Here is an 85001-nt window from a genome sequence, read left to right as displayed (position 1 = left end):
TGGTGCGCGCCAGCGCACTTCGTGGACTGACTCATCGGCACTGTTTGACCACAACGAACGAAGTGAGTGGAGGGAGTTTGCCGATGCATCCCCAAAGCCGATCTTCTTCGTGGAGTCCGCGCCCCCCGGTGGGGGGCGCGGACCGCTCCAGCATGAGCCCCCAGCCCATCCCCTCACCCACCGCGACGCACCGACAGTCGAACGAGACCCAACAGCTGCTCACAAGCAGACATCGCCCATTCAGGGGGGGCCCCCTCTCCACCGGCCCTGCCCTTGCTTACGATCGCTCGTTGCCCACGGCGCACGAGAGCGAAGCCATGATGTCCCTGCCTGTCGAGGTCGAAGTTGCCAAGGCACTCATCGACGATTCCGCCTTCATCACGATCCGCGGCGTGCGCCTGTCGCTCGATGAATTGATCGAGCCGCGCCTCGCCGACATCGCGCACCTCGACGAGTTGCGATCCCGCATGCAGTCGGCCACCCCTTACCCCCACCTGGTCGTGCAGGACTGGTTCAACCCCCGCCTGCTGGAACTCGTGCGCGAAGAGTTCGAGGTGCTGCCGCGCGACAACTGGAGCACGCAGACCAATGCCTACGCGCGTGTCGAACGCTCGCGCGTCGGGGCCCGCATGGGGCCGGCCAGCCAACTCTATTTCTGGACGATCGGCTCGAGCTTCTTCCTGCATGCGCTGTCGCACATCAGCGGCGTGGCCGACCTGGTCAGCGATGCCCACCTGTTCGGCGGCGGCCTGCACGAGACGCTGTCCGGCGGCTCGTTCGGCATCCACGCCGACTTCGACCGCCACCCGCGCACCGCGCTGAACAACGAGATGGTGTTCATCACCTACCTCAACAAGGACTGGCAGCCGCCGTGGCATGGCGCGCTCGAGCTGTGGGACGCCGGCCGCAAGCAGTGCGTCAGCACCGTCGAGCCCGAGTTCGGCCGTTCGATCCTGATGAGCCACGGGCGCACCCACTACCACGGCCATTCGAAGCCGCTCGCGGTGCCGGAAGGCGTCACGCGTCGTTCCATCGCGGCCTACTACTACGCCAACCGCTTCGCGCGCGAAGACCGGCGCGAAGCCATGCTGTCCACCTACCTGTTCGCGAGCCGCAGCGACCGCAGCAAGCAGGTGCTCAAGCAGATCCTGCCGCCGATCGTCGTCTCGGCGATCAAGCGGCTGGCACGCCGATAATTCATCCCCCTCGCCCCCACAACAAGACCTCCGGAACGAAACCGCCATGTCCACGCCCACCACCCCGCCGACCACGCTGTCCGTCCTCCCCGTCATCATGGCCGGTGGCAGCGGCACGCGGCTGTGGCCGCTGTCGCGCGCCGGCTTCCCGAAGCAGTTCCTCGTGCTGTCGGGCAACCAGAGCCTGTTCCAGCAGGCGGTGCAGCGCGTCGCCAGCCTCGGCGCCGCCGACATCGCGGTGCAGGCCCCGCTGATCATCGGCAACGAGGAACACCGCTTCCTGGTGCTCGACCAGCTGCGCGACCAGCACGTCGAGCCCGCCGCCGTCGTGCTCGAGCCTCAAGGCCGCAACACCGCGCCGGCGATGACGCTCGCCGCACTCGCCGCGGTCGAGAACGGGCAGGACCCGATCCTCGTCGTGACGCCGTCCGACCAGACCGTCACCCGGCCCGCCGCCTTCACCGCCGCGCTGCAGCGGGCGGTGCGCGCCGCCGCCGATGGCGCGATCGTGATCCTCGGCATCACGCCCGACCGCCCCGAGACCGGCTACGGCTACATCCGCAGCACGCCCGACGCGAAGGTCGCGCAGTTCGTCGAGAAGCCCGACCTCGCCACCGCCGAGCACTACCTGCGCGAAGGCCAGTACCTGTGGAACAGCGGCATGTTCGTGCTGAAGGCCTCGGTGTGGCTGGCTGCACTCGATCACTTCCGCCCCGACATCGCCGCCGCCACCCGCGCCTCGTGGGCCGCCCGCGCCAGCGACGCCAAGTTCATCCGCCCCGGCAAGGCCGAGTTCGCTGCGGTGCCGTCCGAATCGGTCGACTACGCGGTGATGGAACGCTGCCCCGGCAGCGCCTTCGACATCCGCATGGTGGCGCTGGACGCCGGCTGGAACGACCTCGGCGCCTGGGACGCGGTCTGGCAGGTGGCCGACAAGGATGCGCGCGGCAATGCCAGCGTCGGCGACGTGCTGCTGCAGGACAGCGACAACACGCTGGTGCATGCCACCAGCCGGCTGGTCAGCGTGGTCGGGCTGAGCGACGTGGTCGTCGTCGAGACGGCCGATGCGGTGATGGTCAGCGACCGCTCGCGCAGCCAGGAGGTCAAGAAGATCGTCACTGAACTCGGCGCGCGCGGCCGCGGCGAGCACACGCTGCACCGCAAGGTGCACCGTCCCTGGGGCTGGTACGACAGCATCGATTCCGGCGCGCGCTTCCAGGTCAAGCGCATCCTGGTCAACCCGGGCGCCTCGCTGAGCCTGCAGATGCACCACCACCGCGCCGAACACTGGATCGTCGTCTGCGGCACCGCCGAGATCACCAACGGCGACAAGGTGATGATCCTCAGCGAGAACCAGAGCACCTACATCCCGCTCGGCCAGACGCACCGGCTCGCGAACCCGGGCAAGGTGCCGCTGGAAATCATCGAAGTCCAATCGGGCTCGTACCTCGGCGAGGACGACATCGTCCGCTTCGAGGACACCTACGGCCGCACCAAATAACAGGGATCCTTTCATGACCATCCTCGTGACCGGCGGCGCCGGCTTCATCGGCAGCAACTTCGTGCTGGACTGGCTGGCGCACAGCGACGAGACCGTCGTCAACCTCGATGCGCTGACCTATGCCGGCAACCTCGAGAACCTCGCGTCGCTGGACGGCGATGCGCGCCACGTGTTCGTGAAGGGCGACATCTGCGACCGCGCGCTGGTCGACGCGACGCTCGCCCGGCACCAGCCGCGCGCGATCGTGCACTTCGCGGCCGAGAGTCATGTCGACCGCAGCATCCACGGCCCCGGCGCGTTCATGCGCACCAACATCGACGGCAGCTTCACGCTGCTCGAAGCCGCACGCGGGTTGTGGAGCACGCTCGAAGGCGACGCGAAGGCCGCGTTCCGCTTCCACCACGTCAGCACCGACGAGGTCTACGGCTCGCTGTCGCCGACCGACCCGGCCTTCGCCGAGACCAAGGGCTTCGAGCCGAACAGCCCGTACTCGGCCAGCAAGGCGGCCAGCGACCACCTGGTGCGCGCCTGGCACCACACGTACGGCCTGCCGGTCGTCACCACGAACTGCAGCAACAACTACGGGCCTTATCACTTCCCCGAGAAGCTGATCCCGCTGATGATCGTCAACGCGCTCGCGGGCAAGGCGCTGCCGATCTACGGCGACGGCCAGAACGTGCGCGACTGGCTGTACGTGCGCGACCACGCGAGCGCGATCCGCGCGGTGCTGGCCGGCGGCCGCGTCGGCGAGACCTACAACATCGGCGGCTGGAACGAGAAGACCAACCTGGAGATCGTCCACACGATCTGCGCGCTGCTCGACGAACTGAAGCCCGATGCCGCCGGTTCGTACACGCGCCTGATCACCTACGTGAAGGACCGGCCCGGCCACGACCGCCGCTATGCGATCGATGCGCGCAAGGTCGAGCGCGAGCTCGGCTGGCGCCCGGCGGAGACCTTCGACACCGGCATCCGCAAGACGGTGCAGTGGTACCTCGACAACGCCGGCTGGGTCGCCAACGTGCAGAGCGGCGGCTACCGCGACTGGGTCGCGAAGAACTACGGCGAGGCGGCTGCGGCATGAAGATCCTCCTGCTCGGCAAGGGCGGCCAGGTCGGCTGGGAGCTGCAGCGGGCGCTGGCGCCGCTGGGCGAGCTGACCGCGCTCGACTTCGACACGCCCGGCGCGCTGAAGGCCGATTTCTCGAAGCCCGACACGCTGGCCGCGACGGTGCGTGCGGTCAACCCGGACGTGATCGTCAATGCCGCGGCCCACACCGCGGTCGACAAGGCCGAGAGCGAGCCGACGCTGGCACGCGCGATCAACGCGACCGGCCCCGGCGTACTGGCGCGCGAGGCGGCCGCGCTCGGCGCTTGGCTGCTGCACTACAGCACCGACTACGTGTTCGACGGCAGCGGCAACACGCCGCGCCGCGAAGACGCGCCGACCGGCCCGCTCAGCGTGTACGGCCAGACCAAGCTCGAGGCCGAGGAGCTGATCCGCGGCAGCGGCTGCAAGCACCTGATCCTGCGCACCAGCTGGGTCTATGCGGCCCGCGGTGGCAACTTCGCGCGCACGATGCTGCGGCTCGCCGGCGAACGCGAGCGCCTGACGGTGATCGACGACCAGGTCGGCGCACCGACCGGGGCCGACCTGCTGGCCGACGTCAGCGTGCATGCGCTGCGCGCCGCGATCGCCGATGCGAAGCTGGCCGGCACCTACCACGCGGTGGCCGCCGGCGAGACCAGCTGGCACGGCTACGCGCGCTTCGTCATCGAATGGGCGCGCGCACGCGGCCACGCGATCAAGGTGGCGCCCGAGGCGATCGAGCCGGTGCCGACCACCTCGTTCCCGACGCCGGCGAAGCGGCCGCTGAATTCGCGGCTGTCGTGCGACAAGCTGAACCAGGCCTTCGGGCTGCGCATGCCGACCTGGCAGGCCGGCGTCGAGCGCATGCTCACCGAAGTGCTGGGCTGAAGATCACATTCGTTTGGGAGAACACATGAACCGCAAAGGCATCATCCTCGCTGGAGGATCCGGCACCCGCTTGCATCCGGCGACGCTCGCGCTGAGCAAGCAGCTGATCCCGGTGTACGACAAGCCGATGATCTACTACCCGCTCAGCGCGCTGCTGCTGGCCGGCATCCGCGAGATCCTGATCATCAGCACGCCGCAGGACACGCCGCGCTTCCAGCAACTGCTGGGCGACGGCAAGCAGTGGGGACTCGACCTCAGCTACGCGGTGCAACCGAGCCCGGACGGCCTGGCGCAGGCCTTCCTGATCGGCGAGCAGTTCCTGGCCGGCGCGCCGAGCGCGCTGGTGCTGGGCGACAACATCTTCTACGGCCATGACTTGGGCACCCGGCTCACCGATGCGGCCACGCGCACCAGCGGGGCGACGGTGTTCGCCTACCCGGTGACCGACCCGGAGCGCTATGGCGTGGTCGAGTTCAATGACCAGGCGCAGGCGATCAGCCTCGAAGAGAAGCCGAAGCAGCCGAAGAGCCGCTATGCGGTGACCGGCCTGTACTTCTACGACGACAAGGTTGTACCGTATGCGAAGAGCCTGAAGCCCAGCCCGCGCGGCGAGCTGGAGATCACCGACCTGAACCGGCTCTACCTCGAGGCCGGCACGCTCGAAGTGCAGATCTTCGGGCGCGGCGATGCCTGGCTCGACACCGGCACGCATGACTCGCTGCTGGAGGCGAGCGCCTTCATCCAGACGCTCGAGAAGCGCCAGGGGCTGAAGGCCTGCTGCCCCGAAGAGATCTGCTGGCGCAAGGGCTGGATCACGTCGGCGCAGCTGGAAGCGCTGGCCAAGCCGCTGGCCAAGAGCGGCTACGGGCAATACCTGCTGCAACTGATGCACGACAAGGTGTTCTGATGAAAGTCATCCAGACCGAGATCGCCGACGTGCTGGCGTTCGAACCGAAGGTGTTCGGCGATGCGCGCGGCTTCTTCATGGAAAGCTACAACGGCCGCGTGTTCGCCGAGGCAGTCGGGCGCGAGCTGGTTTTCGTGCAGGACAACCATTCGCGCTCGGCGCGAGGCGTGTTGCGCGGGCTGCACTTCCAGTACGCGCCGCATGCCCAGGGCAAGCTGGTGCGGGTGACGAGCGGCGCGGTGTTCGACGTCGCGGTCGACATCCGCCGCGCGAGCCCGAGCTTCGGCCGCTGGGTGGGCATGGAGCTGAGCGCCGAGAACAACCGCCAGATGTGGATCCCGCCGGGCCTGGCGCACGGCTTCCTGGTGCTGACCGAGACGGCCGACTTCCTCTACAAGACGACCGACTACTACGCGCCGCAGGCCGAGGGTTGCGTGCGCTGGGACGATCCCGAACTCGGGATTGCCTGGCCCGACGTGGGTGGCGCGCCGCAGCTGTCGGCCAAGGATGCGGCGGCGCTGCCGCTGCAGAAGGCGAGGCTCGAATGACGAAGGCGATGATCCTCGCGGCCGGCCAGGGCACGCGCGTGCGTCCGCTGACGCGCGACCTGCCGAAGCCGATGGTGCCGATCCTCGGCAAGCCGGTGATGGAGTACCTGATCGAGCACCTGGCGCGCTACGGCGTGCGGCAGATCATGGTGAACGTCGCGTTCAACCACTGGAAGATCGAGAGCCATTTCGGCGACGGCCACCGCTGGGGCGTCGAGATCGGCTATTCGTACGAAGGCGCGCGCGAGCATGGCGAGATCGTGCCGAAGCCGTGCGGGTCGGCGGGCGGCATGAAGAAGATCCAGGACTTCTCGGGCTTCTTCGACGAGACAACCATCGTGCTGTGCGGCGATGCGCTGATCGACCTGGACTTCGGCGCGGCGCTGTTCGAGCACCGCAGCAAGGGGGCGATCGCGAGCGTGGTGACGCTGGACGTGCCGCGCAGCGAGGTGCAGAACTACGGCATCGTGAAATGCGACAAGAACGGCCACGTCGAGTCGTTCCAGGAGAAGCCGAAGCCGGACGAGGCGCACAGCACGCTGGCGTCGACCGGCATCTACATCTTCGAGCCGTCGGTGCTCGACCTGGTGCCGAGCAACACGGTGTTCGACATCGGCAGCCAGCTGTTCCCGCTGATGGTGGAGCGCAAGCTGCCGTTCTACGCGCAGAGCCGCTTCTTCAACTGGATCGACATCGGGCGCGTCAGCGACTACTGGAGCGTGCTGCAGCGGGTGCTGCGCGGCGAGGTGGCGCAGATGGACATGCCGGGGCGCGAGGTGCGGCCGGGCGTGTGGGTGGGGCTGAACACGCGGGTGCCCTGGGACGAGGTGACGATCAACGGGCCGGTGTACATCGGCTCGGGCGTGGAGATCGAGCCGGGGGTGACGATCCAGGGGCCGACGTGGATCGGCACCGGCAGCCACCTGCGCCGCAACTCGACGCTCGCGCACAGCGTGCTGTTCGAGTACACCCGCATTGGCGAAGGCCAGACCTTCAGCGACATGATCGTCGCGCCGTTGTATTGCGTGGATCGCAAGGGCAAGACCTTCTACCAGGGCGACGAAGAGTGCACGTTGCGCTGGTCTGACGCACGGGCCTGAGTCTGGCTCGGCGCGGCGCGGCGCGGGGGGTGAGGGGATGGGCTGGGGGCTCATGCCGAGGCGGTCGGCCCGGGGGCCGACTCCACGAAGAAGCTCGGATCCGTGGGTGCATCGCCAAACTCCCTCCACTCACTTCGTTCGTTGTGGTCAAACAGTGGCGATGAGTCAGTCCACGAAGCGCGCTGGCGCGCGCCACCCACGGACCCGAGCTTCTTCGTCGCCTCAGAAATCGCCCCCAGCCCATCCCCTCACCCCCCGCGCCGCTAACCACCAGCCGCTTTTGTTTGGGGGAAAAGATTGAAGTGACCGACGAGCATGCGAGCGCTCGCGCGCTTCGTCGGTCACTTCAATCTTTTCCCCCAAACACAGCACGGCGGTGTTCGCAAAGGCGCGGGTGGGGAGGCTGTGGAGCGCCAATAGGGACGGGGCGCCGGAGCTGGCTGGCTTCATGGCCCGCGTGCGCAGCACGCTTCGTGCACTGACTGTCGCCCACTGTTTGACCACAACGAACGAAGTGAGTGGAGGGAGTTTGGGCGACGGGCCATGAAACCAGCCAGCGGAGGGGAGTCTTCGCCCCGCGAGGGGCGAAGACCGCACCGGCCGGCGAGCCACAGCCTCCCCACCCGCGCCTTTGCGCGCAAGCAGCAACACCACAAACAGAAAGGCCCCGCAGTTTGCGCTGCGGGGCCTTTCGAAGCGGCCTCAGGCGAGGCCGAAACTCACTCTTGCGGACGACGGCGGCGCGACACGAACACGATCGCGCCCAGGCCGGCCAGCAGCATCGCGTACGTCGCCGGCTCCGGAACGGCCGTGACGGTGATGTTCTGCAGCGCCAAGCTGAACTTCTGCGGGTACACGCCCAGCAGCGCGAAGATCAGGAAGCTGTCGCCGCCTGCCTTCGTCACGAACGAGTACGTGTTCCAGCCGGTCGTCTTCGTCGAGTCGGACAGCTGGTCGAACGTGCCCGGACCCTTCTGGCTGTCGAACAGGAAAGCGAAGTCGAGCGTGCGGTCCAGCGGACCACCCGTCTTCGACGCTTCATATTCGAAGCTGACGTTGTACATCCCCGGCGCGAGGTTGTCGAAGACCTCATAGCAGAAGCTTTGACCCAGCTTGCTCTTCAGCGGATCGTCGCAGCTCTCGCTGCTGGCGAATGCCGACCCGGTCGCGAAGGTCATCGCGGTAAGGGCCAGTGAAACAAGGAACTTCTTCATTGAATACCTCCTGGTGATTAGGTGCTTTCCCCTATGCAAGACACACGCCACTTTCAGGTCCCATCCCCAGTTTGAGGGGGTTGATCGAGGCGCACGGGGCATAAGGCAGCTTGCGTGCCCGAACAGCGACACGGCAAACCCGTCTTCGCCTTGCAAAAGAAGCCGAATTTGCTGCAGCAACTACCAATCGGCACGCCAAGCTTGCCGATTCTCATCCTGTATCTCTTCGTTACTGCCTGCAAGAAGCTGCAAACTGCCTTCAAATGGACACATCAGCATGGTCCATGCCTGGGCGAAACTCCCACCCATGGTGCGACGCAGCATGCATTCAGGGCGCGGCACGCTGCGCGCCCTGCCATCCGACAAGGCGTCGGCTCAGCGGATGCTGACCTGGCCCGAGCAGCTCGCGCTGGTCGCGCTGTAGGGGTAGGTGATCGTGATGTTGTCGCCGACGATCTGGCGGTGCTCGCGGGCGACGTTGCAGGCGAACTGCAGGCTGCGCAGCGGTTGCCACGCGATGCCGAGGCCGTAGGTGGCGGTCCTGTCCTCGCCCTCGGCCGGCGCAGTCACGCCGTTGACGATGAAGGCGTTGTCGAGCTTGCGGCGCGTGTAGCCGCCCTGCGCCGTCAGCTGGATCTTCGCGGTCGCGTCCCAGCGGGCCTTCAGCTGCAGGCTGTGGCTGACCCGCGTGTCGCTCGAATCGATCTCGTTGAGCGCGGTGCCGAAGGTGCTGCTGCCCACGCTGCTGTCGCGCGACAGCTGGGTGTCGAAGTTCAGCTTGCCGGTGGCCTGCCAGTTCCAGCCCAGCGCGCCGGTCCAGGTGTTCTCGTCGCGCTGCGACTGCACCGAGTGGGTCTCGCGCGTCACGCTGACGCGCGCGTTCAGCGTGCTCAGGCCGTTCGGCTTCGCCAGCAGGCTGAGGTCGACGTCGTTGCGGCGGAACTCGTCGGGCTCGATGCCGAAGTTCGGAAATCGCCCTTCGGTGTGCCGGCCGCCGACGCGCACGCTCAGCGCATCGGCATCGGCCCAGCGCACGCCGGCATTCACCGTCTGCTGGCGCACGTCGCGGTTGCTGAACTCGTCGGCCGAATAGCGGCTCTGGTTGCCGGCCCAGCCGCCCTCCAGCGTCCACGCGGTGACGACGCCCACGCGCACCTGCAGCCCGGCGCCCGTCGTGCGCAGCTGGTTCTTGCCGGTGAAGCGGTTCTGGCTGTCGAGGTCGTAGCGGTACAGGCTGCTGCGCTGCTCGGCCGTCAACTCGCCCGACACCCGCTCGATGGTCGACCAGTCGAGCCGCGCCGACAGCCGGTGGTCGGTGTTGTTCAGCTGCGTGTTGTTCTTGTAGCGGTTGACGTTGGCCTCGAGCCCGGCGGTGAAATGCTGCCGGCCGAACGGCTGGTCGATCGCGGCCCGCAGCCCGGTCGACGAGATCGCGTCGCGCGACCTCACCTCGCCGTCGGGCACGCGGAACAGGTTGTTCTCGGCCGAGACCGCCTGGCTGAAGCCGAACACGTACGGGTCGGATTCGTCACCGGCGAAAGCCGTCGCGGTGCCGCCCGCCAGAACCAATGCCACCACGGGAGAAAGAGCGTTACTGCGATTCATGCAAGTCCATCAATATGCATTGCGGTCGAACAGCACCAGCCGCACGGTGCGCACGATGATCATCAGGTCCAGCCCGATCGACCAGTTGCGCAGGTACTCGAGGTCGTACTCGACGCGCGCGGCCATCTTGTCCAGCGTGTCGGTCTCGCCCCGGAAGCCGTTCACCTGCGCCCAGCCGGTGATGCCCGGCCGCACCTTGTGGCGCACCATGTAGGCCTGGATCATCTTGCGGTACTGCTCGTTGTGCGCCACCGCATGCGGGCGCGGCCCGACGATGCTCATGCGGCCCTGCAGCACGTTGATCAGCTGCGGCAACTCGTCCAGCGACGTCTTGCGGATGAACGCACCGAACGGCGTGATGCGCGCATCGCCGCGCGTCGCCTGCTTGACCACCGCGCCGTTGTCCTGCGTCGTCATCGAGCGGAACTTGTAGACCTCGATCTCTTCGCCATCGAGCCCGTTGCGCTTCTGGCGGAAGATCACCGGCCCGGGCGAGCTCAGCTTCACGCCGATCGCGAGCGCCAGCATCACCGGCGAGATCAGCAGCAGGATCAGCGACGCGATCACGATGTCGCTGAAGCGCTTGACCAGATCGTTGGTGCCGGTGAACGGCGACTCCAGCAGGCTCACCACCGGCAGGCCGGCCATGTCCTGCAGGCGCCCCTGGATCACGCTGACGCCGAACACGTCCGGCGCGTAATACACCGACGCGGTGGTGTCCTGCAGCGAGGCCAGCAGGTTCACGATGCGCGGCTGCGAGGTCAGCGGCAGCGTGATGTAGACATCGCGCACGCCGTTGCGGCGCACCCATTCGGCGAGGTCCTCGAAACGGCCCTTCACATGCTCGCGGGCATCGGGGTGCAGGCGGTCCGGCGACCGGTCTTCGAAGAAGCCGACGAAGTCCTGTCCGAACGAGCGCCGCGCCTTCAGCGACTCCAGCACCTTCGCCCCCAGCGGCCCGGCCCCAACCACCACCGCATTGCGGCGGTACTCCGGCCGCAACGCCAGGCGGCGCAGCGCTTCCTTGCCGAGGCGCACGGCGACCCATTGCACGACCGGCGTCAGCCCGGCCCACCAGGCCAACACGCGCCACTCGAAGAATTTCAGGCTGTCGGTCGCATAGCCGCACAGCAGCAGGATGCCGAGCAAGGCGATCCACGCGCTGAGGATGTCGATCGCCGCGTTGAGGCTGCGGTCCTTGAAGCGGTTGACGCCAGGGAAGCTGAGCACCAGCACCAGCATGCACAGCGTCAGCGCCGGCCGTTCGACCGGCTCGTTGAACGCGCTGCTGACGGCGAGATAGCACAGCACGGTCAGCAACGGCTCCATCACCGCGGCGATGAAGGACGTCACCGAGGGCGGTGCACCGAGGAACAACTGCCTATGGCTGCGTTCTTCGAACATGGGGGAAGGAGTCCGTTGAAAATGTCACGGACCTCTCACGCACGAGGCGTGCCAGCACCACACGCCCCTGTAACTGAATTTCTCTTCCGGCGCCAGAGGGTGAACACGGGCGCCTCACCTGTCAGAAAGCCCGCTCCACGTCACCGTTGGACACAAGCGATCGGTAGATTCGACAGGCTTTTATCCGACACAGGTCCGGTTCTTACCGGTTCGCTTCGCTTCGTAGAGCGCTTCGTCGGCGCGTTCGAGCGCGGCCTCGATCGGCTCGCCCTGCCGGTACAGCGTGACGCCGGCCGAGAAGGTGACGAACACCTGCCGCTCTTCGTGCATGAACAGCCCGCCGGACAGCGAGCGCTGCAAACGGGTCAGGATCTGCTCGCCTTCCTGCACCGGGGTGTCGGGCAGCAGCACGACGAACTCCTCGCCGCCGTAGCGCGCGACCAGGTCGGTCGGGCGCAACGCCTTGCTGACCACCTCGGCCAGCGACTTGAGCGCGGTGTCGCCGGCGGCATGGCCGAGCTCGTCGTTCAGGCGCTTGAAGTTGTCGACGTCCAGCAGCCCGATCGACAGCTCGGTCTGGCCGCGCTCCATGCGCGCCCGCTCGGCATCGAAGGCCTGCATCAGGCCGCGCCGGTTGGCGATCTGCGTCAACTGGTCGGTCGACACCTCTTCCGACAGGCGGCGCAGCTCGCCCTCGAGTTCGGCGACGCGCTCGGACAGCCCGACCGCCTTCGCATGCTCCGACTCGAGCCGGCCCTGCGCCTGGCTGACCAGCGACTGCACGGTGCGGCTCTCTTCGACCATCTCGCGCACGACGCCGGCCAGGCTCTCGAGCGAATCGGCCTTCTCGATGGTGTCGGCATAGCGGCCGACGCTCTCGTGGAAACGCCCGGTGTGCTGGCCCAGCTCGCCCAGCTCGCTGAGCATGCGGTTGATCAGCAGCTTCAGCGCATCGCGGGCCCGCGCCCGGTCTTCGCGCAGCTGCTGCTGGCGCTCGCGGGTGTGGCCCAGCAGCTCGCTGACCGAACGCACGCTGCGCGCGGTGAGCCCGCCGTCGATCTGCAGCTTCATCGCGTCGACCTGGCCGCGCGCCCAGCTGTCGTCCTCGGCCAGCTCGGCCAGGCTCGCGGTGAGCTCCTGGCACAGCCCGCCCAGCTGGTCGACGAAGTGATGGCGGTGCTGCAGCATGCGGCGCGCGCGGTCGCACAGCGCGTCGAACTCGTCGGCCTGCAGCGGTACCGGGCCGGGCTCTTCGAGGCGGGCGAGCAGCTCGGTCAACTGGCGCGACAGGTCGGCGCTCGGTGCCGGCGGCGGTGGCAGCGCGAGCTGCACCGTGCCGCTCAGGCCCTCGGCGACGCGCCGCCACAGCGGGAAGGCCGGGTCGCTGCCTGCGGTGTCGATGGCCGGCGCTGATGTCGACACCGATGCCGATGCGGAAGATGCGGCCGGCAGCGGCAACGCATCGAGCGGCGCCGGTTGCGTCAGGCTGTCATCGGCCTCGACCATGTCGTCGAGCGTGTCGCTCTCCCAGCTGCCCACCAGCTGCCCGAGCCGCTGCTGCAGCCGCTGCACGTCGCTGCGGCTGCTGGACAGCACGCGCTGCAGGCTTTCTTTCTTGCGCGCGGCGGTCCAGTTGCGTCCGCCACGCTCGGTGCCGCGGGCGATGCGTTCGATCAGCCCGGCCAGCGCGGCCGCCTGGGCCGCGTTGTCGGTGGAGGATGGGGGCGCCGCGGCAGCTTGCGCACGCGGCGAGCTCGGCTGGATGCCCGATTCGAGCTGGTAGGCGCGAGCGTAGTTCTCGGGCGTCGGCTCCAGCTTGTCGACCACGAGGCGGCGCAGCGCGGCCTTGGCCAGCACGGCAGGCGTCTGCGGCGCCTGGGGTTTGGTGTCCATCGATCAGGTCAGGGCAAAAAGAAAGGGGACGGCACGGAACCCGTGCCCGGTCATTTGGGCGTGTAGCGATTGGGGCGCGGCTCCAGGCCGGCCCGCAGCGAATCGCTGATGTCGTCGCCATCGCCGGCATCGACGATCCACGGCGCCTTGCGCGGCAGCACCGTCTGCTGCAGCCACTGGTCGAGCGCCTCGGGCGCCAGCGCCTTGCTGAACAGGAAGCCCTGCATCATTCCGCAGCCCAGCCGGTGCAGCACTTCCATCTGGCGCATGTTCTCGACGCCTTCGGCCACCACCCGCAGGCCCAGCGAGCGGGCCAGCGCGATGATCGCGGTGACCACCGCCGAGCTCTGCGGCGTCATGCCGAGGTCGCGCACGAAGGATCGGTCGATCTTCAGCTCGCTGATCGGCAGCGTGGTCAGGTAGGCGAGCGACGAGTAGCCGGTGCCGAAGTCGTCGATCGAGATCTCGACGCCGATCTCGTTGAGCCGGTGCAGCGTCGGGATCACGTTCTGCAGGTCCTTCATCAGGCCCGTCTCGGTGATCTCGAGTTCGATCGCATGGTGCGGCACGCCATAGGCGGTGACGGCCTGGTGGATGTGTTCGACCAGGTCGGTGCGCTCGAACAAGCGGTTCGGCAGGTTGACCGCGATCGAGTCGGCGAAGCCGAAGCTGTCCTGCCAGATCCGGGCCTGGCGCGCCGCCTCGCGGATCGCCCATTCGCTGAGCGGAATGATCAGGCCGGTCTCCTCGGCCAGCGGGATGAAATCGCCCGGCGGCACCAGCACGCCGCCGCGCTGCCAGCGCATCAGCGCCTCGGCGCCCACCATGCGCGCGCCGCGCACGTCGACCTTCGGCTGGTAGTGCAGCACCAGCTCGTTGCGCTCGATGGCCTTGTGCAGCGCGCTCTCGAGCTCGAGCTTCTCGCGACCCTTGCCGGCCAGCGCCGGGCGGTACAGCAGCGCGGCATTGCGGCCCTGCGCCTTCACCGAGTACATGGCCACGTCGGAGTTGCGCATCAGGTCGGCCACCGTCTGGCCGTCGCGCGGGAACATCGCGATGCCGACGCTCGCGGTGACGAAGCATTCCTGGCCGCCGACGAAGATCGGCTCGCGCATCACGTCGAGCACGCGCGCGGCGACCCGTTCGGCGTCGGATTCGTCGGACACCTCGGGCAGCAGCGCGACGAATTCGTCGCCACCGAGCCGGCCGACGGCCTCGAGCGTGCGGTGCGAGCGCGAACCCATCGACTCGACGGCGCTCTCCATCACCTGGTCGGAGTGGCGCACGCACGAGCGCAGCCGGCGCGACACCTCCATCAGCAATTCGTCGCCGGCGCCATGGCCCAGCGTGTCGTTGATCACCTTGAAGCGGTCGAGGTCGATCAGCAACAGCCCGACCGGGTGGTTCAGCCGGCGTGCATGCTCGAGCGCGCGCTCGGTGCGCCAGATCAGCTGGCGGCGGTTCGGCAGCCCGGTCAGCGCATCGAAATTGGCCAGGTGGCGGATCTTGTCCTCGGCCATGCGCCGGTCGGTCACGTCCTGCACGATGCCGGTGTAGCCCGACAGGTTGCCGTGCTCGTTGAACTCGGGCTCGGCCTCGACGTGGATGATGCGCTGGCGGGCGTCGGGCAGCGTGACCGGGATGTCGGTGGCGAGCACCGAGCTGTGGCGGATCACCTCGTGCAGGATCGTCACGAAGCCGGTGCGTTCTTCGGTGGGCACCATGCGCAGCAGCGCCCGCATGCTGGGCGCGTCGCCCGGGCCGAGGCCGAACACCCGCAGGCCCTCGACCGAGAACAGCGGGTTGCCATGGCCGCGGTGCCAGTCGAAGCTGCCCATGCGCGCCAGGTCTTGCGCGCGCGCCAGCTTCGACTTGCTGCGCTCCAGTTCCTGGCGGGTGCGCGACGAGCGCAGCAGGTAGCGCAGCCGGCCGGCCAGCAGGCTCCAGTGCGTCGACTTGACGAAGAAATCGGTGGCACCGGCCTCGTAGGCGCGGGTGATCGACGCGTCGTCGTCCAGCCCGGTCAGCATCAGCACCGGCATCGACTCGAAGCCGGGCAGCGAGCGCAATTCGCGGCAGGTCTCGAACCCGTCGAGCCCGGGCATCAGCGCATCCAGCACCAGCACGTCGGGCGACCAGTCGGCCAGGATCTGGATCGCCCGCTCGCCGCTGGTGGCCTCGGTGATCGCGAACCCGCGCTCGCGCAGCGCGATCGCGGTGAGCAGCAGGTTGACCTCGTCGTCGTCGACCAGCAGCACACGCGGCTGGCCGAGCAGATCGTCGTCGGACAGCGGCGCGCTGGAGCTCATTGAATCAACGGCCCAGCAGGCGGCGCGTGGCGGCCACGACGATCGGCACCTCGGCCTGCAGGGCCACGATGCGCTCGTCCATGCCCTGCGTCGCCTCGCGGCGGACCATGGCTTCGATTTCTGCGCAGATTTGAGACATCTTGAGGGCCCCGATGCTCGCGGAAGACGACTTCAGCGTGTGTACCACGTGGCGGATGCCCGTCAAGTCGTGAGACGCCTGAGCATCCTGCAATTGGGGGAGGAGCCGTTCGAGCGAGGTATCGAAGGCCTTCATGACCCGATCGAGCAGGTGGTTCTCGCCGCTCGGGTCGAGTTCGCGCAGGCGGTCGAGGGCGCCGGCATCGAGCACGCCGTCGGGTGCGGCGGCCGGCTCGGCCGGGCTGGCAGCGGGCGCGGCCACACCGCCGGTGGGCGCGCTGTCGGGATCCACGGGCGCCGCGGGGCGCAGTCGTTTTGAAAGCATGGCGAGCAGTTGGCTTTGGCGGAATGGCTTGGACAGATAGTCGTCGAAACCGAGTTCGAGAAACCGTTCTTCGTCACCTCCCAGGGCATTGGCCGTCACGGCAATCACCGGCGTTTCGGTCGGCGTGAGGAAGTTGAACCGTCCCGAGCGGCTGCGCCGGAACCAGTTCAACGCCTCCACGCCGTCCATGCCGGGCATCTGGATGTCCATCAGCACGAGGTCGAAGCGTCGCTCGCACAACGCCTTCAGGCCGTCCAGCGCCGAGGCGCTGACCTGGAACTGGCACCCCAGCGCCCTCAGCATCTGACCGATGACCTCCTGGTTGACGGCATTGTCTTCGATGACAAGGATCTGTGCGTTCAGCCGGGGCGTCAAGCGCGTCGGGTCGGCGCGCCGGCTGGAGATGCCCAGGATCGCCTGGCGCAGCTCGGCCTTGCGCACCGGTTTCGCGACGAAGCGGTCGAAGCCGGCCCGGTGCGCCGCCCGCACGTCGTCCGGCGACGAGACCGACGACAGCAGGATCATCTTCATGCCGTGGCCCGGGCGCTCCGGGCCGAGCGCCTGCAGCGCATGGGCCAGCCCCATGCCGTCGAGCCGCGGCATGTGCATGTCGACCAGCGCCAGGTCGAAGCGCGGATCGATCGGCGTGGCGCCGGACAGGATCGCCAGCGCCTGCCGGCCGTCCTCGGCCAGCACCACCTGCATGCCCCAGGCGCCCAGCATGTTGTCGAGCACCGTGCGGTTGGTCTCGTGGTCCTCGACCACCAGCACGCGCAGCGCCGGCATCTGCGTCGGCTCCAGGTCCGGCGAGGTGGTGTCGCCGCCGTTGCTCTCGGCAGGTGCCATCGGCATGCTGAAGATGAAGCGCGAGCCGATGCCGGGCGCGCTCTGCACCTCGATGTCGCCGCCCATCAGCTCGACCAGCTGCTTGGAGATCGCGAGGCCCAGCCCGGTGCCGCCATAGCGGCGCGACATGCCGCCGTGCGCCTGCGTGAACGCGCTGAACAGCCGCGGCAGCACCTCGTCCTCGATGCCGATGCCGGTGTCGCGCACCTCGAACTCCAGCCACAGCGCGCGGTCGGCCGACTGCGCCGGCATCGGCATGCGCACGTCGACGACGATCTCGCCGGCCTCGGTGAACTTGATCGCGTTCGCCACCAGGTTGGTCAGCACCTGGCGCAGCCGCAGCGGGTCGCCGTGCACATGGCTGGGCATGCCGGGCTCCTCGCGGAAGCTCAGCTCCAGGCCCTTCTCGTGCGCACGCGGCGCGAGCAGCTCCAGCGTGTCCTCGACGACCGAGCGCAGGGAGAAATCGACCGGCGCGAGCTCCAGCCGCCCGGCCTCGATCTTCGAGAAGTCGAGGATGTCGTTGATGATCTCCAGCAGCGCTTCGCCGGAGCGGTACACCGCCTGCGCGAAGCGCTTCTGCCGGTCGTTCAGCGCGGTGCCCAGCAGCAGCTCGGTCATCCCGAGGATGCCGTTCATCGGCGTGCGGATCTCGTGGCTCATGTTGGCCATGAACTGGCTCTTGGCCTGGCTGGCGGCCTCGGCGATGTCGCGCGCGCGCTTCAGCTCGTTCTCGTGCTCCAGCTCCTCGGTGACGTCGGACACCAGGCCGTAGACACGCAGCTCGCCGTCGGGCATGCGGCGCGAGCGAGTGCGCGAACGCAGCCAGCGCACGCCCTTGACCGGGTGCTGGATGCGCACGCGGATGTCGGCCGGCTGCAGCTGTTCCTCGAGCTCGCGGCGCGCCGCGAGCAGGTGGCGGTCTTCCGGCAGCACGCGTGACAGGAAGGAGTTCGGCGTGCGCTCGAATTCGTCCTGCGGCGTGCCCCAGGTGTCGTAGCTGCTTTCGCTGAGGAAGTGGAAGCGGTCGCGCGCCGGCGTGGTGACGAACAGGCTGTCTTCGACCGTGTGCGCGAACTCGCGCAGCCGGCTCTGCGACTCCTGCAGCTCGCGCTCGGCGCGGCGCTCGCGGGTCACGTCGCGTGCCAGCACGATCACCAGGCGCGGCGTGCCGTCGGCATGGCGCAGCGCGAAGCAGCGGGCGCTGATGATGCGCGGGCCGCTCTCGCCCTGCACTTCCACCTCGCTCTCGATCGTGTCCTGCCCGGCCAGCGCCCGCGTGATGGCCGGCTCGCCGAGCAGCGCGATGCCGCTGCCGAAGGCATCGCGCACGGTCTTGCCGAGCACCTGCTCGCGGCCCTTCGCGAACTCGCGCTCGGCATGGAGGTTGATCGCGACGATGCGGCGATCGGCGGCGTTCAGCACGAACAGGCTGGCCGGCAGGTTCTCCATCAGCAGCTGCAGCAGCTCCGGTTCGGCACTGGCCGGTGCCGGCGTGGCGGGCAACAGCGTCGGGGCGCCGAGCGGGATGGGAATGGTGGCGGGAAGGGGCGTGTCGGGGCGCGCGGCGCGCAGGTCGAGCAGGCGCTGCACCGTCTCCAGCATGCGGCGCAGTGCCGTCAGGTCGCGCTGGGCCGGCACGCCCTGCAGCTCGAGCACGGCGGCCGTGCCGTCGCGGCCGCGCACCGGCAGCGCCATCACGCTGGCGCTGCCGCCCTGCATCGGCGCGAAGCAGATGCGCCCCTCGGCGACCGCGCGGCCGGTCGCGCTGAGCCGCGGGTGCACGGTGAAGCGGGCGGAATGCGGGTCCTCGGGCTGGTCCCAGGCCTGCAACTGGGCCGCGCCGCCGGTCACCGACAGCACGCGCAACACCGCATGGCCCCCGGCCTCCAGGCCTTGCGCCAGCAGTTCGGCAGCGGCGTGCATCGCATCGGCCAGCGATTCGGCGTCATCGACCTGGATCGCGACCTGCTGCAGCAGGCCCAGCAAGTCGAAGCCTGCCGGCTCTTCCGATGCGGCCGCTGCCGGCGAAGACGCCGACACCGCGGGCACGGCAGGCGCAGGCTTCACCGCCTTGCGCGCCTGGCGGGCACCGAACCATTGAGCAAGACGAGACAGCGGAGCGGGCATGGGTCAACTACTTCTGAAAAAGTGCACAGCCTAGTGGGCCCACCAACGGGGACCCCGCCCAGCGAGCGGGGTCTTCGCAGCACTTTCGGTGCCGCTGCGACCGACTTGAGGCATCCGACACATTGGAAACCGGGTCGGCCCCCACAATGTCACGGCGCAACCACTCCTTACAATCGATCGGATGAATCTCGAGACCGTGCTGCCAGCCGGACTGCTGCTGCTGGCGGCCCTCGCGACCGGCGCCTGGGCCGCCAGGTCGAGCCGGTTGCTGCGCCGCGCCGAGCAGGCACTGCAACACGAGCGGGCGGAGCGCCAGGCCGTCGCGCAATCGCTCGACTGCTGGCAGTGGCGCAGCGACCCGCAGCACCGGGTCGTGCAATGGCGCCCGCCGCGCGGCGCGGCACTCGCCGACTTTGCCGGCGCCGACGACGCCCCGCCGCTGTGGCAGCACTTCCAGGCCAACGACACGTTGACGCGCTCGCTGCGCACCGCGATGGAGCAGCATGCGCCGCTCAGCGCCACCTCGCTGTGGCGGGCCGGATCGGCCGGCGTGCGGCAGCTGTGGTCGGTGCGGGGCGAGCCGGTGCTCGATGCGCAGGGCCGCTTCGCCGGCTATGTCGGTACCGCGCGCGAGCTGACCGACACCGGCGACCAGCGCATCAGCGAGCTGTTGCAGGCGCTCGCCGACCCGGTGCTGCGCATCGCGCTGCCGCCGCCGGGCCAGCTCGGCGTGCTGTACGAAACCAACGCGGCCGCCGAGCGCTGGCTGCACATCGCCGACCCCGCTTCGCTGCCGCCGTGGCCCGAGCTGCTGCAGCGCCTGCCGGCCGGGCTGCGGCCACTCGCCGAGCAGGCGATCTCGCCGACGCTGCATGCCGACACCGCCAGCGGCAGCGCCGAGGGCTGGGAGCTGCAGGTGCACCGGCTGGCGCCGACGCTGCCGCGCGCCGGGGTCGAGCTGCTGCTGATCTTCCACCGCCAGGCCGGCGGCTCGGCGGCAGCGACGACGCCGTCCGACGAGCACGAATCGTTCAGCTACACCGTGTCGCACGACCTGCGCGCGCCGATCCGCGTGGTCGAGGGCTTCACGAAGATCGTCAAGGAAGACTACGGCCGCCTGCTCGACCGCATCGGCAACGACCACCTCGACCGCGTGCTCGGCGCTGCCGCGCGCATGAGCAGCATGATCGACTCGCTGCTGGCGCTGTCGCAGCTGTCGGCGCGGCCGCTGGCGCGCCAGCCGATCAACCTGTCGCAGCTGGTGGGCTACATCGTCGACGACCTGCGGCGCGAATCGCCGCAGCGCGAGGTGCAGGTCGACATCGAGCCGGGGCTCCATGCGCAGGGCGATGCGACGCTGCTGCGCGTGGCGCTCGAGAACCTGCTCGGCAACGCGTGGAAGTACACCTCGAAGTGCCGCGACGCGCACATCTGGTTCGAGGCCGGCGTGCACGAGGGCCGGCCGGCGTTCACGGTGCGCGACAACGGCGCGGGCTTCGACATGCGCTTCGCCGACCGGCTGTTCGGCGTGTTCCAGCGGCTGCACAGCGCGAACGACTTCCAGGGCACCGGCGTCGGGCTGGCGTCGGTGCGCAGGATCATCCGCCGGCATGGCGGCGACATCTGGGCCGAAGGCGAGGTGGATCGCGGGGCGCGGTTCCAGTTCTGGCTCGGGCACTGACGGACGATCCGGGGCGGGAGCATCTCGACCGTCTTGGTGCGACGGACAGTCGCTCAACCAGCCGAAAGCAACTCCACCGCCTGAAGCAAGCGCTCGGCCTGCACCACGAGCGGACGGCCCTCGCTCGCCGCCAGCCGCTGCAAGCGCTCCAGCGCCTGCGCGCGCGGCAGCGAATAGCGGTGCATCAGCACGCCGACGGCCATCGCGACCGGCTGGGCCAGTGCCTCGTGCGCGAGCGTGCCGGGCAGCGGCGCGGCCTCGCCGCCGCGGCGCTCGATCTGCGCGAATGCCGCTTCCACGGCCGGCACGATCTGGCGGATGTCGAGCGGCTTGACCAGGTAGGCCACCGCGCCCAGCGCGTTCACCTGCGCGACGGTGTCGTCATCGGCGAAGGCCGACAGGAACATGAACGGCATCTGGCAGTAGTCGCGCAGGTAGGCGGCGACGTCGAAGCCGCTCTTGCCTTCCATGCGGATGTCGAGCAGCGCGAGATCGGGGCGGTGCTCGCGCGCCAGCAGGATCGCATCGTCGCCGTTGTCGGCATCGATGATGTCGTAGCCGGCCTGCGCGAGCCCGTGCGAGAGCGTCGCGAGCACGAGGCGGTCGTCATCGACAACGAGGATCTTGCCTTTGTTCGTCACGGTGGATGCTGCTGGCGGGACGGTGAAGGCGCGATTGTGGCTGAAAGCGCCACCCCCGGCGGTTTCAGGTCCACCACCGCCACCACCCGCGTGCCCTGCGCCTCGATCGACAGCTTCGCGCTGCGCCGCGGCAGCAGCGCCCGCACCAGCCCGAGCCCCGACACGCCGCCGGGGAACTGCGCCAGGCTGAAGCCCTCGCTGAGCCGGCCCTCGTTGCCGATCACGATCTGCACGCCGTCGTCGCCGCACACCAGCGTGCAGCTCACCGACGCGTCGCCGGCGCTGTGCTTGATCGCGTTCGTCAGCAACTCGTTGACGGTCAGCGCGATCGGGATCGACTCGGCCTCCGGCAGCGCCCAGGCCTGCGGCTCGGGGCCCTGCACGTCGAACACGATCGTGCGCCCGAAGGTGCGCTGCACCGAGCCGGTGATCGCCTCCAGCACGCTGCGCACCCGCAGCGGCCCGTTCATGCCGACCTGCAGCCCGTAGACCTGCGCGATCGCCTGCACCTGGCCGACCACCTCGGCCATCACGCCGGCCACCTCGGGCTTGCGCGTCGCGATCTGCTGCAGCAGCCCGGCCACCCCCTGCAGGTTGTTCTTGATGCGGTGGTGCACTTCCTTCACCAGCATCTCGCGCTGCGCGATGGCGGCCTCGAAGCGGGCCTCCTGCGCGGCGCGCTGCTCGGTGACCTCGGTGGCCACCATCAGCAGCTGGTCGGCCGGCTGGCCATCGGCCGACAGCGGCAGGTAGCGCGCATCCCACACCTGGAACTGGCCGTCGAGCTCGGTGCGGTACTCGCGCTGCGTCACGCGGCCGGCGGCCAGCGCGTCTTCCATGTCGCGCCGACGCTCGGCGGCGACCTCGGGCGTGAAGATCTGCTCCGGCGTGCGGCCGATCAGCTGCGCCGCCGGGGTCGACGCATTGCGCGCCGCCACCTCGTTGACCTGCAGGATGCGCAGCGTGTGCGCATCGCGCAGCGTGATCGCCAGCGGCGCCGCCTCGATGATGCGCTGCAGCGACGACTGCGCCTCGGCGATGCGCGCCTCGGCCTGGCGGCGGCGCTCGATGTCGAGCAGCGCATAGGTCAGCTGCCGCCCGGTGACGACCGCGTTGCCGACCACCCAGTACTCGCGGCCGTCGCGCGCCTTCACGCGGCATTCGAAGGTCTCGGCCTGCCCCTCGACCAGGTCGTCGAGGTACTCGGTGCGCAGGAACGGGTGGTCCGGCTCCGGCGTCGCGACGGTGGCCATCGGCCGACCGATGAAATCCTCCAGGTCGCCGCCGAACATGCGGCGCGCCGAGCGGTTCATCCATTCGATGCCGTCGGTGCCGACGGTGACGATGCCCACCAGCACCGAATCGAGGATGGCCCGCGTGCGCTCGGCCTGCAGCGCGACCTCGGTGGCCAGCGCCTCGAGCTCGGCCTGCTGCGCCTTCAGCCGCGTGATGTCGGTCAGCACCGCGATCAGCTCCTGGCCGTCCTCGCCTTCGCCGGCACGCCGCACCGACAGCGAACACCAGTGGCGCGGGCGCCCGCGCGTGTCGACCGCGATCTCGGTCTCGTGCACCCGGCCGGCGGCCAGCGATTCGTCGATCTGCGCGACCAGCCGGCCCACCTGCGGCTGCGCGGCCAGCAGCTCGTGCAGGCTGCAGCCGGCCACGTCGCCGGCACGGAAGCCGAGCAGCACCTCGAAGCGCCGGTTGCAGCGCACCAGCAGGTTGCCGCGCAGGTAGGCGATGCCGACCGTGGTGCTCTCGAGGATGGTGGTCAGCTCGCGCAGCAGCATCTCGCTGCGCTGCTGGGTCTGGTGCTGGTCGGTGATGTCGAGCGTGACGACCGAGGTGGTGCGCTTGCCCGACGCGAGCGTCGCCGGCTCGACCCGCGTCAGCAGCCAGCGCAGGCCGTGTTCCGGGTGGCGGATGGCATAGCGCACCTCGGCGCGCTGGGCCAGCCGCAGCGCCTGCTGCAGCTTGTCGTACTCGGGCAGCGATTCGGGCAGCACCACGTCGCGGCGGATCGATTGCAGCGCGGGCGCGCCGCCGACCGATTCGGCCGCGCTGCCGAACACCGCGCCGTGCTGCACCCAGCCGGACGATTCCTGGAAGGTCGCGAGGCCGACGCCGGCGGTGTCCATCAGCGCGCCGATCTGCATCTGCGCGAGGTCGCGCTCCTCCTCGACGCTGCGGTCCTCGACGATCGCCATGTAGCGGCGCTGGCCGCTGCCGCTCTGGTAGCAGCGCACGATCGATCGCAGGCGGCGCGGCGTGCCGTCGGGCGCACCGTGGCGTCCGGCGTGATGCACCCAGGCCTGCGTCTCGACCGGGCTGGAGCCGGGGCGCAGCAGCGGCAGCGGCTTGCCGTCCTGCCAGGCCATCAGCTGCTGGATGCCCGGCGAGGCCTCCGACATCAGCACCGGCACGTCGCCGGCGAGCGCCTCGAAGGCCGGGTTGCTGCGCACCAGCAGGCCCTGCTCGTCGAACAGCACCATGCCGACCGGGCTGAGCTCGAACCAGTCGTCGAGCTCGCGCACCGAGCGGTCGGCGCGTTCGCGCGCGATGTGCTCGGCAGTGCTGTCCTGCAGGATGCTGACGGTGCGGGCGCGGCCCTGCGCATCGCTGCCGACGCGCCACGCGGCGCGGAACCAGCGCTCGCGGCCGTCGGCATGGATCATCCGGCGCTGCACCAGCCGGGTCGTGCCGACGGCGCTCATCTGCTGGCGGTAGGCGCGGTTGAGTGCGCGGTCTTCGGGCGGCTGCAGGTCGAGCGGGTCGGTGCCGACCAGCTGCTCGCGCGTGAAGCCGGTGAACTCGAGGAACGCGTCGTTGGCGTCGATCAGCTTGAAGTGCTCGTCCTGCAGCGTGACGGGGAACGGGGCGTCCCAGAACATCGTGCCCATGTCGGGCATTGCGGGCGCCGGGGTGGGTTCGGGCGTGGGCGGTGGGGCCGGCGTCGCCAGCGCGGCCAGCCGCAGTGCGTGGCGCTCGCCGTCGAGCGGCGCGAGCGCGGCGCCGAAGCGGCGGCCATCGTTCAGCGTGACCGTTTCCGGCAGCGTCGACGACGATGATCCAGCGGCGAGCGCGTCTGCCACCGCGGCCACGAACGATTCGCCGAGCAGCGGCCCGAGCTGCGCCAGCTGCCGCGCCGGCTCGCCGGCGATCAGCCGCAGCGCGGCGGTGTTCGCGAAGACGACCCGCGCCGTGCGGTCCAGCACCAGCACGGCGTCGGACAGCACGTCGAGGAGTTGGCGCAAGGCCTGGGGATCGAACATCAGGGGCTGGAGCACACGGCAGCGCGCAGTGTACCCAGCGGACGCCGCGGAACCGGCTTTCCGCCAGACGAGGCGCGTCAGCGCCTCGCGGGTGGATCAGTCGATCTGCGTCGCCGACGTCAATGCGCCAAGGACCGCCCGGTTGATCTCGCTGACGCTCAGCATCAGCGTGTCGGCGGCGGTGCGGAAGTCGAACAGCGATTCATGCTCCACCGCCTGCACCAGGTCGAAGTACGGCTGGTACGGGCCGGTGCCGTCGACCAGCGCCTGGTAGACGCGTTCGGGCACCGGAATCGTCTTCATCAGGTCGGCGAACGGCTGCTTGAACATGCGGTCGAGCAGCGAGAACACGCCGCAGATGAACATTTCATTGCGCATCTCCTCGTCGCCCGACGAGCGCACCAGCTCTTCCATCAGCAGCCCGCGGCGCACCGCCGCGAACATCACCGGCTTCATGTTGGCGTCCTTGCCGGCGGTGGCCAGCAGCAGCGCCAGCCAGCGCTTCAGGCGCTGGTAGCCGAGCATCATGATCGCGTGGCGGAACGAACTGATCTCGACCCGCAGCCCGAAGGCCGGCGAGTTGATGTAGCGCATCAGCTTGAACGCGAGCGACGGGTCGCGCTTCAGCGTGTTCTCGAGCTTCTCGATCGGGTCCTGCGCGTCCACGCGCTGGATCAGCTCGACGATCACCTGCAGGTCGATCTGCACGGCCGACTTGCCCTTGGCCTGCGCCTCTTGAATCGCATCGTCGATCGGCCAGCCCAGCACCGCGGCGGCGCCGCGCGAGAAGCTGGCTTCCATGTCGGCCAGCGTGCGCACGCCCGACTGCACGTGCGAGATGTTGCGCGTGACACCGGCCGGCGCCACGTTGCCGGCTTCATTGATGCGGCGGTCGTCGGCCAGGTCGATCAGCGAGAACTTGAAACAGGGCAGCAGCTCGCGCGGCAGCTCCTTCATCGGCCGGCCCTTCAGCAACAGCGTGTTGCCGGCGCGGTGCAGCGCCTGCAGCGATTCGACGTTGGCCGCGTCGCAAGCCATGAAGGCCGGGATCTCGATCATCAGGTTGGCCGACGGGCTCGCGCCCATCAGGTCCTGCAGCAGGCTCTCGCTGACGATGTTCAGCGAAGCGCGGCCGCCGTCGGCCGGCCACACGCCGCCCACGGCATGCAGCAACTGGGCGACGTCGGGTTTCAGCTCGGGGCGCAGCGGGTAGATGGTCAGGCGGGTGGCCGTCACGGCGCGGCTGCGGTCGATGAACGGCGAATAGCCGAGGGCGACCTGCCCGAGTGTGGCGTTGTCAGTCACGCGGAATCTCCAGGGAAAGTGTGCAGGCGGTGGCGAAGGGGTTTCAGCCGCTCAGGTAGTTGAACAGCGACAGCTTTTGAACCATCGTGTACGCCTTGAGCGAGGCATCGTACCCGGTCTGCTGGTTCGCGAAGTCCGAAATTGCGCTCGTCATGTCCAGGTCTTCGGCATCCGTCCGTGCGGTCTTGCTCGACAGCTTCAGCGAGTCGAGCCGGCCGGTGACGCCGTCGATGCGGTTCAGCGTCTCGCCGACGCGGGTGCGCGCGCCCGAGATCGTGGCCATCACCTGGTCGAGGTTGGCCAGGTTGTCTGCATTCGACTGCGCGATCTGCGTGCCGCTGCGCAGCGGCGTCTTCAGGTCGGCGATGGCCTTGTCGAGCGTGTCGAACACGGTCTGGCCGGTGATCGACGGCGTGATCGTGAACTCGTCCAGGTCGGCCGGGCTGCCGGCGATGTTGGCCGACATGCCGTCGATCTGGATCGCCTGGCCCGGCTTGAAGGGCATGCCGACCTGCGCGGTCGGCGCACCGTCCTGCAGGATGGAATAGGTGGTGGCGCCGCCGGTGACGCTGAACTGGATGCTGTAGGTCGAGCCGGTCAGCGCCGACGGGTTGGTGACGCGGCCGCTGTCGATCCACGCGGTGCCGGTCGCGGTGACGGCCTGGGTGTCGAACACGCCGTTGCCCGAGCGGGCCTGCATCCAGATCTGGTCGCCGTTGCTGGTGATCGGCAGCGCTTCGGTGGAGGCCACCTCGGCCTCGCCGTCGCCGCCCTGGTAGACCACGCCGCCGGCCGCGTCGAGGAACGGCGCCTGGCCGGCCCCCTGCCCGCCGAACAGGTAGGTGCCGGCGCCGTCGGCGCGGTTCGCCACCGCCATCAGCTGCTTGCGCAGTTCGCCGATCTTGTCGGACAGGCCCTTGCGCTCGGCGTCGGTGTAGGTCGCGTTGCCGGCGGCGAGCATCGTCTCGCGCACCTGCTGCAGCAGGTCGGTCGCGTCGCCGAGCGCGCTTTCGGTCAGCGTCATCGCGTTCTTGCTGGCATCGACCGCGCGCTGGCCGGCGACAGCCCGGTTCTCGGCCGCCAGCGCCCGCTCGGCACGCGCTGCCGCGGCCGGGTCGTCGCTCGCGCGGTTGACGCGCTTGCCGGTGGTGAGCTGCTCCTGGGCCGCGCTCAGGTCGTCCTGGCGCTTCATCAGCTGCTGGAGCGAGGCGTCGTAGGAGTTGGAGGTGCTGATGCGCATGGTGTCGGGATCCCGGGTCAGCCTGCCGCGGTCTGCAGCAGGGTGTCGAACACTTGCTGGGCGACCTGCAGCATCTTGGCTGCGGCCTGGTAGCTCTGCTGGTACTGGATCAGCTTGGCGGCCTCTTCGTCGAGGTTGACGCCCGACTTGTTGGCGCGCGCCGATTCGGCCTGCGAGGCCGCCGAATCGGAGATGCTCGCCGCGGTCTGCGCGCTCTGCACGCGCACGCCGATGTCCGACAGCGCACTCGCGTACGCGTCGGTGATGGACTTGCCCGGCGTCACCGTGCCGTTGGCCGCCGTGCTGCCGCCGACGATGCCCTTGGTGCCGATGCCGACGAAGGCCAGCGCATTGCCGTTGTTCGCCTCGGTCGACGTGGTCGGCTTCACCGCCACCGTGTCGCCGCTCTTCGGCACGCCGTTCAGCTTCAGCTCGAAGCCGTTCAGCGCGATCGGCGTGCCGGCCGTCCAGGTGCCGGTGCCGGTCGACACCTGCGCGCCCGTCGAGTCGAGCAGCTCCCAGTTGTAGTCGCCGGTGTCCGACGTGAAGCTGACGTTGGCCGTCAGCGTGCGGTCCAGCGAGGTGCTCACCGCGGCCAGCGACGCGAGCGTCGCCGTGCCCTTGTTGGTCGCCGCGAAGGTCGAGGTCACCGGCGACGCCGCGGCGATGCCGTTCGGATCGCTCAGCACCGCGCGCATGTCCTTGGCCGCGTTGCCGACCGGCTGCAGCAGCGTGCGGTCGCCGGCCGCCGAGGCACCGGCGGTCATCTGGATCGTCATGCCGTCGACCGTGACGCCGGCGGCCATCTGGGCCGCGCTGAACGGGCTGCCGACCGCCGCGGTGTTGTCCGACAGCCTCGTCAGCGAGTAGTTGCTGCCGTCGAACTGCAGCTCGTAGTCGCTCGCCTGCACCTGCGTGGTGTCGGTCAGCGTGACGCCGAAGGCCGCATCGCCGACGTTGCTCGCGGCCGGCAGCGAGCGCGGCGCGCCCACCGCGTACAGCGGCGAGCCGTTGCCGGCCGGCTTGCCCATGTCGAGGCCGAGCGCCTGCTGCTGGTTGACCGCGCCGCTGATCGCCGCGGCCATCTGGCCGAGCAGGTTGCGCGCGTCGACCAGGTCGTCGTTCTGGAAGCGCAGCATGCCGGAGATCGAGCCGTCGGACAGCGCATCCTGCGGGATCATCGACGACAGGCCGCTGCCCACGCTGATGCCGAGCTGCACCTTCGACGGGTCGTACGGGTCGGCCACCGTCGTCAGCTTGTTCGCGTTGGCGCCCAGCACCAGCGCCTGGCCGCCGCCGACGAACACACCGACGCTGCCGTTGTCGGCCCGGATCGTCGTCACGCCGATGAAGCCGCTGATCTGGCTGATCAGGTTGTCGCGCTTGTCCAGCAGGTCGTTCGGCGGCTGGCCGGTGCCGTTCAGCGCCTGGATCTGCTCGTTCAGCTTGCCCACCTGCTGGGCCAGGCTGTTGACGGTGTCGACCGAGCTCTTGATGTCCTGCGTGATGCCGGTCTGGATGCTTTGCAGCTGGTCGCCGGCGGCTGCGAACTTGTCGGCCAGTTCCTTCGCGCGGGCGATCACCACCTGGCGCGCCGACGCATCGGCGGGCTGGTTCGCGACGTCGACGAAGGCGTTCAGCAGCTGGCCGGCCGAGGAGCCGACGCCCGAGGCGCCGGTGCCGAACACCGATTCGATCTGCTTCAGCTGCTCGGCACGCGCCGCATCGCCGGCGGCCGTCGCCTTGGTGGCCGAGGCCTGCGTCGTCAGGAAGCTGTTGTACGAGCGGATGACCGAGCTCACGTTGACGCCCTTGCCGAAGAAGCCGGCGCCGGTGAACTGGCCCTTCGCGGTCTCCAGCACCACCTGCTGGCGCGAGTAGCCCTCGGTGTTGGCGTTCGCGATGTTGTTGCCGGTGGCCTGCAGCGCCGCGTAGTTGGCGAACATCGCCCGCGTGCCGATGCCCAATAGTGCGGAAGAACTCATGCGTCTTGTCCTTCGCTCACGCGGTGGCGCGCTGCAGGCGCAGCGTCGTGTTGATCATGTTGGTCAGCTTCTTCGCGTACTCGGGGTCGGTCGCGTAGCCCGCGCGCTGCAGGCCGTGCGCGAAGCCCTGGGCCGAGTTGCCGGCCGCCACCACCTTCGAGTAGCGCGGGTTGTCCTTCATCAGCTTCGCGTAGTCCTTGAACGACTCCTCGTAGCTGGCGTAGGCGCGGAACTTGGCCTGCACCTTGTGCGGCTGGCCGTTGACCACCTCGGTGGTCGTGACGGTGGTCGTCGGGCCGGTCCAGTCCTTGCCCGCCTTGATGCCGAACAGGTTGAACGAGCTGCTGCCGTCGGCATTCCTGATCTCGTGCCGGCCCCAGCCGGATTCATGCGCCGCCTGCGCGACCATGAAGGTCGCCGGGATGCCGGTCTCGGCCTCGGCCGCCTTCGCGGCGCTGTCGTGCAGCTTCAGGAAGCCGACCTGGCGCTCCTTGCCCTGCAGCGCGGCCGGCAGCGGCGCGGTGCCGCTCTGGCCGGTGGCGGCCACGGTCTGCGCCGACGCCGCGTCCTTCGCCATGTTGGCCAGCGGCTCGCCGAGCTGGCGCTCCAGGTGCTTGGCGATCATCTCCGACAGCCCGCCCGGACGGCCGCTCAGCGATTGCGCGAGCTGCGTGTCCAGCAGCTCGGTGCCCATCTGCGTGCCGGAGTTCTCCAGCATCCCGGAGCTGAGCGTCGCCTGCCGCATGCTCTTCATCAGCTGCTGCATGAAGATGCCCTCGAACTGCTTCGCGGTCTCCTTGATCGCGGCCTTCGGGTCCTTCGAGGCCGCATAGCGCAGCGCATCGACACCCTTGGTGTCGCTCGCCAGGCTCTGGCTCTGCAGGCCGGGTTGGGTCGGGTTGATCGCCATCAGATCACCTCGAGTTCAGCGTTGAGGGCACCGGCGCTCTTCATCGCCTGCAGGATCGCCAGCAGGTCCATCGGCGTCGCGCCGAGCGCGGAGAGCGCCTTCACCACGTCGGCCAGCTTCGCGCTCGCCGGCAGCTGGATCAGCGCGCCGGCCTCCTGCTTGATCGTGATGTCGGCCTTTTCCTTCGTGACGGTGCTGCCGCCGCTGGACAGCGGCGACGGCTGGCTGATCACCGGGGTCGTGCTGATCGTCACCGACAGGTTGCCGTGCGCGACCGCGCAGGCGCTCAGCGTGACGGTCTGGTTCATCACCACCGAGCCGGTGCGCGCGTTGATCACCACCTTGGCGGCCGGCGCGGCCAGCTCGACCGGCAGGTTCTCGATGTCGGCCAGGAAGCCCACGCGCGCATCCGGCGAGGCCGGCATGCGCACGCGCACGACGCGGCCGTCGATCGCGTGCGCGGTGTCGGCGCCCATCTTCGCGTTGATCGTGCGCGCCACTTCGCGTGCGGTGCTGAAGTCGCTGGCGTTCAGGTCGAGCTGCAGGAACTCGCCCTGGTTCAGCGGCGTGGCCACCGCGCGTTCGACCGTCGCGCCCTCGGGCACGCGGCCGGCGCTCAGGTGGTTGATCTGCACCTTGGAGCCGGCCGCCGAGGCACCGGCACCGCCGACGATCAGGTTGCCCTGCGCGAGCGCGTAGATCTGGCCGTCGGCGCCTTTCAGCGGCGTCGCGATCAGCGTGCCGCCGCGCAGCGACTTGGCATTGCCCATCGACGAGACATTGATGTCGATCGTCTGGCCCGGCTGCGCGAAGGCCGGTAGCTGCGCCGTCACCATCACCGCGGCGACGTTCTTGACCTGCATCGTGGTGCCCGGCGGCACGGTGACGCCCATCTGCTGCAGCAGCGCGTTCAGGCTTTGCTGCGTGAAGGGGGTGGAGGTGGTCTGGTCGCCGGTGCCGTCGAGGCCGACGACGAGGCCGTAGCCGACCAACTGGTTGGCGCGCACGCCTTGCACGGCGGCGACTTCCTTGATGCGGGCCGCCTGCGAGGGCATCGGCCACCACAGTGCCGCGCTGGACGCGACGACCGTCAGGCTGATCAGCAGCCGCAGGAGCTTTTCGGTGACGGTGGTGTGGTTGGTTTGCATATCGGCTTCATCGCAGGATGAAACCGATTCTGAGCAAACTTAAATGGGCAGAACGTTCAAAAAGAACCGCCCGAGCCAGCCTATTCCATTCGCATCGGCCTGCGCGCCACGGCCGCGGTGCTCGATGCGCACGTTGGCGATCTGCGCCGACGCGACGCTGTTGCCCGGCTGGATCGCCCGCGGGTCGACCTGGCCCGAGAAACGCAGCACGTCGACGTTCTGGTTCACGCCGATCTGCTTCTCGCCGGCCACCACCAGGTGCCCGTTGGACAGGACTTCCGTCACGGTCGCGGTGATGATGCCGGAGAAGTCGTTGGTGTTTTCGGTGCTGCCCTTGCCGGCGAAGGTGTTCGACGAGTTGCCGGCGGCGTTCGAGCGCAGCAGCGCATTCGGGTTCACCAGCGGCAGCGCACTGACGCCGGCGGCAACCGCGCCGCTCTTGTCGATCGTGCTGGTGCTCTTCTGGCTGGCCGAGACTTTTTCCACGATCTGCACCGTCAGCGTGTCGCCGACGAGCCGGGCGCGGTAGTCCTCGAACAGCGGCCGGTACTGGCCCGACTGGAAGATCGAGCCGTTGTTGACCGACGGTGCCGCGACCGCCTCGGGCCGCGCGCGCGTCGGCTCGGCCACGTCGACCTTGGGCAGCGGATAGAGCGTGCTGCAGCCGGCGAGCAGGGCCGGCGCGGCCAGGAGGGCAAGTCTCTTCATGGCGGTCTTTACAGTTGGCTGAGCTTCTGCAGCATCTGGTCGGAGGTGGTGATCGCCTTCGAATTGAGTTCGTAGGCGCGCTGGGTCTGGATCATCGAGACCAGTTCCTCGACCGGGTTGACGTTGGACGTCTCGACGAAGCCCTGCTGCACCAGGCCCAGGCCGTTCAGCCCCGGCGTGCCGGCGCTCGGCGTGCCGGAGGCCGCCGTCTCGGTGAACAGGTTCTGGCCCTTGGGCTCCAGGCCGGCCGGGTTGATGAAGTTGGTCAGCTGCATCTGGCCGACGGTCTGCGGCGCCGACTGGCCCGGCAGCGTCACCGTGACGGTGCCGTCGTTGCCGATGCTCACGCTCTGCGCGTTGGCCGGGATCGTGATGCCGGGCTGCACGGTGTAGCCGTTGTTCGTCACCAGCTTGCCGGTCGCGTCGACCTGGAACGAGCCGTCGCGGGTGTACGCGTTGGTGCCGTCGGGCATCTGGATCTCGAAGAAGCCGCTGCCGCGCACCGCCACGTCCAGCGTGTTGCCGCTCTGCTGCAGGTTGCCCTGGCTGAAGCTGCGCGAGGTCGCGACCGCGCGCGTGCCCAGGCCCACCTGGTAGCCGGTGGGCAGCGTGGTCTGCTCGCTGCTGTTGGAGCCGGCCTGGCGCAGGTTCTGGTACATCAGGTCCTCGAACACCACGTGCGACTTCTTGTAGCCGTTGGTGGCCGAGTTGGCGAGGTTGTGCGAGATGGCGTCCAGCTGGGCCTGCTGGGCCTCCATGCCGGACTTGGCCGTCCACAGTGAATTCAACATGGTGGGATTCCTTCAGGTTCGGTGGAGGTCAATTCATCGACAGCAGCTGCGCGGCGGCTTTCTCGTCGCCCTCCGCGGTCTGCAGCATCTTCATCTGCGATTCGAACTGGCGCGCCGCGGCGATCATCGACACCATGGTCTCGATCGGGCTGACGTTCGAGCCTTCGAGCGCGCCGTCCTGCACGCGGGCATTCGGGTCGGCCTGGAGGTCGCCGGAGGCAGAGCGGAACAGGCCGTCGGTGCCGCGTTCGAGCGGCGTGTCTTCGGTGGCGGTCACCAGCTTCAGCTTGCCGACCGCGGTGATCTTGCCGTCGATGCCCTTGGCGCTGACGGTGCCGTCGGCGCCGATCGAGATCTCGGTGTTGGCCGGCACCTGGATCGGGCCGCCGTCGCCGAGCGCCGGCAGGCCGCTGCGCGTGGTCAGCGTGCCGTCGGCGCTGATGTCGAGCGAGCCGCCGCGGGTGTAGCCCTCGGTGCCGTCGAGTGCCTGCACCGACAGCCAGCTGTTGCCCTTCACCGCCACGTCGAGGTTGCGGCCGGTGGCCGTGACCGGACCCGGCGTCGCGTCGTAGCCGGGCGTGGTCTCGAGCGCATAGACGCGGGTGCTGGCGCCGCTGCCCAGCACCGGCACCGCGCGGAACGCCGCCAGCTCGGACTTGAAGCCCGGCGTGGACGCGTTCGCGAGGTTGTGCGACAGCGTGTCTTGCCGCTGCATCATGGCCTTCGCGCCCGACATCGACAGATAGATCATGCGGTCCATGGCAGCTCCTCAGCGGGTGTGTCGATCAGCGCAGGTTGACCAGCGTCTGCAACACCTGGTCCTGCGTCTTGATGGTCTGCGCGTTGGCCTGGTAGGTGCGTTGCGCGGTCATCATGTTGACGAGCTCGGCGGTCAGGTCGACGTTCGATTCCTCGAGCGCGCCCGACTGCAGCACGCCCATGTTGCCTTCCGACGGAACGCCCAGGATGGGATCGCCCGACTCGTAGCTGCGCATCCAGTTGTTGCCGCCCATCGGCTTCAGGCCTTGCGCGTTGCGGAAGTTCGCGAGCTCCGTCTGGCCGGCCGGCTTGGACTGGCCGTTCGAATAGGTCGCCATCACGATGCCGTTGTCCTCGATCGACAGGCCCGACAGCTGGCCCGGCGCGTAGCCGTCCTGCTTCAGGTCGGTCACGCCGAAGCCGGCGCCGTACTGCGTTGCGCTGCCCAGGTTGAGCTGCACGCCGGGGATCGCCAGCGTCTCGGCACCGGCGGCGTTCGTGGTCGCCGGGATGTCGAGCGTCACCGCGCCCACCGGGGCGGTCGGGTTGCCGCCGTTGGTCGGGAACTGCAGCGTCGTCACCGGGGCCGGGTCACCGGCACCGTCGACCGCCAGCGAGGTGCCGTTGGCCGTCACGTAGACGTTCCACTGGTCGGTGCCGGCCTTCTGGAAGTAGTAGGTCAGCGCGACGTCCTGGCCCTTCGCGTCGTAGACGGTCAGCGAGGTCGCGTTGTTGTAGGTCTTCGCGTCCGTCAGGTTGATCTGCGGCGTGGTCGCCGGCAGCGTGGTGGCGGCACGCGAATCGAGGTTCATCTCGAGCGTGATTTCCTTCGTCGCGGCCGGGTCGATGCCGGCGGTGGGCAGCTGCAGCGGCACGGCCTGGCCGGGCTGGATGGTGCCGGTGCCATCGGCCTTGTAGCCCATCAGCTTGAGCCCACCGTTGCTGACGATGAAGCCGTCCTTGTTGACCTGGAACTGGCCGTTGCGCGAGTACACCGTGGTGCCGTTGTCGTTCAGCTGGAAGAAGCCCGAGCCGTTGATCGCGACGTCGAGCGAGCTCTCGGTAGTGGTGATGCTGCCCTGCGTGAACTGCTGCGTCACCGCCGCCAGGTTCACGCCGATGCCGATGTTGTTGGCACCCGAGCCGTTCATCGCGGCGGCGTACATGTCGCCGAACTCGGCGCGCGAGGCCTTGGCGCCGAAGGTGTTGGCGTTGGCGACGTTGTTGCCGATGACTTCGAGGTTCTTGCTCGAAGCGTTCAGACCGGAGAGACCTTGCTGGAAGCCCATGGTGGTGTCCTTCTTAGTTGAATGCCTTGACCTGGTCGTAGGTGACGCCGCCGGCCTTCTCGAGGTCCAGCACCAGGGTGTTGTTGGCCGTGCTGATGGCGTTGACCTTGTCACGCATCAGTGCGGTGCTCTTGAGCGTGTTGGCCCCGCTCATCGCGGTCACCTTGAAGGTGATGCCGCTGGTGTTGTCGTAGGCGCCGGCGTCCCACTCGAAGGTGTTCATCCCGCTGCTCTGCGCGCCGAGGTTCAGCGTCTGCAGCGTCTGGCCGGCGGCGTTCTGCACCTCGATCTTCACGTTGTCGGCGGCGGCGTCGATCTGGAAGCCGCCCGTGCCGACCTTGTCGGCGATGTCCATCTTGTTGCCCGGCACGATCACCTCGCGGCCGACCAGCGAGGCGCCCTGCACCGCCTGCATCTGCAGGAACTGGGTCGACAGGCCGCCGACCGTGCCGTTGAGCTTCTCGATGCCGCTGACGGTGTTGATCTGCGCGATCTGGCTGGTGACCTGCGCGTTGTCCATCGGATTCAGCGGGTCCTGGTTCTGCATCTGCGCGACCAGCAGCTTCAGGAAACGCTCCGAGCTTTCGGCCGCGGTGGTGGCGCTGGTGTCGGTGGACGACTTCGTGTTCAGCGCGGCGTAGTTGTTGGTGACGGTGTCGACGGCCATGGGGTGCTTTCGTGGTCAGAGCTCACTGGCCCATTTGCAAGGTTTTCATCAACAGCGTCTTCGCGGTGTTCATCACCTCGACGTTGTTCTGGTACGAGCGCGAGGCCGAGATCATGTTGACCATCTCCTCGACCGCGTTCACGTTGCTGTAGGTCACGTAGCCCTCGGCATCCGCCTGCGGGTGCTTCGGGTCGTGCACCTTGCGGCCGGGGGTCTGGTCCTCGGTGATCGTGCTCACCTTGACGCCGGCCGCCGCGGGGCCGCCGGGTTGGCCGAGCTGGCCCATCATTTCGGTCTGGAACGTGACCTGCCGCGCCTTGTAGGCCTGGCCATCGGGGCCGGCGACGGTGTCGACGTTGGCGAGGTTCGACGCCACCACGTTCAGGCGCTGCGACTGCGCGCTGACCGCGCTGCCGGAGACATTGAAGATCTGGAACATGCTCATCATTGCCCCTTGATCGCTTCGAGCATCGTGCGCACGTTGGCGTTGATGAAGCGCAGCGTCGCTTCGTAGTGCACCGAGTTGTCGGCGAAGTTGGCGCGCTCGCGGTCCATGTCGACCGTGTTGCGGTCGAGGTTGGTCTGGCTGGGGGTCGCGTACAGCAGGTTCGATTCGGCACGCGCGCCGGTCAGGCCGCTGTCGATGCCGATGTGGCCGGCCTGCGTGGTGGTCGGCACGGCCGCGCTCTGCTGGCTGCCGGTGGCTTCGCGCAGCGCCTGGGCGAAGTTCATGTCGCGGGCGACGTAGCCCGGCGTGTCGGCGTTCGCGATGTTGCTGGCGATCAGACGCTGGCGCTCCGAGCGCAGCGCAAGCGCCGAGCCTTGGAAGTCGAGCGAGTTGGTCAGGGTGTTCAGCATGGCGGCGTTTCCTTTCGGTCCGCGGCGTCGGTCGGTGCCGAGGCCATGGGCGATGTGAAAGGATTGTGGGCAGCGCCTTCTGAAACATAAGCGGGAATAGCGGCCGGTTTGTCCGCCATTTCGGGCGCTTGCCCGCGGCAGCACGCTCCTACAGTCGAGGCGTGAACAAAGCCCCTGCCCTTGTTGCCTTCATCGCTTTCGTCGCCTGCGTGGCGATGGGCGGCGCCGCCTTTGCGGCCGGGGCGGCAGCGCCCGCTGCGTCATCACCGTTGGAACAGCAGGCGCTCAGCTTCGTGCAGGCCCAGCTCGGCAACAACCCGGCGCTGCCGGGCCGTGTCGAGGTCGTCGCCGGACCGATGGATGCGCGCTTGCGCCTCGCACCCTGCCAGCAGGTCCAGGCCTATCTGACGCCGAACACCCGGCTCTGGGGCAAGACCCGGGTCGGGCTGCGCTGCACCCAGGGTGCGACGCCTTGGAACATCTACCTGCCGGTGACCGTCAAGGTCTGGGGCAAGGCGCTGGTCATGAACCAGGCGATGCCGGGCGGCCAGGTGCTGGCGGCCGGCGACGTCCGGGAAACCGAGGTCGACCTCGCCGAAGAGGCCAGCCCGGCGCAGACGGACGCCGCGGCACTGGTCGGGCGCGTGCTGGCCCGCTCGGTATCGGCCGGCCAGGGCGTGCGCCAGGCGACGCTGAAGGCGCGGCAATGGTTCGCCCCGGGCGACACCGTGCGCATCCGTGCCGTCGGCGACGGCTACGCGGTGGCCGGCTCGGGCGAGGCAGTGACCGCTGGCATCGAAGGCCAGCCGGCGCGCGTGCGCACCGAAAGCGGCCGTCTCGTGACGGGTGTCGCGGTCGCGGAGCACCAGTTGGAACTCGCATTGTGAAAAACCGTCCCAGGGTCAACAATTCGGGCGATAGCCCTCAAGTCGCCAACGGGCGGGCCGATACACCGTGCATGTTGAAAGGCCGGGCCCAGTGTCCCGACCCAAGGAGTCCTTCATGAGCATCAAGATCGGCAATCACGCAGAAGCTGCGGCCCCCACCCAGGCGGTCGGCAGCACCACGCAAAAGCAAGGGACGACCGCCAAGCCCACCGAACAGGCCACCCCGGCTGTCGGCGCCGCGGCCCCCGAAGCCAGCACCACCGTTTCGCTGTCGAGCGCGGCGTCGTCGCTGACCGGCGCGGGTTCGGCCTCGGCCGATTTCGACGCCGACAAGGTCAAGCGCATTTCCGACGCGATCGACAACGGCAGCTTCAAGGTCAATCCGGAAGCCATCGCCGACAAGCTGATCGCCAACGCCCGGGAAGTGCTGGGCCACTGATCGTTCAGCGGTTCGGTTTTCTGTCTCGGTCTCTGTCTCGATTTCTTCAACGGCCCCTGGCCACCCGTTCGTCATGCAGCAGCCGGTGATTCCCGCGTACGAAACCTCGCCCGAACTCGAGGCCACCCTCGGCGCGGTCGAGACGCAACTCGCCTCATTGGGCGAGGCGCTTCGCACGCGCGACAGCGCGGCGATCGACCTGCATGCGACCGAACTGCACCGCTCGCTGGCGCGCGCGGTCGATCATTTCACCCGCGCGGCCCGCAGCGGCCCGGTGCCCACCCCGTTGCGCGAGCGCCTGGCGCTGGCCGGCGGCCTGGTGGCGGCACAGCGCGAATCGCTGGCGCGTGCCACTGCGGCGCTCGACCGGGCGATCGACGTGCTGATGCCGCGCGAGCGGCCGGCGGCGGTGTATTCCGCGAACGGCCCTGCCGACCGCGGCAGCCGCGGGTTCGTCCAGGCCTGATTCATGTTCAGCGCGCCTTGAACGGCGCCTGATACAGCCACACCGGCCGCCCATCCGGACAGATGTGCCGTGCCACCGGGCGCAGTTCCTGCGCCTCGAACTCCAGACTCGCCATCCACGCCCTTGGGCGCAACTCCATCTGCGCCTTCGCGACGGCGCGCGGCATGCTCTCCGGCCGCTGGAACAGGTAGACCAGCTCGTAGCCGGACCAATCGGCCTTCCAGATGTCGCCACGCGTCACGCGCGCCGGGATGCGCCGCAGCCGGCAGCGCAGGCCGCACAGCAGCCGCACCGGCCAGCTCCATTCGATGCCGTCGAGCAGTGCCCTCGGATAGGCCGCGTGCAACTCCCGCAACCCGTCGCCCAGCCCGCAGCCGGCATCGAGCACCCGCGCGCCGTCGGGCAGCGGCATGAGCGCCGACAGCCCACGCAGCGCGCCGCGCGGCGTCGGGAAGACCGGCGCATCGCGCCAGGCGTGAACGGGGTAGAGGGCGAGCAGCGCGCCCATCGGCAGCAGCCAGGCCCAGGCTGGCAATGCCCCGGCGAGGCCTGACGCCAGCAACGACAGCGGGAAACCGAGTGCGACGAAGACCCGGCGCCAGCGCGTGGCGGCCACGATCGGCAGCAGTGCGAGCAAGCCGCCAAGCGCGGTGGCCAGCAGCAGCGCGACGCCGAGCGGCATCGCAGTGCGCTGCAGGCCGAGGAAGAGCGCCCAGGCCAAGGCCCAGGCGAGCAGAGCGGGCAGCGGCCAGATCATGCGCGAACTCTCCTTCGTCAACGCGGAACCATGGATGGCCGGTCGAGTTTGACATCAAGGCAATCCGGTGGACTGGATGAGGAGCCGTGCGAATCGACCAAGGCGATGGCGAACGGGTTCGAGGGACACCGCAAGTCGTTGTCAAAGCGGATGAGACGCGACCCCTGAATGATGGACTCTGCATGGATCGATATCTCCAGAAGAGTTACTCAGGCTGTGCCAGCGATCAGCTTTCAGAGGCTCTTTCGTACAAACAGACCATGCAGACCGAAATTTGATCGTGCGGTCTTTTAATTTTTCTATTCGGAGTTAGCACCCATGCGCGGAATCGATAAAGTCAAGCAGCTGTTTCGTGGCAGAAACCCGCAAAGGCGATACACCGAGCTTTCTGATCCTGAAAGAATTGAAAATGCCCGCACCGGGGCGAGATCAACATCCCCCTCGAGAACTCAGAATCAGGGGGACCATCACACCCTCGATCATAAATCAAAAGATCTCATACGAGATATCTGCGATCAAGCTCTGGGTGAAATTGAAAATCTCCGGCAACCGTGGCCCACATCGAGAATGCTGTACTTGATCGCCTGCACAGCGCGCCTACTCCCACACGATCTACACGATGAAAGTTTGGCCATCGGTCAACTCATCGACGATCTTCGCGGTGCCTTACCAAAGCGAAAACCACAAAAATCCACAATCGTCCCTAGAAAAAAGCCAACCCCAAAATACCTGTCCCCCGCGAAAATTGATGAACTGCGCAGCGCGTTCGAAGCCATCAAAAAATACGAAGTGGTATCTTCGAAACCGTCGCCGAGCCTTCGAGGCGATTCACACTCAGCCATTGAACGCTCAGAGGAATCCGAAAGGTATGTCAGCACTTATGGCGACGCAAAAATACCTGAAAAAGAGTTGACTTCCGCCAAGAATCATCCGCCCATCGAGTGGATTGAACCGGACCATCCCGCAACCCCCTCTCCCGCTGCGCAGCTACGTGTGCTTGGGCTCACACCCCTCCGCCCTTCCGCAGCGAAGACCGAGGATGACCGACATCGCGAATCTTATCGAAAGGCTGTTGCGGCCCTGGAGCTTGCTGGACTCACAATCCAGTGGACGACTGACAACAATGTCTGGAAGGCACAGGCGCCAGTCAAAATGTTCGACAAGGCACAGCACGCCAAAATCCTGGCTCGTGCGGCAATTCAATTGAAACTGGATTCCAGAAGTGGGCCGCGGGCGGACTCATTGATTGAGTTGTACGAAACTCTGACAGGAGAGCGGCTGCCGCCCTTCAAAAACTGAACGCCACCCGCACGCCACCCCAATGCCGCCCCTGCACCGTGATCGGTGCGGCGGCTTCCTTCAGCAGCACGAATTGCCCGCCGCCCATGTCGCGGCGGTAGGTCTGCAGCAGGAACGGGCGCTGGTTGCGCGCGGAAGCGAGCCCGGTGCGGTCGTTGAAGATGCGGCGGTAGCGGCTGTTGACCGTGTCCCAGGCCAGGTCGCCGCGCTGCGGGTGGCAGTACTTCTTGTTGTGCGTCGCCACGTAGCCGTTGCGGTCGACCGCGATGCAGAACACCACCTTCGGGCTCAGCGTCAGCACGCGCTCCTGCACCTGCGGGAACAGCCTGTCCGCCAGCTCGATGAACTTGGTCGCGTGCTGCGCCGGGTTGGTGCCCGGCAACGGCCGGTAGGCTTCGTCGAACAGGTCGGACGGCGAGATCGTGCGAGTGCGCAGCGAATCCTCGAGCAGCTTGCCGATCTGCGCGGCCGCTTCCATCGCGGCCTGGATGAACGGCGTGTCCTCGGTCTCGATGCCGCATTCGGCCACCAGCTCGATCAGGTGCTCCGACACCTTCAGGAAGGCCTCGCTGCGGCGCATCGCGTTGTCGAGCGCCGCGGTGGTCTGCTGGATCTCCGACTGCATCGCGCCCATCTGCAGGTTGACGCCGCCGCAGATCTCGCGGCTTTGCGTCGCCGCGGCAGTGATGCTCGCGACCCCGGCCTCCACATCGGCCAGCGCCTTGTGGAAACCGCCTTGACTGATTTCGCCCGGCTTGGCCTGGATCTCGCGCGACAAGGCCTCGATGCGCGTATCGAGCACGCCCACGGTGCTCATGATCGCCTTCGACGAGCCCTCGACCTTCGAAGCCAGGTCCTTCACCGCATCGGCCACCACGCCGAAACCGCGCCCGGCCTCGCCGGCGCGCTTGGCTTCGACCGAGGCGTTGAACGCCACCAGCCGCGTCTGCAGCGCGATCTGCGTGATCTCGCTGGCGGCCGCAGCCACCTCGCGCAGCGTGTCGACGATACCGGCCACCTCGGTGCCGACCGCTTCGACCGCCTCGCGCGCACGCCCGACCGCATCGAGGCTGCCGGCCGTGACATCGCCGATCGCCTGCTGCGCCCGCGTGACCTCGCCCAGCTGGCCGGCCAGCGCGACGACGGCCTGCGCCTGGCGGGCCGACACCTTGCTGGCGTCGTCGAGCAGCCCGCGCACCTCGGCGGCATCACGGCCGACGCTCGACGCCTGCTTGCCGATCGACTGCACCGCGGCCCGCAGGTCGGGCTCGCCGGCTGCTGCAGTCACCGCGGGCTCGACCGGCGCGTTGGGCGACTGCTCGCGTCCCTTCCTGAACATTGCAAACATGGCGTCTCGGTCTCTGTGATCACCACTCGCGCAGCTTGACGCGCAAGCGGGCGATGGACTGGCTGTGCAGCTGGCAGACGCGCGATTCGGTCACCTTCAGCACGGCCGCGATTTCCTTCAGGTTCATGTCGTGCTCGTAGTACATGCTCATCACGTACTGCTCGCGCTCCGGCAACGTCTTGATGCCGTCGACCAGGGCCTGGCGCATGCGCTGGTCCTGCAGCTGCGCGAGCGGGTTGATCCCTTCGTCGGCCACGTGCCGGTCGAGGAAGTCATTGTCGCCATCGTCGCCCGACATGTCTTCCAGATAGACCAGCTGGGTGCCGCGCACCTTGCCAAGGAGTTCCTGGTATTCGGGCAGCGTGATGCCCATCTCGCGGGCGATCTCGCTTTCGGCAGGCGCACGGCCGAGCTTCTGCTCGAGCTTGTGCACCGCCGATTCGATCGTGCGCTGCTGCTTGCGCGTGCCGCGCGACAGGTAGTCGTTGCCGCGCAGCTCGTCGAGCATCGCGCCGCGGATGCGCTGCGTCGCGAAGGTCTCGAACTGCACGCCTTGCGCCGCGTCGAAACGGCTCAGCGCGTCGGTCAGCCCGATCATGCCGACCTGGATCAGGTCGTCGATCTCGACGTTGGCAGGCAGCTTCGCGATCATCTGGTGGGCGAGGCGCCGCACCAGCGAGCTGTACTGCTTGAGCATCGAGTTGACGTCGAGTTGGCCTTTGGCGGTATACATGGGGTCAGCTCCGGGGGAATTCAGTTCAGGGCCTGCTGCGGGAAATCGCGATAGGCCGGGAATGCGGTGGGGTACGCGGCGGCGTGCGCAACGTCGGCGGCGACAGGCTGCAGCACGTCACGGGCCCAGCGGCGCAGGGCCGGGGTGGGCGGGTCATTGACGTCGGACGCGGGATCGACGTGCATCCAGTCGCGCAGCACGGCGCCCAGGAAGCCATCGGCACAGGAAGCGATCTGCTGCGCGATGCGTTCGGCGCGCGGCGAATGGGGGGCGGCGCCGAGCAGCAGGTCGTGCACCATCAGGCCGGCGCGCTGCGTCAGCAGCTTCATCGCGGCATAGGCATGGGTCACGCTGGCCGGGCGGTCGTCGGCCAGCAGCAGCGGGCGGGCCTCGCTGCGCATGAACAAACGGCACAGGTCGGTCTCGGTGGCATGCACCAGCACCACGTCGGCATGCGGCGCGGCATCGGCCGCGGCGTGCAGGAAGTTGGCGGTGCTGCCATGCGCATCCACGTAGCGGATCGGCAGGCCGCGCGCGGCGAGGTACGACACCTGGTGCGACAGCGGCTCGACACAGCCGGTCAGCCCGACGGCCGTCAGCTCGGCCGGGGCCGGCGCGCGGTCCGAGGCGTCGATCACCAGCACGTGCGCGCCGAGCTCGCCGAAGGCGGTGCACAGGCGCTCCAGCATCACGCCGCCGAACGCCATGTTCGGGTTGGCCACCACCGGCACGAAACGCACGCGCGTCTGGCCGAACAGCTGGCGCAGGCCGTGGGCCTGGTCTTGCGGGAACGAGGAGTCGAAGGCGTCGTGCATGGGGCGCTGAGGACGAGTCGAGGGGGCTGTTCTTGTTTGATCGAAAACGATCGATCAGGCGTGCAGCGAGCCGCGCGTGCGCAGCGCCGGCTGGCGCGCCGTGAAGATCAGGTTCACGTCGTCGGCATCCATGCGGTAGGCGGTGCCGGTGTTGGCCCGCAGCGCGCGATGCACCAGCGCGTGGGCCGACAGGCGGTGCCAGTCTTCGGGGACGCGCTGGCCGTTGGCGACGCCGACGACCTTCAGCTTGTGGCGGATCAGCGCGTCGAGCGCCGGGGCCAGCTTGACGGCTTCGTCGAGCTTCGACAGCACGATGCCTTTGCAGGCGGCGGCGCGGTACGACACCATCACGTCCTCGATGGTCTCGCCCTGCGCGGCGGCGTTGACGACCAGCAGCTTCTGGATCGAGCGGTGGGCCAGCATGTCGAGCAGTTCGCGGGTGCGGCTGTCGCGCTGGGCCATGCCGGCGGTGTCGATCAGCACCATCTTCTTGGCGGCCAGCAGCTCCAGCAGGTCTTCGAGCGACGCGCGGTCGTGCGCGGTGTGCACCGGCACGCCGAGGATGCGGCCATAGGCGCGCAGTTGTTCGTGGGCGCCGACGCGATAGGCGTCGAGCGTGATCAGGCCGAGGTTGGCGGCGCCGTGCTTGGTGGCGAACGCGGCGGCGATCTTGGCGGCGCTGGTCGTCTTGCCGACGCCGGTGGAGCCGATCAGCGCGTAGACGCCGCCCTGGTCTTCGAGCGCGGCGTCGTTCTCGCCGGTGATCAGGTTGCGCTCGAGGATGTTGGCGGCCCACGCGGTCTCGTCGCTCACGTCGTTCGGCAGGCTTTCGGCCAGCTTGCGGATCAGCGCCGGCGAGAAGCCGCTGTCGAGCAGCTTCTGGATCAGCATCGCCTGGGCGGGCTGGCGCTGCAGCTTTTCCATGAAGGCCAGCGCGCCGAAGCGCTCTTCGATCAGGCCCTTCATCGAGCGCAGCTCGTTCATCATGTCCTGCTGGTCGCGGCGCGCCGTGGCGTTGCCGTTGGAGCGGGCATCGGCGAGCGAGACGACCGGCGCGGCGGGCACCGGGGCGGGGGTGTGTTGCTGTGCCAGGGCCTGGGCACGTGCATCGGCCAGCGCCTGTGCATGCGCTTGAGCCTGGGCATGCGCCTGGGCGGCCGCGGCGGCGGCCTGCTGTTGCTGCACGCGGATTTCCTCGCGCAGCACCGGCGGTTCGCGCAGCGCGGGGCTGCGGCCACCGACGGCCTGCATCGGCGCGTGCTGCACCGGCGCCGGGTGCATCGCCTGCCGTTCGGCCAGGCGCTGCTCGAGCGCGGTCGGCAGCGACGGCTCGTCGTCGGGCATGAAGCTGGGTTCGTTGTCGCGGCCATGCTGCAGGGCGGCCTGGCGGCGCTTGAGCATGCGCTCACGCACGTAATCCTGGAACGACAGCGTGCTCATCGACAGGCGGGCGACGTCGTCGTTGACTTCCATCGCGGGGGCCGGTGCCGGTTGCGGAGCGGGGGCTTGGCGGGCGGGCTGGGCGCGGGGCGCGGCGGCGCGCTTCGCGACCGGCGGCGACGGCGGGATCGGACCGGCGGCCGACAGGCGCTCGATCTGTTGAACGCTTTCCGGCGCCATGGCCAGCACCTCGACGCCTTCGGCGCAGGGCTTGGTCGAGAGCACGACGGCGTCTTCGCCGAAAGCCTGGCGGACCAGGGTCAGGGCGTCGCGCGAAGTGCGGGCGGTGAAGCGTTTGACGTTCATCGGGAGCTCCAGGAGATCGAGCAGGAACCAGTGGCAAGCAATGGCATCCAGTGTGTGAGCGCGCAGCCGTTCATGGTCTGGCGATGAGCCACCGTAAATCCCTTCATTTGGGATGTTTCGTGCCGAGGGGGCACGGCGGTGGACAGGAAGGCAGAGGTCATGGACGGACGCGGTGGATGCGTGCCGTCATTGTTCCGGGGTGGGGCGGAAACTTGAGGAGGATGAGAGGGGGGAAAGACCCCTTGTTCTGCTGCGCTATCGCGACAGCAGCGTCGCGTGGTGGGTCTGCAGCCAGTCGATGGCCAGTGCGGAGAACGCCTCGAATGCGGCCTTGGCATCGCGCAGATCGGCCGTCGTTCGCCCCATTCCTGCGTACTTCTGGTTCCGCACTTCGCGGACGGAATCCAGTCGATCGGCCAACGCGATGCCGGCTCCCACCGCTTCACAGGCCGCCTCAAGGACGAAGGCATGATGCCCGTCGATCGCCCGGTGCTTCCAGCCGGAAGCATTCAGGACGGCGAGCGCGACGAAGAACGTGGCGTCGTACGCCGCCTCAAAGCGGGTGCCAATCGACACGGTGGGGTTGTCCGAATCCGCCACCTTGTCGTTCGCCGCCTCAATCCACGCTCGGATCGCCGCCTTGTCCTGCGGGCAGGGAACGAAGGCCGAGGCCTGTGTCTGCAACTGCTTCGCGCTTCGCAACATCGGACCAGGTTCCCTTCAGGTCAACCCGGGCCCCCGCCGCAACGGAGGACCAGAAGGCACTGCCCGCGCTCAACTGGAGCGCCAGTTCGGGAGGCGACACAACCACGACGTTGATGCTCTTGTGGTGCTGGCGACCGACCGGCTTGAAGGCGGCCTGGGCGGACACCGCGCTCAACTCGCCGACGACCAGCACGTCCACGTCGCTGAGGGCGTCTGCCGTTCCTGCTGCCTGCGACCCGAAGACCGCAATGTAGGTGGCCGCCAGCGTTTGCGCCCTGGTACGAAGGTCCTCCATCAGCGAGCCCGCGCGAGCGAACAGGGAGCGAAGCGGCTCGGCCAACGGCGAATCCAGGTTGATCGCGTAACGCATCGAAGGGCTGTCCGGCAGCGCGCGCACCACCCCGCCGTCGACCAGCACGCGCAGCAGCTTGCTGGTGTTGCCCGAATCCGTGCCGGCCGCCTGGGCCAGGCCGCGCAAGTGATAGGTCTGGTCGGGGTTCGACAGCAGCACTTCGAGGATGCGTGCCTTGGTCTTGCCGCCGAACAGGGCCGTCAGGATGTCGCTCATTTGCTGTCAATTTTACAGCAATTGCTGTCGAATCAACAGCACCACAGAGACCGTCAGTTCGCCCCGATGATCGACCCGATCCGGATCGAATGCGTCTCGGGAATCTCGCTGTGCCCCAGCACCCGCAGCCGCGGCGCGGCGCGCTTCAAGAGCCGCGCCATCGGCGCGCGGATCATGTCCGGCACCAGCAAACAGGCCGGGTGACCCAGGTCTTCCTGGCGCTTGGCCGACACGGCGGCGCTGCGCGTCAGCGTGTCGGCCACACCCGGGTCGAGCACCGCGCCGTGCGGCGAGTTGAGCGCTTGCGTCACCAGGCGTTCCAGCTCGGGCTCCAGCGCGATCACCTCGAGCTCCTTCACCGGGCCGTAGATCTGCTGCACGATGGCCGGCGCCAGGCTGATGCGGATGCGCCGCGCCAGTTCGCCCGGCTCGCTCGCCACCGCGGCATGCTCGGCCAGGCTCTCGACGATCGAGCGCATGTCACGGATGTGCACGCCCTCTTCCAGCAGCAGCTGCAGCACCTTCTGCAGGCTCGCGATGCCGACCATCTTCGGGATCACGTCTTCCATCAGCTTCGGCGCCAGCTTGGTCACGTGCTCCACCAATTGCTGCGTCTCGACGCGGCCGAGCAGCTTGGCCGCATGCAGCTGCATCAGGTGCGACAGGTGGGTCGCCACGACGGTGGAGCAGTCCACCACCGTGAAGCCGTTCATCTGCGCCGATTCGCGCTGGCGCTCCTCGATCCACACCGCAGGCAGGCCGAAGGCCGGGTCGGTGGTGCGGGTGCCGATCAGCTGGGTGGTCGCGCCGCCCGGGTTGATCGCGAGCAGCATGCCCGGGAAGGCCTCGCCCTCGCCGACCACCGCGCCACGCAGCGTCAGCCGGTACATGCTCGGCTTCAGCTCCAGGTTGTCGCGGATGTGCACCGGCGGCGGCAGGAAGCCCACATCCTGCGCGAACTTGCGCCGCACGCCCTTGATGCGCTGCAGCAGGTCGCCTTCGCGGTTCTTGTCGACCAGCGTGATCAGCCGGTAGCCCACTTCCAGGCCCAGCGTGTCGACCGGCTGCAGGTCGTCCCAGCTGGCTTCGGCGTTCGGTTCGGCCACCGGCGCGGCCGGTGGCGGCGTGTTCCTGACGCGCTTGTTGCGCTCGTTCATCCACCACGCCGCATAGCCCATGGCGCCCGAGATCAGCAGGAACACCAGGTGCGGCATGCCCGGGATGATGCCCAGCAGGCCGATCACGCCGGCGGTGATGGCCAGCACGCGCGGCGAGTTGAAGACCTGGCTCGCGACCTGCGTGCCGACGTCTTCTTCCTTGCCGACGCGCGACACCACCATCGCCGCCGCCACCGAGATCAGCAGCGCCGGCACCTGGGCCACCAACGCATCGCCGATGGCCAGCAGGATGTAGCTGTCGGCCGCCTGCGACGCCGACAGGTCGTGCTGGGCCACACCGATGATGAAGCCGCCGATGATGTTGATGAACAGGATCAGCAGGCCGGCCATCGCGTCGCCGCGCACGAACTTGCTGGCACCGTCCATCGAGCCGAAGAACTCTGCCTCGTTGCCCACTTCGAGGCGGCGGCGCTTGGCCTCCTTCTCGTCGATCAGGCCGGCGTTCAGGTCGGCGTCGATCGCCATCTGCTTGCCGGGCATCGCATCCAGCGTAAAGCGCGCGCCGACCTCGGCGATGCGCTCGGCACCCTTGGTCACCACGACGAAGTTGATCACCACCAGGATCGCGAACACGATCAGGCCGACCGCGAAGTTGCCGCCGATCAGGAAGTGGCCGAAGGATTCGATCACCTTGCCGGCCGCGCCCGGGCCGGTGTGGCCCTGCAGCAGCACGACGCGGGTCGAGGCGATGTTCAGCGACAGCCGCAGCAGCGTCGTCAGCAGGATCACCGTCGGGAAGGCCGAGAAATCGAGCGGCCGCACCATGTAGGCCGCGACCATCATCACCATCAGCGCCATCGCGATGTTGAAGGTGAACAGCAGGTCGAGCGCGAAGGCCGGCAGCGGCAGCACCATCATGGACAGCACCATGATGATGAAGACCGGCGCCATCAGCGCCTTGATCGCCTTGGCATGCGGGCCGAGCCAGCCCTGGACTTGTCGGATCAGCGGATTCATTCAGTGTCCTCGGTGGCCTTCAGGCCGTGCTTGCCGCTCTTCGGGTTGTGCGGATCGAGTTCGTCCGGCACGTTCAGTTCGGGCAACGCGCCCGGCAGCGCGACGCGGCCGTTCAATGCGGCGCGCAGCTGGTACACGTAGGCGAGCACCTGGGCCACCGCGGCGAACAGCGCGGCCGGAATCTCGCGGTCGACCTCGGCGTGGGCATACAGCGCACGCGCCAGCACCGGCGCCTGCAGCACCGGCACCTTCGATTCCTTCGCGGTGTCGCGGATGCGCATCGCCATCAGGTCGGCGCCCTTGGCGACCACGCGGGGCGCGCCCATCTTGCCTTCGTCGTACTTCAGCGCGACGGCGTAGTGGGTCGGGTTCATCACGACGAGATCAGCGGTGGGCACCGCGGCCAACATGCGGCGATTGGCCATCTCGCGCATGCGGGCGCGGATCTTGGCCTTGATCTCCATGTTGCCTTCGACTTCCTTGTGCTCCTGCTTGACTTCCTGGTGGCTCATCTTCAGGCGCATCGCGTGCAGCTGGCGCTGCAGCGGCACGTCGACTGCGGCGAAGAGGGCCAGCGCCAGCAGCACCAGCAGCATGCCGCCGACGATGGTGCTGCCGACGTGCGACAGCGCCTGCGGCAGCGGCATCGACAGCGCACCGGCGAACATCTCGACGTGCGAGCGCAGGTACATCGCGCCGATGGTGCCGAGGATCAGCGCCAGCACGGCGCCCTTGATGGCTTCAATCAGCTGCTGCTTCGAGAACAGCTTGCCCATGCCGGTGATCGGGTTGAACTTGTCGAACTTGGGCGCGAGCGGCTTCATCGTCCAGACCCAGCCGCCGGCCGCGACCGCGACGGCCACGCCGACGAGCATCATCAGCAGGCCCATCGGCAGCACGACCCACAGCAGCTTGTGCGTGAGTTCGGAAAGGCGCTCGCCCATCGCCTCGGGGTTCTTGGCCATCACGGCGTTGAACTGCAGGCCGGACGCGAGCAGTTGCTGCAGCCAGCGCGCCAGCATCGGCGCCACCGCCACCAGCGCCGCGCCGCCGACCGCGATCGCCGCGAAGTGCGACAGATCGCGCGAACGCGCGACCTGGCCCTCGGTTCGGGCCTTGTCGAGTCGTCGCTGCGTGGCGGGTAGGTTGCGGTCTTGGTCGGACATGGCGGGGGCGGTGATGCGCTCCCGCGATTGTTCCGGGGTGGGCCAGGAACTTGAGGCGGATCAGAGGGGGGAAAGTGGGCCAGTTCTTCTCACTGAACAGAAGGACACGCAGGCAGATGGATTTCTTCTTCACTGAACCAATGGAGCGGCGGCGTTACTTAGTTCGGACCCGCATTTGCATCCTGAAGACGTAACCCCATGCTGCCCAAAATCACCTCCCCTACCCCCTCCCAGTCCGCCAGCCCGATGCCGCAAACAAGGCGTCCAACGGAAGAGCCCGGACAAAAAGCCGCCAGAGAGTCAGCAATCCGTACGCTTGAAGTGTTGTTAAGAGTAAGGGAGGAGGGTCTGCAGGGAGCAGCCCCTCAAGCCATCGAAGACATGCAAGTCTTGCTATTCAACATGTGCCGAAATTTGTCCTTCGCCGCTGTGGAGAGAAAATCGGACTGGAAGCAGCCAGCGATCGGCACACTAACTGCCATTAAAAAGCAATGGGATCATATAAAGAGTCAGACACCAGCGGAGGTGCATCAAACGGTCGACCGGCTCATTGCCGGTACCGAAAACGCATTGCTGGAAAATGACCTCAATGCGTTTAGAGTCATTTTTGAGCGATTGAGTCATATTTTCTCTGGCCCATCGAGCATCATCCCCAATAAGAAAACAGTATGGGTTGGGGTGCCTCGTCTATATCGCGATGAGCAACCACAAGTCGACCCCAGCAGCTATCTTCCAGAATGCCTAGGGCTGGAACGAAAATTTCTGAAACGCATGGAAGAACATGCGAAATATCTTCCGCCGCATGAAGCCAAAGAACTGATGTCGCATGTTGTCGGCCTTCTCGATCCGATTCCGAAAGAAAAGAAATCTGCAGATCACCTCCATGCGATGAATTTCTTGCTGGTGAAAGAAAAATTTCTTCGCGACACAACCCTTCCAGCTGAGATCATCAACATCATCGGGGAGTTCGCTGTCAACTCGAGAGCAGCCACGGTGACGCCAGCCAGGGAGCCCGAACGCGTTGTGCCTCCGAGAAAATCCGCGGCCAGCAGTTTCAAAGACAAGGTAGAAGGCCACTTAGCTTCCCTGAGGCAACCGGCGATAAAGAATGCGTTCCTGGATGGAGACCACAAAAAATTCGAGATCTTCCTGCAGAATATCGGTAAATACAGAAAAATAGGAAATCACAGCAAGGCCGACGAGAAACGTCTCCGGCAAGCGCAGAACGATTTGCAGAAATCACTGAGCAACAAGAATCACGGCGTTTACTGCACGACCTTGGAAGCATTTCATAAAGCATTACCGGACGGCACCGACATTTCCGACGGCAATTTCGAATCAAAAGAAACTGGTGGGCGTCACGAGTCAAGACTCAGCAAAATTTCCAAAGCCGCCAGCAACCTTCTGTCTCCGCGCGGCAAGAAGAAATAAAACATCAAGGCCGTCGAATGCACGACCTATTCCTGCACATCAAACACCCCAACTCCATCGAATCATGAAGAAACTTGTCAGCCCTCGGAAAATTCTCAGCGGTGTCAGAAAGCACTTCGCCAAAGAGTCAGCCGGCAAAAATTCAGGCAAACGGAGCCAAGAAAAGAAGAATGCTGCCGACACTTTGGAAACAGGATTTCAGCTTTCGAAGATCGCTTTTTCACGTGAACTGGTAGTTGGGCGATCAATAAGAGGGCTTCCCAACGTACCAACTGAATTGCTGGAGATTATCCATGCGTACAAGTACGATCTCGAACGCCCAGAGACCATGGATACTGAATTGGAACACCTGACGGAAGAAATTCTATCAAAGATCACGGAGCACAAAGATGATCCACTCAGAATATGCTCAACAATAGAGAAGTTCTTTCAAAAATTTCAGTCAGCCACACACGACACCTTGTGGTCTTCCGGAAAAGAAGCGAGCCACAATATTATCGGCTGCTTGGAATATCTGGCCTTATGCGTTCTGAATCATGATGCTGCAGCCGCGATCAATGAAATTGACAGGGTCCGCCAACTGACGTGGCGCGCCGTCAACCCCGGAGAACGTTTGCCCATTACCCTCACATCCGAGCGCCTATCCACCAAGCAGAGCGATATTTCAGAAAATGTCAACATTCAGGTGGAAACTATTCTTCGCAGAATTGAATTTCAATCGTTTGGCAGAATTATGTATGCAGATTTCAGGTGCGAGCTGCAAGATCATGCAAAATCAGGAATTGACAGCGGCAAGCTGAAGCGCACGGTGAAAACCGCACAGAAAAAGAAGGAAGCAATACTCAAGATGGGCTACAAAACAGAAAAGTTTCAAGAGCACATCGATGCACTCAATAATATACTTAAAGCCGACAAGGCTGGCGATGAGGAAATCAAATCTGTTATCGCCAATATATTGAAATGCTCGATCGAATCCGCCGTCCGAGACAGAAAAAACAGCGCATAGCGTCCCACGAACGGTCCTCTGCTTCCCAGTTGAGCTTGTACCTTCAGACTGAAATCAGGTCGCCGGAACGGCCCACGTCCTGCGGCCACCTGCCAGGGCGCTCACGTGCGATCCGACATGACACCCACACGACAAGTCGGACGCCCTGGCAGGGCGACAGGCTCCTCCCTGCGACGCCGGTGCCCGCAGCCGCCTACTGAAACCTGCTCAGCATCTGCTCCAGCGCCATCGTGAACGGCGCCTGCATCATCGGCAGCGTCAGCAGCACGCCCACCAGGCCGACGCCGAGCGTGATCGGGAAACCGACCGCGAAGATGTTCATCTGCTGGGCGATGCGCGAGATCACGCCCATCACCAGGTTCACGAACAGCAGCATCGTGACCATCGGCAGCGCGATCCACAGCCCCAGCTTGAACACCTCGGTGCCCCACAGCTGCGGCTGCAGCACCCGCAGGAAGCTGAACGGCTCGGCGCTGACCGGGAAGGCCTGGAAGCTCTGCACCATCGCCGCGATCATCAGCAGGTGGCCGTTGATGATGATGAACAGCCAACCGACGATGATGCCGAAGAAGCGGCCCACCGCATTGCCCTCGGCACCGCTCATCGGGTCGAAGAAGCCGGCGAAGTTCAGGCCCATCTGCAGCCCGACCAGCTCGCCGGCGAACTCGATCGCGGCGAACACGATGCGCGCCGAGAAGCCGAGCGTGATGCCGATCAGCACCTGCTGCAGCACCACCGCGTAGAGCATCGGCGAGTCGAGCGGGATCACCGGCATCGCCGGCAGCGAGGCCTGCGCGCTGATGGTGATCAGGAAGGCCAGGCCGACGCGCACCCGCACCGGCACGTTCTTCTGCGACAGCAGCGGCGCGCTGCTGAACAGCGCCAGCACGCGGATGAACGGCCACAGCAGTGGCGTCAGCCAGGCGGCGAGTTGGGCGTCGGTGAAGGTGAGCATGGTTGCTCAGCGCGAACGGCTGGTTGCGTCAGCCCACCACTGTCGGGATCGCGATCAACGTGCGCTGCACGTACTCGACCAGCGTCGTCAGCATCCACGGCCCGGCGAACATCAGCACCGCGACCGCCGCCACGATCTTCGGCACGAACGACAGCGTCTGCTCGTGGATCTGCGTCGCCGCCTGGAAGATGCTGACGAGCAGGCCGACGCCCAGCACCACCAGCAGCACCGGGGCCGAGACCATCAGCAGCAGGTACAGGCCCTGCTGGCCCAGCGTGAAGACTTGTTGGGAATCCATCGGAGTCTTTTCAGAAAGTTCAGGTCGAGAAGCTGGCGGCCAGCGACCCCAGCAGCAAATTCCAGCCATCGGCCAGCACGAACAGCATCAGCTTGAACGGCAGCGCCACCAGCACCGGGCTCAGCATCATCATCCCCAGGCTCATCAGTACGCTGGCGACGATCATGTCGATCACCAGGAACGGGATGAAGATCAGGAAGCCGATCTGGAACGCGCTCTTCAGCTCGCTCGTCACGAAGGCCGGCACCAGCACCTTGAACGGCACGTCGGCGGCCTTCACCGCGGCATCCACCTTCGCGAGCCTCGAGAACAGCATCAGGTCGGCCTGGCGCGTCTGCTTCAGCATGAAGGCACGCATCGGCACCTCGCCGCGCTTCAGCGCTTCGTCGAACGCGATCTTGTTCTCGGCGTAGGGCTGGTACGCGTCGGCGTAGACCTTGTCCAGCGTCGGGCTCATCACGAAGAAGGTCAGGAACAGGCTCAGCCCGACGATCACCTGGTTCGGCGGTGCCGATTGCGTGCCCATCGCCTGGCGCAGCAGGCTCAGCACGATCACGATGCGGGTGAAGCCCGTCATCATCAGCAGCACGGCCGGCAGGAACGACAGCGCGGTGAAGAACAGCAGCGTCTGGATCGGCACCGAGTAGCTGGTGCCGCCCGCGCCCTGCCCGACCAGCAGCGGCAGCGCGCCGTTGCCGACCGGTGCAGCCTGGGCTAAAGCCACTGCAGGAACGGCCGACAACACCGTCAAGGCAGCGATCGTGCCGATGCGGCGCACGCGGGCCGAAGAAAAGAATTGCTCAGCGTTCACCGTTGGACCCCTGGTCACGGCGGAAGCGCGACAAGATTTGTGCGAAGGCGGGATGCACCGCCGGCATCTGCGACGGCTGCGCCGCTTCGCTCTGCGGCGCCATGTTGTGCAGCACCGTGATGTTCTGCGGCGTGACGCCCAGCACCAGCCAGCGGCGCTCGTCGCCCTGCCCCACCTCGACGGTGACCAGGCGCTGGCTCGACGACAGGGGCAGCGCGGCCACGCTGCGCATCACGCCCAGCCCGCCGGCACCGCCCATCGGCGTGCGCTTGAGCAGCCACAGGGCCACCGGGATCATCGCGATGATCGCGACGAACCACATGAACGACGTGATCGCAGGTGACATCGCTCAGGCACCCTTGCTCAGGCGGCGCATGCGCTCGCTGGGGGTCACGATGTCGGTCAGCCGGATGCCGAACTTGTCGTTCACCACCACGACCTCGCCCTGTGCGATCAGGTAGCCGTTGACCAGCACGTCCATCGGCTCGCCGGCCAGCGCGTCGAGCTCGACCACCGAACCCTGCGCCAGCTGCAGGATGTGCTTGATCGGGATCCGCGTGCGACCCAGCTCCACGGTGAGCTGCACCGGGATGTCCAGGATCATGTTGATGTCGTTCGGCGCCGACGGCCCCGCACCCGACGCGAAGTTCGTGAACGCCACCGGCGAGACCTGCTCGGCCGCGTTCTGCACCTCGGAGGCGGTCTCGGGCTTGGTTTCGGCGAGTGCGGCGGCCCACTCGGCGGCCATCGCGTCCTCTTCGGACGGCGCTGCGTTGTCAGCTGACATTGTTTTCTCCCAACCAGCTCATGGACGAGGCGGTCAACAGTTGATCGATCTTCAAGGCGTACTTGCCGTTGGAGGTTCCGTAGTGGCAGTCGAACACCGGCACGCCCGACACCTTGGCCTGGATGCCGGCCTGCAGGTCGAGCTCGATGAAATCACCGGGCTTGAACGACAGCAGCTGCTCCACCGTGGCCGGCGCCTGCGCGAGCTCGGCCACCAGCTCGACCTCGGCCGACTGGATCTGCTGCTTCAGCAGGTTGACCCAGCGCTTGTCCGGCTCGTTGCTGTCGCCCTGGATGGTCGAATACAGCACGTCGCGGATCGGCTCCAGCGTCGAATACGGGATGCAGAAATGGATGGTGCCGGTGGTGTCGCCGATCTCCAGCGTGAAGCTGGTGGCGACGACGATCTCGCTCGGCGTCGCGATGTTGGCGAACTGCGGCTGCATCTCCGAGCGCTGGTATTCCAGCTCGAGCGGATAGATGCCGTGCCAGGCCTTCTTGTATTCCTCGGTCACCACGTCGACGAGGCGCGTGATGATGCGCTGCTCGGTCGGCGAGAAATCGCGGCCCTCGATGCGGGTGTGGAACTTGCCCGCGCCGCCGAACAGCGAATCGATCACCGCGAACACCAGCGTCGGGTCGCACACCACCAGGCCGCTGCCGCGCAGCGGGCGCACCGAGACGATGTTGAAGTTGGTCGGCACCACGATCTCGCGCAGGAAGGCGCTGTACTTCTGCACCTTGATGCCGCCGATCGAGATCTCCGGGCTCTTGCGGATGAAGTTGAACAGCCCGATGCGGATGTTGCGTGCGAATCGCTCGTTGATGATCTCCATCGTGGGCATGCGCCCACGGACGATCCGCTCCTGGCTGGCAATGTCGTAGTTGCGGATGCTGCCGTGCTGGACCTCTTCCTCTTCCAGCTTCTGGCTCTCTCCGGTGATGCCCTGCAACAGCGCATCGACTTCGTCTTGCGAAAGGATCTGCTGGTTCATGGCGTGGGCCCGGTCGTGACGACGAAGACCTGCATCACTGGATGATGAAGGTGGAGTAGTGCACGTGCGTGACCGGGTTGTGCACCGCGGGCTTGCGCTTTTTCTTGCTCTTCTTCGACTTCGGGGAGTCGTCGCTGTCGGCGTCGTCGGCATCGGCCTCGATGCCCAGCGGCAGCACGGCTTCGCGCATCACTTCGCGGGCGAGCTGGATCTTGCCCTCGCCTTCGAGCAGTTGCTGCGAGGTCTTGTGCGACATCACCATCAGGATGCCGCTGCGGATCGCCGGCATGTAGACCTTCAGCTGCTCGGCGAACTTCGGGTCGTCGACTTCCAGCGTGACGCCGATCTGCGCGAAACGCTCGGCATCCTTGTCGGCCAGGTTGACGACGAACACGTCCAGCGGCACGAAGGTCGGAACGGTCTTGTGCTCGTCCTTGGCGTGCTTCTCGGGCGCGGCGGCGCCGGCGTCCTCGCCGTCTTCTTCCTCGGCGGCTGCGGCGGCCGCGGCGGCCTTCTTCTTCATGACCACAACGGCGCCGCCACCGGCCAGCGCCAGCGCGAGCACGGCGGCCACGATGACGATCAGCTTCTTCTTGCCCTTCGGGGCTGCACCGGCAGGGGCGTCAGCGACGGCAGTGGACATGGAATTTCCCTCGATGGCCCCCCGTTCGACGGCGCCACGACGGCGCCGCACTCGCGGGTTGCAATGGGGAAATTATGGAAAGCGGGCGGAAATCCTAAAGCGCGAAAAGCGGGGGAAAACCACGCCGTTCGGCCGCCTGGCCTCAGGCGTAAAGATCAACGCCGCCGGCCGACACGCGGGCGGTGCTGCGGCGCGGGGTGGCCGCTTCCGCTGCTTCGACGCCGCCAATGCTGCTGCGCGAGCGGGATCCGCCCTCGCCGCGGCCCTGGCCGCCCTCCGACGAGCCCTGGCGCGCCTGCTGCGAGACACCGCCGCCGGTCAGCGTGAAACCGGCGTCGCGCAGCGCGGACGCCAGCTCGGGCAGCCCGCTCTCGATGAGCTGGCGGGTGCTCGCCATGTCGGCGCCGAAATCGACCTGCGCCTGCGTGCCGTCGATCGCGATCTGCACCGAGATCGGCCCCATCTCGGCCGGGTTCAGGTGCAGTTCGGCCTGCTGCACGCCGTCGGCAGCCAGCAGGCTGACCTGCACACCCAGCGATTGCGTGAAATCCGGCGCATCCACCGGTGTCGGCAGGTTGACGACGGTCGGGGCCTCGGCCGGCGCGCTCGGCGCGGTCGCGGCCAGCGCCGCCGCCAGCAGCGCGCCGTTGGCAGGCGCGGCATCGGTGCGCGCGCTGTCGCCGGCGCCATGCACCTGGGCCGCGACCTCTGGGAATGAGCTTGTCTTTTCGGCCGCCTCGGCGAGCAGCTTGGCGGCGGGCGCGTCGGCGCCCTGGAGTTGCGCCGCGCGGTCGGCGCGAGCGCCGGGCACTTCACCACCGCCGCCCAGCCGGCGTGCACCGCGGCCACCGCCTTCAGCGCCGGCCTTGCCACCGAGCGCATCGCCCGATTCGGCCTCACCCGCCTGGGCTTGGCCGCGGGCCAGCTTGCCGCCGGCCTGCGTGCTCGCGGCCGGCAGGTTCAGCCCGGCCAGCCAGCTGCCGAGCGACGGATCGAGCCCGGTCGCCGATCCGGCGCTGTCGGATGCGGTGGCATCGGTCGTTTCGTCACCGGAGGCGGCCTCGGCATCAGCAGGGGCCTTGCCTTCGGCGGCCTTCTGCCCGGCCTGCGGACGCTCGGTCGCCGCCGTGCGAGCGGGCGCTTGCGCGGTCTTCTGCGCAGCGGGTGCCGGTGGCGTGGCGGGTTTCGGGGCCGTTGCGGCAGGTTTCGGGGTCGGCGCGGCAGGCGCTGGCGCCGCGGCGGGCGGTGTCGCTTGCGCCTGCTGCCGCTGCTTCAGCATCTGCGAGAACGCATTGGCATGCGGCCCCTCGGGCGACGGCGCCAGGGGCCACGTGACCGCCTGCGGGTTGTTCGCGGAAAAGATCGGCAGGGACGACGACACGGCAGCGGACATGAAAGTGCCTGGACGGTGGATTCAGCGGTGGATCGGAAGGGGTGTCAGCCTGGCGGCGCTCAGGCCATCGGCGAGGCGCCGGCCTGGCTCAGCCGGTTCCAGGCGGCCCGCGCGGCGAACTCGTCGGTCTGCTTCTGCTCGCGGCGGTCGGACACCAGGCGCAGCTCCTGCAGCCGGCGCTCCAGCAGCTTGCGCACCGAGGCGACGCGCATCTCCTGCTCGCGCAGCAGCTGCAGCATGCGTTCGACGCGGCCTTGCGCATGCACGACGACGCGCTGCTGCTGGTCGATCGCCAGCGTCAGCCGCTGCATGAAGCCCTGGTAGTGCTGCATCACGTCCATCGTGCTGCTGCGGCTGAACTGCTCGCGAAAGCGCGCCTCGTACTCGCCGCGGTAGGTCGTCAACTGTTCGGCCTGCGCGGTCGCCGCGGTTTGCGCGTCGGTCGCGCGGCGCGATTCGGCCATCGCGGCGTCGCGCTCGCGCTCGGCCTGGCCCAGCAGCGCCATCAGCGGTTCAATCGAACGGTCGTTGCTCATCGAGGTACTCCTTCAATCGTCGTGATCAGGTGCCGAACAACTTGCGCAGATCCCGCACGCTGTTGTTCAGGCTGGCCGGCTTGTTCATGCCCTGCTGCAGCAGCTCGACCATCGGGCCGTGCAGCTTGACGGCGGCATCGAGCTCGCTGTCGTGGCCGGGCGAATACGCGCCCAGCTGGATCAGGTCGCGCGCCTTCGTGTACTTCGCACTCAGCTGGCGGAAGCGCCGCGCCGCGTCGATGTGCTCCTGCGGGCTGACGTTGTTCATCACCCGCGAGATCGAGCGTTCGACGTCGATCGCCGGGTAGTGCCCGGCCTCGGCCAGTTCGCGCGACAGCACGATGTGGCCGTCGAGGATGCCGCGCGCCGCATCGGCGATCGGGTCCTGCTGGTCGTCGCCCTCGCTCAGCACGGTGTAGAACGCGGTGATCGAGCCGACGCCGTGGATGCCGTTGCCGCTGCGCTCCACCAGCTGCGGCAGCTTCGCGAAGCAGCTCGGCGGGTAGCCCTTGGTGGCAGGCGGCTCGCCGATCGCCAGCGCGATCTCGCGCTGCGCCATCGCGAAGCGGGTCAGCGAATCCATCAGCAGCAGCACGTGCTGGCCGCGGTCGCGGAAGTGCTCGGCGATCGCGGTCGCGTAGCTCGCGCCCTGCAGCCGGGTCAGCGGCGGCGCATCGGCCGGCGCGGCCACCACCACCGAGCGGCGCAGGCCTTCCTCGCCGAGGATGTCCTCGATGAATTCCTTCACTTCGCGGCCGCGTTCGCCGATCAGGCCGACCACGATCACGTCGGCCGCGGTGTAGCGCGCCATCATCCCGAGCAGCACCGACTTGCCGACGCCGGTGCCGGCGAACAGCCCGATGCGCTGGCCGCGGCCCACCGTCAGCATCGCGTTGATCGCCCGCACGCCGGTGTCCAGCGGCTGGCGGATCGGGTCGCGGTCCATCGCGTTGATCGGGCGGCGCACCAGCGGCTCGTTGTGCACGCTGCCGAGCGGCCCCTTGCGGTCCATCGGCATGCCCTGCGAATCGACGACGCGGCCGAGCAGCCCGTCGCCCATCGGCAGGTGCAGCGTGCGGTCTTCGCTGCGCCGCCATTGGTGTTGCGTCGCGCCCAGCAGCAGCGGCACGATCGGCGACGGCCGCGGCACGACGCGCGCGCCGCTGGCCAGGCCGTGGATCTCGCCGGTGGGCATCAGGTAGGCGCGGTCGCCCGAGAAGCCGACCACCTCGGCCAGCACCGGCGGCTGGCCGTCCATGCGCACCTCGCAGACCGAGCCGACCGGCACGCGCAGGCCGGCGGCCTCGAGCACCAGCCCGGCCACGCGCACCAGCGTGCCCTGCGTCTCCAGCGGCATCGCATCGGCCGAGAAGTTCTTCAGGTCGCCGAGGTAGCGCTGCCACTTGTCGGTGCTGGCGACTGCTTTCGATTCTTGCTTCGACGTGATCATGCGGGCTCACCGTTCTCGTCGATCTCGGGCAGCGGCGGTTCGTCGCCTTCCCATTCCTGTTCGCAGCCGACCGAGGCGGCGACCCGGCGCCAGCGCGCCTCGAGCGTCGCGTCGATCACGCCGATGTCGGATTCGACCAGGCAGCCGCCGCGCAGCACGTCGGCATCGGACAGCAGGCGCGCGCCGCGCGCGGCCAGCACGTCGGCCGCGCCCTGCGCGACCAGCGCATGGTCGTCCGGGTGCACCCGCACGGTGATGTGGCGGGCGCTCAGCAGCAGCGTGTCGACCGCCTCGGTCGCGACCACCGCGACCAGCTCGGGCTTCATGCTCAGCTCGCTGCGCACCATCTGCTTGGCCAGCTGCGTGGCGGTGACGGCCAGCGCGCGCGCCATGTCCTGCTGCAGGTCGTCGAGCTGCTGGCCGAAGCCCTGCACGATCGCGCCGACCTGCGCGGTGACCTGCGCCGCGTAGCTCTGCTTGAAGCCGTCGAGCGCGACCAGCCCGTCGCGGTAGCCGTCCTGGTAGCCGGTCTGGCGCACCTGCTTGAGCTGCGCCATCAGTTCGTCGACCGGGTTCGGCGCCGGCGGGGCCGGCGGCTCGGGCCGGTGCACGCCGGTGTTCGGCGTCTCGTTGCCGCCGGACAGCGAGCCGGGCGTCCACGCGGCGAACGAGTTCAACTCCTCGCGCGGGATGAAGCGGCTGTAGCTGTTGGCCGGCTTCGAGCCGGGCGGCGGCGGCACCTGCCGCGGGCCGTTCGGCTTAGAGGAACTGGTCATCGCCGCCGCCTCCGAGCACGATCTGGCCTTCATCGCTCAGGCGACGCACGATCTTCAGCATTTCCTTCTGCTCGGCCTCGACCTCGCTGACGCGCACCGGGCCGCGCGATTCCAGGTCTTCGCGCAGCGTCTCGGCGGCGCGCGTGGACATGTTGCGGAACACCTTCTCGCGCATCTCCGGCGTCGCACCCTTCAGTGCGATCACCAGCGATTCGGACTGCACTTCCTTCAGCAGCAGCTGGATGCCCTTGTCGTCGACCTTCTCCAGGTCGTCGAAGGTGAACATGTTGTCCATGATCTTCTGGGCCAGCTCGTTGTCGGCCTCGCGCACGTAGTCGAGCACCGAGGTCTCGATGCTGCCGCCCATCAGGTTGATCATCTCGGCCGCGGTCTTCACGCCGCCGAGCGAGGCCTTGCGCAGCTTGTCGCCGCCGGCCAGCACCTTGCTCATCACGTCGTTCAGGTCCTTCAGCGCCGACGGCTGGATGCCGTCGAGCGTCGCGATGCGCACCACCACCTCGTTGCGCTGGCGCTCGGTGAAGCACTTCAGCACCGACGAGGCCTGGTCGTAGTCCAGGTGCACCAGGATCGCCGCGACGATCTGCGGGTGCTCGTTGCGCAGCAGCTCGGCCACCGAGCTCGCGTCCATCCACTTCAGGCTCTCGATGCCGCTGGTGTCGCCGCCCTGCAGGATGCGGTCGATCAGCAGGTTGGCCTTGTCGTCGCCGAGCGCCTTGCGCAGCACGCTCTTGATGTATTCGTCGTTGTCGGTGACGAGCAGGCTCTGCTCCTGGGCCTGGTTGGCGAAGCGCTCCAGCACCGTCTCCACGCGCTCGCGCGGGATGGTCTTCATCCTGGCGATGGTTTCGCCGAGGCCTTGCACCTCTTTCGGCGTCAGGTGCTTGAACACCTCGGAGGCTTCCTCCTCGCCGAGCGACATCATCAAGATTGCCGCGTCTTCCAGTCCCTTGGTGTCCATGTCTCTTCCGTGGTTCTTGTGATGGCCGAGGATCAGGCGGCTTCGCCGCTGACCCAGTCGCGCACGATGCTGGCCACGGCACCCGGGTTGTCCTTGGCATAGGCGCGGGCGGCGATCAGCGTCGGGCTGATGCGCGGCGATTCGAGCATCGGCAGCTTCGCGGCGGCGTCGTGGCCGAGCTTCGGCAGCGACTCGGCGTCGTCGACCATCGCGTCCAGCGTGTTGCCGCGCGCATCGACCGGCGGCAGCGGTTGCGGCAGCGCGGCCTTCAGCGCCGGGCGGATCAGCCCGAACACGATCACCATCGCGACCAGGGCCAGCGAGCCCGGCACCGCGGCGGCGCGCAGCATGTCCAGCGTCTGCGGCTGCTTCCAGATCGGCGTGGTGTCGGGCTCGATCTTCTCGATGCGGAACGGCGCGTTGATCACCTTCACCGAATCGCCGCGCTCCTGCTTGAAGCCGATGCTCTCGCGCACCAGCACGTTCAGCTTCTCGATCTCGTCCGGCGTCAGCGGCACGGTGGTGGTCTTGCCCTTGGCGTCGGTCACGCTGCGGTGGTTGACGACCACGGCGGCGTTCAGGCGCTTGACGGTGCCGGTGGCATTGCGCGTCACCCGCACGGTCTTGTCGACCTCGTAGTTGGTGACGGCTTCCTTGCGGGTGTTGGTGTTGCTGGCGGCGCCGTTCTGCGCGGTCTGCAGCGGCTGGGCGGCGCCCGTCACCGGGGCGGTCGCCGGCACCGGCGGCTGGTTCGACGCGGCACCGGGGATGCCGGTGGCGCCCGCGCCGCTCTGCCCCATCTGCTCGCTGCTCTGCTGGCTGCGCACGCTGGCCTGGGCGTTCTCGCCCTGGTTGGGCTTGAACTCCTCGGCGGTGGATTCGATCTGCGAGAAGTCGACGTCGGCGGTGACCTGCGCGCGCAGGTTGTCGCGGCCGATCACCGGCTCCAGGATGTCGAGGATGCGCTTGTTGTAGCTGGCCTCGATCTGGTTCACGTACTGCAGCTGCTGCGCGTCGAGCCCGGCGCCGTTGCTGGTTTCGGGCGCGGCCGACAGCAGCGTGCCGGTCTGGTCGAGCACGCTGACGGCCTTCGGGTTCATCTCGGGCACGCTGGACGACACCAGGTGCACGATGCCGGCGATCTGCGAGCGGTCGAGCGTGCGGCCCGGGTGCAGCGTCAGCATCACCGAGGCGCTCGGCTTCTGCTGTTCGCGGAAGAAGCCGTTCTGGTTCGGCAGCGCCAGGTGCACGCGGGCGTTCTGCACCGCCGACATCGCGGTGATCGAGCGGGTGAGTTCGCCTTCGAGGCCGCGCTGGAAGGTCAGGCGTTCCTGGAACTGGGTCTGGCCGAACTTGGCGCCGTCCATCAGCTCGAAGCCGACGATCGAGCCCTTGGGCAGGCCGGCCGACGCGAGCTTCAGGCGCAGGTCGTGAACCTGTGCCGCCGGCACCAGAATCGCGCCGCCGCCGTCGGAATAGCGGTACGGCACGTTCATCTGCGACAGCTGGGCAATGATCGCGCCGCCGTCCTTCTCGGACAGGTTGGCGTACAGCACCTTGTAGTCGCCCTGGCTGCTCCACAGCGTGATGGCGGCGAGCACCGCGATCAGCGCCGCGATGCCGAGGCCGAGGCTTGCCTTGCTCTTGGCCGGCAGCGCCGCCAGGCGCGCGCCGAACCCCGCCGGCACGGTGAGCTGGCTGGGGTTGGCAAGGGTGACCGCGTTGTCCATGTTGTTCGCTTGGTGCTGTGACGGCAAAGGCCGCTGACGGAAGCGATTATTTGGAAACTTGAGGTTTCAATTGCGTTGAACAGCCTGGGAAATGGCCTGCAGTTCGCCCCATCCGACTTCAGGGCCTTGTCTACAGTCCGTTCCCATGGACGTCACCCTCAAGCCCTTCAATTTCGCGCAGGCTGCGGCCCGTGCGGGGATGAACCCGAACGGCACGCCGCTGGTCAACGGCAGCAAGGCCACCGAGGGCGCGGGCTTCCAGCAGGCGCTGACGCAGGCGCTGCGCTCGGTGAGCGATTCGCAGAACAAGTCCGACGAGATGCAGCGCCAGGTGTCGCTGGGCAACCCGACGGTCAGCCTGGAAGAGACGATGGTCGCGATGCAGAAATCGCAGATCGGGTTCCAGGCCACGCTGCAGGTGCGCAACCGGCTGGTGCAGGCTTACTCCGACATCATGAACATGTCGGTGTAACGCGTTGTTGCAGCCTCAGGCCGTGACGTAGTAGACGATCGACGGCCACCCCCCATTCGCGTGTACCCGGAGGCGCAAGCGCCTGAACTTCGGGACAATGGTGGTTGTTATCTGATGCCGCCGAGTTGCCACAAGGTGCACGCGGGGCGTCTCACCGTTGGGCTGCTGTTTGAAATCCGCGTTTGCCATTCCAGGGCTGCTTGTCGCCGCCCTCGTGACCTGCCTGCCCGCCCATGCCGACGACGCCGTCGAGCAGATGGTGGCCGGCATCGATGCCGTTCTCTACGTCTGCACGCCGGTCGACCCGAAGAGCATGAAGCCGGGGCAGGACATGCTCGCGCAGCTCGCGGCCAAGACCAAGTCGGACTTGTCGGCCGTGCGCAAGAGCGACGGCTACCGCGCCACCTACAACTCCGAGCTGAACCGGATGCTGTCGATGCCGGCGAAGGACAAGCTGGCCACCTGCCAGCGAGCCTTCTGACCAGCGCAGGCCCTTACTTCAGGGCCTTGTAGCGCAGCCGCTTCGGCTTCGCGCCTTCTTCGCCCAGGCGGCGCTTCTTGTCGGCCTCGTACTCCTGGTAGTTGCCGTCGAAGAACACCCACTTCGAATCGCCTTCACAGGCGAGGATGTGCGTCGCGATGCGGTCCAGGAACCAGCGATCGTGGCTGATGACCATGATGCTGCCGGCGAACTCGAGCAGCGCGTCTTCCAGCGCACGCAGCGTTTCGACGTCGAGGTCGTTCGACGGTTCGTCGAGCATCAGCACGTTGCCGCCCTGCGCCAGCGTCTTCGCCAGATGCAGGCGCCCGCGCTCGCCGCCCGACAGGCTGCCCACCAGCTTCTGCTGGTCGTTGCCCTTGAAGTTGAAGCGGCCGATGTAGGCGCGCGACGGCATCACGAACTTGCCGACGATGATGTTGTCGAGCCCGCCCGAGACGTCCTGCCACACGGTCTTGTCGGCTTCGAGCGATTCGCGGCTCTGTTCGACGAAGGCCATCTTCGCGGTCGGGCCGATCTTCACGGTGCCCGAATCCGGCTGCTCCTTGCCGGCGATCATGCGGAACAGCGTCGACTTGCCGGCGCCGTTCGGGCCGATGATGCCGACGATCGCGCCGGCCGGCACCTTGAAGCTCAGGTCGTCGATCAGCACGCGGTCGCCGAAGCTCTTGCTGACGTTGCTGAACTCGATCACCTCGTGGCCCAGGCGGTCGGACACCGGGATGAAGATCTCGTTGGTCTCGTTGCGCTTCTGGTAGTCGACGTCGCTCAGTTCCTCGAAGCGGGCCAGGCGCGCCTTGCTCTTGGCCTGGCGGCCCTTCGGGTTCTGGCGCACCCACTCCAGTTCCTTCTTCATCGCCTTGGTGCGCGCGTCTTCGGTCTTCTGCTCCTGCTCGAGGCGCTGTTCCTTCTGGTCGAGCCAGGTGCTGTAGTTGCCCTTGTACGGAATGCCGCGGCCGCGGTCGAGTTCGAGAATCCATTCGGCCGCGTTGTCGAGGAAGTAGCGATCGTGGGTGATGGCCACCACGGTGCCGCTGAAGCGGCTCAGGAACTGCTCCAGCCAATCGACCGACTCGGCGTCCAGGTGGTTGGTGGGTTCGTCGAGCAGCAGCATGTCGGGCTTGGACAGCAGCAGGCGGCACAGCGCGACGCGGCGCTTCTCGCCGCCCGACAGCTTGCCGACCACGGCTTCCCAGGGCGGCAGGCGCAGCGCATCGGCCGCGATCTCGAGCTGCAGGTCGGTGTTCTCGCTGCCGGCGGCGGCGATGACGGCTTCGAGCTCGGCCTGCTCGGCAGCCAGCGCATCGAAATCGGCATCGGGCTCGGCGTATTCGGCATACACCTCGTCGAGGCGCTTCTTCGCGGCCAGCGAGCCGCCCAGGCCTTCTTCGACCGCCTGGCGCACCGTCTGGTCGGGCGCCATCACCGGCTCCTGCGGCAGGTAGCCGATGCGCAGGTTGGGCGCCGGCGTGGCCTCGCCTTCGATGTCCTTGTCGATGCCGGCCATGATCTTCAGCAGCGTGCTCTTGCCGGAACCGTTCAGGCCGAGCACGCCGATCTTGGCGCCGGGGAAGAAGCTGAGGGAGATGTCCTTGAGGATCTGGCGCTTGGGCGGGACGATCTTGCCCACGCGGTTCATCGTGAATACGTACTGAGCCATGGCGTGTGGTCCTGGAGAGCGGAAGAGCTGGGGGTGGAGCAGGAATGGCCGGCCGCAGAACGCGGCGCCAAAACCGGTATTGTCGCCGCTCCGCGGGCCGTGCCGCGCCGGCGCGCGGATCAAGCCCGCGCCGACCCCGCAGTTCGGCCGATGAAATCGCGTTCAGCAGGTAGAATGCCGGCACCAGCGCAGACACCAGTCACTTCGCTGCCGTCATCCCTGACCTGAGCCTCGCGCTCACCTCACCGTCTGCCTGCGACTGGCGCCGAAGTTCTCGGCGACGGGCCGATCTCCTGATGGATCCCCATGTCTTTTGACACCCTCGGCTTGTCCGAGCCCCTGCTGCGTGCCGTTCACGAACAGGGCTATACCGTTCCCACCCCCATCCAGGCACAGGCCATCCCGGCCGTGCTGTCCGGCGGCGACCTGCTCGCCGGCGCCCAGACCGGCACCGGCAAGACCGCCGGCTTCACGCTGCCGATGCTGCAGCGCCTGTCGGCCAAGCCGGCGGTGCGCGATGCACGCGGCAAGCTGCCGATCCGCGCACTGATCCTCACCCCCACGCGCGAACTCGCGGCGCAGGTCGAAGAAAGCGTTCGCACCTACGGCAAGTACCTGCAGCTCACCTCGATGGTGATGTTCGGCGGCGTCGGCATGCAGCCGCAGATCGACCGCCTGCGCAAGGGCGTCGACATCCTGGTGGCCACGCCCGGCCGCCTGCTCGACCACCACCAGCAGCGCACGCTCGACCTGAGCCACGTCGAGATCTTCGTGCTCGACGAAGCCGACCGCATGCTCGACATGGGCTTCATCCACGACATCAAGAAGGTGCTGGCGATCGTGCCGGCGCAGAAGCAGAGCCTGCTGTTCTCGGCCACCTTCAGCGACGAGATCAAGACGCTGGCCGACCGCCTGCTGAACAAGCCGGCGCTGATCGAAGTGGCGCGCCGCAACCAGACCAACGACGCGATCGCGCAGAAGGTCCACCCGGTCGGCCGCGAGATGAAGAAAGAGCTGCTGACGCACCTGATCAAGTCGAACGACTGGAACCAGGTGCTGGTCTTCACGCGCATGAAGCACGGCGCGAACCGGCTGGTCGAGCACCTGCTGAAGCAGGACATCAGCGCGATGGCGATCCACGGCAACAAGAGCCAGAGCGCGCGCACCAAGGCGCTGGCCGACTTCAAGACCGGCGACCTGCAGGTGCTGGTGGCGACCGACATCGCGGCGCGCGGCATCGACATCGACCAGCTGCCGCACGTCGTCAACTTCGAGCTGCCGAACGTGCCCGAAGACTATGTGCACCGCATCGGCCGCACCGGCCGCGCGGGCGCGCTGGGCGAGGCGGTCTCGCTGGTGTGCGTCGACGAGAACGGCTTCCTGCGTGACATCGAGAAGCTGATCAAGCGCGAGATCCCGAAAGAAATCGTGTCGGGCTTCGAGCCGGGTGCCAATGAGCGTCCCGAGCCGATCGTGCTCGGCCGCATGGTGATCGGCGAAGGCGCCGGCCGTGGCGGCCATCGGCATGCCGGTGGTGGTGGTGGCGGTGGCGGCCGTGGTGCTGGCGGCGGTGGTGGACACGGCGGCGGCGGTGGCCGCGGGCGTGACAGCCGTGGCGGTGGCGGTGGCGGATCGGCACCGGCACGCACCGGCGGTGGTGGTGGCAGTGGCGGTGGCCAAGGCCACGCCCGCACCGGTGATGGCGGCCAGGCGCCGGCCACGTCGGCAGCGCGCACCAGCAGCGGCCCGCGTCCGGCAACGCCGGGCAACGGCCCGCGCCGCGACGGCGCCAAGCCGGCACCGCGCCTGACCCAGCCGAAGCGCTGAAGCGCTGAAATCACGGCTGTCTGACAGTTGCCGAGGGAGTCGGCACTCACAGACAGCCGGATTTGTATCCAGTTGTTCCGCACATCGCGGGGATCACGCCGACGGCGCCTGAGGCCTGTCGCGTCTGGATACATGTCGAGCCGACATGGGGCGTACCGTCGACGCCCGCCCATTCGACTCGAGAGAACACCCCATGGACAGCACCTGGCACACGGCCTGGCAAGGGCCGGACATCGTCGTTTTTCATGACGATGCCGAAGTCGACCGCTTCAAGGCCGCCGACGTGCAGCGCGTGATCTTCGTGCAGCACGGCAGTGGCGAGCACCTCGGCGACCTGTCGTACTCGGTGGTGCAGCTGCCCGACGAGTTCCTGCTGCTGCCCGCGAACACCGGCTTTGCCGGCCGCGTGCACTTCGAGCGGCTGGCCTTCTGGGCCGAGAAGCGCTGCGTCTTCTGGGCGCATGAATCGCATGCCCCGCTGCCGGGGCGCCTGCGCCGTGGTCTGCGCCTGCTGAAGCCTGCACTGCCGATCTTCGGACGCGTGGCGCGTGTCGACCTTGACGACTCGATCGCCCGCTGGACGCTGACCGGTCCGCAGACCTGGGACGAGCGCAAGTGGCAGCGGATCGCGTTGAGCCGGCCGTTCGCGACGGCGGTGGAGGCGGCGAAGCCGCGATTGCGCGCCTGATCGTCTTGATTTTTGGCCAACAAAAAACCCGGCCTGGGCCGGGTTTCCTGTGCCTTTGGGCGCTGACGCCCGGAAAGCTGCCTGGATCTCAGGCGGCCTTCTTTTCAGCCTTCGCCTTCTTGGCCTTCTTGGTCGACTTCTTGGCGACCTTCTTGTCGGCAGCGGCCGGAGCCGCTTCCTTGGCAGCCGGGGCTGCAGCGGCCGGAGCCGAAGCAGCTTGGGCGAATGCGCCCAGCGAGAAGGTGGCGGCGATCAGCGCGGCGATGAGTTTGTTCATGGGGAGCTCCTTTGCAAAGGTCGAGCAACACGCTCCCGGGCACAACGGCAGCTTCAGCACCTTCGTTGACGAAAAGTCAGCGTTTATTTACGAAGAGCTCGTGAGCGTGACATTCGTCAAGCCGCAGCACCGGTGTGGCGCAGCAATCGACCGGCTCCAGCAGCGCCCACCAGTCGGCCAGCGTTCGGGTTAACACCAGGGCCGCCAGCGCATCGCGCAAGGCCAGCGACTCGGTGCCGCCCACCTGCAGCCCCAGCGACCAGTGCCGGCCCGACCACCCGGGTCGATCGAGCGCCGTGCAGAGGTGCCGCCAGAACGGCAGCTCCAGCGCGCCGATCGCGAGGTGGCGGCCATCGGCCGTGCGGTAGACGCCGTAGCACGGCGCGCCGCCGGACAGCAGGTCGTGGCCCGGCACCGGGGCGCGTCCGGTCTGCGCGACCACCAGGTCGGCCAGCACCTGGTGGCGGCGCACTTCGTGCGTCATCGAGATGTCGACATGCCGCCCACTGCCGCCGCGCTGCACCGCGAGCAAGGCCGCGAGGATGCCGGCCACCGCCGCCTGCGTGCCGCCCATCAGGTCGCCGATCTGGAAGTTCGGCGCGATCGGTTCGCCCTCGGCCGTGGCCAGCTGGTGCAGCACGCCGGCCATCGCGATGTAGTTGATGTCATGACCGGCCCGTTGCGCCCACGGCCCGGTCTGGCCATAGCCGCTGATCGAGCACATCACGAGCCGCGGGTTGCGCGCCGACAGCACCGGCCAGCCCAGCCCGAGCCGCTCCATCGCGCCGGGCCGGAAGCCTTCGATCAGCACATCGGCCCGCGCCACCTCGTCGAGCAGCACGGCGCGGTCGGCTGCGTCGCGCAGGTCCAGCGTGCGCAGCGACTTGCCTTCGTTCAGCCGGCGGAACATCAGCGCCGGCTCACCCGCCGCGCGCTCGGCATCGCTGCGCCACAGCTCGCGCGCACCATCTTGCTGGCCGGGCGGGCCCTCGATCTTCAGCACCTCGGCACCCAGGCGCTGCAGTTCCAGCGCCGCCAGCGGGCCGGGCAGCAGCCGCGTCAGGTCGACGACCTTCATGCCGTCGAGCGGCAACGGGTCCCGGATTGCGCTGCGCTCCATCCGGGCTACGACATCACTCGAATTTTCCTTCGCGCATCCATTTCGTCGCGACCCACTTCTCGCCTTCGAGCACCGGCGCGCCGCCGTGCAGCGTGCGCGTCATCGGGTGCGGCCGGTCGTAGCTGAAGAACACCGCATTGCCCTTGACCGGCGCGACCTCCAGGTGCACGTCGGGGAAGGTGGTGGCACCGCCGCGCTTCGGCGAGTTCAGGTAGACCACCAGCGTGCCGACACGCTGGCCGCCGCGCTTCAGGATGGTCGGCGTGCCGGGTTGCGCCGGGTCGAAGTAATCGTAGTGCGGCTTGTACTCGGCGCCCGGCTGGTAGCGCAGGATCTGCAGACCCTCGCCGTTGTCGAGCGGCCAGTTCAGCAGCTTCGCGATGCGCTCCTCGACGCGCGCGCAGATCGGGTTCTCGGCGCGACCGAAGAACATGCCCTCGCTGGTGCGTGCGACGTTGACCTCGCTCGCGCCGGTGGTCGTGACGACCGTCTCGGAGCGGGCCAGCCGCTGGCGCGCCTGCGCGACGAGTTCGTCGCACTCGGCCTCGGTCATCAGCCCGCCGAACACGACGACGCGCGGGTTGCGCATCGCCATCACGATCTTGACTTCATGGCCGTCGACCACGATCGAACCTGGCGCATCGAGCAGGTCGGGCTCGGGGACTGGAACCGGTACCGGCAGGCCGTTCGCCTTGGCGTGGTCCTTCAGGAAGCCCTGCAGCGTGTTCTCGAGCGCATCGATCGCGACGTCTTCGGTCCAGCCGCTGTCGATCATGGACTTCAGGACGTCGTCCGGGCTGCGACCGGCCTTGGCCTGGTCGACGATCCATTGCCGCAGTTCGGGCGTGATGTTCTGCTTGGTCGTGCTGTTCATGGTGGGTTCAGCTCAAGTGGACTCGGCCTGCCCGCCCTCGGGCAGGCGGCGTCGAAAGACCAGCCGGTCGGGTTGCGACGCGGCAGGATCGAAACGGTAACCGTCGGCGTTGAATTTATCCAGCCCCTTCGGCGTGGCCAGCCGCTTCTTGACGGCATGGCGGGCCATCAGCCCGCGGGCGCGCTTGGCGAAGAAGCTGATGACCTTGTACTGGCCGTTCTTCCAGTCCTCGAACACGCATTCGACGACCCGCGCCTTCAGCACCTTGCGGCGCACGGCGCGGAAATACTCGTTCGATGCGAGGTTGACGATGACCGGGCTGGCATCGGCCGCGAGGCGCTCGTTCAGGTGCTCAGCCAGCGTGTCGCCCCAGTAGTCGTACAGCGTGGCGCCGCGCGCCGTCGGCAGGGCCGTGCCCATCTCGAGCCGGTAGGGCTGCATGCGGTCGAGCGGGCGCAGCACGCCGTACAGGCCCGACAGGATGCACAGGTGGTCCTGCGCCCAGGCCAGGTCGGTGTCGCTCAGCGTCGGGGCCTTCAGGCCGTCGTAGACGTCGCCGTCGAACGCGAGCGCGGCCGGCCGGCTGTTGGCCTCGGTGAAGCGCGGGCTCCAGGCCGCATAGCGCTCGACGTTGAGGGTCGACAGCGATTCGGAGAGGTGCATCAGCGCCGCGATGTCGGCGACCGACTGCGTCTTCAGCACCTTGATCAGCTCCGCCGAGCGGGGCAGGAAGGACGGCATCGTCGGCTCGTGCGCGGTGCGCAGCGGCGTGTCGTAGTCGAGGGTCTTGGCGGGCGAGAGCAGGAACAGCATGAAGCCGGGGCGCGGTGCGAAAGGAAACACGGAAACCCCGAACTCTATCGAATCGGCGTGCAACATCTGGTTTCCAGGTGTGCCCGCGGCTTCAGGCGCATCAACGGAAATCGCGACTTCGTGCCACCAATCCGCCGAGAAGTGGGGTGTGGTCGATCATCTTGACCGCCAGCAGGTGCATCACGTCGCCCTGCCGCTGCCACTGGCCGTAGACCGTCAACAGCCGCGAACCGAGCAAGGCCTGGCGCTGGGTTTCGAACACGCGCGGCCAGACGATGATGTTGACCGCACCGGTCTCGTCCTCCAGCGTGACGAAGACCGTGCCCTTGGCGGTCTGTGGCCGCTGCCGGTGCGTGACCAGCCCGCTCGCGCGCGCCAGCCGCCCGTCGGGGTAGCCGCGCAGCACGGCCGCGGTCTGCACCTGGAAGGCCTCGAGCTGCGGGCGCAGCAGCGCGAGCGGGTGGCGCTTCAGCGTCAGCCCGAGCGCCTGGTAGTCGGCCAGCGTCTCGTCGGCTTCGGCCGGCGCGGGCAGCAGCAGCGCAGGCTCGTCGATGCGGGTGCGGCTCAGCATCGCGGTGGGCCGCGTGTCGACGCCGGCCACCGCCCAGGCCGCCTGGTGACGGTGGCCGCTCAGGCTGTGCAGCGCATCGGCCTGGGCCAGCGACTGCAGCTCGTGCGCATTCAGCGCGGCGCGGCGCGCCAGGTCTTCGGGGCTCGCGAAGGCGCCGTGCTCGCGGGCCGCGGCGATGCGCCGGCCCGCGGCCTCGGACAAGCCGCCGACGCGGTTCAGCCCCAGCCGCACCGGCTGCAGCCCGGCGTCCGACCCAGGCTCGTCCAGCGGCCACTCCAGCGTGCAGTCCCACTCGCTGCAATCCACGTCGACCGGCCGCACCTCGACGCCGTGCTCGCGCGCATCGCGCACCAGTTGCGCCGGGCCATAGAAGCCCATCGGCTGGCTGTTCAGCAGCGCGGCCAGGAACGCATCGGGGTGGTGGCACTTGATCCAGCTGCTGTCGTAGGCGAGCAGCGCGAAGCCTGCCGCATGGCTCTCCGGGAAGCCGTATTCGCCGAAGCCCTCCATCTGCTTGAAGATGCGCTCGGCGTAATCGAGCTCGTAGCCCTTGGCGACCATGCGGCCCACCAGCCGCTCGTGGAACGGCCCGAGCCCGCCCTTGCGCTTCCAGGCGGCCATCGCGCGGCGCAGCTGGTCGGCCTCGCCCTGCGTGAAGTCGGCCGCCAGCATCGCGATCTGCATCACCTGCTCCTGGAAGATCGGCACGCCCTTCGTGCGCTCCAGCGCGGGCCACAAAGGCTCAGGGCAGTCGATCTCCTCGATCGGCAGGTTGCGGTTCTTCAGGTAGGGGTGGACCATGCCGCCCTGGATCGGGCCGGGCCGCACGATCGCCACCTCGACCACCAGGTCGTAGTAGGTGCGCGGCTGCAGGCGCGGCAGCATGCTCATCTGCGCCCGGCTCTCGATCTGGAACACGCCGACGGTGTCGGCCTTGCAGATCATGTCGTAGGTGGGCGTATCGCCCTCGGCGATGTCCTGCAGGCGGAATGCATGGCCCTGCTTGTGGCCGATGAACTCGAGCGCGCGGCGCAGCGCGCTGAGCATGCCGAGCGCGAGGATGTCGACCTTGATGAGCCCGAGCGCGTCGAGGTCGTCCTTGTCCCACTGCACGACGCTGCGGTCTTCCATCGCGGCGTTCTCGACCGGCACCAGCTGCTCGATCTGGTCGCGCGCGATCACGAAGCCGCCCGGGTGCTGGCTCAGGTGGCGCGGAAAGCCCACCAACATGCCGGTCAGCTCGGCCCATTGCCGCACGACCATCGAATCGGGGTCGAAGCCGTTCTCGCGCAGGCGCTCGGCGCTGATGCCGCGGCCGTCGAACCACTGCTGGCTCTTCGAGAGGGCGTCGATGCGCTGCAGGTCGATGCCGAGCGCGCGGCCGACGTCGCGCACCGCGCTGCGCGGCCGGTAGCTGATGACGACCGCGGTGAGCGCCGCGCGATGGCGGCCGTACTTGCGGTAGATGTACTGGATGACCTCTTCGCGGCGCTGGTGCTCGAAGTCGATGTCGATGTCGGGCGGCTCGTTGCGCTCGGCGCTGATGAAGCGGCCGAACAGCAGCGTGGCGCGCCCGGGATCGACCTCGGTCACCTCGAGGCAGTAGCAGACCACCGAGTTGGCCGCGCTGCCGCGCCCCTGGCACAGGATGTCGCGATCGCGCGCCCAGCGCACGATGTCGGCGACCGTCAGAAAGTAGGCCTCGTAGCCGAGCTGCTCGATCAGCGCGAGTTCGTCCTCGATCTGCTTCGCCCACTCCGGCTTCAGCCCGTTCGGAAAGCGCTTGGGCACGCCGGCATAGGTGAGCCGGCGCAGGTGGGCGATCGGCGTGCTGCCCTCGGGCACGACCTCGCGCGGGTACTCGTACTTCAGCTCGGCGAGCGAGAACGTGCATTGCGCGGCCAGCATCAGCGTGTTGTCGAGCCACTGTGCCTCGTAGAGGCCGGCCAGCCGGCCTCGCGAGCGCAGGTACTGCTCGGCGTTCGGCGCGAGCCGCAGCCCGCATTCGGTCAGCGGCAGCTTCAGCCGCGTCGCGGTCAGCGTGTCCTGCAGCGACTTGCGCGAACGCAGGTGCATCAGCACGTCGCCGGTCGCGACCACCGGCAGGCCGACCCGCCGGGCGATGTTCAACACGGTGGCGAGCAGCTCTTCGTCACCCGGGCGGTGCAGGCGTTCGAGGGCCAGTGCGGCCCGGTCGTGGAACCAGGTCTTGAGCCACATCGCATGCGCGAACACCGTCTCGAACGGCTGCGACGCATCGGGCACCAGCAGCGCCAGGCAATCGGGCAGGCCGGCCAGCGTGGGGGCATCGGGCACGCCGCCTTCGAGGTCGGACGGATGCGCGCGGTAATGCCCCTTGTCGGCGCGGCGCCGCGCGACGGTGATCCAGTGCGACAGGTTGCCGTAGCCGCGGCGCGTCTGCGCGAGCAGCACGAGCCGCGCATGCGGAGCGCCATCGGCGGGCAGCGTCAGCCGGATCTCGCTGCCGATGATCAGGTGCAGCTGGCGCCGTTGCGCCTCGACATGCGCGCGCACCACGCCGGACAGCGAGCATTCGTCGGTGATCGCGAGCGCCGCGTAGCCGAGGTCGGCGGCGCGGTTCACCAGCTCCTCGGGGTGCGAGGCACCGGTGAGAAAGCTGAAATTGCTGCGGCAGTGCAGCTCGGCGTAGGGTGGGAGCATCGGTAGAAACTGTATGTCCATACAGTATATGAACCTCCTGCCGGACTGCAAGCGCGTGGTGGACTCGCGGCAGAATCGCTGTCCGTCCGACGAGATCATCCGATGCCCCAGACCCCTCCCCTGCGGACGCTCCGCACGCTGTCCCTGTCGATCCTGGCCGCGGCCGCAACGTTCGGCTGCGCCTACCCGCGCACGATTCACGTCTACGACGAGGAATGCCAGATCACGGCCCGCCAGATGGTGCTGGACACGACGGAGGTCATCAACGCGGGCCGCGGCTGCACCGTGCTCGAGCGATGCGCCGGCCAGGCGGTGGCCGAAGCCGCGCTGCTGGCCGCCTCCACCGTGATCTCCGGCAGCATCGTCGTGGCCGGCAACGTCGTCTACTGGCTCGAGAAGAAGCGCGACTGCCGGCCGAAGCCGGCCGAGTCCGTCGCGCTCGACGACTGACGCGCCGGTGTGATCGCGTCGTCCTGATGACGCCGAACGGGTTCGAGAAGACCGGTTGCGTGGTGGTGCCCGCGGTGCTGGCGGCGGGCGACTGCGATGCGCTGGCAGACCTCGTCGAGGCGCTGGGGTCAAGCGGTGCCGGCACGCGCAGCCTGTTGTCGCAACCCTGGTGCGCAGCGCTGGCGCAGCGCCTGCGGCAGCACCGCGTCCTTTCGGGCCTGATGCCTGCCGGCCTCGTCGCCGTGCAGTGCACTTTCTTCGAGAAATCCGCGTCGCTCAACTGGCTGGTGCCGGTCCATCAGGATCTCGGGATCCCGGTCTCTGAACGCATCGATCATCCGGCCCTGCGCGCCTGGTCCGAGAAGGAAGGTGCGCTGTTCGTCCAGCCGCCCGTTGACTTTCTCGGGCAACTGATCGCCGTGCGCGTCCACCTGGATCCCTGCACTGCGCAGGACGGGCCGCTGCGAGTCATCCCCGGCACCCACCGCCTCGGGCACATCCCCGACGACGATGCCATCGCGCTGCGCACCCGCGGCCCTGAAATCACCCTCTGCGCCGCCAAGGGCGATGCGCTCGTGATACGCCCCTTGCTGCTGCACGCCTCGTCGAAGGCCACCGGCACCAGCCGCCGCCGGGTGCTGCACTTTCTGTTCGGGCCCAGCCAGCCACCGCACGGCCTGCGGTGGCAACATGCGGCGTAGCCCACCGCCCGCCGAGACGCCGCAGACCATGTCAGATCCGACCACCGCGCCCTCTTCTTCCACCGTCAGCGACCTCGCCGCGCTCGAAGCGCTGTTCGGCCCGGTCGGCGAGGCGTCGATCCGCAAGGAGGTGGCATCGCTGCACCCGGTGTACCGGCGCTGGCTCGAGGCCGCGCCGTTCGCGGTGCTCGCCACCAGCGGCCCGGCCGGGCTCGACGCCTCGCCGCGCGGCGACCCGGCGCCGCTCGTCACCGTGCAGGACAAGCACACGCTGCTGCTGCCAGAACGCCGCGGCAACAACCGCATCGACAGCCTGCGCAACATCGTCGCCGATCCGCGCGTCGCGCTGCTGTTCATGATCCCCGGCGTCGGCGAGACGCTGCGCGTCAACGGCAGCGCCCACATCAGCGTCGAACCCGGCCTGCTGCAGCGGCTCGCGATGGACGGCACGCCGCCGAAGTGCGTGATCGTCGTGCGCATCGAGACCGTGCTGTTCCAGTGCGCCCGCGCGCTGCAGCGCTCGAAGCTGTGGGCGCCGCCCGCCGCGGACGCCCGCGGCGCGGTGCCGTCGGCCGGTGCGATGCTGGCCGCCCTCACCGACTCGGCGATCGACGGCGAGGCCTACGACCGCGATCTGCCAGAGCGGCAGCGCACGACCCTGTATTGACTGCTGGACTGACGATGAGCACCCCGACGTCCACCTCGAATGCCTCAGTCGAGCTGCGCACCGAGCGGCTGCTGCTGCGCCCGCTGCGCGACGACGACGCCCCCGCGCTGCTGGCGATCTTCAGCGACCCCGAGACGATGCGCTACTGGAGCGCGCCGCCGTGGACCACCATCGGCCAGGCGCACGCGATGATCGAGCGCGACCGCCCCGCGATGGCCGCCGGCGAGCACCTGCGCCTCGGCATCGAAAAGACGGACGACGGCACCCTGATCGGCCTGTGCACGCTGTTCCACCTGAACGCCGCCTGCCGCCGCGCCGAGGTCGGCTACGTGCTCGCCCGGTCGGCCTGGGGTCACGGCCACATGAACGAGGCCTTGCGCGCGCTGCTGCGGCACGGCTTCACCGCGATGAACCTGAACCGCGTCGAGGCCGACATCGACCCGCGCAACCGCGGCTCGGCGGCCAGCCTCGAGCGGCTCGGCTTCACCCGCGAAGGCCACCTGCGCGAGCGCTGGATCGTCGGCGACGAGGTGTCTGACAGCTGGCTCTACGGCCTGCTGCGGCGCGAGTGGGACGCCCGGCAGGACCTGCAGCGATGAACGTGTCCGGAAACGGCCACCGCTGACACGCCACCGCTCCTACGCTGCCACTGTCAACAGGAGAACACGATGGCCTCGATCCGCAAGCAAGTCTCGATCAACGTCCCCGCCGGGCAGCTGTGGGATGCCGTGCGCGATGTCGGCGCGCTGCACACCCGGCTGGTCCCCGGCTTCGTCACCGATTGCCGGCTGGAGGACGGTGGCGGCGCCCGCGTCGTGACCTTCGCCAACGGCGTGGTGGCCCGCGAGCTGATCGTCGACCTCGACGACGAGGCACGCCGGCTGGCGTGGAGCGCGGTCGGCGGCCGGCTCACGCACCACAACGCGTCGGTGCAGGTGTTCGACGAAGGCAGCGCCGCCTGCCGCCTCGTGTGGATCGCCGACCTGCTGCCGCACGCGATGGCCCCCGCGATCGCCGCGATGATCGAGCAGGGCCTGCAGGCGATGAAGAAGGCGCTGGAATCCGCCGCGGCCCCGGGTCAGAATGCGCCCTGAACGGCCCACCCGACTGAAAGGAAGACCTCGATGCTCTTCGACCACATCGGCTTCAACGTCAGCGACTTCGCCGCGATGCGCAGCTTCCTCGTCGCCTCGCTCGAACCGCTGGGCATCGGCATCACGAAAGAGGCCGACGGCTGGGCCATGGTCGGCCGCGACGGCAAGGGCCAGTTCTGGTTCGGCTCGTTCGGCGCGCCGCCGGGGCCGATCCACATCGCCTTCGCGGCACAAGACCGCGAGCAGGTGCGCCGCTTCCACGCCGCTGCGCTGGCCGCGGGCGCGAAAGACAACGGCGCCCCCGGCCTGCGCCCGCATTACCACCCGAACTACTACGGCGCCTTCGTGATCGGCCCGGACGGCCACAACTTCGAGGCCGTCTGCCACAGCCCGCAGGCGTAGTCGGCAAGCACGGCCCGCCAGCAGCGAGGCTCAGGCCACGAACCGGCAGCTCGACGCCGGCGTGCGCGTGTCCATGTTGCGGCCCCGGTTCAGGTGGTCGTCGATCTCCGCGGCGCAGCCGAGCATGCGCGGGTACAGGAAGATCGTGAACGCCGCCGTTTCGAGGTCGCGCTCGGCCACGTCGCCGCGCCGCAACCGCTTCCACAGCATCTTCAGCAGCAGCGACGCGATCACCGCATCGACATTGACGCAATAGACGTTGCGCGACACGCCGGCGTCGAACAGCGCCTGCACCAGCGCGCGGTAGTACGCGTGGAACACGTTGTGCTCGCCGCGCTGCTCGAACAGCTGCGCGACGAAGACCTCGCGCGGGTCGTGGTTGACCGGCTTGTCCTTGAAGACCGGGTGGTTCACACCCGGCAGCTTCGCGATGTCGGTGCTGCCGATGCTGCGGCGCTCGGCCTTGTAGCTCGCATAGCGCTGCGCGGTGCGCCACGCGAGCGCCGCCAGGTCGATGCCGTGCTCCGGATCGGCCGGGTCCGTCAGGCGGGTGTCGCGGAACTGCTCGTTCAGGAACGCGATGCCCTCGTAGCCGTTGCCGCCGTGCGCGTAGCCGGTGTGCGTCAGAAAGCCCACCAGCGCCTTGTTCAGCTGCACGCGCTGCGCCGCCTCGGGTCCGTCGGCCGAGACCGCGCCCTTCGCGCCCTGCGCCGAGATCGCGCCCGGACCGTTCGTCAGCAGCAGGCCGAACAAGGTCTGGAACACGAACAGGTCGTCGTCGACCGGCGGTAGCCCGATCAGCGCCGCGAACGTGGTCTCGGCGAGGGAACAGCGGCCGAGCAGCTGGGCGTCGTCGATGCCGCAGAAATGCCCGTCGTGGTGGCGGGTGTCCGGGGCCGACGCGCCGATCAGCGTGCCGAACAAGGCCATCCACCACGGCAGGCTCTCGGCCGTCACGCGCGACACGCGCTTGGCCATCAGCGGCGTCCAGGCCAGCGTCGTCGTGATGGCGGCGAGCACCGCATCAGCGGTCGGATGACCGGGCAGCCCGCGCAACCAGCGCAGCAGTGCCGACTTCGCCCCGCGTGCATCGAGCGCGGCGAGCAGCACCTGGGCGCGCGCATCCGGCGCCGCGCCGACCAGCCCCTCGCAGCCGAGGATGTCGACCTTGCCGAGGTCGAAGCGCTCGTCCAGCGGGTCTTTCAGGCCGGCCGCGGCGAAGCGGTCGATCAGCAGCCGGGCCGCGTCGCGCGCGCCCTGCTGGCAACGCGGCCCGATGATCGCGACGGCCGCCGCGAGCACCGCGTTCGGCGCATTGCCGGCCTCGCGTGCGGCCTGGGCCGCGGCCAGGGCCGGCGTGCCGTGCAGGTTGACGTGCGCGGCGACCGCGGTCGCCACCAGGCGCTGGTCGTTCTCGTCGCCGACCTCGTGCAGCAGCGCGAGCTTGACGAGCGATTCGAAGGCGAGCGTCGCCGCCTGCAGCATCGAGACGCCATGCAGGCTGCCGAGCTGCGTCTGCGCGTCCATCTGCGACGCGCCGGACGCATCCTTCATCGATTGCCGCGGCAGGATGCCGCCGACCTGCCGGTTCACCTGCTCGACCTGCGCGCCGTACGGCGCGGCCGGCGCCACCACCTGCAGCGCGAGCGAGGCCGGCAGCGCGAGCCCGGCATCGGAGGCGAACCACGGCTTCAGCACCAGGCTGCCCTCGGGCTCGAAATCGGGCAAGGTGGCGTTGGCCCGCATCACCGCCATCAGCGCGCCCGGGATGTGCGCGATGTTGGTGACCAGCGCGCCGCGCGCCGAGAAGCGCGGCTCGTCGGGCGTGAAGATGCCGTCGACGCCGAACTTGTCCATGAACCAGCGCTCCTTCGCGCGGGCGTCGTCTTCGCAGCCGGCCATCGCGCCGGCATGGCCCACCGCACGGGTCAGCCGGCTCTTCCAGCGGCCGACCACGCAGGCCACCACCGGCTTCGTGAAGTGGGCGTCGAGCTCGTAGGTACCGCCCGGCTCGCAGTACAGCACCGCGGCCTTGCTGCGCGCGTCGTTGGCGAGCGCAAACGCGAACTCCGGTGCGGCGTAGTGGATGTAGACGTCCTTGCCGCTGGAGACCACGGTGGTCGTGCCCCAGCCGCTCATGCGCAGGTACTGCGCGATGGTGGTGGAGAAGCCGCCGGAGTTCGAGAAGATCGCGATCGAGCCCGGCCGCAGCGTGTCGCCCGGCGCGTCGCCGCCGAGCGCGCCGCCGATGCGCACCCGGTTCCAGGCATCGGCCACGCCCAGCCCGTTGGCACCGAAGATGTCGACGCCGGCCTGCTGGCCCATCGCGCGGATCTCGCGCGCATCGTGCACCGCGATCTTCTCGGTGACGATGAAGACCTTCTTCAGCTGCGGGTTCACGCGGATCAGCTCGGCCACGCCGTCGCGCGCGGCCGCCGGCGGCAGGTAGACCACGCCGCAGTTGAAGCGGTGGCCGGCCTGCAGCCCGTCGCGCACGTTGTTGTAGACCGGGATGTCGCCGGCAGTGGTGGCGAGCACCTGGCCGCCCTTGCCGGGCGCGGTGCCGAACACCACGTTGCCGCCCGACCAGGCATGGCCGATCGGCGTCACCTCGCTCGATTCGGCGCCCAGGATGTTGAGCACGCAGACGCGGTCCTCGCGCGTCGCGATCTGCGCCAGCGAGCTGGTGCCCACGTAGTACCTGAAGTCGCCGACGCCTTGCTTCTGGAGCGGGTTCATCTGCATGGCGTTGTTCTCCGAATGCGTTCTCATGCCGCCTCCGACAGGCCGAGCCCGGCCGCGAGCTGCGCGCGGCCACCGGCCTTCATCCACGCGTCGGCCTGCTTCGCGTACGCGATGACCTGGCTGATGTCCGAATCGAAGCCGAACATCCGGTAGGGCAGCCCGAGCTGGTCGCAGGTGTCGCGCAACGCGGCCATGCCGCGCACCAGGTTCGGCCCGCCGCGGCCGAGCACCACGTACAGCGGCGTCGCACCGTGCAGCCCGACGTGCTCGCGCAGCGCGTCGGCGATCGCGCGCAGCGTTTCGTGGATGTCGGTGTTGTTCGACTTGCCGCCGATGATGAACAGCACGTTGGCCTGCTTCAGCCAGTGCCGGAAGCAGATGCGGGCGACCTCCTTCATCTTCTCGTACGGCGGGTTGCCGCCGAAGTCGGACGAGATGATGGCCGCATCGCCCAGCATTTCGGTCACCAGCGAATTGGCGCCGCCGCCGAAGGTGGGCGCGAGGATGGTGCCACCGTCGTTGACGACGTAGACGTCGCTCTGCCCCTGGTGCGTGCGCAGCTGGTTGATCTCTTGTTCGAAGTCGGAATGGTCGGCGGTGAACAGGTGCGCCGGCAGCCCGAGCCGCGCCCAGCGCGGATCGTCGCGGTCGAAGCCGCACTTGAAGTCGCAGGCCACCGGCACGAGCCGGCCCTTCGCGTCCTCGCGCAGGCGGATCGGGTTCAGCTCGAGCGTGGTCATGCCGAAGTCGTGGAACAGGTCCCACAGCTTCGGCAGCTGCTGCACCAGCGGCGAGATGATCTCGCGCGGTGCGCCGATCTCGCTGAGCGCGTTCGCGACGACGAAGGCCTTCAGGCCGGTCAGCGGGTCGAACGGCACGACGGCGATGTCGCGGCGCTCGACGTCTTCGATGTCGATGCCGCCACGGTGCGTCAGCGTCATCGTCGGGGCCCGGAAGCGCGTCGAATCGGTGATCGAGAAATACACCTCGTGCCGCGCCGGCACGCCCGCCTCGAAGGTGACGCCGTTGGCCTTGGCCCGCTGGTGGCCCACGGCGTGCTCAGCGAAATACAGCCGCTCCTTTTCGGCCAGCGCGGCGCGCAGGTCGCTCGCGCGGCCCAGCAGCCCGGCCTTGCCCTTCTGGCCGATGCCACCCTTGAACATCGGTTTCACGAACACCTGCCCGTGGCGGTCGATCAAGGACTTGATCTCTTCCTCGCTGGCGCCGGGGCCGAGCACCTCGGTGGCCGGGAAGCCGACGAACTGCAACAGGCGGGCGCCGTGGAACATGCCGGTGATCTGCATGGGCTGTCTCCTGGTGATCGTCGCTGGTGGCCGCAACGTGGCCGCGATGATCGGCAGCCGCCCTGTCGAATCGCTGTCATCCGACGTTCATTCGGGCTGTTCGACGCACAATGTCCTGGCCCGCCCCTGGAGAACGACGATGCCCACGCCCGACACGCTGGAGCGGTTCATTGCGATGGTCGAAAGCAACGCGCATGCGCAGGCCTGCGAGGCGTTCTACACCGAGCATTCGACGATGCAGGAGAACCAGTCGCCGAAGCGCGTGGGCCGCGATGCGCATGTGGCGGGCGAGCACAAGGTGATGGCGCGTGCGCGTTCGGTCCGCTCGCAGTGCGTGCGGCCGGTGCTGATGAACGGCGACCACGTGGTGATCCGCTGGATCTTCGATTTCGAATGGCTGGACGGCAGCACGACCCACATGGAGGAGCTCGCCTGGCAGCGCTGGGAGGGTGAGCGCATCGCCGAGGAAACCTTCTTCTATGATCCGGCGCAACGCGTGCCGCACCCGCCGCCGCAGGCCTGACCCCGGAGCATTCGATTGGCATTGACCTGGACCACCAGCTGGCACGGCATCGGCTGGGATGAACTCGAGGCGCTGTACCGCGCCGCGCCGCTGGGCAACAAGAGCGCCGCGCTGCTGCAGACGGTGTTCACCAACAGCCGCTTCAGCTGCTTCGCCCGCGAGGCCGATGGCCGGCTGGTGGCGGCCGGGCGGGTGCTGTCCGACGGCGCCGATTGCGCCTACCTGTGCGATGTGGCCGTGCACCCGGACCAGCAAGGGCTCGGCGTGGGCGCCGAGATCGTGTCGCGGCTGCTCGCGATGTGCGCCGGACACCGCAAGATCATCCTCTACGCCGTGCCCGGCAAGGAGGCGTTCTACCGCAAGTTCGGCTTCAGGAAGATGCAAACCGCGATGGCCATCTTCGACGACCAGGCGGTCGCGTTCAGCAAGGGATACATCGATGTCGAATGAGACGGCGTGGCGCGAGGTCGACGACTACTTCTGCAGCACGCTGCTGCCGGCCGACCCGGTGCTGGAGCAGGCGCTGCGCGACAGCGATGCGGCCGGCCTGCCGCCGCACGCGGTGGCGCCCAACCAGGGCCGGCTGCTGAACCTGCTGGTGCGGCTGCAGGGCGCGCGCCGGGTGCTCGAGATCGGCACGCTCGGCGGCTACAGCACGATCTGGCTGGCGCGCGCGCTGCCGCCGGGCGGGCGCGTGATCACGCTGGAGGCCAACCCGGTGTGCGCCGAGGTCGCGCGCATCAACATCGAGCGGGCGGAGTTGGCCGACCGCATCGAGATCCGCGTCGGCCGCGCGGCCGACAGCCTGCCGCAGCTGCTGGCCGAAGGCGCCGGCCCGTTCGACTTCATCTTCATCGACGCCGACAAGCCGAGCAACCCGCTGTACCTCGAGTGGGCGCTGAAGCTGTCGCGGCCGGGCACGGCGATCGTCGGCGACAACGTCGTGCGGCACGGCGCGGTGGCCGACCCGCACAGCACCGATGCCAACGTGCAGGGCGTGCGCCGTTTTCTCGAGCTGATGGCGGCCGAGCCGCGGCTGTCGGCGACCGCGGTGCAGACGGTGGGCAGCAAGGGCTGGGATGGGTTCTCGCTGGCGATCGTCGAGACCTGAGCCGATGCGCCCGAGCCGCTGGCCGACGCACGCGGCCCTCGCGATGATCGACCTGTACCAGCGCTGCCTGTCGCCGCACAAGGGCTTCCGGTGCGCGCACGCAGTGCAGACCGGGCGGCGCGGCTGCTCGGCGCTCGGTGCGCGTGCGATCCGCCGTCATGGGCTGTGGGATGGGCTCGGCCTGTTGGGGTGTCGGTTCGATGCCTGCGCGCTGAGTCATCAGCAACTGCAGGCGGCACGCCATCGCCCGCGGCTGAGCGCCGAGTCGGGGGTGTGCGACTTCGATTGCGGTGTGTTCGACGCCTGCGACGTGGCCGACTGTGCCTGCGATGCACTGGACTGCGCCGATTGTTTCGACCGGAAGAAGCGCTGCAGCCGGAGCTCCAGCGCCGATGCTGCGCGCGAACGCAGCGCGGCGCGGCAGAATCGGCGCAAGAACCGAGAACCTGCGGCACCGCCCTCGACTCCGAAGTTCCCCGGACCGTTCGTGTCCCCGCCGCCTGCCGTCCCACCGGAGAAGCCCTGATGCGCACCATCCTGTTCCTGACCGCCGGCCTGCTGCTGCTCGCATCGATGCTGGTGCTGGCCCGCTTGTTCGTCGCCCACTACCCCGCCGCGGTGACCTGGGCCGGCGCCGGCTTCCTTGCGCTGTGGCTGCTGATCTGCGCCGTCAACATGTGGGTGGGCGTCGCCCGCGCCGGCTATTCGGTCGGCGAAGAGCTGCCGATCCTGCTGCTCAACTTTGCCGTGCCGGCCGCCATCGGCGTGCTGCTGGCCTGGAAGCTTCGCTAGGAGACATCGCGATGTGCCGCAACATCAAGACCCTGTTCAACTTCGAGCCGCCGGCCACCGAGCTGGAGATCCGCGACGCGTCGCTGCAGTTCGTGCGCAAGCTCAGCGGGTTCACGGTGCCGTCGAAGGCCAACGAAGCAGCGTTCGAACGTGCGGTGGCCGAGGTCGCCGCGTCGGCGCGCGCGCTGATCAACTCGATGGTCACCACCGCCGAACCCCGTGATCGCGACACGGAAGCCGCCAAGGCCCGCGCGCGATCCGCCGAACGCTTCGGTATCCGCGCCTCGTAGCCCGGCTGCCAATCCGGGGATCCACCCCCACTTGTTCGCTTGTCACCTCCCAAAAGGCAGGGCGGTGGCACAAGGCGCGTGCGGGGAGGCTGTGGAGCGCCAATAAGGAGGGGGCGCCGGAGCTGGCTGGTTTCATGGCCCGCGTGCGCAGCACGCTTCGTGAACTGACTGTCGCCGACTGTTTGACCACAACGAACGAAGTGAGTGACGGGAGTTTCGGCGACGGGCCATGAAACCAG

The 85001-nt window shown here is 68.0% G+C and carries 80 protein-coding genes; 30 read left to right on the top strand and 50 right to left on the bottom strand.

Annotation, left to right across the window (positions count from 1 at the left end):
* The first annotated feature begins 317 nt into the window (after positions 1-317).
* The 7 genes from BUE42_RS27190 to BUE42_RS27160 are packed head-to-tail and all read left to right on the top strand — an operon-like array spanning position 318 to position 7229.
* Complete coding sequence (locus BUE42_RS27190; protein ID WP_073468423.1) at positions 318-1196, top strand: 2OG-Fe(II) oxygenase; 879 nt, start codon at positions 318-320, stop codon at positions 1194-1196.
* 46 nt (positions 1197-1242) lie between these two features.
* Positions 1243-2697, top strand: a complete 1455-nt coding sequence (locus BUE42_RS27185; protein WP_235002640.1) for a mannose-1-phosphate guanylyltransferase/mannose-6-phosphate isomerase — start codon at positions 1243-1245, stop codon at positions 2695-2697.
* Positions 2698-2710: 13 nt separating this feature from the next.
* A complete protein-coding gene (gene rfbB / locus BUE42_RS27180) occupies positions 2711-3781 on the top strand; it encodes a dTDP-glucose 4,6-dehydratase (RefSeq protein ID WP_073468414.1) in 1071 nt (356 codons plus the stop codon).
* Positions 3778-4674 carry a dTDP-4-dehydrorhamnose reductase gene (gene rfbD, locus BUE42_RS27175; RefSeq protein ID WP_073468413.1) on the top strand — a complete coding sequence of 299 codons (897 nt, stop codon included), beginning with the start codon at positions 3778-3780 and terminating at the stop codon, positions 4672-4674. Before rfbB ends, rfbD begins: the two co-directional genes overlap by 4 nt.
* 25 nt (positions 4675-4699) lie before the next feature.
* Positions 4700-5581 carry a glucose-1-phosphate thymidylyltransferase RfbA gene (gene rfbA / locus BUE42_RS27170; protein ID WP_073468412.1) on the top strand — a complete coding sequence of 294 codons (882 nt, stop codon included), beginning with the start codon at positions 4700-4702 and terminating at the stop codon, positions 5579-5581.
* Entirely contained in the window at positions 5581-6129 is a 549-nt protein-coding gene (rfbC, locus tag BUE42_RS27165; RefSeq protein WP_073468411.1) for a dTDP-4-dehydrorhamnose 3,5-epimerase, read from the top strand. Before rfbA ends, rfbC begins: the two co-directional genes overlap by 1 nt.
* An 8-nt stretch (positions 6130-6137) precedes the next feature.
* The gene (locus BUE42_RS27160) at positions 6138-7229 is read left to right on the top strand and encodes a sugar phosphate nucleotidyltransferase (RefSeq protein WP_200799043.1); all 1092 of its coding nucleotides are present in this window, start codon (positions 6138-6140) and stop codon (positions 7227-7229) included.
* Between the two features lie 719 nt (positions 7230-7948).
* Here the strand turns inward: BUE42_RS27160 and BUE42_RS27155 are convergent.
* The 6 genes from BUE42_RS27155 to BUE42_RS27130 form a co-directional block, all read right to left on the bottom strand.
* Positions 7949-8443: a PEP-CTERM sorting domain-containing protein gene (locus tag BUE42_RS27155; RefSeq protein WP_235002638.1), complete on the bottom strand. Its 495-nt coding sequence runs from the start codon at positions 8441-8443 to the stop codon at positions 7949-7951.
* 375 nt (positions 8444-8818) lie between these two features.
* Positions 8819-10018 (bottom strand): porin family protein, encoded by a 1200-nt coding sequence (locus BUE42_RS27150; protein ID WP_143171787.1) that lies wholly within the window; start codon positions 10016-10018, stop codon positions 8819-8821.
* Between the two features lie 39 nt (positions 10019-10057).
* The gene (locus BUE42_RS27145) at positions 10058-11452 is read right to left on the bottom strand and encodes an undecaprenyl-phosphate glucose phosphotransferase (RefSeq protein ID WP_083614626.1); all 1395 of its coding nucleotides are present in this window, start codon (positions 11450-11452) and stop codon (positions 10058-10060) included.
* A 180-nt stretch (positions 11453-11632) separates the two neighbouring features.
* A complete protein-coding gene (locus tag BUE42_RS27140) occupies positions 11633-13345 on the bottom strand; it encodes a sensor domain-containing diguanylate cyclase (RefSeq protein WP_073468407.1) in 1713 nt (570 codons plus the stop codon).
* 50 nt (positions 13346-13395) lie between these two features.
* Positions 13396-15654: a putative bifunctional diguanylate cyclase/phosphodiesterase gene (locus BUE42_RS27135; protein ID WP_073468406.1), complete on the bottom strand. Its 2259-nt coding sequence runs from the start codon at positions 15652-15654 to the stop codon at positions 13396-13398.
* A gap of 4 nt (positions 15655-15658) precedes the next feature.
* On the bottom strand, positions 15659-19093 hold the full coding sequence (locus BUE42_RS27130) for a PAS domain-containing hybrid sensor histidine kinase/response regulator (protein ID WP_143171786.1): 3435 nt from the start codon (positions 19091-19093) through the stop codon (positions 15659-15661).
* Between the two features lie 181 nt (positions 19094-19274).
* Here BUE42_RS27130 and BUE42_RS27125 point away from each other — a divergent pair, with 181 nt between their 5' ends.
* Positions 19275-20774 (top strand): sensor histidine kinase, encoded by a 1500-nt coding sequence (locus BUE42_RS27125; RefSeq protein WP_073468404.1) that lies wholly within the window; start codon positions 19275-19277, stop codon positions 20772-20774.
* Positions 20775-20827: 53 nt separating this feature from the next.
* Here BUE42_RS27125 and BUE42_RS27120 read toward each other — a convergent pair whose 3' ends face one another.
* The 14 genes from BUE42_RS27120 to flgB all read right to left on the bottom strand — a co-directional run bounded on the left by BUE42_RS27120 (position 20828) and on the right by flgB (position 36347).
* Complete coding sequence (locus BUE42_RS27120) at positions 20828-21415, bottom strand: ANTAR domain-containing response regulator (RefSeq protein ID WP_073468403.1); 588 nt, start codon at positions 21413-21415, stop codon at positions 20828-20830.
* Entirely contained in the window at positions 21412-24687 is a 3276-nt protein-coding gene (locus BUE42_RS27115; protein ID WP_073468402.1) for a PAS domain S-box protein, read from the bottom strand. Before BUE42_RS27115 ends, BUE42_RS27120 begins: the two co-directional genes overlap by 4 nt.
* Positions 24688-24783: 96 nt before the next feature.
* Positions 24784-25992 carry an EAL and HDOD domain-containing protein gene (locus tag BUE42_RS27110; RefSeq protein ID WP_073468401.1) on the bottom strand — a complete coding sequence of 403 codons (1209 nt, stop codon included), beginning with the start codon at positions 25990-25992 and terminating at the stop codon, positions 24784-24786.
* Positions 25993-26035: 43 nt separating this feature from the next.
* Positions 26036-27232, bottom strand: coding sequence for a flagellar hook-associated protein FlgL (gene flgL, locus BUE42_RS27105; protein WP_073468400.1), 1197 nt, complete (start codon positions 27230-27232; stop codon positions 26036-26038).
* 17 nt (positions 27233-27249) lie between these two features.
* Complete coding sequence (gene flgK, locus BUE42_RS27100) at positions 27250-29217, bottom strand: flagellar hook-associated protein FlgK (protein WP_073468399.1); 1968 nt, start codon at positions 29215-29217, stop codon at positions 27250-27252.
* A gap of 16 nt (positions 29218-29233) precedes the next feature.
* Complete coding sequence (gene flgJ / locus BUE42_RS27095) at positions 29234-30127, bottom strand: flagellar assembly peptidoglycan hydrolase FlgJ (RefSeq protein ID WP_073468398.1); 894 nt, start codon at positions 30125-30127, stop codon at positions 29234-29236.
* The gene (locus tag BUE42_RS27090) at positions 30127-31275 is read right to left on the bottom strand and encodes a flagellar basal body P-ring protein FlgI (RefSeq protein ID WP_073468397.1); all 1149 of its coding nucleotides are present in this window, start codon (positions 31273-31275) and stop codon (positions 30127-30129) included. Before BUE42_RS27090 ends, flgJ begins: the two co-directional genes overlap by 1 nt.
* 39 nt (positions 31276-31314) lie before the next feature.
* Complete coding sequence (locus BUE42_RS27085) at positions 31315-31983, bottom strand: flagellar basal body L-ring protein FlgH (protein ID WP_073468396.1); 669 nt, start codon at positions 31981-31983, stop codon at positions 31315-31317.
* An 8-nt stretch (positions 31984-31991) separates the two neighbouring features.
* Positions 31992-32774 carry a flagellar basal-body rod protein FlgG gene (gene flgG, locus BUE42_RS27080; protein ID WP_073468395.1) on the bottom strand — a complete coding sequence of 261 codons (783 nt, stop codon included), beginning with the start codon at positions 32772-32774 and terminating at the stop codon, positions 31992-31994.
* A gap of 28 nt (positions 32775-32802) precedes the next feature.
* Positions 32803-33534, bottom strand: a complete 732-nt coding sequence (flgF, locus tag BUE42_RS27075) for a flagellar basal-body rod protein FlgF (RefSeq protein WP_073468394.1) — start codon at positions 33532-33534, stop codon at positions 32803-32805.
* Between the two features lie 25 nt (positions 33535-33559).
* On the bottom strand, positions 33560-34822 hold the full coding sequence (gene flgE, locus BUE42_RS27070) for a flagellar hook protein FlgE (RefSeq protein ID WP_073468393.1): 1263 nt from the start codon (positions 34820-34822) through the stop codon (positions 33560-33562).
* Positions 34823-34835: 13 nt separating this feature from the next.
* A complete protein-coding gene (locus tag BUE42_RS27065) occupies positions 34836-35489 on the bottom strand; it encodes a flagellar hook assembly protein FlgD (protein WP_073468392.1) in 654 nt (217 codons plus the stop codon).
* Positions 35490-35511: 22 nt separating this feature from the next.
* Complete coding sequence (flgC, locus tag BUE42_RS27060) at positions 35512-35934, bottom strand: flagellar basal body rod protein FlgC (RefSeq protein ID WP_073468391.1); 423 nt, start codon at positions 35932-35934, stop codon at positions 35512-35514.
* Positions 35934-36347: a flagellar basal body rod protein FlgB gene (gene flgB, locus BUE42_RS27055; protein ID WP_073468390.1), complete on the bottom strand. Its 414-nt coding sequence runs from the start codon at positions 36345-36347 to the stop codon at positions 35934-35936. The genes flgC and flgB overlap by 1 nt, the downstream gene beginning before the upstream one ends.
* Before the next feature lie 161 nt (positions 36348-36508).
* Between flgB and flgA the strand changes: the two genes are divergently transcribed.
* From flgA to BUE42_RS27040, 3 genes are all read left to right on the top strand, one after another.
* On the top strand, positions 36509-37234 hold the full coding sequence (gene flgA / locus BUE42_RS27050; RefSeq protein ID WP_235002635.1) for a flagellar basal body P-ring formation chaperone FlgA: 726 nt from the start codon (positions 36509-36511) through the stop codon (positions 37232-37234).
* Between the two features lie 115 nt (positions 37235-37349).
* Positions 37350-37673, top strand: a complete 324-nt coding sequence (gene flgM / locus BUE42_RS27045; protein ID WP_235002634.1) for a flagellar biosynthesis anti-sigma factor FlgM — start codon at positions 37350-37352, stop codon at positions 37671-37673.
* Positions 37674-37746: 73 nt separating this feature from the next.
* Positions 37747-38139: a hypothetical protein gene (locus BUE42_RS27040; RefSeq protein ID WP_073468388.1), complete on the top strand. Its 393-nt coding sequence runs from the start codon at positions 37747-37749 to the stop codon at positions 38137-38139.
* Positions 38140-38146: 7 nt separating this feature from the next.
* Here BUE42_RS27040 and BUE42_RS27035 read toward each other — a convergent pair whose 3' ends face one another.
* The gene (locus BUE42_RS27035) at positions 38147-38896 is read right to left on the bottom strand and encodes a class I SAM-dependent methyltransferase (protein WP_073468419.1); all 750 of its coding nucleotides are present in this window, start codon (positions 38894-38896) and stop codon (positions 38147-38149) included.
* Between the two features lie 318 nt (positions 38897-39214).
* Here BUE42_RS27035 and BUE42_RS32670 point away from each other — a divergent pair, with 318 nt between their 5' ends.
* On the top strand, positions 39215-40195 hold the full coding sequence (locus BUE42_RS32670; RefSeq protein ID WP_143171785.1) for a hypothetical protein: 981 nt from the start codon (positions 39215-39217) through the stop codon (positions 40193-40195).
* Here the strand turns inward: BUE42_RS32670 and BUE42_RS27030 are convergent.
* From BUE42_RS27030 to flhB, 8 genes are all read right to left on the bottom strand, one after another.
* Positions 40185-41543 (bottom strand): methyl-accepting chemotaxis protein, encoded by a 1359-nt coding sequence (locus tag BUE42_RS27030; protein WP_073468387.1) that lies wholly within the window; start codon positions 41541-41543, stop codon positions 40185-40187. The genes BUE42_RS32670 and BUE42_RS27030 overlap by 11 nt on opposite strands.
* A gap of 19 nt (positions 41544-41562) precedes the next feature.
* Positions 41563-42276, bottom strand: coding sequence for an RNA polymerase sigma factor FliA (locus BUE42_RS27025; RefSeq protein WP_056802489.1), 714 nt, complete (start codon positions 42274-42276; stop codon positions 41563-41565).
* A 20-nt stretch (positions 42277-42296) separates the two neighbouring features.
* Positions 42297-43091: a hypothetical protein gene (locus tag BUE42_RS27020; RefSeq protein ID WP_073468386.1), complete on the bottom strand. Its 795-nt coding sequence runs from the start codon at positions 43089-43091 to the stop codon at positions 42297-42299.
* Between the two features lie 54 nt (positions 43092-43145).
* Positions 43146-44837: a flagellar biosynthesis protein FlhF gene (flhF, locus tag BUE42_RS27015; protein ID WP_073468385.1), complete on the bottom strand. Its 1692-nt coding sequence runs from the start codon at positions 44835-44837 to the stop codon at positions 43146-43148.
* 255 nt (positions 44838-45092) lie between these two features.
* Positions 45093-45413, bottom strand: coding sequence for a hypothetical protein (locus tag BUE42_RS27010; RefSeq protein ID WP_143171784.1), 321 nt, complete (start codon positions 45411-45413; stop codon positions 45093-45095).
* Between the two features lie 40 nt (positions 45414-45453).
* The gene (locus tag BUE42_RS27005; RefSeq protein ID WP_073468383.1) at positions 45454-46110 is read right to left on the bottom strand and encodes a nucleotidyltransferase domain-containing protein; all 657 of its coding nucleotides are present in this window, start codon (positions 46108-46110) and stop codon (positions 45454-45456) included.
* A 53-nt stretch (positions 46111-46163) separates the two neighbouring features.
* Positions 46164-48245: a flagellar biosynthesis protein FlhA gene (flhA, locus tag BUE42_RS27000; RefSeq protein WP_073468382.1), complete on the bottom strand. Its 2082-nt coding sequence runs from the start codon at positions 48243-48245 to the stop codon at positions 46164-46166.
* Entirely contained in the window at positions 48242-49411 is a 1170-nt protein-coding gene (gene flhB / locus BUE42_RS26995; RefSeq protein WP_073468381.1) for a flagellar biosynthesis protein FlhB, read from the bottom strand. Before flhB ends, flhA begins: the two co-directional genes overlap by 4 nt.
* A gap of 198 nt (positions 49412-49609) precedes the next feature.
* On the opposite strand from flhB, the gene BUE42_RS32665 reads away from it, so the two are divergent.
* On the top strand, positions 49610-50842 hold the full coding sequence (locus tag BUE42_RS32665; RefSeq protein WP_143171783.1) for a hypothetical protein: 1233 nt from the start codon (positions 49610-49612) through the stop codon (positions 50840-50842).
* A 64-nt stretch (positions 50843-50906) separates the two neighbouring features.
* Positions 50907-51848: a hypothetical protein gene (locus BUE42_RS32660; protein ID WP_143171782.1), complete on the top strand. Its 942-nt coding sequence runs from the start codon at positions 50907-50909 to the stop codon at positions 51846-51848.
* A 193-nt stretch (positions 51849-52041) separates the two neighbouring features.
* Here BUE42_RS32660 and fliR read toward each other — a convergent pair whose 3' ends face one another.
* The 13 genes from fliR to fliF form a co-directional block, all read right to left on the bottom strand.
* Entirely contained in the window at positions 52042-52803 is a 762-nt protein-coding gene (fliR, locus tag BUE42_RS26990; RefSeq protein ID WP_073468380.1) for a flagellar biosynthetic protein FliR, read from the bottom strand.
* A gap of 28 nt (positions 52804-52831) precedes the next feature.
* Positions 52832-53101, bottom strand: a complete 270-nt coding sequence (gene fliQ, locus BUE42_RS26985) for a flagellar biosynthesis protein FliQ (protein ID WP_073468379.1) — start codon at positions 53099-53101, stop codon at positions 52832-52834.
* A gap of 19 nt (positions 53102-53120) precedes the next feature.
* Positions 53121-53879, bottom strand: coding sequence for a flagellar type III secretion system pore protein FliP (gene fliP / locus BUE42_RS26980; protein ID WP_073468378.1), 759 nt, complete (start codon positions 53877-53879; stop codon positions 53121-53123).
* A gap of 22 nt (positions 53880-53901) precedes the next feature.
* Positions 53902-54258 carry a FliO/MopB family protein gene (locus tag BUE42_RS26975; RefSeq protein ID WP_073468377.1) on the bottom strand — a complete coding sequence of 119 codons (357 nt, stop codon included), beginning with the start codon at positions 54256-54258 and terminating at the stop codon, positions 53902-53904.
* Positions 54259-54261: 3 nt separating this feature from the next.
* Positions 54262-54699, bottom strand: coding sequence for a flagellar motor switch protein FliN (gene fliN, locus BUE42_RS26970; RefSeq protein ID WP_047500484.1), 438 nt, complete (start codon positions 54697-54699; stop codon positions 54262-54264).
* Positions 54689-55693, bottom strand: coding sequence for a flagellar motor switch protein FliM (gene fliM, locus BUE42_RS26965; protein ID WP_073468376.1), 1005 nt, complete (start codon positions 55691-55693; stop codon positions 54689-54691). The genes fliN and fliM overlap by 11 nt, the downstream gene beginning before the upstream one ends.
* A gap of 34 nt (positions 55694-55727) precedes the next feature.
* A complete protein-coding gene (fliL, locus tag BUE42_RS26960) occupies positions 55728-56336 on the bottom strand; it encodes a flagellar basal body-associated FliL family protein (RefSeq protein ID WP_073468375.1) in 609 nt (202 codons plus the stop codon).
* Between the two features lie 142 nt (positions 56337-56478).
* Positions 56479-57729, bottom strand: a complete 1251-nt coding sequence (locus BUE42_RS26955) for a flagellar hook-length control protein FliK (protein WP_073468374.1) — start codon at positions 57727-57729, stop codon at positions 56479-56481.
* 59 nt (positions 57730-57788) lie between these two features.
* A complete protein-coding gene (fliJ, locus tag BUE42_RS26950) occupies positions 57789-58265 on the bottom strand; it encodes a flagellar export protein FliJ (protein WP_073468373.1) in 477 nt (158 codons plus the stop codon).
* 25 nt (positions 58266-58290) lie between these two features.
* Positions 58291-59715, bottom strand: coding sequence for a flagellar protein export ATPase FliI (gene fliI / locus BUE42_RS26945; RefSeq protein ID WP_073468372.1), 1425 nt, complete (start codon positions 59713-59715; stop codon positions 58291-58293).
* Complete coding sequence (locus BUE42_RS26940) at positions 59712-60491, bottom strand: FliH/SctL family protein (RefSeq protein WP_073468371.1); 780 nt, start codon at positions 60489-60491, stop codon at positions 59712-59714. The genes fliI and BUE42_RS26940 overlap by 4 nt, the downstream gene beginning before the upstream one ends.
* Positions 60475-61470, bottom strand: a complete 996-nt coding sequence (fliG, locus tag BUE42_RS26935) for a flagellar motor switch protein FliG (protein ID WP_073468370.1) — start codon at positions 61468-61470, stop codon at positions 60475-60477. The genes BUE42_RS26940 and fliG overlap by 17 nt, the downstream gene beginning before the upstream one ends.
* Before the next feature lie 32 nt (positions 61471-61502).
* Positions 61503-63200: a flagellar basal-body MS-ring/collar protein FliF gene (fliF, locus tag BUE42_RS26930; protein ID WP_073468369.1), complete on the bottom strand. Its 1698-nt coding sequence runs from the start codon at positions 63198-63200 to the stop codon at positions 61503-61505.
* Between the two features lie 199 nt (positions 63201-63399).
* On the opposite strand from fliF, the gene fliE reads away from it, so the two are divergent.
* Together fliE and BUE42_RS26920 are read left to right on the top strand one after the other, a co-directional pair.
* Positions 63400-63672: a flagellar hook-basal body complex protein FliE gene (fliE, locus tag BUE42_RS26925; protein ID WP_073468418.1), complete on the top strand. Its 273-nt coding sequence runs from the start codon at positions 63400-63402 to the stop codon at positions 63670-63672.
* A 214-nt stretch (positions 63673-63886) separates the two neighbouring features.
* Positions 63887-64153, top strand: coding sequence for a hypothetical protein (locus BUE42_RS26920; protein WP_073468368.1), 267 nt, complete (start codon positions 63887-63889; stop codon positions 64151-64153).
* A gap of 13 nt (positions 64154-64166) precedes the next feature.
* Here the strand turns inward: BUE42_RS26920 and ettA are convergent, their stop codons facing one another.
* Positions 64167-65831 carry an energy-dependent translational throttle protein EttA gene (ettA, locus tag BUE42_RS26915; RefSeq protein WP_073468367.1) on the bottom strand — a complete coding sequence of 555 codons (1665 nt, stop codon included), beginning with the start codon at positions 65829-65831 and terminating at the stop codon, positions 64167-64169.
* Positions 65832-66137: 306 nt separating this feature from the next.
* Here ettA and BUE42_RS26910 point away from each other — a divergent pair, with 306 nt between their 5' ends.
* A complete protein-coding gene (locus BUE42_RS26910) occupies positions 66138-67658 on the top strand; it encodes a DEAD/DEAH box helicase (protein ID WP_083614621.1) in 1521 nt (506 codons plus the stop codon).
* A 193-nt stretch (positions 67659-67851) separates the two neighbouring features.
* On the top strand, positions 67852-68346 hold the full coding sequence (locus BUE42_RS26905) for a hypothetical protein (protein WP_073468366.1): 495 nt from the start codon (positions 67852-67854) through the stop codon (positions 68344-68346).
* An 88-nt stretch (positions 68347-68434) separates the two neighbouring features.
* On the opposite strand, the gene BUE42_RS26900 is transcribed toward BUE42_RS26905, so the two are convergent.
* The 5 genes from BUE42_RS26900 to BUE42_RS26880 all read right to left on the bottom strand — a co-directional run bounded on the left by BUE42_RS26900 (position 68435) and on the right by BUE42_RS26880 (position 74683).
* Positions 68435-68623: a hypothetical protein gene (locus BUE42_RS26900; RefSeq protein WP_073468365.1), complete on the bottom strand. Its 189-nt coding sequence runs from the start codon at positions 68621-68623 to the stop codon at positions 68435-68437.
* A gap of 76 nt (positions 68624-68699) precedes the next feature.
* The gene (locus BUE42_RS26895; protein ID WP_073468364.1) at positions 68700-69743 is read right to left on the bottom strand and encodes a CaiB/BaiF CoA transferase family protein; all 1044 of its coding nucleotides are present in this window, start codon (positions 69741-69743) and stop codon (positions 68700-68702) included.
* 13 nt (positions 69744-69756) lie between these two features.
* Positions 69757-70617 carry a 2OG-Fe(II) oxygenase gene (locus BUE42_RS26890; protein WP_073468363.1) on the bottom strand — a complete coding sequence of 287 codons (861 nt, stop codon included), beginning with the start codon at positions 70615-70617 and terminating at the stop codon, positions 69757-69759.
* A 12-nt stretch (positions 70618-70629) separates the two neighbouring features.
* Complete coding sequence (yaaA, locus tag BUE42_RS26885; protein WP_073468417.1) at positions 70630-71430, bottom strand: peroxide stress protein YaaA; 801 nt, start codon at positions 71428-71430, stop codon at positions 70630-70632.
* Between the two features lie 100 nt (positions 71431-71530).
* The gene (locus tag BUE42_RS26880) at positions 71531-74683 is read right to left on the bottom strand and encodes an error-prone DNA polymerase (RefSeq protein ID WP_200799040.1); all 3153 of its coding nucleotides are present in this window, start codon (positions 74681-74683) and stop codon (positions 71531-71533) included.
* Between the two features lie 102 nt (positions 74684-74785).
* On the opposite strand from BUE42_RS26880, the gene BUE42_RS26875 reads away from it, so the two are divergent.
* The 6 genes from BUE42_RS26875 (at position 74786) to BUE42_RS26850 (ending at position 77997) form a co-directional block, all read left to right on the top strand.
* Complete coding sequence (locus tag BUE42_RS26875; protein ID WP_143171781.1) at positions 74786-75133, top strand: hypothetical protein; 348 nt, start codon at positions 74786-74788, stop codon at positions 75131-75133.
* A 26-nt stretch (positions 75134-75159) separates the two neighbouring features.
* Positions 75160-75834, top strand: a complete 675-nt coding sequence (locus BUE42_RS26870; RefSeq protein WP_073468361.1) for a phytanoyl-CoA dioxygenase family protein — start codon at positions 75160-75162, stop codon at positions 75832-75834.
* A 28-nt stretch (positions 75835-75862) separates the two neighbouring features.
* Positions 75863-76501, top strand: a complete 639-nt coding sequence (locus BUE42_RS26865; protein ID WP_073468360.1) for a pyridoxamine 5'-phosphate oxidase family protein — start codon at positions 75863-75865, stop codon at positions 76499-76501.
* A 14-nt stretch (positions 76502-76515) separates the two neighbouring features.
* Entirely contained in the window at positions 76516-77100 is a 585-nt protein-coding gene (locus BUE42_RS26860; RefSeq protein WP_073468359.1) for a GNAT family N-acetyltransferase, read from the top strand.
* A 69-nt stretch (positions 77101-77169) separates the two neighbouring features.
* Positions 77170-77595, top strand: coding sequence for an SRPBCC family protein (locus BUE42_RS26855; protein ID WP_073468358.1), 426 nt, complete (start codon positions 77170-77172; stop codon positions 77593-77595).
* A 30-nt stretch (positions 77596-77625) separates the two neighbouring features.
* Complete coding sequence (locus BUE42_RS26850) at positions 77626-77997, top strand: VOC family protein (RefSeq protein ID WP_073468357.1); 372 nt, start codon at positions 77626-77628, stop codon at positions 77995-77997.
* Positions 77998-78027: 30 nt separating this feature from the next.
* On the opposite strand, the gene BUE42_RS26845 is transcribed toward BUE42_RS26850, so the two are convergent.
* Both BUE42_RS26845 and BUE42_RS26840 read right to left on the bottom strand, forming a co-directional pair.
* Positions 78028-80736: a CoA-binding protein gene (locus tag BUE42_RS26845; RefSeq protein WP_073468415.1), complete on the bottom strand. Its 2709-nt coding sequence runs from the start codon at positions 80734-80736 to the stop codon at positions 78028-78030.
* Positions 80737-80765: 29 nt separating this feature from the next.
* Positions 80766-82046: an ATP citrate lyase citrate-binding domain-containing protein gene (locus BUE42_RS26840; protein WP_073468356.1), complete on the bottom strand. Its 1281-nt coding sequence runs from the start codon at positions 82044-82046 to the stop codon at positions 80766-80768.
* Positions 82047-82185: 139 nt separating this feature from the next.
* Between BUE42_RS26840 and BUE42_RS26835 the strand changes: the two genes are divergently transcribed.
* From BUE42_RS26835 to BUE42_RS26810, 6 genes are read left to right on the top strand one after another with little or no spacing between them, the layout of a single operon-like run.
* A complete protein-coding gene (locus BUE42_RS26835; protein WP_073468355.1) occupies positions 82186-82569 on the top strand; it encodes a nuclear transport factor 2-like protein in 384 nt (127 codons plus the stop codon).
* A gap of 15 nt (positions 82570-82584) precedes the next feature.
* A complete protein-coding gene (locus BUE42_RS26830; RefSeq protein ID WP_073468354.1) occupies positions 82585-83019 on the top strand; it encodes a GNAT family N-acetyltransferase in 435 nt (144 codons plus the stop codon).
* The gene (locus tag BUE42_RS26825; protein WP_073468353.1) at positions 83009-83680 is read left to right on the top strand and encodes an O-methyltransferase; all 672 of its coding nucleotides are present in this window, start codon (positions 83009-83011) and stop codon (positions 83678-83680) included. The genes BUE42_RS26830 and BUE42_RS26825 overlap by 11 nt, the downstream gene beginning before the upstream one ends.
* Positions 83649-84206, top strand: coding sequence for a membrane protein insertion efficiency factor YidD (gene yidD / locus BUE42_RS26820; protein ID WP_083614617.1), 558 nt, complete (start codon positions 83649-83651; stop codon positions 84204-84206). The genes BUE42_RS26825 and yidD overlap by 32 nt, the downstream gene beginning before the upstream one ends.
* A complete protein-coding gene (locus tag BUE42_RS26815; RefSeq protein ID WP_073468351.1) occupies positions 84206-84472 on the top strand; it encodes a hypothetical protein in 267 nt (88 codons plus the stop codon). The genes yidD and BUE42_RS26815 overlap by 1 nt, the downstream gene beginning before the upstream one ends.
* A gap of 11 nt (positions 84473-84483) precedes the next feature.
* On the top strand, positions 84484-84762 hold the full coding sequence (locus BUE42_RS26810; protein ID WP_073468350.1) for a DUF2277 domain-containing protein: 279 nt from the start codon (positions 84484-84486) through the stop codon (positions 84760-84762).
* Positions 84763-85001 lie beyond the last annotated feature (239 nt).

This window comes from Rhizobacter sp. OV335, from assembly GCF_900142965.1.
Taxonomy (GTDB): domain Bacteria; phylum Pseudomonadota; class Gammaproteobacteria; order Burkholderiales; family Burkholderiaceae_C; genus Rhizobacter.
Note: the sequence above shows the minus strand (reverse complement) of the source record. Positions and strands in the feature narration are given on the sequence as shown.

Excerpts from the sequence above, each read along its gene's own strand:
- BUE42_RS26875 (WP_143171781.1), top strand. The coding sequence starts at position 74,786 with ATGCCCCAGACCCCTCCCCTGCGGACGCTCCGCACGCTGTCCCTGTCG.
- BUE42_RS26835 (WP_073468355.1), top strand. The coding sequence starts at position 82,186 with ATGCCCACGCCCGACACGCTGGAGCGGTTCATTGCGATGGTCGAAAGC.
- rfbD (WP_073468413.1), top strand. The coding sequence starts at position 3,778 with ATGAAGATCCTCCTGCTCGGCAAGGGCGGCCAGGTCGGCTGGGAGCTG.
- flgE (WP_073468393.1), bottom strand. The coding sequence starts at position 34,822 with ATGGGCTTCCAGCAAGGTCTCTCCGGTCTGAACGCTTCGAGCAAGAAC.
- BUE42_RS26940 (WP_073468371.1), bottom strand. The coding sequence starts at position 60,491 with ATGACCAGTTCCTCTAAGCCGAACGGCCCGCGGCAGGTGCCGCCGCCG.
- BUE42_RS27115 (WP_073468402.1), bottom strand. The coding sequence starts at position 24,687 with ATGTTCGATCCCCAGGCCTTGCGCCAACTCCTCGACGTGCTGTCCGAC.
- flgM (WP_235002634.1), top strand. The coding sequence starts at position 37,350 with ATGAGCATCAAGATCGGCAATCACGCAGAAGCTGCGGCCCCCACCCAG.
- BUE42_RS26870 (WP_073468361.1), top strand. The coding sequence starts at position 75,160 with ATGACGCCGAACGGGTTCGAGAAGACCGGTTGCGTGGTGGTGCCCGCG.
- fliL (WP_073468375.1), bottom strand. The coding sequence starts at position 56,336 with ATGTCCACTGCCGTCGCTGACGCCCCTGCCGGTGCAGCCCCGAAGGGC.
- BUE42_RS26900 (WP_073468365.1), bottom strand. The coding sequence starts at position 68,623 with ATGAACAAACTCATCGCCGCGCTGATCGCCGCCACCTTCTCGCTGGGC.
- BUE42_RS27190 (WP_073468423.1), top strand. The coding sequence starts at position 318 with ATGATGTCCCTGCCTGTCGAGGTCGAAGTTGCCAAGGCACTCATCGAC.
- BUE42_RS26860 (WP_073468359.1), top strand. The coding sequence starts at position 76,516 with ATGAGCACCCCGACGTCCACCTCGAATGCCTCAGTCGAGCTGCGCACC.
- fliR (WP_073468380.1), bottom strand. The coding sequence starts at position 52,803 with ATGCTCACCTTCACCGACGCCCAACTCGCCGCCTGGCTGACGCCACTG.
- BUE42_RS26895 (WP_073468364.1), bottom strand. The coding sequence starts at position 69,743 with ATGGAGCGCAGCGCAATCCGGGACCCGTTGCCGCTCGACGGCATGAAG.
- BUE42_RS26955 (WP_073468374.1), bottom strand. The coding sequence starts at position 57,729 with ATGTCCGCTGCCGTGTCGTCGTCCCTGCCGATCTTTTCCGCGAACAAC.
- yidD (WP_083614617.1), top strand. The coding sequence starts at position 83,649 with ATGGGTTCTCGCTGGCGATCGTCGAGACCTGAGCCGATGCGCCCGAGC.
- BUE42_RS27040 (WP_073468388.1), top strand. The coding sequence starts at position 37,747 with ATGCAGCAGCCGGTGATTCCCGCGTACGAAACCTCGCCCGAACTCGAG.
- BUE42_RS27020 (WP_073468386.1), bottom strand. The coding sequence starts at position 43,091 with ATGCACGACGCCTTCGACTCCTCGTTCCCGCAAGACCAGGCCCACGGC.
- BUE42_RS27160 (WP_200799043.1), top strand. The coding sequence starts at position 6,138 with ATGATCCTCGCGGCCGGCCAGGGCACGCGCGTGCGTCCGCTGACGCGC.
- fliM (WP_073468376.1), bottom strand. The coding sequence starts at position 55,693 with ATGAACCAGCAGATCCTTTCGCAAGACGAAGTCGATGCGCTGTTGCAG.
- fliN (WP_047500484.1), bottom strand. The coding sequence starts at position 54,699 with ATGTCAGCTGACAACGCAGCGCCGTCCGAAGAGGACGCGATGGCCGCC.
- BUE42_RS26855 (WP_073468358.1), top strand. The coding sequence starts at position 77,170 with ATGGCCTCGATCCGCAAGCAAGTCTCGATCAACGTCCCCGCCGGGCAG.
- BUE42_RS26845 (WP_073468415.1), bottom strand. The coding sequence starts at position 80,736 with ATGAACCCGCTCCAGAAGCAAGGCGTCGGCGACTTCAGGTACTACGTG.
- fliG (WP_073468370.1), bottom strand. The coding sequence starts at position 61,470 with ATGGACACCAAGGGACTGGAAGACGCGGCAATCTTGATGATGTCGCTC.
- BUE42_RS26850 (WP_073468357.1), top strand. The coding sequence starts at position 77,626 with ATGCTCTTCGACCACATCGGCTTCAACGTCAGCGACTTCGCCGCGATG.
- BUE42_RS32660 (WP_143171782.1), top strand. The coding sequence starts at position 50,907 with ATGAAGAAACTTGTCAGCCCTCGGAAAATTCTCAGCGGTGTCAGAAAG.
- BUE42_RS27030 (WP_073468387.1), bottom strand. The coding sequence starts at position 41,543 with ATGTTTGCAATGTTCAGGAAGGGACGCGAGCAGTCGCCCAACGCGCCG.
- BUE42_RS32670 (WP_143171785.1), top strand. The coding sequence starts at position 39,215 with ATGCGCGGAATCGATAAAGTCAAGCAGCTGTTTCGTGGCAGAAACCCG.
- BUE42_RS26865 (WP_073468360.1), top strand. The coding sequence starts at position 75,863 with ATGTCAGATCCGACCACCGCGCCCTCTTCTTCCACCGTCAGCGACCTC.
- flhB (WP_073468381.1), bottom strand. The coding sequence starts at position 49,411 with ATGTCCGACCAAGACCGCAACCTACCCGCCACGCAGCGACGACTCGAC.
- flgL (WP_073468400.1), bottom strand. The coding sequence starts at position 27,232 with ATGCGCATCAGCACCTCCAACTCCTACGACGCCTCGCTCCAGCAGCTG.
- rfbB (WP_073468414.1), top strand. The coding sequence starts at position 2,711 with ATGACCATCCTCGTGACCGGCGGCGCCGGCTTCATCGGCAGCAACTTC.
- fliI (WP_073468372.1), bottom strand. The coding sequence starts at position 59,715 with ATGATCACGTCGAAGCAAGAATCGAAAGCAGTCGCCAGCACCGACAAG.
- BUE42_RS27005 (WP_073468383.1), bottom strand. The coding sequence starts at position 46,110 with ATGAGCGACATCCTGACGGCCCTGTTCGGCGGCAAGACCAAGGCACGC.
- flgG (WP_073468395.1), bottom strand. The coding sequence starts at position 32,774 with ATGTTGAATTCACTGTGGACGGCCAAGTCCGGCATGGAGGCCCAGCAG.
- BUE42_RS26810 (WP_073468350.1), top strand. The coding sequence starts at position 84,484 with ATGTGCCGCAACATCAAGACCCTGTTCAACTTCGAGCCGCCGGCCACC.
- BUE42_RS27130 (WP_143171786.1), bottom strand. The coding sequence starts at position 19,093 with ATGCCCGCTCCGCTGTCTCGTCTTGCTCAATGGTTCGGTGCCCGCCAG.
- flgK (WP_073468399.1), bottom strand. The coding sequence starts at position 29,217 with ATGAGTTCTTCCGCACTATTGGGCATCGGCACGCGGGCGATGTTCGCC.
- flgC (WP_073468391.1), bottom strand. The coding sequence starts at position 35,934 with ATGAGCATGTTCCAGATCTTCAATGTCTCCGGCAGCGCGGTCAGCGCG.
- rfbC (WP_073468411.1), top strand. The coding sequence starts at position 5,581 with ATGAAAGTCATCCAGACCGAGATCGCCGACGTGCTGGCGTTCGAACCG.
- BUE42_RS26890 (WP_073468363.1), bottom strand. The coding sequence starts at position 70,617 with ATGAACAGCACGACCAAGCAGAACATCACGCCCGAACTGCGGCAATGG.
- BUE42_RS32665 (WP_143171783.1), top strand. The coding sequence starts at position 49,610 with ATGCTGCCCAAAATCACCTCCCCTACCCCCTCCCAGTCCGCCAGCCCG.
- BUE42_RS27185 (WP_235002640.1), top strand. The coding sequence starts at position 1,243 with ATGTCCACGCCCACCACCCCGCCGACCACGCTGTCCGTCCTCCCCGTC.
- BUE42_RS27140 (WP_073468407.1), bottom strand. The coding sequence starts at position 13,345 with ATGGACACCAAACCCCAGGCGCCGCAGACGCCTGCCGTGCTGGCCAAG.
- yaaA (WP_073468417.1), bottom strand. The coding sequence starts at position 71,430 with ATGCTGTTCCTGCTCTCGCCCGCCAAGACCCTCGACTACGACACGCCG.
- flhA (WP_073468382.1), bottom strand. The coding sequence starts at position 48,245 with ATGAATCCGCTGATCCGACAAGTCCAGGGCTGGCTCGGCCCGCATGCC.
- BUE42_RS27145 (WP_083614626.1), bottom strand. The coding sequence starts at position 11,452 with ATGTTCGAAGAACGCAGCCATAGGCAGTTGTTCCTCGGTGCACCGCCC.
- BUE42_RS26905 (WP_073468366.1), top strand. The coding sequence starts at position 67,852 with ATGGACAGCACCTGGCACACGGCCTGGCAAGGGCCGGACATCGTCGTT.
- fliF (WP_073468369.1), bottom strand. The coding sequence starts at position 63,200 with ATGGACAACGCGGTCACCCTTGCCAACCCCAGCCAGCTCACCGTGCCG.
- flgB (WP_073468390.1), bottom strand. The coding sequence starts at position 36,347 with ATGCTGAACACCCTGACCAACTCGCTCGACTTCCAAGGCTCGGCGCTT.
- flhF (WP_073468385.1), bottom strand. The coding sequence starts at position 44,837 with ATGAACGTCAAACGCTTCACCGCCCGCACTTCGCGCGACGCCCTGACC.
- BUE42_RS27085 (WP_073468396.1), bottom strand. The coding sequence starts at position 31,983 with ATGAAGAGACTTGCCCTCCTGGCCGCGCCGGCCCTGCTCGCCGGCTGC.
- BUE42_RS27025 (WP_056802489.1), bottom strand. The coding sequence starts at position 42,276 with ATGTATACCGCCAAAGGCCAACTCGACGTCAACTCGATGCTCAAGCAG.
- BUE42_RS26840 (WP_073468356.1), bottom strand. The coding sequence starts at position 82,046 with ATGCAGATCACCGGCATGTTCCACGGCGCCCGCCTGTTGCAGTTCGTC.
- BUE42_RS27135 (WP_073468406.1), bottom strand. The coding sequence starts at position 15,654 with ATGAGCTCCAGCGCGCCGCTGTCCGACGACGATCTGCTCGGCCAGCCG.
- flgF (WP_073468394.1), bottom strand. The coding sequence starts at position 33,534 with ATGGACCGCATGATCTATCTGTCGATGTCGGGCGCGAAGGCCATGATG.
- fliE (WP_073468418.1), top strand. The coding sequence starts at position 63,400 with ATGAACCCGAACGGCACGCCGCTGGTCAACGGCAGCAAGGCCACCGAG.
- BUE42_RS27090 (WP_073468397.1), bottom strand. The coding sequence starts at position 31,275 with ATGCAAACCAACCACACCACCGTCACCGAAAAGCTCCTGCGGCTGCTG.
- BUE42_RS26975 (WP_073468377.1), bottom strand. The coding sequence starts at position 54,258 with ATGTCACCTGCGATCACGTCGTTCATGTGGTTCGTCGCGATCATCGCG.
- rfbA (WP_073468412.1), top strand. The coding sequence starts at position 4,700 with ATGAACCGCAAAGGCATCATCCTCGCTGGAGGATCCGGCACCCGCTTG.
- ettA (WP_073468367.1), bottom strand. The coding sequence starts at position 65,831 with ATGGCTCAGTACGTATTCACGATGAACCGCGTGGGCAAGATCGTCCCG.
- BUE42_RS26825 (WP_073468353.1), top strand. The coding sequence starts at position 83,009 with ATGTCGAATGAGACGGCGTGGCGCGAGGTCGACGACTACTTCTGCAGC.
- BUE42_RS27155 (WP_235002638.1), bottom strand. The coding sequence starts at position 8,443 with ATGAAGAAGTTCCTTGTTTCACTGGCCCTTACCGCGATGACCTTCGCG.
- fliQ (WP_073468379.1), bottom strand. The coding sequence starts at position 53,101 with ATGGATTCCCAACAAGTCTTCACGCTGGGCCAGCAGGGCCTGTACCTG.
- BUE42_RS26910 (WP_083614621.1), top strand. The coding sequence starts at position 66,138 with ATGTCTTTTGACACCCTCGGCTTGTCCGAGCCCCTGCTGCGTGCCGTT.
- BUE42_RS26815 (WP_073468351.1), top strand. The coding sequence starts at position 84,206 with ATGCGCACCATCCTGTTCCTGACCGCCGGCCTGCTGCTGCTCGCATCG.
- fliJ (WP_073468373.1), bottom strand. The coding sequence starts at position 58,265 with ATGAGCAACGACCGTTCGATTGAACCGCTGATGGCGCTGCTGGGCCAG.
- BUE42_RS27125 (WP_073468404.1), top strand. The coding sequence starts at position 19,275 with ATGAATCTCGAGACCGTGCTGCCAGCCGGACTGCTGCTGCTGGCGGCC.
- BUE42_RS26880 (WP_200799040.1), bottom strand. The coding sequence starts at position 74,683 with ATGCTCCCACCCTACGCCGAGCTGCACTGCCGCAGCAATTTCAGCTTT.
- BUE42_RS27065 (WP_073468392.1), bottom strand. The coding sequence starts at position 35,489 with ATGGCCGTCGACACCGTCACCAACAACTACGCCGCGCTGAACACGAAG.
- BUE42_RS27035 (WP_073468419.1), bottom strand. The coding sequence starts at position 38,896 with ATGATCTGGCCGCTGCCCGCTCTGCTCGCCTGGGCCTTGGCCTGGGCG.
- flgJ (WP_073468398.1), bottom strand. The coding sequence starts at position 30,127 with ATGGCGATCAACCCGACCCAACCCGGCCTGCAGAGCCAGAGCCTGGCG.